Source organism: Caulobacter sp. Root1472 (assembly GCF_001426985.1).
GTDB lineage: Bacteria > Pseudomonadota > Alphaproteobacteria > Caulobacterales > Caulobacteraceae > Caulobacter > Caulobacter rhizosphaerae.
In genome coordinates, this window is record NZ_LMFX01000052.1 from 1 (window position 1) to 112,286 (window position 112,286).

The 112,286-nt window shown below is 69.3% G+C and carries 106 protein-coding genes, 2 tRNA genes and 4 pseudogenes (1 of these 112 running past the window's edge); 60 read left to right on the forward strand and 52 right to left on the reverse strand.

Annotated features, from left to right (window positions below; translation table 11 throughout):
* Nucleotides 1-155: 155 nt before the first annotated feature.
* The 3 genes from ASD47_RS28005 to ASD47_RS25250 form a co-directional block, all read right to left on the reverse strand.
* Entirely contained in the window at nt 156-284 is a 129-nt protein-coding gene (locus ASD47_RS28005) for a hypothetical protein (protein WP_255355551.1), read from the reverse strand.
* Between the two features lie 53 nt (nt 285-337).
* A complete protein-coding gene (locus ASD47_RS25245; RefSeq protein WP_056762647.1) occupies nt 338-580 on the reverse strand; it encodes a hypothetical protein in 243 nt (80 codons plus the stop codon).
* Nucleotides 581-1,174: 594 nt separating this feature from the next.
* Nucleotides 1,175-2,674, reverse strand: a complete 1,500-nt coding sequence (locus tag ASD47_RS25250) for a bifunctional aminoglycoside phosphotransferase/ATP-binding protein (protein ID WP_056762930.1) — start codon at nt 2,672-2,674, stop codon at nt 1,175-1,177.
* Nucleotides 2,675-2,815: 141 nt separating this feature from the next.
* On the opposite strand from ASD47_RS25250, the gene ASD47_RS25255 reads away from it, so the two are divergent.
* Nucleotides 2,816-3,433 (forward strand): TetR/AcrR family transcriptional regulator, encoded by a 618-nt coding sequence (locus tag ASD47_RS25255; protein WP_056762649.1) that lies wholly within the window; start codon nt 2,816-2,818, stop codon nt 3,431-3,433.
* Here the strand turns inward: ASD47_RS25255 and pdxH are convergent.
* Nucleotides 3,430-4,095 (reverse strand): pyridoxamine 5'-phosphate oxidase, encoded by a 666-nt coding sequence (gene pdxH / locus ASD47_RS25260; protein WP_056762933.1) that lies wholly within the window; start codon nt 4,093-4,095, stop codon nt 3,430-3,432. The two genes, ASD47_RS25255 and pdxH, sit on opposite strands and share 4 nt — an antisense overlap.
* Before the next feature lie 91 nt (nt 4,096-4,186).
* Between pdxH and ASD47_RS25265 the strand changes: the two genes are divergently transcribed.
* The 5 genes from ASD47_RS25265 to ASD47_RS25285 all read left to right on the forward strand — a co-directional run bounded on the left by ASD47_RS25265 (nt 4,187) and on the right by ASD47_RS25285 (nt 6,790).
* Nucleotides 4,187-4,528 (forward strand): hypothetical protein, encoded by a 342-nt coding sequence (locus ASD47_RS25265; RefSeq protein ID WP_056762653.1) that lies wholly within the window; start codon nt 4,187-4,189, stop codon nt 4,526-4,528.
* A gap of 40 nt (nt 4,529-4,568) precedes the next feature.
* Entirely contained in the window at nt 4,569-5,270 is a 702-nt protein-coding gene (locus tag ASD47_RS25270; protein ID WP_056762654.1) for a DnaJ domain-containing protein, read from the forward strand.
* Nucleotides 5,271-5,341: 71 nt separating this feature from the next.
* On the forward strand, nt 5,342-5,818 hold the full coding sequence (locus ASD47_RS25275; RefSeq protein ID WP_056762655.1) for an ester cyclase: 477 nt from the start codon (nt 5,342-5,344) through the stop codon (nt 5,816-5,818).
* A 109-nt stretch (nt 5,819-5,927) separates the two neighbouring features.
* Nucleotides 5,928-6,344: an organic hydroperoxide resistance protein gene (locus ASD47_RS25280; protein WP_056762656.1), complete on the forward strand. Its 417-nt coding sequence runs from the start codon at nt 5,928-5,930 to the stop codon at nt 6,342-6,344.
* On the forward strand, nt 6,341-6,790 hold the full coding sequence (locus tag ASD47_RS25285; RefSeq protein ID WP_056762657.1) for a MarR family winged helix-turn-helix transcriptional regulator: 450 nt from the start codon (nt 6,341-6,343) through the stop codon (nt 6,788-6,790). The genes ASD47_RS25280 and ASD47_RS25285 overlap by 4 nt, the downstream gene beginning before the upstream one ends.
* A gap of 160 nt (nt 6,791-6,950) precedes the next feature.
* On the opposite strand, the gene ASD47_RS26950 is transcribed toward ASD47_RS25285, so the two are convergent.
* The 3 genes from ASD47_RS26950 to ASD47_RS25295 all read right to left on the reverse strand — a co-directional run bounded on the left by ASD47_RS26950 (nt 6,951) and on the right by ASD47_RS25295 (nt 11,747).
* Nucleotides 6,951-7,109, reverse strand: coding sequence for a hypothetical protein (locus tag ASD47_RS26950; protein WP_156402434.1), 159 nt, complete (start codon nt 7,107-7,109; stop codon nt 6,951-6,953).
* Between the two features lie 176 nt (nt 7,110-7,285).
* Nucleotides 7,286-9,226: a sialate O-acetylesterase gene (locus ASD47_RS25290; protein WP_056762658.1), complete on the reverse strand. Its 1,941-nt coding sequence runs from the start codon at nt 9,224-9,226 to the stop codon at nt 7,286-7,288.
* 55 nt (nt 9,227-9,281) lie between these two features.
* Nucleotides 9,282-11,747 (reverse strand): glycoside hydrolase family 3 protein, encoded by a 2,466-nt coding sequence (locus ASD47_RS25295; protein WP_162251715.1) that lies wholly within the window; start codon nt 11,745-11,747, stop codon nt 9,282-9,284.
* Nucleotides 11,748-12,016: 269 nt separating this feature from the next.
* Between ASD47_RS25295 and ASD47_RS25300 the strand changes: the two genes are divergently transcribed.
* The 3 genes from ASD47_RS25300 (at nt 12,017) to ASD47_RS25310 (ending at nt 18,105) form a co-directional block, all read left to right on the forward strand.
* Entirely contained in the window at nt 12,017-14,224 is a 2,208-nt protein-coding gene (locus ASD47_RS25300) for a sialidase family protein (RefSeq protein WP_056762660.1), read from the forward strand.
* Between the two features lie 9 nt (nt 14,225-14,233).
* The gene (locus ASD47_RS25305) at nt 14,234-15,859 is read left to right on the forward strand and encodes an alpha-L-fucosidase (protein WP_056762662.1); all 1,626 of its coding nucleotides are present in this window, start codon (nt 14,234-14,236) and stop codon (nt 15,857-15,859) included.
* 191 nt (nt 15,860-16,050) lie between these two features.
* Complete coding sequence (locus tag ASD47_RS25310; protein WP_235526220.1) at nt 16,051-18,105, forward strand: family 43 glycosylhydrolase; 2,055 nt, start codon at nt 16,051-16,053, stop codon at nt 18,103-18,105.
* 9 nt (nt 18,106-18,114) lie between these two features.
* Here the strand turns inward: ASD47_RS25310 and hutC are convergent, their stop codons facing one another.
* Both hutC and ASD47_RS25320 read right to left on the reverse strand, forming a co-directional pair.
* The gene (gene hutC, locus ASD47_RS25315) at nt 18,115-18,831 is read right to left on the reverse strand and encodes a histidine utilization repressor (protein WP_056762666.1); all 717 of its coding nucleotides are present in this window, start codon (nt 18,829-18,831) and stop codon (nt 18,115-18,117) included.
* Nucleotides 18,828-20,315: a formimidoylglutamate deiminase gene (locus ASD47_RS25320; RefSeq protein ID WP_082564809.1), complete on the reverse strand. Its 1,488-nt coding sequence runs from the start codon at nt 20,313-20,315 to the stop codon at nt 18,828-18,830. Before ASD47_RS25320 ends, hutC begins: the two co-directional genes overlap by 4 nt.
* A gap of 86 nt (nt 20,316-20,401) precedes the next feature.
* Here ASD47_RS25320 and hutI point away from each other — a divergent pair, with 86 nt between their 5' ends.
* Together hutI and hutH are read left to right on the forward strand one after the other, a co-directional pair.
* The gene (hutI, locus tag ASD47_RS25325; protein ID WP_056762668.1) at nt 20,402-21,628 is read left to right on the forward strand and encodes an imidazolonepropionase; all 1,227 of its coding nucleotides are present in this window, start codon (nt 20,402-20,404) and stop codon (nt 21,626-21,628) included.
* Complete coding sequence (gene hutH, locus ASD47_RS25330; RefSeq protein ID WP_056762670.1) at nt 21,625-23,160, forward strand: histidine ammonia-lyase; 1,536 nt, start codon at nt 21,625-21,627, stop codon at nt 23,158-23,160. The genes hutI and hutH overlap by 4 nt, the downstream gene beginning before the upstream one ends.
* A gap of 5 nt (nt 23,161-23,165) precedes the next feature.
* Here the strand turns inward: hutH and ASD47_RS26955 are convergent.
* Nucleotides 23,166-23,261, reverse strand: a pseudogene (locus tag ASD47_RS26955) (hypothetical protein); the annotation flags it as partial.
* A gap of 41 nt (nt 23,262-23,302) precedes the next feature.
* Between ASD47_RS26955 and hutG the strand changes: the two are divergent.
* From hutG to ASD47_RS25350, 4 genes are all read left to right on the forward strand, one after another.
* Entirely contained in the window at nt 23,303-24,124 is an 822-nt protein-coding gene (gene hutG / locus ASD47_RS25335; RefSeq protein ID WP_056762674.1) for an N-formylglutamate deformylase, read from the forward strand.
* A gap of 115 nt (nt 24,125-24,239) precedes the next feature.
* Nucleotides 24,240-25,904, forward strand: a complete 1,665-nt coding sequence (gene hutU, locus ASD47_RS25340; RefSeq protein ID WP_056762676.1) for a urocanate hydratase — start codon at nt 24,240-24,242, stop codon at nt 25,902-25,904.
* A gap of 37 nt (nt 25,905-25,941) precedes the next feature.
* A complete protein-coding gene (locus tag ASD47_RS25345) occupies nt 25,942-26,451 on the forward strand; it encodes a HutD family protein (protein WP_235526221.1) in 510 nt (169 codons plus the stop codon).
* Nucleotides 26,452-26,600: 149 nt separating this feature from the next.
* Complete coding sequence (locus ASD47_RS25350; protein WP_056762678.1) at nt 26,601-27,281, forward strand: M23 family metallopeptidase; 681 nt, start codon at nt 26,601-26,603, stop codon at nt 27,279-27,281.
* Here the strand turns inward: ASD47_RS25350 and ASD47_RS25355 are convergent.
* From ASD47_RS25355 to ASD47_RS25385, 7 genes and pseudogenes are all read right to left on the reverse strand, one after another.
* The gene (locus tag ASD47_RS25355) at nt 27,278-27,529 is read right to left on the reverse strand and encodes a YlcI/YnfO family protein (RefSeq protein ID WP_056762680.1); all 252 of its coding nucleotides are present in this window, start codon (nt 27,527-27,529) and stop codon (nt 27,278-27,280) included. The two genes, ASD47_RS25350 and ASD47_RS25355, sit on opposite strands and share 4 nt — an antisense overlap.
* The gene (locus tag ASD47_RS25360) at nt 27,526-27,948 is read right to left on the reverse strand and encodes a putative toxin-antitoxin system toxin component, PIN family (RefSeq protein WP_056762682.1); all 423 of its coding nucleotides are present in this window, start codon (nt 27,946-27,948) and stop codon (nt 27,526-27,528) included. The genes ASD47_RS25355 and ASD47_RS25360 overlap by 4 nt, the downstream gene beginning before the upstream one ends.
* Nucleotides 27,949-28,044: 96 nt before the next feature.
* Nucleotides 28,045-31,063: pseudogene (locus ASD47_RS25365) on the reverse strand (TIM-barrel domain-containing protein).
* Nucleotides 30,964-32,553 carry a DUF5597 domain-containing protein gene (locus tag ASD47_RS25370; RefSeq protein WP_056762689.1) on the reverse strand — a complete coding sequence of 530 codons (1,590 nt, stop codon included), beginning with the start codon at nt 32,551-32,553 and terminating at the stop codon, nt 30,964-30,966. Before ASD47_RS25370 ends, ASD47_RS25365 begins: the two are co-directional and overlap by 100 nt.
* 179 nt (nt 32,554-32,732) lie before the next feature.
* A complete protein-coding gene (locus tag ASD47_RS25375; protein WP_056762691.1) occupies nt 32,733-34,268 on the reverse strand; it encodes a tryptophan halogenase family protein in 1,536 nt (511 codons plus the stop codon).
* 17 nt (nt 34,269-34,285) lie between these two features.
* The gene (locus ASD47_RS25380; protein ID WP_082564810.1) at nt 34,286-35,803 is read right to left on the reverse strand and encodes a tryptophan halogenase family protein; all 1,518 of its coding nucleotides are present in this window, start codon (nt 35,801-35,803) and stop codon (nt 34,286-34,288) included.
* A 128-nt stretch (nt 35,804-35,931) separates the two neighbouring features.
* On the reverse strand, nt 35,932-38,901 hold the full coding sequence (locus ASD47_RS25385) for a TonB-dependent receptor (protein ID WP_082564811.1): 2,970 nt from the start codon (nt 38,899-38,901) through the stop codon (nt 35,932-35,934).
* A gap of 332 nt (nt 38,902-39,233) precedes the next feature.
* Here ASD47_RS25385 and ASD47_RS25390 point away from each other — a divergent pair, with 332 nt between their 5' ends.
* The 13 genes and pseudogenes from ASD47_RS25390 (at nt 39,234) to ASD47_RS25445 (ending at nt 53,600) form a co-directional block, all read left to right on the forward strand.
* Complete coding sequence (locus ASD47_RS25390) at nt 39,234-40,970, forward strand: IlvD/Edd family dehydratase (protein ID WP_056762692.1); 1,737 nt, start codon at nt 39,234-39,236, stop codon at nt 40,968-40,970.
* Nucleotides 40,971-40,979: 9 nt separating this feature from the next.
* The gene (locus tag ASD47_RS25395) at nt 40,980-41,912 is read left to right on the forward strand and encodes a 2-dehydro-3-deoxygalactonokinase (RefSeq protein WP_056762947.1); all 933 of its coding nucleotides are present in this window, start codon (nt 40,980-40,982) and stop codon (nt 41,910-41,912) included.
* On the forward strand, nt 41,905-42,534 hold the full coding sequence (locus tag ASD47_RS25400; RefSeq protein WP_056762693.1) for a 2-dehydro-3-deoxy-6-phosphogalactonate aldolase: 630 nt from the start codon (nt 41,905-41,907) through the stop codon (nt 42,532-42,534). The genes ASD47_RS25395 and ASD47_RS25400 overlap by 8 nt, the downstream gene beginning before the upstream one ends.
* 48 nt (nt 42,535-42,582) lie before the next feature.
* Entirely contained in the window at nt 42,583-44,148 is a 1,566-nt protein-coding gene (locus ASD47_RS25405) for a sodium/sugar symporter (RefSeq protein WP_056762694.1), read from the forward strand.
* A 183-nt stretch (nt 44,149-44,331) separates the two neighbouring features.
* Entirely contained in the window at nt 44,332-45,060 is a 729-nt protein-coding gene (locus ASD47_RS25410; protein ID WP_056762950.1) for a FadR/GntR family transcriptional regulator, read from the forward strand.
* Nucleotides 45,061-45,161: 101 nt separating this feature from the next.
* Nucleotides 45,162-46,175: a glycoside hydrolase family 5 protein gene (locus ASD47_RS25415; RefSeq protein WP_082564812.1), complete on the forward strand. Its 1,014-nt coding sequence runs from the start codon at nt 45,162-45,164 to the stop codon at nt 46,173-46,175.
* A gap of 136 nt (nt 46,176-46,311) precedes the next feature.
* Nucleotides 46,312-47,328 carry an L-glyceraldehyde 3-phosphate reductase gene (gene mgrA / locus ASD47_RS25420; RefSeq protein ID WP_056762956.1) on the forward strand — a complete coding sequence of 339 codons (1,017 nt, stop codon included), beginning with the start codon at nt 46,312-46,314 and terminating at the stop codon, nt 47,326-47,328.
* A gap of 83 nt (nt 47,329-47,411) precedes the next feature.
* Nucleotides 47,412-47,570: pseudogene (locus ASD47_RS27870) on the forward strand (helix-turn-helix transcriptional regulator); the annotation flags it as partial.
* A gap of 193 nt (nt 47,571-47,763) precedes the next feature.
* Nucleotides 47,764-48,105 (forward strand): hypothetical protein, encoded by a 342-nt coding sequence (locus ASD47_RS27875; protein WP_056762695.1) that lies wholly within the window; start codon nt 47,764-47,766, stop codon nt 48,103-48,105.
* A gap of 178 nt (nt 48,106-48,283) precedes the next feature.
* A complete protein-coding gene (locus ASD47_RS25430; RefSeq protein WP_156402436.1) occupies nt 48,284-48,640 on the forward strand; it encodes a hypothetical protein in 357 nt (118 codons plus the stop codon).
* A gap of 147 nt (nt 48,641-48,787) precedes the next feature.
* Complete coding sequence (locus ASD47_RS25435; protein ID WP_056762697.1) at nt 48,788-49,225, forward strand: hypothetical protein; 438 nt, start codon at nt 48,788-48,790, stop codon at nt 49,223-49,225.
* Between the two features lie 88 nt (nt 49,226-49,313).
* Nucleotides 49,314-50,462: an efflux RND transporter periplasmic adaptor subunit gene (locus ASD47_RS25440; RefSeq protein WP_235526223.1), complete on the forward strand. Its 1,149-nt coding sequence runs from the start codon at nt 49,314-49,316 to the stop codon at nt 50,460-50,462.
* A 9-nt stretch (nt 50,463-50,471) separates the two neighbouring features.
* Entirely contained in the window at nt 50,472-53,600 is a 3,129-nt protein-coding gene (locus tag ASD47_RS25445; protein ID WP_056762698.1) for an efflux RND transporter permease subunit, read from the forward strand.
* Nucleotides 53,601-53,661: 61 nt separating this feature from the next.
* Here ASD47_RS25445 and ASD47_RS25450 read toward each other — a convergent pair whose 3' ends face one another.
* Entirely contained in the window at nt 53,662-53,952 is a 291-nt protein-coding gene (locus ASD47_RS25450; protein ID WP_156402437.1) for a hypothetical protein, read from the reverse strand.
* Nucleotides 53,953-54,179: 227 nt separating this feature from the next.
* Here ASD47_RS25450 and ASD47_RS25455 point away from each other — a divergent pair, with 227 nt between their 5' ends.
* Nucleotides 54,180-55,289: a YeiH family protein gene (locus tag ASD47_RS25455; protein ID WP_082564814.1), complete on the forward strand. Its 1,110-nt coding sequence runs from the start codon at nt 54,180-54,182 to the stop codon at nt 55,287-55,289.
* Here ASD47_RS25455 and ASD47_RS25460 read toward each other — a convergent pair.
* On the reverse strand, nt 55,282-55,962 hold the full coding sequence (locus ASD47_RS25460) for an arylesterase (RefSeq protein WP_056762702.1): 681 nt from the start codon (nt 55,960-55,962) through the stop codon (nt 55,282-55,284). The genes ASD47_RS25455 and ASD47_RS25460 overlap by 8 nt on opposite strands.
* A 164-nt stretch (nt 55,963-56,126) precedes the next feature.
* Here ASD47_RS25460 and ASD47_RS25465 point away from each other — a divergent pair, with 164 nt between their 5' ends.
* Together ASD47_RS25465 and ASD47_RS25470 are read left to right on the forward strand one after the other, a co-directional pair.
* A complete protein-coding gene (locus ASD47_RS25465) occupies nt 56,127-56,837 on the forward strand; it encodes an ABC transporter ATP-binding protein (protein WP_056762704.1) in 711 nt (236 codons plus the stop codon).
* Nucleotides 56,837-59,365, forward strand: a complete 2,529-nt coding sequence (locus tag ASD47_RS25470) for an ABC transporter permease (protein WP_056762706.1) — start codon at nt 56,837-56,839, stop codon at nt 59,363-59,365. The genes ASD47_RS25465 and ASD47_RS25470 overlap by 1 nt, the downstream gene beginning before the upstream one ends.
* Here the strand turns inward: ASD47_RS25470 and ASD47_RS25475 are convergent.
* On the reverse strand, nt 59,259-60,410 hold the full coding sequence (locus tag ASD47_RS25475) for a D-alanyl-D-alanine carboxypeptidase family protein (RefSeq protein ID WP_056762966.1): 1,152 nt from the start codon (nt 60,408-60,410) through the stop codon (nt 59,259-59,261). The genes ASD47_RS25470 and ASD47_RS25475 overlap by 107 nt on opposite strands.
* A gap of 94 nt (nt 60,411-60,504) precedes the next feature.
* Here ASD47_RS25475 and ASD47_RS25480 point away from each other — a divergent pair, with 94 nt between their 5' ends.
* Nucleotides 60,505-61,599, forward strand: coding sequence for a L,D-transpeptidase (locus tag ASD47_RS25480; RefSeq protein WP_056762708.1), 1,095 nt, complete (start codon nt 60,505-60,507; stop codon nt 61,597-61,599).
* An 86-nt stretch (nt 61,600-61,685) separates the two neighbouring features.
* Here the strand turns inward: ASD47_RS25480 and ASD47_RS25485 are convergent, their stop codons facing one another.
* From ASD47_RS25485 to didA, 4 genes are all read right to left on the reverse strand, one after another.
* Nucleotides 61,686-63,683, reverse strand: coding sequence for a TonB-dependent receptor (locus tag ASD47_RS25485; RefSeq protein ID WP_056762710.1), 1,998 nt, complete (start codon nt 63,681-63,683; stop codon nt 61,686-61,688).
* A gap of 242 nt (nt 63,684-63,925) precedes the next feature.
* Complete coding sequence (locus ASD47_RS25490) at nt 63,926-64,831, reverse strand: hypothetical protein (protein WP_156402438.1); 906 nt, start codon at nt 64,829-64,831, stop codon at nt 63,926-63,928.
* Nucleotides 64,832-64,922: 91 nt separating this feature from the next.
* On the reverse strand, nt 64,923-65,936 hold the full coding sequence (gene dgcA, locus ASD47_RS25495) for an N-acetyl-D-Glu racemase DgcA (protein ID WP_056762713.1): 1,014 nt from the start codon (nt 65,934-65,936) through the stop codon (nt 64,923-64,925).
* A gap of 38 nt (nt 65,937-65,974) precedes the next feature.
* Nucleotides 65,975-66,184 carry a DNA damage-induced SOS-independent cell division inhibitor A gene (didA, locus tag ASD47_RS25500; RefSeq protein ID WP_056762715.1) on the reverse strand — a complete coding sequence of 70 codons (210 nt, stop codon included), beginning with the start codon at nt 66,182-66,184 and terminating at the stop codon, nt 65,975-65,977.
* 126 nt (nt 66,185-66,310) lie between these two features.
* Between didA and ASD47_RS25505 the strand changes: the two genes are divergently transcribed.
* Nucleotides 66,311-66,622 carry a polyhydroxyalkanoic acid system family protein gene (locus ASD47_RS25505; protein WP_056762717.1) on the forward strand — a complete coding sequence of 104 codons (312 nt, stop codon included), beginning with the start codon at nt 66,311-66,313 and terminating at the stop codon, nt 66,620-66,622.
* A 42-nt stretch (nt 66,623-66,664) separates the two neighbouring features.
* On the opposite strand, the gene ASD47_RS25510 is transcribed toward ASD47_RS25505, so the two are convergent.
* Nucleotides 66,665-67,150: a low affinity iron permease family protein gene (locus tag ASD47_RS25510; RefSeq protein WP_056762730.1), complete on the reverse strand. Its 486-nt coding sequence runs from the start codon at nt 67,148-67,150 to the stop codon at nt 66,665-66,667.
* Between the two features lie 105 nt (nt 67,151-67,255).
* Here ASD47_RS25510 and ASD47_RS25515 point away from each other — a divergent pair, with 105 nt between their 5' ends.
* The 9 genes from ASD47_RS25515 to ASD47_RS25555 all read left to right on the forward strand — a co-directional run bounded on the left by ASD47_RS25515 (nt 67,256) and on the right by ASD47_RS25555 (nt 76,495).
* Nucleotides 67,256-68,518, forward strand: a complete 1,263-nt coding sequence (locus ASD47_RS25515) for a sodium:proton antiporter (RefSeq protein WP_056762741.1) — start codon at nt 67,256-67,258, stop codon at nt 68,516-68,518.
* A gap of 109 nt (nt 68,519-68,627) precedes the next feature.
* Nucleotides 68,628-70,688, forward strand: a complete 2,061-nt coding sequence (locus ASD47_RS25520) for an ATP-binding protein (protein WP_056762743.1) — start codon at nt 68,628-68,630, stop codon at nt 70,686-70,688.
* Between the two features lie 197 nt (nt 70,689-70,885).
* Nucleotides 70,886-71,872: an ABC transporter substrate-binding protein gene (locus ASD47_RS25525; RefSeq protein WP_056762744.1), complete on the forward strand. Its 987-nt coding sequence runs from the start codon at nt 70,886-70,888 to the stop codon at nt 71,870-71,872.
* A gap of 7 nt (nt 71,873-71,879) precedes the next feature.
* Nucleotides 71,880-72,119, forward strand: coding sequence for a hypothetical protein (locus ASD47_RS25530; protein ID WP_056762745.1), 240 nt, complete (start codon nt 71,880-71,882; stop codon nt 72,117-72,119).
* Nucleotides 72,107-72,856, forward strand: a complete 750-nt coding sequence (locus tag ASD47_RS25535; RefSeq protein ID WP_056762746.1) for an ABC transporter ATP-binding protein — start codon at nt 72,107-72,109, stop codon at nt 72,854-72,856. The genes ASD47_RS25530 and ASD47_RS25535 overlap by 13 nt, the downstream gene beginning before the upstream one ends.
* A 109-nt stretch (nt 72,857-72,965) precedes the next feature.
* Nucleotides 72,966-73,721: an ABC transporter permease gene (locus ASD47_RS25540; RefSeq protein ID WP_056762747.1), complete on the forward strand. Its 756-nt coding sequence runs from the start codon at nt 72,966-72,968 to the stop codon at nt 73,719-73,721.
* A 131-nt stretch (nt 73,722-73,852) separates the two neighbouring features.
* Entirely contained in the window at nt 73,853-74,749 is an 897-nt protein-coding gene (locus ASD47_RS25545) for a hypothetical protein (RefSeq protein WP_056762969.1), read from the forward strand.
* Nucleotides 74,746-75,837: a DUF2336 domain-containing protein gene (locus tag ASD47_RS25550; RefSeq protein WP_056762749.1), complete on the forward strand. Its 1,092-nt coding sequence runs from the start codon at nt 74,746-74,748 to the stop codon at nt 75,835-75,837. Before ASD47_RS25545 ends, ASD47_RS25550 begins: the two co-directional genes overlap by 4 nt.
* 73 nt (nt 75,838-75,910) lie before the next feature.
* The gene (locus tag ASD47_RS25555; RefSeq protein WP_156402439.1) at nt 75,911-76,495 is read left to right on the forward strand and encodes a hypothetical protein; all 585 of its coding nucleotides are present in this window, start codon (nt 75,911-75,913) and stop codon (nt 76,493-76,495) included.
* 60 nt (nt 76,496-76,555) lie between these two features.
* Here the strand turns inward: ASD47_RS25555 and ASD47_RS25560 are convergent, their stop codons facing one another.
* The 4 genes from ASD47_RS25560 to ASD47_RS25575 all read right to left on the reverse strand — a co-directional run bounded on the left by ASD47_RS25560 (nt 76,556) and on the right by ASD47_RS25575 (nt 79,714).
* On the reverse strand, nt 76,556-76,999 hold the full coding sequence (locus ASD47_RS25560) for a hypothetical protein (protein WP_056762751.1): 444 nt from the start codon (nt 76,997-76,999) through the stop codon (nt 76,556-76,558).
* 167 nt (nt 77,000-77,166) lie between these two features.
* A complete protein-coding gene (locus ASD47_RS25565; RefSeq protein ID WP_056762753.1) occupies nt 77,167-77,469 on the reverse strand; it encodes a hypothetical protein in 303 nt (100 codons plus the stop codon).
* A 61-nt stretch (nt 77,470-77,530) separates the two neighbouring features.
* Complete coding sequence (locus ASD47_RS25570) at nt 77,531-78,907, reverse strand: hypothetical protein (RefSeq protein ID WP_056762756.1); 1,377 nt, start codon at nt 78,905-78,907, stop codon at nt 77,531-77,533.
* A gap of 357 nt (nt 78,908-79,264) precedes the next feature.
* Nucleotides 79,265-79,714 (reverse strand): DUF2214 family protein, encoded by a 450-nt coding sequence (locus ASD47_RS25575; RefSeq protein WP_056762972.1) that lies wholly within the window; start codon nt 79,712-79,714, stop codon nt 79,265-79,267.
* 122 nt (nt 79,715-79,836) lie between these two features.
* Here ASD47_RS25575 and ASD47_RS25580 point away from each other — a divergent pair, with 122 nt between their 5' ends.
* The gene (locus ASD47_RS25580; protein WP_056762759.1) at nt 79,837-80,307 is read left to right on the forward strand and encodes a hypothetical protein; all 471 of its coding nucleotides are present in this window, start codon (nt 79,837-79,839) and stop codon (nt 80,305-80,307) included.
* Between the two features lie 7 nt (nt 80,308-80,314).
* Here ASD47_RS25580 and ASD47_RS25585 read toward each other — a convergent pair whose 3' ends face one another.
* The 6 genes from ASD47_RS25585 to ASD47_RS25610 form a co-directional block, all read right to left on the reverse strand.
* Nucleotides 80,315-80,533 carry a DUF6289 family protein gene (locus ASD47_RS25585; RefSeq protein ID WP_156402440.1) on the reverse strand — a complete coding sequence of 73 codons (219 nt, stop codon included), beginning with the start codon at nt 80,531-80,533 and terminating at the stop codon, nt 80,315-80,317.
* Nucleotides 80,534-80,635: 102 nt separating this feature from the next.
* On the reverse strand, nt 80,636-81,016 hold the full coding sequence (locus tag ASD47_RS25590) for a methylglyoxal synthase (RefSeq protein WP_156402441.1): 381 nt from the start codon (nt 81,014-81,016) through the stop codon (nt 80,636-80,638).
* A gap of 88 nt (nt 81,017-81,104) precedes the next feature.
* Nucleotides 81,105-81,677 (reverse strand): hypothetical protein, encoded by a 573-nt coding sequence (locus ASD47_RS25595; RefSeq protein ID WP_056762765.1) that lies wholly within the window; start codon nt 81,675-81,677, stop codon nt 81,105-81,107.
* Nucleotides 81,674-82,741: a hypothetical protein gene (locus tag ASD47_RS25600; protein WP_056762768.1), complete on the reverse strand. Its 1,068-nt coding sequence runs from the start codon at nt 82,739-82,741 to the stop codon at nt 81,674-81,676. The genes ASD47_RS25595 and ASD47_RS25600 overlap by 4 nt, the downstream gene beginning before the upstream one ends.
* Before the next feature lie 198 nt (nt 82,742-82,939).
* Nucleotides 82,940-84,541 carry a peptide chain release factor 3 gene (locus tag ASD47_RS25605; RefSeq protein ID WP_056762771.1) on the reverse strand — a complete coding sequence of 534 codons (1,602 nt, stop codon included), beginning with the start codon at nt 84,539-84,541 and terminating at the stop codon, nt 82,940-82,942.
* Between the two features lie 9 nt (nt 84,542-84,550).
* A complete protein-coding gene (locus ASD47_RS25610) occupies nt 84,551-86,113 on the reverse strand; it encodes a hypothetical protein (protein WP_156402442.1) in 1,563 nt (520 codons plus the stop codon).
* Nucleotides 86,114-86,715: 602 nt separating this feature from the next.
* Between ASD47_RS25610 and ASD47_RS27185 the strand changes: the two genes are divergently transcribed.
* Nucleotides 86,716-86,862, forward strand: coding sequence for a hypothetical protein (locus ASD47_RS27185; protein ID WP_164468879.1), 147 nt, complete (start codon nt 86,716-86,718; stop codon nt 86,860-86,862).
* Between the two features lie 61 nt (nt 86,863-86,923).
* Here ASD47_RS27185 and ASD47_RS25615 read toward each other — a convergent pair whose 3' ends face one another.
* A complete protein-coding gene (locus ASD47_RS25615) occupies nt 86,924-87,304 on the reverse strand; it encodes a hypothetical protein (protein ID WP_056762778.1) in 381 nt (126 codons plus the stop codon).
* Between the two features lie 215 nt (nt 87,305-87,519).
* On the opposite strand from ASD47_RS25615, the gene ASD47_RS25620 reads away from it, so the two are divergent.
* Nucleotides 87,520-88,260 (forward strand): 2OG-Fe dioxygenase family protein, encoded by a 741-nt coding sequence (locus ASD47_RS25620; RefSeq protein ID WP_369800358.1) that lies wholly within the window; start codon nt 87,520-87,522, stop codon nt 88,258-88,260.
* A 117-nt stretch (nt 88,261-88,377) separates the two neighbouring features.
* Here the strand turns inward: ASD47_RS25620 and ASD47_RS25625 are convergent, their stop codons facing one another.
* Nucleotides 88,378-88,719 carry a DUF1491 family protein gene (locus ASD47_RS25625; RefSeq protein ID WP_056762782.1) on the reverse strand — a complete coding sequence of 114 codons (342 nt, stop codon included), beginning with the start codon at nt 88,717-88,719 and terminating at the stop codon, nt 88,378-88,380.
* Between the two features lie 207 nt (nt 88,720-88,926).
* On the opposite strand from ASD47_RS25625, the gene ASD47_RS25630 reads away from it, so the two are divergent.
* A complete protein-coding gene (locus tag ASD47_RS25630; RefSeq protein ID WP_056762783.1) occupies nt 88,927-89,763 on the forward strand; it encodes a hypothetical protein in 837 nt (278 codons plus the stop codon).
* 25 nt (nt 89,764-89,788) lie between these two features.
* On the opposite strand, the gene ASD47_RS25635 is transcribed toward ASD47_RS25630, so the two are convergent.
* Entirely contained in the window at nt 89,789-91,546 is a 1,758-nt protein-coding gene (locus tag ASD47_RS25635; RefSeq protein ID WP_056762784.1) for a sensor histidine kinase KdpD, read from the reverse strand.
* Nucleotides 91,547-91,734: 188 nt separating this feature from the next.
* Here ASD47_RS25635 and ASD47_RS25640 point away from each other — a divergent pair, with 188 nt between their 5' ends.
* Nucleotides 91,735-92,598, forward strand: a complete 864-nt coding sequence (locus ASD47_RS25640) for a sensor histidine kinase KdpD (RefSeq protein WP_056762785.1) — start codon at nt 91,735-91,737, stop codon at nt 92,596-92,598.
* 41 nt (nt 92,599-92,639) lie between these two features.
* Nucleotides 92,640-93,065, forward strand: coding sequence for a SufE family protein (locus tag ASD47_RS25645; protein WP_056762795.1), 426 nt, complete (start codon nt 92,640-92,642; stop codon nt 93,063-93,065).
* 37 nt (nt 93,066-93,102) lie between these two features.
* On the opposite strand, the gene ASD47_RS25650 is transcribed toward ASD47_RS25645, so the two are convergent.
* On the reverse strand, nt 93,103-93,477 hold the full coding sequence (locus ASD47_RS25650; protein ID WP_162251713.1) for a TonB family protein: 375 nt from the start codon (nt 93,475-93,477) through the stop codon (nt 93,103-93,105).
* 80 nt (nt 93,478-93,557) lie between these two features.
* Entirely contained in the window at nt 93,558-93,719 is a 162-nt protein-coding gene (locus ASD47_RS27190) for a hypothetical protein (protein WP_018061533.1), read from the reverse strand.
* Nucleotides 93,720-93,810: 91 nt separating this feature from the next.
* Between ASD47_RS27190 and ASD47_RS25655 the strand changes: the two genes are divergently transcribed.
* The 5 genes from ASD47_RS25655 (at nt 93,811) to ASD47_RS25675 (ending at nt 96,935) form a co-directional block, all read left to right on the forward strand.
* On the forward strand, nt 93,811-94,749 hold the full coding sequence (locus tag ASD47_RS25655; RefSeq protein WP_056762801.1) for a rhodanese-related sulfurtransferase: 939 nt from the start codon (nt 93,811-93,813) through the stop codon (nt 94,747-94,749).
* 49 nt (nt 94,750-94,798) lie between these two features.
* The gene (locus ASD47_RS25660; protein WP_056762981.1) at nt 94,799-95,089 is read left to right on the forward strand and encodes a helix-turn-helix transcriptional regulator; all 291 of its coding nucleotides are present in this window, start codon (nt 94,799-94,801) and stop codon (nt 95,087-95,089) included.
* 98 nt (nt 95,090-95,187) lie between these two features.
* A complete protein-coding gene (locus tag ASD47_RS25665; RefSeq protein ID WP_056762802.1) occupies nt 95,188-95,937 on the forward strand; it encodes a glucose 1-dehydrogenase in 750 nt (249 codons plus the stop codon).
* Nucleotides 95,938-96,045: 108 nt separating this feature from the next.
* Nucleotides 96,046-96,372: a hypothetical protein gene (locus ASD47_RS25670; protein WP_056762804.1), complete on the forward strand. Its 327-nt coding sequence runs from the start codon at nt 96,046-96,048 to the stop codon at nt 96,370-96,372.
* A gap of 110 nt (nt 96,373-96,482) precedes the next feature.
* On the forward strand, nt 96,483-96,935 hold the full coding sequence (locus ASD47_RS25675; protein WP_056762806.1) for a PA2169 family four-helix-bundle protein: 453 nt from the start codon (nt 96,483-96,485) through the stop codon (nt 96,933-96,935).
* A 156-nt stretch (nt 96,936-97,091) separates the two neighbouring features.
* Here ASD47_RS25675 and ASD47_RS25680 read toward each other — a convergent pair whose 3' ends face one another.
* The 4 genes from ASD47_RS25680 to ASD47_RS25695 form a co-directional block, all read right to left on the reverse strand.
* On the reverse strand, nt 97,092-97,802 hold the full coding sequence (locus ASD47_RS25680) for a DUF6456 domain-containing protein (protein WP_056762808.1): 711 nt from the start codon (nt 97,800-97,802) through the stop codon (nt 97,092-97,094).
* Entirely contained in the window at nt 97,799-98,197 is a 399-nt protein-coding gene (locus ASD47_RS25685) for a helix-turn-helix domain-containing protein (protein WP_056762810.1), read from the reverse strand. The genes ASD47_RS25680 and ASD47_RS25685 overlap by 4 nt, the downstream gene beginning before the upstream one ends.
* Nucleotides 98,198-98,339: 142 nt before the next feature.
* Entirely contained in the window at nt 98,340-99,269 is a 930-nt protein-coding gene (locus ASD47_RS25690; RefSeq protein WP_056762811.1) for a sugar kinase, read from the reverse strand.
* Between the two features lie 87 nt (nt 99,270-99,356).
* Nucleotides 99,357-99,776 carry a 4-oxalocrotonate tautomerase family protein gene (locus tag ASD47_RS25695; RefSeq protein WP_056762814.1) on the reverse strand — a complete coding sequence of 140 codons (420 nt, stop codon included), beginning with the start codon at nt 99,774-99,776 and terminating at the stop codon, nt 99,357-99,359.
* A gap of 99 nt (nt 99,777-99,875) precedes the next feature.
* Between ASD47_RS25695 and ASD47_RS25700 the strand changes: the two genes are divergently transcribed.
* Nucleotides 99,876-100,712: a LysR family transcriptional regulator gene (locus tag ASD47_RS25700; RefSeq protein WP_162251714.1), complete on the forward strand. Its 837-nt coding sequence runs from the start codon at nt 99,876-99,878 to the stop codon at nt 100,710-100,712.
* A gap of 6 nt (nt 100,713-100,718) precedes the next feature.
* Here the strand turns inward: ASD47_RS25700 and ASD47_RS25705 are convergent, their stop codons facing one another.
* The 4 genes from ASD47_RS25705 to ASD47_RS25720 all read right to left on the reverse strand — a co-directional run bounded on the left by ASD47_RS25705 (nt 100,719) and on the right by ASD47_RS25720 (nt 103,520).
* Nucleotides 100,719-102,491, reverse strand: coding sequence for a DUF885 family protein (locus ASD47_RS25705; protein WP_056762818.1), 1,773 nt, complete (start codon nt 102,489-102,491; stop codon nt 100,719-100,721).
* Between the two features lie 78 nt (nt 102,492-102,569).
* The gene (locus ASD47_RS25710; protein ID WP_056762821.1) at nt 102,570-103,193 is read right to left on the reverse strand and encodes a hypothetical protein; all 624 of its coding nucleotides are present in this window, start codon (nt 103,191-103,193) and stop codon (nt 102,570-102,572) included.
* A gap of 131 nt (nt 103,194-103,324) precedes the next feature.
* Nucleotides 103,325-103,399 (reverse strand) — tRNA-Gly (locus tag ASD47_RS25715).
* Between the two features lie 46 nt (nt 103,400-103,445).
* Nucleotides 103,446-103,520: transfer RNA gene (locus ASD47_RS25720), tRNA-Gly, on the reverse strand.
* A 248-nt stretch (nt 103,521-103,768) separates the two neighbouring features.
* Between ASD47_RS25720 and ASD47_RS25725 the strand changes: the two genes are divergently transcribed.
* Nucleotides 103,769-104,629: an SDR family oxidoreductase gene (locus ASD47_RS25725; RefSeq protein WP_056762824.1), complete on the forward strand. Its 861-nt coding sequence runs from the start codon at nt 103,769-103,771 to the stop codon at nt 104,627-104,629.
* On the opposite strand, the gene ASD47_RS27880 is transcribed toward ASD47_RS25725, so the two are convergent.
* From ASD47_RS27880 to ASD47_RS25735, 3 genes and pseudogenes are all read right to left on the reverse strand, one after another.
* Nucleotides 104,626-104,835, reverse strand: coding sequence for a type II toxin-antitoxin system RelE/ParE family toxin (locus tag ASD47_RS27880; protein ID WP_156402446.1), 210 nt, complete (start codon nt 104,833-104,835; stop codon nt 104,626-104,628). The genes ASD47_RS25725 and ASD47_RS27880 overlap by 4 nt on opposite strands.
* Nucleotides 104,836-104,915: 80 nt before the next feature.
* A pseudogene (locus ASD47_RS25730) lies at nt 104,916-105,182 on the reverse strand (CopG family ribbon-helix-helix protein); the annotation flags it as partial.
* A gap of 56 nt (nt 105,183-105,238) precedes the next feature.
* Nucleotides 105,239-106,111, reverse strand: coding sequence for an alpha/beta fold hydrolase (locus tag ASD47_RS25735; RefSeq protein WP_056762828.1), 873 nt, complete (start codon nt 106,109-106,111; stop codon nt 105,239-105,241).
* Between the two features lie 57 nt (nt 106,112-106,168).
* Between ASD47_RS25735 and ASD47_RS25740 the strand changes: the two genes are divergently transcribed.
* Together ASD47_RS25740 and ASD47_RS25745 are read left to right on the forward strand one after the other, a co-directional pair.
* Nucleotides 106,169-107,335: a glycosyltransferase family 4 protein gene (locus ASD47_RS25740; RefSeq protein WP_056762831.1), complete on the forward strand. Its 1,167-nt coding sequence runs from the start codon at nt 106,169-106,171 to the stop codon at nt 107,333-107,335.
* A complete protein-coding gene (locus tag ASD47_RS25745; RefSeq protein WP_056762834.1) occupies nt 107,332-108,303 on the forward strand; it encodes a glycosyltransferase family 9 protein in 972 nt (323 codons plus the stop codon). Before ASD47_RS25740 ends, ASD47_RS25745 begins: the two co-directional genes overlap by 4 nt.
* Before the next feature lie 165 nt (nt 108,304-108,468).
* Here the strand turns inward: ASD47_RS25745 and ASD47_RS25750 are convergent, their stop codons facing one another.
* Entirely contained in the window at nt 108,469-109,080 is a 612-nt protein-coding gene (locus ASD47_RS25750) for a YitT family protein (RefSeq protein WP_056762837.1), read from the reverse strand.
* A gap of 271 nt (nt 109,081-109,351) precedes the next feature.
* On the opposite strand from ASD47_RS25750, the gene infC reads away from it, so the two are divergent.
* The 3 genes from infC to ASD47_RS25765 form a co-directional block, all read left to right on the forward strand.
* A complete protein-coding gene (gene infC / locus ASD47_RS25755; RefSeq protein WP_035072784.1) occupies nt 109,352-109,873 on the forward strand; it encodes a translation initiation factor IF-3 in 522 nt (173 codons plus the stop codon).
* Nucleotides 109,874-110,064: 191 nt separating this feature from the next.
* A complete protein-coding gene (locus ASD47_RS25760) occupies nt 110,065-111,978 on the forward strand; it encodes a S9 family peptidase (protein WP_056762983.1) in 1,914 nt (637 codons plus the stop codon).
* Between the two features lie 90 nt (nt 111,979-112,068).
* A protein-coding gene (locus ASD47_RS25765) for an MFS transporter (RefSeq protein ID WP_056762843.1) crosses the window boundary here: on the forward strand, nt 112,069-112,286 show its beginning. 1,033 nt of this gene lie beyond the right edge of the window; the window shows 218 of its 1,251 coding nt (coding positions 1-218); the start codon lies at nt 112,069-112,071; its stop codon lies off the right edge, out of view.

Sequence of the window (112,286 nt, forward strand, 5' to 3'; positions counted from 1 at the left end):
CCGCTGATGAAGGCGATCCAGGCCTGACGCCGGCCTCGCGCCACGCTCATGCTCTCTCGCAGGGGCGCAGCGGTTAGAGGGTTTTTACACAGCCTCGGTCGATCCTTGCCATTAGCGCCTGCGCGGAAGGCGGACCTTGGGGCGCGCTGCCGGATCTAGGCGAGCAGAGCCACGGCGGTCGCGGCGCCGCCGATGATCAGCGCCCATGCCGAGCAGAACGCCAGCGTCGGGTGGATCTGCCACCATTGGGGGCGACGTACGCCCTTGGCCGTTTTCAACGTCATGCCTCGTCTCCGTAGTTGACCTTTAGACAACTCGGGATCGGCGGGATGGTTCGCTAGGCGGGCGAGGCCGCGCCAGGACGCACAATGGCGATGTCGATGGTGGCGACCAGGTCCTTCTGCTCGTCCAGGATCTCGACCTTCAAGATGCCGTCGCGCAGGAAGGTGTCCGGGTTGTCGCGTAACCACTCCGCGGCGATCAGGGCCGCTTCGCGTTCGGCCGCGGCCGTGTCCGAGATGTCGACGCCCTGGTTGTCGTCGTAGATCTCACCGTCCGTCAGCTTGAAGAAGTACCGCATGTCCTACCCTTCGAGCGAGTGTAGGTAGCCAAAGACCGAACGCGATAATCCGGTTCCCCGTGCGCGGGGAGTTGCGAGCTGTGCGCCCTTCAGTCGCTTGCCTCGCATGCGATGCGCGCCGAGGGTTTCGTGATGTGACGCACGGCGGAACCGAGAGGCGCTGCATCACGCGCGTCTGCTCATCACCTCCAGCTGACATATGAAAACGTCCGCTTTTCGCGCTAGCTGTCGGCGCTATCCTCGCCGTCGTTTTCAGCTTCACGGAGTACGGCGGTAAGCTCGGATAGGAGCTGATCGGGATCGACGGGCTCGCCATCCACCGTAGCGGCCACGTTTCCACTGGCGTCTATCGCAATGACCACTGGCTTGGGGTGTTCCGGCTCAGAGGGCGGCTTGCTCATCCGACGACCATACCCGCCCGTGGTCCTCGCCGCCACGGCGGTACGGAAGCCCCAAGTGGGCGTCGCCAACGTCTGACTGGCTCGAAATTCACCCTGCTCTTCACGCCAACAAGCCGACCTTCAGGATCACGGCGTCCCAAATTCGGCGCCCCCCCCCCCCGCGGAGACGCCGGCGCCGATGAAGCCGCCGCCCCTACCCCATCGTCTCCGCCAGCGCCCGCGCCTCGTCCTCGAAGGCGCTGACGGTGTCGACGCGGCGCCAGGTGATCTCGCCGGTGTCGCGGGTCAGCTGGCTTTCCAGCACGGCCACGTCGGCGTCGGAGGCGTCGTTGACGCGGGCGGCGACGCGGGCGCGCAGCACTTCGGGCGGGGCTTCCAGCCAGACGCCCTGGAACGCAACGTCGCCCTGCTTGGCCAGGGCCTCGGCGCGGGCCCGCTGCTCGGGCTTGAGGAACACCGCGTCGACCACCACCGAGCGGCCCGAGGCCAGGGTCAGGGCGGCGTCGCGGAACAGCTCGCCATAGACCCGCTCGCTCATCTCCGGCGTATAGGCCTCCTTGGGCAGGCGCTGCAGCGAGGGCACGCCGCACAGGCGCTTGCGGATCTCGTCGGTGCGCAGGACCACCGCCCCGGGGGCCGTCCCCAGGCCGGGCGCGCAAACCCGGGCGAAGGTCGACTTGCCCGAGCCCGAGAAGCCGCCGGTGGCCACCAGGCTGACCGGCCGGGGGGCCAGGTGCTCCAGCGCGGTGGCCAGGTAGGCCCGCGCCGCCTCGTCGTCATTGCTGTAGGCCCAGACGTGGGTGCGCACCGCGGCGCGGACGCTGAGCATCAGCGGCAGGGCCGCGAGGCCCGTCCACAGGCCCTCGCCGAACGTGCGGGCGGCCTCGTCCAGATAGGCGTTCAGCACCCGGCCGGCGGCGTCCCGGCGACGGCGGAAGTCCAGGTCCATCAGCAGGAAGGCCAGGTCGTACTGGATGTCGATGTCCGACAGTGAGTCGTTGAACTCGATGCAGTCGAACAGGATCGGCTTGCCCTCCTCGACCAGGATGTTGCCCAGGTGCAGGTCGCCGTGGCAGTGGCGGGCGAAGCCCTGCCCGGCCCGTTCGTTCAGCAGCGGGCCCAGGCGCTCCAGCGCCAGGTCGGTCTCGGCGATCAGCCGCTCGACGGCCTGGGCGCCGAGCCGCGGGGCCAGGCCACGCAGCAGGTTGGCGTTGGAGGCGATGGTGTAGCCCAGGGCCCCTACCCCGCCGCCTTGCGGCCGCAGCGGCGCGCCGGCGTGGAACTGGGCGATGGTGCGGCCCAGCGACTCCTCCAGTGCGTCGTCGATGGCCCAGGGCTGAACAGCCAACACGCCCTGCTCGTCGAAGCGGCGCATCTCCAACAGGTACTCGACGATCTCGCCGGGACCGTCCATCTCGACCCCGCCGACCTCGGTGCGGGTCAGGCGGCGCACGGCGCGATAGATGTCGGGCGCGGCGGCGCGGTTGAAGCTCAACTCGCGCTCCAGCGACCAGCGGCGCAGCTCCAGGGTGGAGTAATCCAGAAAGCCGAAGTTGACCGGGCGCTTCACCTTCCACGCGGCCTCGCCGACCAGGAACACGCGGGCGCAGGAGGTCTCGATCACCCGATCGGCCCGCTCGCCCATCCAGGCGGCCACTTCCTGCTCGCGAACCGTCTCCGCGTCCTTGATCACGCCCAAACCCCGTCAACGGCGCCCGATGTCCGGGCGCGGGCGTCCCCATAGCGGAAAGTTCCAGCCGCGTCGCGTGCGGCGGCTTGCTTGCTCTTTGGTTGAGCGCCTATGGTTGCTTGAACCTTGACTAGAGTCGCACCCATGCTGATCGGCGCCGTCGTCAATCGATCCGAACGCAAGAAGACCGAGATCCTGGCGGCCGCGCGCGGGGTGTTCCTTCGGGAAGGCTATGCCGCCGCCGGCATGGAGGCGGTGGCGCGGATGGCGGGGGTGTCCACCGCCACCCTCTACGCCTACTTCCCCAGCAAGGCCAAGCTGTTCGAAATCATCGTCCACGACGCCGTCCAGCACATGGCCGAGCCCGTTCGGGCCAGCGCCCGGGCGAAGGGCGACGCCCGCGTTCGCCTGACCAGCCTGGCCCTGGCCTACGCCGCCTTGATGTCGCAGCCCGCCACGCGGGCGATGTTCCGGATGATCGCCAGCGAACGCCGGCGCTTCGAGGCGTTGGCCGACCACGCTCTCCAGGGCGCACACAAGGCCTTGGGCGGCACGGCGATCGCGCTGATCGAAGACCTGGTGGCGTCCGGCGAACTGGCGACGGATCGCCCCGCCGGGGCCGCTGGCCAGCTGCTTGGCATGCTGGACCACGCCACCCTGATGCTGGGCCTGGCGGCCGGCGACGAGGTCCGGCCGGCCCGGCCGCTGCCGGATATCGCGAACGAGGCGGTCGAGACGTTCCTGGCGCGGTACGGCGTCTAGGGGAACAGCCGCTTCGTCGCCCAGCCCTCGCCGGCCCGTTCGTAGACCAGGCGCTCGTGCAGGCGGAACGGCCGGTCGCGCCAGAACTCGATGACCTGGGGAACGACGCGATAGCCCGACCAGTGAGGCGGGCGCGGCACCTTGCCGATGCCGAACTTCAGCGCCATCTCGGCCACCCGGCGCTCCAGGGCCAGGCGGTCGGGCAGCGGCCGCGACTGGTCGCTGGCCCAGGCGCCCAGCTGGCTGTGGCGGGCGCGGCTGGCGAAGTAGGCGTCGGCCTCGGCCTCGCTGACCGGCTCGACCGCGCCGCGCACCCGCACCTGGCGGCGCAAAGACTTCCAGTGGAAGAGCAGCGCGGCCTTGGGCTGGCCCGACAGCTCCACGCCCTTGGCGCTGTGGGTGTTGGTGTAGAAGACGAAGCCCCGGGCGTCGACGCTCTTGAGCAGCACCATGCGCGAGTCCGGCAGGCCGTCGGCGTCGACGGTCGACACGGCCACGGCGTTGGGATCGTTCGGCTCGCCCTTGCCGGCCTCGGCCAGCCAGTCCTCGAACAGGCGGATGGGGTCGCCCTCCGGCAGCAGCGGCGGCGGCGTGGCCTCGGTCACCTGGCGGACATAGTCGTCCTCGGACGGCGAGGCGGGGATCAGGGGCGCGTCGGTCATGGGATGGATATAGGACACAGCGGAGCGGCGGGCCACGCTTGACGCGGATGGCCGGTCGCGCGCATCTGCCGCGCGACATGAAGGACACCCCATGAAACTCGGCACGCGGGCGCGACTGACCTGGCTTCCCCTGGCGCTGTGGTGCGCGGCCGGCCTGTGGATCGGCTATGTCGAGGCGGTCAAGTGGAAGGGCGACGACGTCCAGGACTGGATCGTCCTGGCGGCCGGCGGCCTGTTCCTGTTCGCGGCCGGGGCCTGGAACCTGTGGCGGCTGCGCGCCAAGGCCGCCGAGCGGGCGCGGGTCGAGGGACCCGAGGTCGACGAGCCGGTCACCTGGCACCGCAGGAGCGGCTCGTGGGCCGTGATCGTCTTCGTGGCCGGGGTGTTCGGCGTGTTCGGCCTGGTCTGGCTGCTGAGCGGCCAGATTCGTTAACTTAACGCCCCGTTGACCAAACGGCGGCAGGGTCGGCGGCATGATCGCCGGCTCGTCTTCCGTTCTAAGCCTCCAGGCCGCCCGCGCCATCCTCGGCGTGGCGCCCGGCGCGGACGAGCGCGAGCTGCGGGCCGCCTATCGCGAGGCCGCCAAGCGCGCCCACCCCGACCGTCCCGGCGGCGACGCGGCCCTGTTCCGCGACGTGCTGGCCGCCTATCGCCTGCTGCAGGACGCCCCGGCCCGCCCGATCCACTTCCCGCCCGCGGTCGCCGAACCGGCCCGGGTCGAGCAGGCGACCTTGCAGGTCGACGCCGCCCTGGCCTTCGCCGGCGGCTGCCTGGACCTGGCGCTGGACGCCCGCAAGCTGCGCCTGACCCTGCCCGCCGGCCTGCGCGACGGCGACAAGGTGCGGGTCGAGAACGTCACCTTCCGCGTCGTGCACAAGCACGATCCCGACGCCCTGGTGCGCGGCGACGACCTGTGGCTGACCGCGCGGCTGGACGCCCGCGCCCTGGCCGAAGGCGGCCGGATCGAGGTCGCCACCGCCCTGGGCCCGCGTCTGGTGTGGATTTCGACCAAGGCCGCCGCCCGCGGCCTGGTGCGCCTGCCCGGCCAAGGCCTCCCGGCCCGCGGCCCGCACCGGGCCGGCGACCTGTTCCTGCGCCTGGAAGCCCTCGGCGACAGCGCCGAAAGCGCCGCCCGCTCGCAGCTGAAGCGCTTCGCGGCCGCCTGGGCGGCGTAGAGGCTTCCCAAGCCGGGGCCTGACGGTTCTAGTGTCTTCGACGCCGCCGAAGAGCGACGGGAGGAGCGATCATGACCCAGGACGAACTGCGCGCCCGGCGCGAGACGATCGTGCGCGAGCACATGGCCGACGAGATCGACCACGCCTGGGACAGGGTGTTGGCGACCTTCCCCCACCCCCACTACGAGATCATCGCCACCGGCGCGGTCCACGACGGCCGGCCTGAGGTCGAGCGCTATTACAGAAGCTCACGCCAGACCTTTCCCGACCAGCGCAACACCCTGCTGTCCCTGCGCCATGTCGACGACGGGATCGTGGTGGAATTCATCCTCGAGGGCACGCAGCTGGGTCCCCTCGGCCCCCTGCCCGCCACCGGCCGCCCGTTCAGTTGCCAGATGGCCGCCTTCTTCCTGTTCGAAGGCGAGACCCTGGTCTGCGAACGGATCTATTCCGACACGCTGAGCATCGTGCGGCAGTTGCTCGGCGACCTCACGACGATGGAGGCGCTGGGGGCGTTGGTCGGCGCCGCTAAGGCTCCGGCCGGGTAGCGCGGCCAGTCCGATAGATCGCGCGCGATAAAAAACTTCGCCGCGCCCCTTGTCGTTATATCGTGCACGATTAAATCGTTCACATCGAACAACGCCAAGGAGGCATCCGATGTCCACCCTCTACCAAACCCGCGCCACGGCCACCGGCGGCCGCGAAGGCAAGGCCCGCAGCGACGACGGCCTGCTGGACGTGCAGCTGGCCCTGCCCAAGGCGCTGGGCGGCAACGGCCAGGGGACCAATCCCGAGCAGCTGTTCGCGGCCGGCTACGCCGCCTGCTTCCAGAGCGCCATGGCCTTCGTGGCCCGCCAGCAGAAGATCGGCCTGACCGGCTCGATCGTGACCGGCGTCGTCGGCCTGGCCCCGCTGGAGGTCGGCTTCAAGCTGGAGGTGGCGCTGGAGGTCGAAACCCAAGGCCTGACCCAGGATGAGGCCGAAGCCCTGGTTGCGACGGCGCACAAGGTCTGTCCCTATTCCAACGCCACCCGCGGCAATGTCGATGTCGCGATCACCACAAGGGCCGCATGAGCGCCAAGACCAACAAGACGAGCGGCGAACCGGTCGAGGCCCTGCGCCTCGACCGCCAGCTGTGCTTCGCCCTCTACGGGGCCGCCAACCGGGTGACCCGGCTCTACCGGCCGATGCTGGAAGCCCTGGGCCTGACCTATCCGCAGTACCTGGCCATGCTGGTGCTGTGGGAGGCCAGCCCTCGCACCGTCGGCGCCCTGGGCGAGGCGCTGGACCTGGAGTCCAGCACCCTGACCCCGCTGCTCAAGCGCCTGGAGGCCCAGGGCCTGGTGGCGCGGACCCGCGATCCTGAGGACGAGCGCCGGGTGGTCGTCACCCTCACCGAGACTGGGGCCGCCCTGCGCGACAAGGCCAGGGCCGTGCCCGAGCAGTTGTTCTGCAAGCTGAACCTCCAGCTGGACGAGCTGGGCGACCTGCGCGAGCGGCTCAAGGCGCTGGCGGTCTAGGGTCTGGGGGCCGTTAGGCGTTCGACGCCGGGGCGCCGCCCTCGTCCTTCGACAGGCTCAGGATGAGGACTACTGGCAAGGCGGTTGAATAGAATTCCTCATCCTGAGCTTGTCGAAGGACGAGGAATTCGGCCCAAGAACCGGCAACTGTCAAAAGACCCTAATCCTCGTCCTTGGCGACGAAGCCGTAAGGCTCGGCCGGCGGCAGGCAGGTGACCAGGATCCGCGCCGTCAGGCCCGGCTCGGCGACGACCGGCGGCTGCTCGCCGAACACGGCTTCCCATAGCTTGGCCAGTTCCTGATATGCAGCGTCGGGCAATCGGCGGTCTCCTCGACGCAACACAATGCCGCCGCCCGCCAAGGGTTGCTGGTTAACGGCGCGCCCTCGCCGACCGACAAGCTCGGGATGAGGTTTTCTACACACCGTGCCTAAGGCACGGTCATCCCGAGGTTTGTCGCAGACCAAGGACCAGGGATGGCCGAGCTCGATCCGCTCTACGGCGTGATCGCCAGTTCGAACGGCGTCGCCGGCAGGCCGGTCGCGCCATAGAGGTTGAGGATCGGGCTGTCGGCCCAGGCGAAGCGGACCTTGACCGGCGCGAAACCGGCCGGGATCGCCAGCGAGACCTGGTCGCCGGCCAGGACCGCGTCGGCGAAGCGGCAGGCGCCGCCCGCGTCGCACAGCTCGAACCCGACCGGCCGGACGTCAGCCTGCACCACCGCCGGCTGGTCCAGCCGCACGACCACCGCCGCGCCGGTCCGCATGGCCGACAGCGGCGCAGGCCCTGCGGCGACCAGGGTCGTCTCGCCATAGGCCAGCTTTCGCGCCTGCAGGGCCAGGCGATGGCCGACCTGCTGCTTGTTGGCCGGATGGATGTCGTAGATGTCGCCGATGTCGACGGCCGAGGCGAGGCCGACCTTGGGATCGGCGGCGGCCACGCGGCGCTCGGCGTCGCGCACCCCGGCCCAGCCCGATTCCACCGGACGGGTCTGACGCGGCCCGAAATCGGCCAACTGCACCACAAGGAACGGCAGGTCCGGCCCGCCGAACGACTGGCGCCAGTCGCCGACCAGGGCGGCCAGCAGGCGCTGGTAGTTCTGGGGCTCGGCGACGTTGGCCTCGCCCTGATACCAGGCGAAGCCTTTCAGGCCGTACGGCGCGAGCGGCGCGATCATGCCGTTGCGCAGGGTCGACAGGCCGCTGGCCCCCACCCACGGCGGCGTCGGCGGCACGCCGCTCTGGGCGACGGTGGACGAGACCTTGTAGCGCCAGCGGGCGCCCAGGGGCGCGAACGACCCGTCGTCGAACCTCAACCCCTTCTCGGCGGCCGGGCCCCACGCCCCGCCGCCGCCGCCGGTGTCGATGGCCCGCACCGCGACCACATTGGGTCCCGCCTTCAGCACGCCCGGCGCGATCTTGTACGCCCGCGGCTTGTCCCAGCCCTGGGTCGAGCCCACCTGGCGGCCGTTGACGAACGTGATGTCCAGGTCGTCGACCGGCCCCAGGGCCAGGACAGCGCCCTGCTTGGCCTGCTTGGCGGTCAGGACGATCGTGGCCCGCAGCCAGATCGTTCCGTCGAAGCTCTCCAGCCCGGGATTGGTTTCCCAGAGCTTTTCGGCCGGCATGGTCTTCCAGTCGCGGTCGTCGAAGTCCGGCCGGCTCCAGGCCGCGGCCTGCGGCTCGGCCTTGGCGGCCCAGCGGTCGAACTGGGCGATCCAGCGGGCCATGCCGGCTTCCGGCGACTTGGCGTAATCCGCCAGGATGGCCAACCCCTCTTCATAGTCGCCCAGGGCGTGCAGGCCGTCGCGGCTGATCCAGTCCTGGATCACCGATCCGCCCCAGGTGGCGTCGATCAGGCCGACCGGAACCCCGGTGGTCTTCTTGATCTCGCGCCCCATGAAGAAGCAGGCGGCGCTGAAGTTGTTGGCCGATTCCGGCGTGGCCGGACGCCAGGCCGCCTCCCTGGGCAGGGCCGTCGTCGGCTCGGGCAGGCTGACCCGGCCGGTCTGCAGCAGGCGGATGTTCGGGTCGGCCGAATTGGCCGCCTCGGCCTCGCCGCCCAGGGACCGGCGCAGCGGGTATTCCATGTTCGACTGGCCCGAGCACAGCCAGACGTCGCCGACCAGCAGGTCCGAGATCGTCTGGCGCTCGCCGCCGGCCTGGACCGTCAGGGTCAGGGGCTCGCCCGGCTCCCGGGCCGGCAGGGTCGCGGACCAGCGCCCCTGGGCGTCGGCCGTGGCGCTGGCCTGGGCCTCGCCCAGCGTCAGCTCGACCGCCTCGCCGGCCTTGGCCGCGCCCCACACCCGGATGGGCTGGCCGCGCTGCAGGACGGCGTGGTCGGTGAACACCGGGGCCAGCAGCGGGGCGGCCGCAGCGGCCCCGGCCATGGTCGTCAGGGCGGTGGCGGCCAGCAGGCCAAGGATCTTCGAGCGCATGGATTCCAACCCTAAAGTCCGCTCATCCCGGCTTTCGCCGGGACGAACGGCGTTGTTATTGAGCCTTGGCCGGACAGACCGCGCCGGCCGGATCCGTCGTCAGCTTCACGCCCTGCAGCGAGACCACCAGCTTGCCGGCGGTCGACAGCTCGAACGGCGCGGTGACCTTGGTCACGTCGGTTCCCGCCGCCTGGAAGCACTTGAGCGACACCTTCAGGCTCTTCCACTCACCGACCGGCGAGGCTTCCAGCACCGGGGTGACGTCCAGCTTGCCCGCACCAATCGACAGGGCCACCGGCCCGGTCGGCTTAGCGTCGACGCGATAGTCGATCAGCAGATCGATGTCGGCGTTGGCCTGGAACGACAGGTCGAAGGCCTTGTCGGCCGCGAGGGCCGCGGTGGCCGCGGTGTCGCCGGAGAAGGTCAGCTGACGGCCGGCCTCCTGCACATTGCCGGCGTCCACGGGACGGATCTGCACACCCGTCGTCGGGGTCAGCCGGAACTCGAATGGGGCCGGCGTCTTGCCGCCGACGAAGTAGTTGCTGACATTGTCGGTGGCGATCGTGAAGCCCGGCTTCTCCGACAGCGTCCCGACCCGCACCTTGGCGGCGTAGGTCAGGCCGTAGCCGTAGGCGAACTGCGGATCGTAGTTCTTGTCGCCGCGGTTCAGGGTGAACTGGCCGGCGGTCTTGGGCCAGCTGAACGACAGCTTGCCGTGGAAGTCGGTGCGCGGCTTGCCCGCCTTGTCGCCGATCAGGACATCGGCGATCCCGCCGCCTTCCGAACCCGGCAGCCAGGCCGCCACGAACGCGTCCGACGCGTTGATCTCGGGATTGACCCACAGCGGACGGCCCGACAGGAACACGCCCACCACCGGCACGCCGGCGGCCTTGAGCTTCTTGAGCAACGCCAGGTCGGTCTTGTTCCCGGGCTGGTATTCCAGCGTCTTGATGTCGCCCACGCCCTCGGCGTAGGGCGTCTCGCCGAACACCACGATGGCGACGTCGGGCTTCCTGTCGAACGAACCGTCGACGCTGAGCGTCGCCGAGCCGCCCGAGGCCTCGACCGTCTCCTTCAGGCCCGAATAGATCGACTGGGCGTTCGGGAAGTCGGCCTTGGTGTTGCCGGTGCCCTGCCACGACAGGGTCCAGCCGCCGGCCTGCTGGCCGATGTCGTCGGCGCCGGAGCCGGCCACCAGGATGTTGGCCGAGGCCTTCACCGGCAGCACGCCGTTGTTCTTCAGCAGCACCAGCGACTCGCGCACGGCCTGCCGGGCGATGGCGCGGTGCTCGGCCGAGGCCATCACCGCTTCCTTGCCTTCCAGCGGACGCGCCTGCTGGAACAGGCCCAGCTTGGCCTTCACGCGAAGGATGCGGCGCACGGCGTCGTCGATGCGGGCCATCGGGATCTCGCCCGACTTCGCCTGGGCCAGGGTGTTGGCGTACAGGTCCTTCCAGCTATCGGGCGCCATGTACATGTCCAGGCCGGCATTGGCGGCCTGGGGGCAGTTCTTGGGCGTGCAGCCGGCCACCTGGCCGTGGCCGTTCCAGTCGCCGACCACGAAGCCGTCGAAGCCCATCCTGCCCTTCAGCACGTCGGTCAGCAGGCTCTTGTTGCCGTGCATCTTCTCGCCGTTCCAACTGTTGAACGACGCCATGATGGTCATGGTCCCGGCGTTGATGGCCGGCACATAGCCCTGGGCGTGCAGGCGGATCAGCTCGGCCTCCGAGACCTGGGTGTCGCCCTGGTCCTTGCCCAGGTGGGTGCCGCCGTCGCCGAGGAAGTGCTTGGCGCTGGCCGCCACGTGGCCCTGCTGGATCACGCCGCCCTGAGACACCGCGCCCTGCAGGCCCAGGATCATCTGGCCGGCATAGCCGCGAACGATCTGCGGATCTTCCGAATAGCCCTCGTAGGCCCGGCCCCAGCGGTCGTCGCGCGGCACGGTCAGGGTCGGGCCGAACGCCCAGTCGAAGCCGCTGGCGGCGGTTTCCTGGGCCGTGGCCGCGCCGATCTTGCGGATCAGCTCGGGGTCCCTGGTGGCGCCCAGCGCGCTGTTGTGCGGAAAGAGCGTGGCGCCGACGGCGTTGCCGTGGCCGTGCACCGAGTCGATGCCGAACATCAGCGGCACCTGCGTGCCGCCCTGGCGCTGGGCGGCGGCGTCGCGGAAGGCCTCGACCGACTTGACCCACGGCCCGATCGGCGAGCGGTCGGGGGCGCCCAGCGGCGGCGAGCTGCCGCCGGCCAGGATGGAGCCCAGGGGATAGGTCTTCAGGTCTTCCGGCTTGATCGAGGCGATGTCGGCCTGGATCATCTGGCCGATCTTTTCCTCGAGGGTCAGCTTGGCCAACACGGAGTCGACAAAGGCCTCGGTCTGGGGATCGACCAGACCCTGGCTCTTGGCCGCGGGCCATAGAGCCGGATGAGCGGTGCTCTGGCTCTCGGCGGCCGAGGCCGCGCCGGTCAGGAGGGTGGTCGCCAGCAGCGCTGCGCAAAAGGCCTTGGTGTTCATAACTCCCCGCATCATTATCGTTGGAACTCCGACAACGCTGTCAATTACATGTTGACGCGTTTCGGGCAATCCGGTCACTGACCGGTGGTACCGGTATCTTAAAGCTCGACGGCGATCCATACACCGTCTAATTTGTGTGACAAATAGAAACGCCCAACAGGCGATGATGGGGAGAGACGACATGGGGGGATTTACGGCGGGCTTGAGGGCCGGAAGCGCCTTGGCGCTCATCGCCGCGGACGCCTTCGCCTGACCCCCGCCCCTTGAGACGGAAGCCCCGCATGTTCTCGTTCAAACGTGGCTTCGCCTTGGCGGTCGCCGCCGGGGCGTTGGCGCTCGCCGCGCCCGCCCTTGCCGCTCCGCCGGCCGTGCAATCCTATGGCTGGAAGAGCGTCGAGGTGCTGGGCGGCGGCTTCGTCAGCGGCGTGGTCTATCACCCGACCGAGAAGGGGCTGGTCTATATCCGCACCGACATCGGCGGGGCCTATCGCCTGGACCGGGCGACCAACCGCTGGGTGGCGCTGAACGACGACCTCAAGCGCGCCGACGGCCAGCTGGCCGGCGCCCTGAGCCTGGCCGTCGATCCGCAGGATCCCAACCGGCTCTACATGGCGGCCGGCGAATACACGGGCCTGTACGCCCGTGGCGGCGCCCTGCTGCGCTCCACCGACCGCGGCGCGACCTGGGCCAAGACCGAGCTGCCGGTCAAGATCGGCGGCAACGAGGACGGCCGCAACACCGGCGAGCGGCTGATGGTCGACCCGGCCAATGGCGCGGTGCTGTTCCTGGGCGCCAAGGACGGCCTCTACCGCAGCGCCGACCATGGCGCGACGTGGGCGCGGATCGAGGCCTTTCCGAAGGTCCACGTCACCCTGGTGGCCTTCGATCCGGTGGAGAAGACCAAGGCCGGCGAGACAGCGATCGTCTATGCCGGTTTCGCCACGGCGAGGGGCGGCGGCCTGCTAGTCAGCACCGACGCCGGCGCGACCTGGGGCCTGGTCGACGGCCAGCCGAAGGGCCTGGTCCCCCATCACCTGGCGCTGGACGCCAAGGGCGTCCTGTACGTCGCCTACGGCAACGGCCTGGGCCCGAACGGCGTGACCGACGGGGCGGTCTGGACGTTCGATCCCGACAGCGGCGCCTGGACCGACGTCACGCCGGTCAGGCCGAGCGGGCCGGACGCGTTCGGCTATGGCGGCCTCAGCCTCGACCCGGCCCACCCGGGCGTGGTCGTGGTCTCCACCCTCGACCGCTGGGGCCGGGGCGACGACCTGTTCCGCAGCACGGACGGCGGCAAGACCTGGAGGGGTCTGCGCGAGAAATCCGAGCACGACACCGGCGGCGCCCCCTGGGTGCGCGGCCTGGAGGGCAAGGACGGCCGCGCCATGGGCCACTGGATCGGCGACGTCGACATCGACCCGACCAATCCCGACGAGGCGATCTATGTCACCGGCTACGGCCTGTGGCGGACCAAGAACCTGACCGAAGCCGATCGTTCGGGGCGCACCAACTGGCGGTTCGACGACGAGGGGTTGGAGGAGACGGCCGCCCTGGGACTGGTCTCACCGCCCAACGGGACCTCGGGCGGCGCCCCGCTGGTCAGCACGATCGGCGACATCGGCGGCTTCCGGCACGACGATCTCGATAGCGCTCGGGGCAGCCGTTATTTCGCCCCGCACGGCGGCACCAATCGCGGCCTGGACTACGCCGAGCTGGCGCCCGACGTTCTGGTCCGGACCAGCGACCCGACGTCCACAGGCGGCTTTCGCTCCGTCGACGGCGGCAGGACCTGGACCGCCTTCGCCAGTTCGCCGCCGCGCGGTTCCAACCTCGACACCGGCCGCATCGCCCTGTCGGCGGACGGCCAGCGCATGGTCTGGGCCCTCCGCGACGCGCCGCCCTACGTCTCCAGCGACGACGGCAAGACCTGGCGGCCGGTCCAGGGGGTGGAAAAAGGTGACCGGGCCGACTTCGCCCCCGCCTCGGACCGCGTAAACCCGGCGCGCTTCTACCTCTACGACGCCGCTCAGGGCGCGGTGCTGGCCAGCGCCGACGGCGGCGAGACCTTCAAGGTCACGGCCCGCAACCTACCGAACGGCCGGCCGCTGAAGGCCGTCCCGGGAATCGAGGGCGAGCTGTGGCTGCCCACCGCCCAGGGGCTGATGCGCTCGACCAACGGCGGCGACAGCTTCAAGGCGGTCGGCGGCGTCGACGAGGCCGGCCTGGTCGGCTTCGGCAAGGCCGCCCCCGGCCAGAGCCATCCGGCGGTGTTCGTCTGGGGCAAGGTCGGCGGCGTCGAGGGCGTGTTCCGCTCCGACGACGTCGGCAGGACCTGGATCAAGCTGCACGACGAGCGCTGGGGCTTTGCGGGGCTAAGCGCTCTGACCGGCGATCCCAACCGCTTCGGCCGCGTCTATCTTGCCGTCCACGGCCGGGGCATCCTCTATGGCGACCCGCCGACCAACGCCGCGGCGCCGGCCAAGAATTAGGGACCGTACATGAGCCTCAATCGCCGCGACCTGCTGAACCTCGGCGCGGGCCTGGCCGCCGCCTCGGCGGCGCCCGCCCTGGCCGCCCCCCGCAAGGGCGGCTTCCAGCCCAGCTGGGAATCGCTGGCCCAGGGCTACAAGGTCCCCGACTGGTTCCGTGACGCCAAGCTCGGCATCTGGTCGCACTGGGGCCCGCAGTGCGTGCCCGAATACGGCGACTGGTACGGTCGGCAGATGTATATCCAGGGCAACGGGGTCTACGAACACCACGTCAAGACCTACGGCCACCCGACGACGTTCGGCTTCATGGAGTTCATTCCGCGCTGGAAGGCCCAGAACTGGGATCCGGACGGGCTGATGAAGAAGTACCAGGCCGCCGGGGCCAAGTACTTCATGTCGATGGCCAACCACCACGACAACCTCGACATGTTCGCCAGCCGCCACCACGCCTGGAACACGCTGCGGGTGGGCCCCGGGCGCGACATCGTCGGGACCTGGGAGCAGGTCGCCCGCCGGCATGGCATGCGGTTCGGCGTCTCCAACCACTCGGCCCATGCCTGGCACTGGTGGCAGACCGCCTACGGCTACGACGCCGAGGGCCCGCTGAAGGGCCGGCGCTACGACGCCTTCCGGCTGACCAAGGCCGACGGCAAGGGCAAGTGGTGGCAGGGACTGGATCCGCAACAGCTCTATACCGGCCGCAACATGCTGATCCCCGACGGGATCGACAGCATCGCCGCCGCCAACGCCTGGCACGACAAGCACGACGGCGAGTGGCTGGAGACCCCGCCGCCGAACAATCCCGGGTTTGTTCAAAGCTGGCTGGCGCGCCAGAACGACCTGGTCGACCGCTACCGGCCCGACATGGTCTATTTCGACAACTACACCCTGCCGCTGGGCCAGGCCGGTCTGGCGGCGACGGCCCACTACTACAACCAGGCCCTGGCGGCGCGCGGCGCGACCGACGTGGTGGTCACCGGCAAGAAGCTCAGCCCCCTGCAGCGGCGCGGCATCGTCGAGGACGTCGAGCGCGGCTTCTCCGACCGCCTGCGGCCCGAGCCCTGGCAGACCGACACCTGCATCGGCAACTGGCATTACGACCGCGGCCTCTACGACCGCGATGGCTACAAGAGCGCCAGGGACGTGATCCAGCGGCTGATCGACGTGGTCAGCAAGAACGGCTGCCTGATGGTCTCCATCCCGCAGCGCGGCGACGGTACGATCGACGACAAGGAAGAAAAAGTGCTGGAGGGCATGGCCGGCTGGATCGCCGTCAACGGCCCGGCGATCTACGCCTCGCGGCCCTGGCGGATCTATGGCGAGGGCCCGACCAAGCTGGTCGAGGGCATGCAGAACGAGGGCGACGCCAAGCCGTTCGAGGCCGCCGACATCCGCTTCACCACCAAGGGCGGCGACCTGTTCGCCCTGCCCATGGCCTGGCCGACCGGCGAGCTGGTGATCCAGAGCCTGGCCGCCTCGGGCCCGACCAGCGCCGGCCAGGTGCGGCGGGTGGAGCTGCTGGGCGGCGGCGAGCTGGCGTTCAAGCGCGACGACAACGGCCTGCACGTGGCCCTGCCCGAGGCCCGGCCGGCCTTTACGCCGGTGGTCAGGATCTCGGGGCCGGGACTGGCCTAGGCGGCGCCATTCCGAAGGTTGCGGCTCAATTTTCGGACTCTTTGCGCCCAGCCCGTCCAAAACCAACGACGGCGCCCCGCAGCGACGCTAATTGTCTGACAAAAGTTCTTGTGGGCACGACCTCAGATGCGGTAGCAAGGCCAAAAAGGGGAAGCGTCATGCGGCATGGATCGAAATCGTCCGGACTTGTCGTGTCCAGTCTGGCGGCCTTAGCGGTGATCCTAGGCGCGGCGCCGGCGTCCGCGCTGTCTCCGGAGGCGAGCGCATCCAAAGGCCTGTCCACCGCGACCTGGACGCCGGACAACGGCGACGGCACCTTTACCAACCCCTTGTTCTATGATGAGTTTTCCGATCCAGACTTGATCCGCGTCGGCGACTGGTTCTACCTGACCGGCACCACCATGCACACCATGCCGGGCCTGCCGATCCTGCGTTCGAAGGACCTGGTCAACTGGGAGTTCGTCGCCTACGCCCTGGACAAGCTCGACCTCGGCCCGGCCTTCCGGCTGGAGGACGGCAAGAATATCTATGGTCAGGGTATTTGGGCGCCGTCCTTCCGCTACCATGACGGCAAGTTCTACATCTTCTCGAACGTCAACGGCCAGACGACCCAGATATTCACGGCTGCCGATCCGAAGGGGCCGTGGACGCGCACGTCGATGAAGCGCAGCTTTCACGACCTGTCCGTCCTGTTCGACGACGACGGCAAGGCCTATGTCGTCTGGGATCACCAGACGATGCACCTGGCCCAGCTGACGGACGACCTGACCGACATCGTTCCGGGCACCGAACGCGTCCTGTTCGCCAAAGACGCCGGCATGGGCGAGGGCGCGCATTTCTACAAGATCGACGGCAAGTACTACATCATCAGCGCCAACTATGCCGGCGGCTTCCGCATGCCGGCGGCGCGGGCGGACCATGTGCTGGGCCCCTACGAGGTCAATCAAGCGATCAGCCTGCACGAGGACTTCGGCATGGCGTCGAGCAAGCGCACGGGCTCGCCCAAGCCGCCGTTCACCTTCTGGGGGCCTACCCCCGTCGCCAAACATGACCTGGCGTTGCACCAGGGCGGCGTCGTCCAGACGCCCGCGGGCGAATGGTGGGGCTTTTCGATGATGGATTTCAATTCCGTCGGTCGCCTGCTGGGCCTGTCGCCCATCACCTGGAAGGACGGCTGGCCCTATTTCGGCCTGCCGGGCAACCTGACGCGCACGCCGCGGACCTGGGTCAAGCCGAAGACCGCCGCGCCGCAGCCGGTGCGCGTCCCCTTCCGGCGCAGCGATGACTTCTCGGCGCCGAAGCTCCAGCCCCTTTGGCAGTGGAACCATGTCCCGGTCGACGGCAAGTGGTCGTTGTCCGAACGGCCGGGTTTCCTGCGCCTTCACGCCCTGCCGGCGACCACCTTCTACGACGCGCGCAACACCCTGACGCAGCGGGCGATCGGGCCGATGTCGACGCCGACCGTCCTGCTCGACGCGTCGAACCTGAAGCCGGGCGACACGGCCGGCCTGGGGCTGCTCAACCTGCCCTATGCGACCCTGGGCGTCGAAAAGCGCGCCGAGGGGCTCGACGTCGTCCTCTATGACCAGCACCCCGACAAGACGGTGCGGGTGAAGATGACCGGGACGCGCGTCTGGCTTCGGGCCAACTGCGATTTCCTCACCGAACGGGCGCGCTTCAGCTACTCGTTCGACGGCGTCACCTTCACGCCGATCGGCGACGAGGTCGAACTGTTCTACCAGACCTTCACCTTCCAGGGCGTTCGGTACGGGCTGTTCAACTACAACACGACCGGCGCCGAGGGCGGCTTCGCCGATTTCGACAGCATCGACGTCCATCAGCCGCATACCCACGGCCTGATGCGGCCCATTCCCTATGGCCGATCTATCCGGCTGACCTCGTTCCACGCGACGACCGGACTTGCGGCCGGCGGTGGGGCCAGCCTGGCTTCGAGCGCCCCGACGCGGTTCGAGGTCGTCGACCGCCGGCTGGGCCGCGTCGCCCTGCGATCGGGCGGACGCTATGTCACGGTCGGCGCGGATGGCGGGGTGACGGTTGCGGCCGGCCCGTCCGGCAAGGCGCAAGACTTCCAGTGGATCGAAACGCCGACGGGCGAACTGGTGCTGATGTCCTTGGCCACCAACCGCTTCCTGCGCATCGATCCGCAGACCGGCGACATCCGGGCCGACAGCCCCGGCCCGATGCCGGACAACAGCGACGGCGCGCGCTTCATCTGGTCGGAATAGAAGGCCAGATCACCGCGCCGGACCGAACCGCGCCACCAGGTCGTAGGCCTCGCCGGGGAACAGCTGGCGCACCCAGGTGACCGGCTGGCCCGCCCGCCAGGTGCGCCGCTCGACGGCCAGCAGCGCCGCGCCCGCGTCCAAGGCCAGCAGGTCGGCCACGGCCGCATCGGCCCCGACGGCGCTGATGCGGTTCTCGGCCTCGGTCCAGGGGACGTGATGCAGCAGCCAGGCCCCCGGCGACTCCTCGGCGAAATCCAGTTCGGCCGCCTCGGGCACGGCGGCCAGGCTGATCAGGCGGTCCTCCAGGGCGAACGGCCGGTCGCCGGCGATATGCAGACCGCGCAGCGCCAGCATCTCGCCGCCGGCCGCCAGGGCGATCTCGTCGGCGTCGCCCGCCCTGGCTTTGCGGCGCCGTCGGTCCAGCAGGTCGAAGCGGTAGGCCTCGCCGCGCGCCAGGATCTGGGCCTGGATGTCGGGGATGTCGAGTACGGTGGAGTGCACGCGGGGCCGGGCCACGAACGAGCCGGCGCGACGACGGCGAACGATCAGCCCCTCGTCCGCCAGGGCCGACATCGCCTTGTTGACCGTCATCCGCGAGCAGCCGAACCGCGCCATCAGTTCGAGCTCGGATGGAACCTTGCGGCCGGGCGACCAGGCGCCCGAGCGGATCAGGTCCTCGATCTCGCCCCGTATGCGCTGGGACAGCGTCCCCTCGTTCCCGCTCAAGCCAGCACGCTCCCCAAGGCCGCCCGATAGCGGGCCAGGATGGCCTCGCGCGCGTCGTGGCGACCGCTGCTGACCACCTGGCGACCGCCGCGCCAGACGCCGTCGATCGCCCCGTGCCGTCCCGCGAACACGAGGCTGTCCAGCAAGGCGTCGCCGTCGCGGCCGATCATCGCCGGATGCACGCGGTCCAGGGTCACGAAGTCGGCCGGACGCCCGCGCCGCAAGCCGCCGACGACGCCGAGCGCCTGAGCCCCGCCGCTCACGGCCGCTTTGAACAACGCGCCGCCGGTCGAGCCGCCGGGCGCCTTGGCCAGCACGTTGCGGGCCCGCCGGGTCAGGCGCTGGCCGTATTCCAGGGTCCGCAGCTCCTCGGCCGCGTCGATCAGCACGTTGCTGTCCGAGCCGATCCCGAACGCCCCGCCGGCCGCCAGATAGTCATGGGCCGGGAAGACGCCGTCGCCGAGGTTGGCCTCGGTGATCGGGCATAGCCCGGCGACCGCGCCGCTCTTGGCCAGGCGCTCGGTCTCCATGGCGTTCAGGTGGGTGGCGTGGACCAGGCACCAACGCTTGTCGACCGGCGCGTTGTTCATCAGCCAGCGCACCGGCCGCGCGCCGGTGGCGGCCAGGCAGTCGTCGACCTCCTTCGTCTGCTCGGCGATGTGGATGTGGATCGGCCCCGCACCCGCCAGCGGAATGATCGCGGCCAGCTCCGCGCCCGTCACCGCGCGCAGGCTGTGCGGAGCGATGCCGACCACCGCGTCGGGCAGGCCGGCCACCGCCGCGCGGCTGGCCTCGATCAGTCGGCCGTAGCCGTCGACGTCGTGCACGAACCGCCGCTGGCCTTCGCCCGGCGCGACACCGCCGAAGCCGGCATGAGCGTAGAACACCGGCAGCAGGGTCAGGCCGATCCCGGTCTCGTCGGCCGCCGCCGCGATCCGCGCCGCCATCTCGGCGGGATCGCCATAGGGCGAGCCGTCCTTGTCGTGATGCAGGTAGTGAAACTCGCCAACCCGCGTCGAGCCGGTCTCCAGCATCTCCATATAGGCCAGGGCGGCGATGGCCTGGACCTCGTCGGGACCCAGGCGGTCGACGAAGCGGTACATCAGCTCGCGCCAGGTCCAGAAGCTGTCCCCAGTCGGTCCGCGTGTCTCGGTCAGGCCAGCCATGGCCCGCTGGAAAGCGTGGCTGTGCAGGTTGGGCAGGCCCGGGAGGCATGGCCCATGGGCAGTCTCGCCGGCTTGGCGGGCCACGTCGGTGTCGATGCGCGAGATCATGCCGTCGGTGATCGTGAACCGCACATCCTTGGCCCAGCCGTCGGTAAGCAAGGCCTGCTCGAACCACAGCGTCTGGGGACCGGCGGATTGCGCACGCTCGGGTTCACGCGCGGCCGCGACCTCCGCCTCCACCTCGTGCGGCGGCGTGTAGATCGGCGGGTCGGCCTCGGGCCCGGCTTCGGATTCTGGCGGAAACGCGTCGTCTGTCACTGGACAATCCTCGGATCACGCGAATATGTCTATACATATTGAAGCCGCCGGCAAGAGACCGGACCGGCGTCGGGAGATCCCAGGCCATGCGCTGCGATCGGGTGTGGAGCAAGGCCCGCCTGGCCACTTTCGCCACCGACCAGCCCGACTCAAGCGAGGGGGGCATGGGCGTGGTCGAGGACGGCGTCGTGGCGTCCCTGGACGGTCGCATCGCCTATGCCGGTCCCGCCGCCGAGGCCCCGGCCTTCGAGGCGGCCGAGACCATCGACTGCGAAGGCCGCTGGATCACGCCCGGCCTGATCGATCCCCACACCCACCTGGTGTTCGGCGGCGACCGCGCCCACGAGTTCGAGCTGCGGCTGGCCGGCGCTTCGTACGAGGAGATCGCCCGAGCCGGCGGCGGCATCGTCTCGACCATGAAGGCCACCCGCGCCGCCTCGGAAGGTCAGCTGGTCGCCAGCGCCCTGCCCCGCCTGGACGCCCTGATCGCCGAGGGCCTGACCACGATCGAGGTCAAGTCCGGCTACGGCCTGTCGCTGGACGATGAGCTCAAGAGCCTGCGGGCCGCCCGCGCCCTGGCCGACGCCCGCCCCGTGTCGGTGACCACCACCTTCCTCGGCGCCCACGCCCTGCCGCCCGAGTATGCTGACGCGCCCGACGACTATATCGACCATGTCTGCTTCCAGATGATCCCGGCCGTCGCCGCCGAGGGGCTGGCCGATGCGGTGGACGCCTTCTGCGAGGGCATCGGCTTCACGCCGGCCCAGACCCGCCGGGTGTTCGAGGCGGCGCGCGAGCATGGCCTGCCGGTCAAGCTGCACGCCGAGCAGTTGTCGAACCAGAACGGCGCGGCCCTGGCCGCCGCGTTCGGAGCGCTGTCGGCCGATCACCTGGAACATCTGGACGCGGCGGGGATCGCCGCCATGGCCGGCGCCGGCACGACGGCGGTGCTGCTGCCCGGGGCCTTCTACTTCGTCCGCGAAACCAAGCTTCCGCCGATCCAGGCCCTGCGTGACGCCGGCGTGCCACTGGCCCTGGCCACCGACTGCAACCCCGGCACCTCGCCCCTGACCAGCCTGCTGCTGACCATGAACATGGCCGCCACCCTGTTCCGGATGACCGTCGACGAATGCCTGGCCGGCGTCACGCGCGAGGCCGCGCGGGCGCTGGGCCGCCTCGACAGCGTCGGCACGCTGGAGGCAGGCAAGGCCTGCGACCTGGCCGTCTGGGACATCGAGCGTCCCGCCGAACTTGTCTACCGCATGGGCTTCAATCCGCTCCATGCGCGCGTCTGGAAGGGTGAAATCGCGTGACCGAAGTCGTTCTCAACCCCGGTGAGGTCAGCCTCGCCGACTGGAAGGCCGTCTATCGCGGCGCGCCGGCGCGTTTGCCAGGAAGCGCCGCCGCGCGGATCGCCGAGAGCGCCGCCGCCGTCGAGCGCATCCTGGCCAAGGGCGCGCCGGTCTACGGGATCAATACCGGCTTCGGGAAGCTGGCCAGCGTCCGCATCGGCGACGCCGACCTGGAGGCCCTGCAGCGCAACATCGTGCTGTCGCACGCCGCCGGCACGGGCGCGCCGTCACCGATCCCGGTGATCCGGCTGATGATGGCCCTGAAGCTGGCCAGCCTGGCCCAGGGCGCCTCGGGCGTGCGGCCGGCGACCACCGACCTGCTGGAGACCATGCTGGTCCAGGGCCTGACGCCCGTCGTACCGTGCCAGGGTTCCGTCGGCGCCTCGGGCGACCTGGCGCCGCTGGCCCACATGGCCGCGACCCTGATCGGGGTCGGCGAGATCTTCGTCGGCGACCAGCGCCTGGCCGCCGCCGAGGCGCTCGCGCAAGCCGGGCTCGAGCCCCTGACCCTGGGACCCAAGGAAGGCCTGGCCCTGCTGAACGGCACCCAGTTCTCGACCGCCAACGCCCTGGCCGCCCTGTTCGACGCCGAGCGTCTGTTCCAGTCGGCCCTGGTGACCGGGGCCCTCTCCACCGAGGCGGCCAAGGGTTCGGACACGCCGTTCGATCCGCGCATCCACACACTGCGCCGCCAGCCTGGCCAGATCGAGACCGCCGCCGCCCTGCGCGCCCTGATGGCCGGCTCGGCGATCCGCGACTCTCACCGCGAGGGCGACGCGCGCGTGCAGGACCCCTACTGCCTGCGCTGCCAGCCGCAGGTGATGGGGGCGGCCCTGGACGTGCTGCGCCAGGCGGCGGTCACCCTGTCCACCGAGGCCAACGGCGTCTCGGACAATCCGCTGATCTTCCCGGAGAGCGACGAGGCCCTGTCCGGCGGCAACTTCCACGCCGAACCCGTGGCCTTCGCCGCCGACATGATCGCCCTGGCGGTCTGCGAGATCGGCTCGATCGCCGAGCGCCGCATCGCCATGCTGGTCGACCCCGCCTGCTCAGGCCTGCCGGCCTTCCTGACGCCAAAGCCGGGCCTGAACTCCGGCTTCATGATCCCGCAGGTCACGGCCGCTGCCCTGGTCTCGGAGAACAAGCAGAAGGCCTATCCGGCCAGCGTCGACTCGATCCCGACCTCGGCCAACCAGGAGGACCACGTCTCGATGGCCGCCCACGGCGCCCGGCGGTTGTTGGCCATGGTCGAGGCGGCCGAGGCCGTGATCGGCATCGAACTGCTGGCGGCGGTGCAAGGCTGCGACTTCCACGCGCCGCTGGCCTCGAGCGCCCCGCTAGAGGCCGTGCGCGGCCTGCTGCGCGCCCAGGTGCCGCACTTGTCGGACGACCGCCACTTCCACCCGGACATGGAGGCCGCCAACGCCCTGGTGCGGTCGGGGGCGGTGATCGCCGCCGCTTCGGCCATCGTGTTGCCGGGGGTGGAGGCGTGAGCACTCAAGCGCGGTGCGTCCTTCGAGGCCCGCTGCGCGGGCGCCTCAGGATGAGGAGCTTTGACGCCACTGAATTCCTCTTCCTGAGGTGCGAGCCGCAGGCGAGCCTCGAAGGACGCAGGGCGGTTGCGGAGGCGGCGGCATGAACCAGGCCGACTGGCTCCACGTCACCCGCCGCGAGGCCCCGCTGGTCGTCAGCATCCCTCACGCCGGGACGATCATCCCGGCCGACATCGAGGCGCGGCTGGTCTCACGCTGGCTGGCGCGCAAGGACGCCGACTGGTGGCTCGAACAACTCTACGCCTTCGCCGACGGCCTGGGCGCCACGGTGGTCCGCACCGGCGTCTCGCGCACGGTGATCGACGTCAACCGCGACCCGTCAGGCGTGTCGCTGTATCCCGGCCAGGCCACCACCGGCCTGTGCCCGGTCGACACCTTCGACGGCGAACCGCTGTATCGCCCTAGCCAGGACCCGGACGCCGCCGAGATCGCCGCGCGCCGCGACAGCTTCTTCGATCCGTACCACGCCAGCCTCCAGGCCGAGCTCGACCGGCTGGTCGCGCGCCACGGCAAGGTGGTGCTCTATGACGCCCACTCGATCCGCTCGCGCGCCCCGCGCCTGTTCGACGGTGAGCTGCCGCAGTTCAACATCGGCACCAATAGCGGCGCGGCCTGCGATCCGGGCCTGACCCGCGCGGTCGAAGCCGCCTGCGACGCCACCGGCCTGTCGCGCGTCACGAATGGCCGGTTCAAGGGCGGCTGGATCACCCGTCATTACGGCCAGCCCGAGCGGGGCGTCCACGCCGTGCAGATGGAGCTGGCCTGCCACGGCTACATCGACGAGCCGGCGGAACTGACGCCGGACACCTGGCCCACGCCGTTCCAGGTCGCCCGCGCCGCGCCGCTGCGCACCGCCCTCGCCGACGTGCTGAAGGCGTGCCTGGCGTTCGCGAACAGCGCCTGACCACAACGAAACCTCGTCCTTCGACAAGCTCGGGGTGAGGTTCCGAATGATGCCTTCAATAGCCCCCATCCTGAGCGTGTCGAAGGACGGGGGCGGCCCCAACCGAGACCTCACCATGACCCGCCTCGACAACACCCGCGTCATCCGCCCCGCCACCGGGACCGAGCTCACCGCCAAATCCTGGCTGACCGAGGCGCCGCTGCGGATGCTGATGAACAACCTGCATCCCGACGTCGCCGAGCGGCCCGAGGAGCTGGTGGTCTATGGCGGCATCGGCCGCGCCGCGCGTGATTGGGAGAGCTACGACAAGATCGTCGAGACCCTGCGCCGGCTGGAGGACGACGAGACCCTGCTGGTCCAGTCGGGCAAGCCGGTGGGGGTGTTCAGGACCCATGCCGACGCGCCCCGCGTGCTGATCGCCAACTCCAACCTGGTGCCCCGCTGGGCCACCTGGGAGCACTTCAACGAACTGGATCGCAAGGGCCTGGCCATGTACGGCCAGATGACCGCCGGCTCGTGGATCTATATCGGCGCCCAGGGCATCGTTCAGGGCACCTACGAGACCTTCGTCGAGATGGGTCGCCAGCACCATGGCGGCGACCTGGCCGGCAAGTGGCTGCTGACGGCGGGCCTGGGCGGCATGGGCGGAGCCCAGCCCCTGGCGGCGGTGATGGCCGGGGCTTCATGCCTGGCCATCGAATGCCAGCCCTCGCGGATCGAGATGCGCCTGCGCACCGGCTATCTGGACAAGGCGACCGAAAGCCTCGACGAGGCCCTGGCCTGGATCGAGGAGTCCTGTCGAAACAAGACTCCGACGTCAGTGGGCCTGGTGGGCAACGCCGCCGAGCTGCTGCCCTTGATGTTCGCGCGCGGGATCCGCCCGGACCTGCTGACCGACCAGACCAGCGCCCACGACCCGATCAACGGCTACCTGCCGGCCGGCTGGACCCTGGACCAGTGGACGGCGGCCAAGGAGCGCGAGCCTTCGAGCGTCAACCGCGCCGCCCGGGCCTCGATGGCCGTGCACGTCAGGGCGATGCTCGACTTCCAGGCGGCCGGCGTGCCCACCGTCGACTACGGCAACAACATCCGCCAGATGGCTCTGGAGGAAGGCGTGACCAACGCCTTCGACTTCCCCGGCTTCGTGCCGGCCTATATCCGCCCGCTGTTCTGCCGGGGGATCGGGCCGTTCCGCTGGGCGGCGCTGTCGGGCGATCCGGAGGACATCGCCAAGACCGACGCCAAGGTCAAGGAACTGATCCCCGACAATCCGCACCTGCACCACTGGCTGGACATGGCCGCCGAGAAGATCAAGTTCCAGGGTCTTCCGGCCCGGATCTGCTGGGTCGGGCTGGGCGACCGCCACCGGCTGGGCCTGGCGTTCAACGCCATGGTCGCCAGCGGCGAGCTGAAGGCCCCGGTGGTGATCGGCCGCGACCACCTGGACTCCGGCTCGGTGGCCTCGCCCAACCGCGAGACCGAAGGGATGGTGGATGGGTCGGACGCGGTGTCGGACTGGCCGCTACTGAACGCCCTGCTCAACACCGCCTCCGGCGCCACCTGGGTGTCGCTGCACCACGGCGGCGGGGTGGGCATGGGTTTCTCGCAGCACGCCGGCATGGTCATCGTCTGCGACGGCACCGACGCCGCGGCCAGGCGGATCGCGCGGGTGCTGTGGAACGACCCGGCCAGCGGCGTCATGCGCCATGCCGACGCTGGCTACGAGATCGCCCGGGACTGCGCCCGGGAGCATGGGCTGGACCTGCCCGGAATCCTCTAGTGCGCATCCTCCGCGCCGCCGACCGGATCGCCACGCCGTGGAGGAACGGCGGCGGCGTCACCCGCGAGGTCGCCGCCTGGCCGCCGGCGCCGGCCTGAACGCCTTCGACTGGCGAGTCAGCCTGGCCGACGTTGCGGCCGACGGGCCGTTCTCAGCCTTTCCGGGCGTCGACCGGGTGTTGACGGTGATCGCGGGCGACGGCCTGGTGCTGGAGATCGACGGCCGGCCAGCGCCACTGGCGCCAGGCGCGCCCTTGGCCTTTCCAGGCGAGGCCGTTGTCGAGGCGCGCCTGACGACCGGCCCTATCCGCGACCTCAACGTCATGGTCCGCCGCGGCGTCTGGACCGCGCGGGTCGAGCCCTGGCGGGGAAATCCCGTCCCGATCGCCGACGGACCGACATTGGTCGTGCTGCTGGAGGACGTCGAAGACTTCGCCCAACTGGACGTGGTGCTTATCGACGCAGGCGAGACTGCGGCGCTTGATCTTCCCGCCCAAACCAGAGCATTGAGCGTCGCTCTGCGGGCTACGCATCCGACTACTTGCTGACAACGTTCAGTAGAGCTTCAAGCATAGCCATGGACGCGCGCGACCGCACGCCGCACTTGGCTTGCCATGTCTTCGCCTTATCTGGCGATTAACCAACCTCAACGCCTACCCCGCCAAAACGATCCCACCAACAACTTCAGGACGATTTAATGCAAGCACCGGCTGCGAAGAAGCTCGCCCCGCACAAACTCGCCCCCTGGGCGCGCGGCGCGTTGGGCCTGGCCCTGGTCTTCGCTCCGATGGTGGTGGCGGCGATGGAGAACCCGCACAAGACCGCGCGGGGACCGTCGCCCATGGTCCAGCGCCTGCTGGCCGACATGGCCGCCAAGCCGCAGAAGCCGGTTCGCAAGGAGCTGGTCTGGAGCGGGTCGGACATCGACGGCGACGGCGCGCCCGACTTCGCCAATCCGACCGGCGGCGTTCCGCGCGGCCACGACGAGTTCGGCGACGGCCAGTTCGGGGCCCGCCGCGACGGCGGCTCGCGCAGCCACGAAGGCGTCGACTACGTGGCCACGGCCGGCCAGGACGTGAAGGCCCCGATGTCCGGCTATGTGACCAAGATCGGCTACGCCTATGGCGGCGACAACAGCCTGACCTTCGTCGAGATCACCAATCCGGCGCTGGGTTACGTCGCCCGCGCCTTCTACGTGAAGCCCAGCGTCGAGGTGGGCCAGACGGTGCGCCTGGGCGAGACGATCGGCGCCGACCAGAGCCTGCAGGGCCACTATCCCGGCATCACCGACCACGTGCACCTAGAGGTGATGCAGCCCGGCGGTGAACGCGTCAACGCGGCCGAGCTGATCACGCGCAAGCTGGTGGTTCAGGCTTAAGGCAAGCGGTCGTCGTCATCCGGCTCGGCGCCGCCGGGCCGCGACATGATCTGGTCGAAGGCGGCGAAATCAGCCTTCGATCGCCGCTCGGCGAAGAAAGCCGCGGTGTTCATGACCGCCAACTTCTCCGCCACGGCCGTCGCCACGAACTGGTTGACACTCGTGCCTTCAGCCTTGGCCCGGCGTTCGACCTCGGCCCGCACCGACGTCGGAAGACGAAGGGGATAGGTGCTTTGGCGCGCCTTCATGGCGTGAGTCTCCTCAAGGCTTCGAGCGGCTTCCAGACCTCGACTCCGAACCGCTGGGGCGCGGCGCCGAAGTCTCGGACATTGAATGTGACGATGGCGTCGGCCTGACCATTGACCGCCGCCTCCAGCACGAATTCATCGGCGGGATCACGCAACTGCGGCCGCCAGAAGAAATGGCTCTCCACCGGTTCGGCCATCGCGATCACGGCGGCCAGGAAGACATCCACCTGGTCCTCCGTCAGCCCCGCGGCCCACCGATGCTCGTCGAGGCCGCAGATCGCCTCGTACTCAAGCGCCAGGGCGACATTGGCCAACAGCCGCAGTTCACCGCGACGCGCCACGCGCAACAGCGCCGCCGACGCTCCGCTCGGACTGCGCATGGCGGCGACCACGACATTGGTGTCGAGCACACATCTCACATCACAGATGATATCATACCTGTGCGCATGTGCACATGGGGGCGAAAGCCCCGGCCCTCTTGGGACCGGGGCTTCGAGACGCTTGGATCGAACGCCCTACTTCTTCCGCGTCACCACCACCGGTTGGCCGCTGTAAGCCACGGTTTCGTCCACGGCGTCGAAATCGACCGGCTTGGCGCCGGAACCGATGAAGCGGACCTTAATCGTCCGGTTCTCGACCATGCCCTTGAAGCTGCCCGAGCGCGCGCCGATCGTCAGGCGGCCGGTGGCGTTATCGAAGCTCATCGGGATCCGGCTCCAGGCGCCACGGGCGTAGCCGTTGCTGAGGCCGTCGTCCTCGTAGAGCTCGAACTTGCCGTCGGCCCCGGTGTAGACCACCACCGTCAGCGGGGCGTCGGGCTGCTCGCCGACATATTGCTGGACCACCGTGGTCGGCACGATCGAGCCGGCCTTCACAAACAGCGGCATGCGCGACAGCGGGGCGTCGGCCTTAATGGTCTGGCCACCCTTGAACGCCTTGCCGGTCTCGAAGTCGTACCAGCTGGCCCCCGCCGGCAGGTAGACCGACCGCGAGCGCGCCTTGAACTGCGTCACCGGGGCGACCAGGAACGCCTTGCCGAACAGGTACTCGTCGTTGACGGCGCGCGCGGTGGTGTCGGATGGGAAGTCCATCACCAGCCCGCGCATCATGATCCCGTCGCGCTGATAGGTGTCGGCGGCCAGGGTGTAGACATAGGGCATCAGCCGGTAGCGGAGCTCGTCGTACCAGGCCAGCGCCTTGTAGATGTCGGTGCCCTCGTCGGCGAGGTTGTAGATCTCGCGGTACGGGAACTCGCCGTGGCTGCGGAACAGCGGGCTAAAGGCGCCGAACTGGAACCAGCGCAGGTTCAGCTCCTGCCATTCGGCCCAGTGCGCCGGGTCCTTGTTGGTGTAGCGATCCTCGACCGAGAAGCCGCCGATGTCGGTGGTCCAGTTGGGAACGCCCGACATCGACAGGTTCACCCCGGCCGAGATCTGGTCCTTCAGGTCGTCCCAGCGCGCGACCACGTCGCCGCTCCACAGGGCCACGCCGTTGCGCTGGATGCCGCCGAAGCCCGAGCGCGACAGGATGAAGCTGCGCTTGTCGGGGTCCAGCGCGCGCTCGCCCTCGAACACGCCCTGGGTGTGGATCAGCGGATAGGAGTTGTAGAACTCCGCGCCCGGACCGATCGCCGTGGGCCCCATGCGCAGGGTGCGCTCCGGGATGTCGAGGTTGGAGTGCATGTCCGGCTCGTCGCTGTCCATCCACCAGGCGTCGATGCCGAAGCCTTTGAGGCTCTCCTTGACCTGGCGCCAGTAGATGTCGCGCGCCTCCTTGGCGTAGGGGTCATAGAACGAGTTCAGATAGCCCGGCCCCACCCAGTCCAGCGCGCCCTGCTCGATGTTGCGCTTGTACATGAAGCCCTTGGCGTCCAGCTCCTTGAAGTGCTCCGTCGTCGGATAGAACTTCGGCCAGATCGAGATCATGATGTGGCCGTTCATCCCGTGGATGTCGTCGACCATCTTCTTGGGGTCGGCGAAGCGGGTCTCGTCGAACTTGTGGCTGCCCCAGGCGTCGTCCTTCCAGTAGCGCCAGTCCATGACCACGTTGTCGATCGGCAGCTTGCGGTCGCGGTATTCCTTGAGCACCCCGACGATCTGGTCCTGGGTCTCGTAGCGCTGGCGGCTCTGCCAGAAGCCGTAGGCCCAGCGCGGCAGGGCCACGGCCTTGCCGGTCAGGTCGCGATAGCCGCTCACCACCTGGTCCAGGTCGCCGCCCGCCACGAAGTAGTAGTCCACCGCATGGGCGACGTCCGAGGTCATGGTCAGCGACTGCTGGTCGGCCGCCGGGATCGGGTTGTTGTGCAGCAGGCCGATATAGCCCTCGTTCGGATCCCACTCGACGCGGATCTTGTGGCGGGTCCCGGCCTTCATCGGGGCGGTGAAGTTGTGGAACCATGGGTTCCAGTTCTGCCGCCAGCGGTCGATCGTCAGCTTGCCGTCGACATAGACCTTGGCGTAGCTGGACGAGTAGAGCTTGAACTTCTGGACGCCGCTGACCGAGGGCTCGACCGAGCCTTCCCAGACCACGGTGGCGCCCTTGACCGGCTTCTTGTCGGGCCCGGTCAGTTCGGCCGGCCAGTTGGGCAGGTCTTTCAGGAAGCGGTAGTCGATGTCCTTTTCCGTCCGGGTCAGCTTCAGCGCGCCGTTGACATAGTACTTGGCCGTGAAGCCGCCGGCCTTGCCGGCTGCGTCGAAGATCTTCAGGTCGCGCGAGGCCACGTCATAGGGCGTCGGGTCGCCGAAGCGGGTGATGCCGTTGTTCTCCCATAGCAGGCCATAGTTGCGGGTCGACAGCACGAACGGCACGGCGATGTCGCGGTTGTACTGAGCCAGTTCGACGTCCTGGCCGTTGTAGTTCATCTGGCCGTTCTGGTGCTGGCCCAGGCCGTAGAAGGCCTCGTCCGTGCCCGGATTGAACTGCTGACTGACGCTGTAGAAGGTCTTGCCGTCGATGGTTTCGGTCTTGAACGGACGCCGACCGTTCTCGGCCAGGACCAGCTTGCCGGCCGCGTCGCGGAAGCTGACCTGGCCGTCGGCCAGCGAGACCTCGGCCGAGGCCTTGCCGGCCTTGACCACCACCTTGCCGCCCGCCTCCGTCACGGTGAACGCGCCGCCCGGCTTGGCCGTCACCATCAGGCTCGGCGGCGTGTCGAGGCTTTCGGTCGGCGTCGCCGTGACGTGGATGATGCGCTCGCCCATCACCTGCAGCCGCACCTTCTTGGCGGGCCCCGAGGCGGGGGTCACGACCACCCCGTCGGCGGTCTTCTCGAAGGCGCCGTCCAGCGCGAACGCGCTGGTCGAGGCCAGGAGGGTGAGCGTTAGGCCGGCGAACAGGGCCTTGGGCAGCATGCGCATCGTTCTTCCCCTAGAATCTTTGATTTTTATCGCCGCCGATCCGGGTGGATCCCGGGATCGGCGTTTGAGTGACGGACGTCAGTAGGTGGCCAGCTTGACCTTCAGCACCTGCGGCAGGGTGGTGAGGTTCAGGCCGTAGTCGCTCTGGTCGCCGTTCCACACGCGGTCGAACACCCACTGGCCGTTCTCGAAGTGACCTTCCTCGACCCGGGCCAGCATGAACCGCTCGTCCTTGGCCGAGCCGAAGGTGACGCGGGCGCGATAGCCGGTGACCAGGAACTCGTTGGCCGACAGCCGGGCGATCAGGGCGCCGCCGTCCGGGATCTCGCGGTTCGGCTGCTTCTCGGCCTTGGACATCCAGGGAGCCTCGATCGAGCCGAACTGCCATTCGCCGTACGAGACCGTGGCGGTCCAGCGGTCCCCCAGCTTCAGGGTCTCGGCCTTGCGGTCGTCGGCCTCGCCCACGCCCCAGACGTCGCTGGTGAACGACAGCCTGGCCCATTCGCGGGCCATGGGCGCCAGCAGACGATAGTGGACGCCGAAGTTCTCCAGCGTCTCGGCGTCTACCTGCTTGGCGCCGAGCGGGTAATTGGAATAGCCGGTGTAGTCGAGGCCGAACGGCGAGAAGCCGATCCCGTGGCGGCCCAGCACGTCGTAGACATAGCGGGCATAGGCCTTGTCGCTGCCGATCTCGGGCACGAACAGGGCGTTGTCGGCCCGACCGTACTGCTCCAGCGTCTTCCGGACGCTAGCGCTCTCGCGCATGTAGATGTCGGGGGCCAAGGCGTCGATCGACGGCGCGGCGGCCTTCCAGACCTCCAGCACGTTCCAGGTCGGCCCGCCTGACGAATAGGTGAACGGGTCCTGGTACTTGAAGGGGTCGCGCAGGGCGGCATTGACGTACATCGGCAGCGGCAGCTCGCGCTTGCCGGCCGCGGCGACCTCGTCAACGAACCGGCCGATCGACCAGGCGTGGAAGAACTCGTCGGCGTCCTTGCCGAACACCGCCTGCCAGGTTCCCGGCGTCTTGCCCATGGCCTTGACCAGCTGGGCGGGCACGGGGCCTTCGAACAGCTTCTGGGCGGTGGGGGAATAGTCGCGGATCGCGCTGTAGGTGCCGGTCTCGTTCTCGGGCTGGATCATGATCACCGTATGATCCGGATCGGCCGCCTTCAGGTGGCGCATCAGGGCGACGAAGGCCTTCTTGTCGGCCTCCAGCGTGGCGGGGAAGTGCGGCGAGAGCGAGTTCTTGACCTCGCCCTTGGCGTTGACAACCCGCGGGAAGCGCTTGTTGTCCAACTTGACCCACTCGGGCGCGTATTGCGGGCCGTTGTTCTTCCAGGTCCCGAACCACAGCAGCACCAGCTTCACGTCGTTGTCGCGGGCCTGCTTGAGCAGCACATCGACATAGGAAAAGTCGAACTTGCCCTCGACCGGTTCGATCTGCTCCCAGGCGACCGGGATCTCCAGGGTGTTGGCGTGCATCGCCTTCACCGCCGGCCACACCTTGGGCAACTGCGAGGGATAGTTGGCGGCGTTGTTGGCCTGGACGCCCAGCATCAGGAACGGCGCGCCGTCGACCATCAGGGCGTGGCGGCCGTCCTTCTCGACCAGCCTGGGCAGGTCGGCGGCGCCGGCGGGCGGGCCGGCCAGGACCAGGAACGCCATCGCACCGGCCGCTCCAAGCCGCAGCCGATCAAGATTCCAGATCCGTCTGGCCAAATGTCACCTCCCGCGTCGTCAGCGTTCCAGAGGTCGGGACCTCGTCGCAGACCTGTTGTTAGCGCTATCATTCGTATAAGTAGGACAATTCCCTAGCAAGGCTTTCCTGACGCCGGGAGTCATTTCTACCGTGGCGAAAGGTCCGGCGCCGCGCAATGAGCGCCGATGAAATCCCGGTGCGACGGCATGGCCTCCGCGGCCTGGCGCATCGCGATTCTCATCGCCCTGAGGTTCTTTTCCACCACGCCCGCGTCCATCAGGTCGACGAGGGGATCGTACGCCCGCGGCATCACGTTCTGGCCGATCAGCACGGCCAGCCAACTGGGCTCCTGGAACAGGTCCTGCCCCATGGACGCCAGCCGTCCGGTCTCCCGGAACAGTTCCATCTTGTGCGCCAGGCCGTCGGGGATCGGCATTTCGCGCACCTGCCGCCAGAGCGGCGAGTCGGTGCGCTCGTTGGCATGGTAGTGCAGCACCAGGAAGTCCCGGATCTTCTCGTATTCCTGGTCGGTCAGGCGGTTGTACTCGTCCAGCAGCACGGGGCTGAAGCTCCGGTCCGGGAACAGCTGGATCAGCTTGGTGATCCCCGTCTGGATCAGGTGGATGCTGGTCGATTCCAGCGGCTCCATGAACCCGCTGGCCAGGCCCAGGGCGACGCAGTTCTTGTTCCAGTACCGGCGCCGGCGCCCGGCGGTGAACCTCAGGAAGCGGGGATCGACGCAGGGCTCGCCGTCCAGCCCGCGCAGCAGGGTCGCGGCGGCCTCGTCGTCGCTGATGAACGGACTGGAATAGACATAGCCGTTGCCGACGCGGTGCTGCAGCGGGATGCGCCACTGCCAGCCGGCAGGATGGGCGGTGGCGCGGGTGAAGGGCGTCAGGTCCTCGACGCTCTCGCTCTGGACCGCCACCGCCCGGTCGCACGGCAGCCAGTTGGACCAGTCGTCATAGCCGCTCTTCAGGGCCTGTTCGATCAGCAGCCCCCGGAAGCCCGAGCAGTCGATGAACAGGTCGCCGTCCACCACCCGGCCGTCGGCCAGGGTGACCGACTGAATGAAGCCGTCGCCGCCACGCAGGGCGACGTCGACGATCTTGCCCTCCACGCGCTGGACGCCCCGCGCCTCGGCGTATCCGCGCAGGAACCTGGCGTAGAGCCCGGCGTCGAAATGGAACGCGTAGGAATAGGTCGACATGATCGACGCCGAGTTCGCCGTCGGCCGATCGAAGCGGCGCAGTCCCGCAGCCAGGGTCGGCAGCGAATAGTCGCCAAAATCGCTGGGATCGCCCAGGCTTCTCAGCTTCAGCCAGTAGTGATGAAAGGCGCTGCTGGCGAGATCGGCGCCATAGCGGCCGAACGGGTGGAGGTAGCGATGGTTCAGCCGGGTCCAGTCGACGAACTCGATGCCCAGCTTGAAGGTCGCCTGGGTGGCGCGGACGAACTCGTCCTCGTTCACCCCGAGGAACTGGTTGAACAGGATCAGGGGCGGAATGGTCGCCTCCCCTACCCCGACCGTGCCGATCTCTTCGGACTCGATCAGCTGGATCTCGACCTTGAGGGGTTGCGGCTGATGCTCGCGCAGCACGCGCGAGAGGCCCGCCGCCGCCATCCAGCCGGCCGTGCCGCCGCCCACGATGACGATCTTGCGGATGCGATTGTCGGTCACGCGGACTTGTCCTTTGCTCAGGCGGCCGGGAGCTCGGCCCGGCAGAACTTGTCGATGAAGGCTTGCTGGCCCGGCATGGCCTCGGCGGCACGCAGGATGGCAGCGCGCCGAGCGTCCAGCACCGCGCGGATCTCCTCCACGCTCATCCGGTCGACCAGCGGATCATAGCGATCCGGCACGACCTTAAGGCCGTGGAAAATCGCCAGCCAGCTGGGCGGCGCGAAGCCGTCGTCGTCATGGGTCACCAGGCGGCCCGTGCGCTGGAACACTGCGAGCCTGTGGGCCAGCTCGTCGGGGATCGCCATGGCGCGGCAATAGTCCCACAGCCCGCTGTCCGTGCGCTCGGTCAGCTTGTAGTGCAGGATGATGAAGTCGCGGACGTGCTCCATCTCCTGCTGCGACAGGCGATTGAACTCGTCGATCAGGACCGGGTCGAAGTCCTTGTTCGGGAAGAAGTCCAGGAGCCGGCCGATCGCCGTCTGGATGAGGTTGATCGAGGTCGATTCCAGGGGCTCGATGAAGCCGCTGGCCAGGCCCATGGCGACGCAGTTCCTGCTCCAGGCCTTGAGTCGGCGGCCCGGCGTGAACCGGATGGTCTGGGGCTGGCCGATCAGCGGGCCGTCGAGACTGGACAACAGGTCGGCGACCGCCTCGTCCTCGCTGACGAACTGGCTGCAGTGGACATAGCCGTTGCCGGTGCGGTGCTGCAACGGGATGCGCCAGCGCCAGCCCGCCGGGCGGGCGGTCGTGCGGGTGTAGGGCGTCAGGCCGTCGCCGCCCGAACCGCAACCCGCCGCGATCGCGCGGTCGCAGGGCAGCCAATGGGACCAGTCTTCATAGCCAGTCTCCAGCGCGCCTTCGATCAGCAGCCCGCGGAACCCCGAGCAGTCGATGAACAGGTCGCCCTCGACGCGGGCGCCGCTCTCCAGGACCACGGCCTCGATGAAGCCGTCGGTCCCGCGCAGCTGGACGTCGACGATGCGTCCCTCGATCCGCGTGACGCCTCGCTCCTGCGCGTACCCCCTCAGGTAGCGAGCGTACAGCGCGGCGTCGAACTGAAAGGCGTAGGCGTAGTCATGCATCACCGACCGCGGGTCGGGATTGGGCGGCACGAACTTGTTGCGGTAGGCCGCCTGGGTCGGCATCGACAGGTCTTCGAGCGCAAACCGCTCGCCCTGCTCCTGCAGCTTGCGCCAGTAATGGTGCGCGCCGATCGCCTCGATGTCGGCCCCGAAGTCGCCGAAGGCGTGAAAAAAGCGGTGGCCGATCGTTCCCCAGTCCTGGAACTCGATCCCGAGCTTGAAGGTGGCCTGGGTCTGGCGAACGAAGTCGACCTCGTCCAGGCCCAGCCTTTCATTGAAATGCCGGATGGGCGGGATAGTGGCCTCGCCCACGCCGACCGTGGCGATCTGATCGGACTCGATCAGCACGGTTTCGACGAAATCCTTGCCCAGCAGCTTGCTGAACGCCGCCGCCGCCATCCAGCCGGCGGTTCCGCCGCCGACGATGACGATCTTGCGAATGCGATTGTCCAAGCCACGCCCTCCCACTGCCACGCCGGACTATGCAACGCCCGGCGCCGGACGCCCAGAACGTCGAACGCCTCCCCCGCGATCTTCCCGTGACAGGAGGATCGCGAAGGAGGCGCCGGAACGTCTCAGTCCTAGAAGCTGGCGCGCAGGAGCACCGCGACGCGGCGATCGGTGTCAGTCCAGCTATAGCGCGGGGCCAGGTTCGCACCGCCCACGTCCAGATAGGTCCGGGCGTTGAGGATGTTGGTCGCCTGGATGCCGATCTTGTACTGCGGGGTGAGCGAGTAGAGGACCGACCCGTCCAGCTGACCGTAGTCTTCCGACCAGACCGGCCGCTGGATGTTGGCCGCCGAGGTGGTCAGCAGGTAACGCTCGCGCCAGTTGTAGGCCAGCCGCGCCGAGACGCCGTACTTTTCATATAGCAGCGTCACGTTGTAGCTGGTCTTGGACAGGCCCTCGAGCGGCAGGGTCTGGTCCGCGGCGCCGGCCACCTGCGCCGACTCGTTGAGGTTGACCGCGGTGTTCTTGCCACCGTTGCTGTCCACATAGGTGAAGTTGGCCTGCAGGCCCAGGCCGCTGAGCGGCCCCGGCAGGAAGTCGTAGAACTGGGTGTAGGCCAGCTCGAAGCCTTTGATCGTGCCGCTGGAGCCGTTCATGTTGCGGCTGACCAGGAACGAATAGGTCTGGCCGCCCGAGGTGTAGCTCTCGGTCGCGTTGCCCATGAAGATATAGTTCGAGATGTCCTTGTAGAACGTCGCGAACGTCAGGCTGCCCGCCGGGTTGAAGTACCACTCCAGGCTGGCGTCGAACTGGTTCGACTTGGTCGGCTTCAGCAGCGGGTTGCCGCCGCTGCCGCTCCGCGGATCGATGGCCTTCGGCGTGAAACCATCCGCTTCGAAGTTGAAGCTCAGGTTCGTGTAGGACTGCATCTGGCTGAAGGTCGGCCGGACGATCGCCTTGGCCGCGGCCAGACGGAACTGGAGGTCATCCTTCAGGAAGAACCGCAGGTTGGCGCTGGGCAGCACGTCCGTATAGCTGTTCGACGACGAACCGCCGGCGATCGAGCCGCCCTGGGTGAAGGCGTAGGCGTTGTTGAAGGCCGTGCACGAGATGGCCGGGGTCACCGCGGCGCAGGCGCCCGGGGTCCCTTGAAGAGAGGCGACCTTGATGATCTGGTCGCCGCCGTTCACTTCGGTCTTCACCACGCGGACGCCGACATTGCCGTCCATGCGGCCCAGCGGCGTTTCGTCATGGCCAAAGCGCAGCAAGGCGTAGATGGCCTTGGTCTTTTCGCCCTGACTGTTGGTGCCGCCATTGGGGTTGTCGCCGGCCGGCGAGGAATTGGCGTAGCTGGCCTCGGTCAGAGGCGCCCAGCCCCAGCCGGCGCTCTGGGTGTTCTGCAGATAGCCATAGGCGTGGGCCGCGCCATTGCTGACCAGACCTTCGGCCGGGAACCAGCCAACGCCGGGCAGCTGCACCTTGCCGCGGAAGAAGTCGTTGTAGTTGACCAGCTCGGACTGCAGCGGCAGGTTCGGGCTCTGGTGCGTGGCGTCATAGCCCGTCCCGTTCAGATAGACGGTGTTGGCGTTGTTGAGCCAGAATTGGTTGCTCAGCAGACCCCAGTTCCAGCCTGTCTGACGGGTGAGCGAGGTCTTGTCCGTGCCGCGCACGCCGAAGCGGAACGACTTCAGCCAGCTGTCGTCCTCGAAAGTATATTCGGCGTCGGCGCGCAGGGCCTTGGAGTCGGCGCTGTTGTCCTCGATGTGGTCCATCGCCGCCGCCCACCAGTAGGCGGCTTGGGTCCGCGTGGTGTCGGTGGCCTGGTTCAGCTTCAGGACAGGATCGTCGCCTGAGATGTCGAACGTCAGGCTGGACGGCACCGTCGGGTCCATCTGCGTGAACGCCGTCATGCTCAGGACCGAGGCGTGCGACTTGACGTACTGGGCGTCGGCGCTGAAGGCCCAGCGGTCGTTCGGCGTGAACTTCAGGTTGAAGCCGTAGTCTTCGGTCTTCTTGTGCTGTTCGCCGTACCGGGTGTCGGCGGTCAGGTGGAAGTTGTTGATCGTGCCGTTGGTGATCGAGCCCTGGCTGTCGTACTTGAAGCCTGGGCCCGTGGCGGCGTAACCGCCATCGGTGTCGCCCAGGGCGCGCTCGATGTCGTGCGGGTCGGCCTTGGCGGTCAGCATCTGGAAGGTGGCTTCCCACTGGTCGTTCGGACGCCATTGCAGGGCGCCGGCGAAGGCCGTGCGCTTCTGCTGCCAGTCGATCCGGCGCCAGCCGATCGAGTTGGGGATGTAAACCTTGTCGCCCACGGACTTGCCCACCGCGGCGGGATTGTCATTGGCGGTCAGCGTGCGCTCTTCAAAGCGGCCGGTCTGGATGCTGTCGGTGCGGTTGCCGATATTGCCGATGCTGCCTGACAGCAGCAGGCCGATCTCGCCGATATTGGTGCTCCAACGGTCGCTATAGAGCACGTTGCCGGACGCGAAGCCCTTGTCGCGCAGGTCGGCGTAGTTGTAGTCGGCCGAGAAGGCCAGCAGGCGCTTGTTGGAGTCGAAGGGCTTGCGGGTGCGCAGGTTGACGATGCCGCCGATGCCGCCTTCGATCAGTTCCGCCGACGGGTTCTTGTACACGTCGACGCCGGCCAGCAGGTCGGCGGACACGTCTTCGAACGAGAGGGCGCGGCCATTGTTGGCTGAGAAGATGTCGCGGCCGTTGGTTTCGCTGCGGACCCACGAGAGGCCGCGGATGAACACGCCGCCGCCTTCCGAGGCCAGGCGGGCCGGGTCGCGGTTTTCGTTGGTGCGCTGGAGCGTGACGCCCGGGATGCGCTGCAGGGCTTCGGAGACGCTGCGGTCGGGCAGAGCGCCGATGTCCTGGGCGGTGATCGAGTCGACGATCTGCTCGGAGTTGCGCTTGATTTCCTGCGCCGACTTCAGGCTGGCGCGGATGCCGGTGACCACGACCTCTTCGACCGTGTCCACGCCCTGCGCGGGAGCGGCGGCCGTCTGAGCGGCGGCGATGGCGGGCAGAGCCCCACAGATGACGAGCGCTGACGCGCCCATGAGCATGGCGTTACGACGGGTATTGCGAGACGACATTCCGGTTTCCTTCCCCCAGATGAGATCCGTCCCGACGCTCTCGAAGGCGTCGGTGACGTGCGCTGCACCAGGCAGTCACACGATCTGTTTTGGACCTTTAGTCATATAATTCAGACTGACAAGCTGAAATTGATAGCGCTATCATTTCGGCAAGCCAGGGCGACTTTTGGGCCACAGGCCTTGCAGCAAACCCGCGTACCGCTTGGAGAATCACAGCCGCAGGTCGTTCTGCGCAATGCGTCACAGCGTCCCAGGCGTTTGCGATCATCATTATAATACTATAAATGAGCGAACCAATTTCGAGCGGCTCGGCCGCGGCGTTAGGGCGGGTCATGAGTCAGGGAAACGGGGGCGGCCGATTCCGTAGCGGCCACAGCTATGGAAAGCTGGATCGCGACGGGTTCATCCATCGCAGCTGGATGAAGAGCCAGGGCCTGCCGGACGATGTGTTCGACGGCCGGCCGGTGATCGGCATCTGCAACACCTGGTCGGAGATCACCCCTTGCAACGCCGGCCTGCGCGACCTGGCCGAACACGTGAAGCGCGGCGTGTGGGAAGCGGGCGGCCTGCCGCTGGAATTCCCCGCGATGTCGCTGGGCGAGACCCAGATGCGGCCAACGGCGATGCTGTTCCGCAACCTGCTGGCCATGGACGTCGAGGAGTCGATTCGCGGCAATCCGATCGACGGCGTCGTGCTGCTGGGCGGCTGCGACAAGACCACGCCGGGCCAGATGATGGGCGCGGCCAGCGTCGACCTGCCCACCATCGTCGTCTCGACAGGCCCGATGCTGAACGGCAAGTTCCGCGGCAAGGACATCGGTTCGGGCACCGACGTGTGGAAGTTCTCCGAGGCCGTGCGGGCCGGCGAGATGACCCTGCCGGAGTTCATGTCGGCCGAGAGCGGCATGAGCCGCTCGCCCGGCACCTGCATGACCATGGGCACCGCCTCGACCATGGCGGCCATCGTCGAAGCCATGGGCATGTGCCTGCCCTACAACGCTTCCATTCCCGCCGTGGACGCCCGGCGGGCGGCCATGGCCCACCACACCGGCCGCACCATCGTGCGCATGGTGCATGACGGCCTGACCATGTCGCAGGTGGCCACCCGCGCCGCCTTCGAGAACGCCCTGCGCGTGCATGCCGCCATCGGCGGCTCGACCAACGCCGTGGTCCACCTGCTGGCCCTGGCCGGCCGGCTGGGCGTCGAGCTGAGCCTCGAGGACTTCGACAACCTGTCGCGCGACGTGCCGCTGCTGGTCGACCTGCAGCCGTCGGGCCGCTTCCTGATGGAAGACCTGCACTACGCCGGCGGCCTGCCGGCGGTGATGAAGCAGATGGCCCCGTTCCTGAATCCCGAGGCCCTTACCGTCTCGGGCGTGCGGATCGGCGAGCAGTACGAGAAGGCCGAGGTGTTCAACGCCGAGGTCATCCGCAGCATCGAGGCGCCGGTGAAGCCCGACAGCGGCATCTGGGTGCTGCGCGGCAACCTGGCCCCCGGCGGCGCGGTGATGAAGCCCAGCGCCGCCAGCCCCGAGCTGTGCAGCCACAGGGGCAAGGCCGTGGTCTTCGAGACCATCGAGGACTTCCGCGCCCGCATCGACGATCCGACGCTGGACGTCGACGCCAGCTCGATCCTGGTGCTCAAGGGCTGCGGCCCCAAGGGCTATCCGGGCATGCCGGAAGTGGGCAACATGCCCCTGCCGACCAAGCTGCTGGAGAAGGGCGTCAAGGACATGGTCCGCATCAGCGACGCGCGGATGAGCGGCACCGCGTTCGGCACGGTGATCCTGCACGTCTCGCCGGAATCCGACGCCGGCGGCCCGCTGGCCGTGGTGCGCAATGGCGACGAGATCGCATTGGACGGCCCCTCCCGGTCGCTGAACCTGCTGATTTCCGACGAGGAGTTGGCCAGCCGTCTGGCCGTCTGGCGCGCCAATCCGCCGGCGCCCAAGGCGACCCGGGGCTACGCCAAGCTCTACATCGACCACGTGCTGGGCGCCGACAAGGGCGCGGACCTGGACTTCCTGGTCGGCGCCAGCGGCTCGGTCGTCACCCGCGAGTCGCACTAGATGAACCCCATGGACAGTTCGATCACGATCTTCGGCGACTGGGGCACCTCGCGCCTGCGGCTCTATCTGCGCCAGGGCAAGAGCGTGCTGGACCGCCGCGACGGGCCGGGCATCGGCGCGCTCAAGGCCTCGCCGCGCGAGACCTTCCTGGAGCTGGTCGGCGACTGGCGCGAGGCCAAGCCTTCGATGGCCCTGCTGTGCGGCATGGTCGGCTCGCGCAACGGCTGGCAGGAAGCGGCCTACGCCCCCTGCCCCGCCAACGCCGCCGACATCCGCCAGCGGCTGCTGCATATCGACGCCGACGGCCTGTCGGTCGCCATCGTGCCGGGCCTGTCGTGCCGCAACGCCCTGGGCGGGCCGGACGTGATGCGCGGCGAGGAGACCCAGATCCTGGGCGCCCTGGCCTTGAACCCGGACCTGGCCAAGGGCCGCCATCTGCTGGCCCTGCCCGGCACCCACACCAAGTGGGTCGTGGTCGAGGACGGCGCGATCACCAGCTTCCTGACCGCCCCGGTCGGCGAGCTCTACGCCCTGCTGCGCGAGCACTCGATCCTCGCCAAGGCCGCCCCCGGAGACGGCCCCGAATCGCCGGAAGGGTTCGCCCGCGGCGTCGCCCGGATCATCGAACAGGGCCCCGCGCGCCTGGCGCACCTGATCTTCGAGACCCGCAGCCGGCAACTTCTGGACAACCTGCCCAAGGACGAAGCCATGGGCTTCCTGTCGGGCTTGCTGATCGGAAGCGACGTCGCGGCCACCGCCAGCTGGTTCGGCGACCTGGGCCAGGTATCGCTGATCGGAGCCCCGGCCCTCGGCGCTCTCTACGCCCAGGCCATCGCCGCCCATGGCGGTTCCTGCGTAGCCGTCGACGGCGATTCCGCCGTCCTGGCCGGTCTTTCAACCTTGTCGCCAGCCCAGAACAGTGGAGTTCACGTCCTTGCCTAACACCACCCCCAAGGCGACTCCGCCGATCGTCGCGATCCTGCGCGGCGTCAAGCACGACGAAATCCTCGACATCGCCGCGGCCCTGGTCGAGGCCGGGATCGAGGCCATCGAAGTGCCGCTGAACTCGCCCGACCCACTGGTGACCATAGGCAAGCTGTGCGCCGCGTTCGGTGACCAGGTGCTCTGCGGCGCGGGGACGGTCCTGTCGCCGGAAGCGGTCGACCAGGTGGCGGGCGTCGGCGGCAAGCTGATCGTCACCCCCAACACCGACGCCGCGGTCATCTCGCACGCCGTGGGCCTGGGCCTGACCGTCATGCCCGGCTTCGCCACGCCCAGCGAGGCCTTCGTCGCCGTCAAGGCTGGGGCCCGCGCGCTGAAGCTCTATCCGGCCGGCACCTACGGCTTCGGTCACATCAAGGCGGTGCGCGACGTGCTGCCCAAGGACATCGCGGTCTACGCCGTCGGCGGAGTCGGCGCGGCCAATCTGAAGCCGTGGATCGAGGCCGGCGTGGCCGGCATCGGCGTCGGCGGCGAACTCTATCGCCCGGGCTACACGGCCGAGGAGGTTGGCCAGCGGGCCAGGACCCTGGTCGCGGCCTGGGCGGAACAGACCGCGCGGTAACGGACGCGCAGCAACGATAAAGAAGCCGGCCCTAAAGGGGGGACCCCAGTGAGAACCATCGATTTCGTCATCCTGGCGATCTACGCCATCGCCATCTTCGGCCTGGCCCAGTGGGTCAGCCGCGACAAGGGCGGCCACCAGAAGGACTCCACCGACTACTTCCTGGCCGGCAAGGCCCTGCCCTGGTGGGCGATCGGCGCCTCGCTGATCGCCGCCAACATCTCGGCCGAGCAGATCATCGGCATGAGCGGCTCGGGCTACGCCCTGGGCCTGGCGATCGCCTCCTACGAATGGATGGCCGCCCTGACCCTGCTGATCGTCGGCAAGTTCTTCCTGCCGATCTTCCTGAAGAACAACATCAGCACCATGCCGCAGTTCCTGGAACAGCGGTACGGACCCAGCGTCCGCAACGTGATGGCCGTGTTCTGGCTGGTGCTCTACGTCTTCGTGAACCTGACCTCGATCCTGTGGCTGGGCTCGATCGCCATCCACACCGTGGCGGGCATCGACCAGATGCAGGCCCTGGTGATCATCGGCGTGTTCGCCCTGGCCTACCAGCTGTGGGGCGGGCTGAAGGCCGTGGCCCTGACCGACATCGTCCAGGTGGCCCTTCTGATCACGGGCGGCCTGATCATCGTCTTCCTGTCGCTGACCAAGATCGGCCACGGCGACCTGCTGGCCGGCTTCAACCACCTGACCACCCAGTTCCCCGACAAGTTCGACATGATCCTCAGCAAGGACAACCCGCACTACAAGGACCTGCCGGGCCTCTCGGTGCTGTTCGGCGGCCTGTGGGTGATGAACGTCTCGTACTGGGGCTTCAACCAGTACATCATCCAGCGCGCCCTGGGCGCCAAGGACATCGCCGAGGCCCAGAAAGGCATCGCCCTGGCCGCCTATCTGAAGCTGCTGATGCCGGTGATCGTGGTGCTGCCGGGCATCGCCGCCCTGGTGCTGGCGCCGGGCCTGGCCAAGCCCGACCAGGCCTATCCCGAGATGATGAAGCTGCTGCCGCCCGGCGTGCTGGGCGTCGTGTTCTCGGCCCTGGTCGCCGCGATCGTCGCGTCGCTGGCCGCCAAGATCAACTCGATCGCCACCATCTTCACCCTGGACGTCTACGCCAAGGTCAGGACCGGCTCCAGCGAGCGCCACCTGGTCACCGTGGGCCGGATCACCGCCGTCGTCGCGGTGATCGTCGGCATCGTCATGGCCAAGCCGCTGCTGGGCAAGGCCGAGCAGGCTTTCCAGTTCATCCAGGACTTCACCGGCTTCTTCACCCCCGGCATCGTGGTGATCTTCATGCTGGGCCTGTTCTGGAAGCGCGCCACCACCGCCTCGGCCCTGGTGGCCGCGATCGGCGGCGCGGCCCTGTCGGGCGCCTTCTTCGTGGCCGACAAGGCGGGCGTTTTCGTGATCCCGTTCATGAACCGCGTGGGCCTGGTCTTCCTGCTGACCCTGGCCGCGGCGATCATCGTCTCGCTGGTCGCGCCCCAGAAGAAGGAGGTCAATGTCGTGTCGCTGGAAGGCGTCAGCTACAAGACCACCACCGGCTTCAACATCGCGGGCCTGGGCGTGATCGTCATCCTGATCGTCCTCTACGCTCTTTGGTGGTGAGGATTTCGGCGGTGTTTCGGCTGAAGGCCGCCCAGACCTGAGCCCGAAGGCCTCGCCACGGTTGTCGTGGCGGGGCTTTCATCTTTGACATGATTGTTCCGGGCGTGGACGAAGCACGCTACACAAGGTCAGACCTATTCCGACGACCGGTTCGAGAAGCGTTTTGGGGGCGATAACTTGGTGATCCGTACGCAGCCAGGCCTCAGTCTGACCTATGGACTCGTCGAGTCCCTGGGACAGGCCATCGTCACGGGCGAATACGCCCAGGTCGGTTTCCCTACCGAGGGCGAGTTGTCAAAGCAGTTCGGCGCCAGCCGGACCGTCACGCGCGAAGCGGTCAAGATGCTGACCGCCAAGGGCCTGCTCAGCGCCCGCCCCCGCCACGGCACGGTGGTCGAGCCGGAGAACGAGTGGAACCTGCTGGATCCTGACGTCCTGCGCTGGATGCTGGAGCGCAAGTTCTCCCTGCGCCTGCTGGCCGAGTTCACCGAGATGCGCCTGGGCATCGAGCCCGCCGCCGCGGGCCTCGCCGCTCGCAACGCCGACGAGGCGGGGCTGAACGGCATCCGCAAGGCGCTGGATCGCATGAAGACCGCGGCCGAGGGCGAGGACGACCCGCTGACGGCCGACATCGCCTTCCACGTGGCGATCCTCAACGCCACCAAGAACCCGTTCTATCGCGACCTGCACGAGCTGGTGAACACCGCCCTGCGGATCTCGATCCGCTTCACCAACCGCATCAAGGGCCGCACCGCCTCGATCCCGTCGCACGAGGACGTGGCCAGCGCCATCTTCGCCCGCGACGCCGAGGCGGCGCAGAAGGCCATGCAGGTGATCCTGGTCGACGTCCTGGACCTGATCCGCGCCGCCTCGCCCGAGACCGAGTCGGAAGCCGCTCGCCGCGACGCCTGATCGGCCCGCCCCGCTGGATCGGTCTTGCGCACGCGCGACTTCAGGCTAAGACTGACAACGTTGTCAGACCACAGCCCGCAGAGGCTGCTCGAGGAAACGCCATGGTCAAAACCCTCCAGGCCCTGATCCGTCCCCTGGCCGCCCTGGGCCTAGCCTCAGCCTTGATCGCCTTGCCCGCCGCGGCGCGCGAGATCTCCCCGCTGGACCAGGTCAGGACCATGACCCGAGGGGTCAATGTCCTGGGCTACGATCCGCTGTGGAAGGATCCGGCCAAGGGCCGCTTCCAGATGCGGCATTTCAAGACGATCAAGGATGGCGGCTTCAATACGGTGCGGCTGAACCTGCACGCCTTTGAGCACATGGACGCCGACAACCGGCTGGACCCCGCCTGGCTGAAGACCCTGGACCAAGTGGTCGACGCCGCCCTGGCCCAGAAGCTGACGGTCATTCTCGACGAGCACGACTTCAATGTCTGCGGCGAGGATCCTGCGGTCTGCAAACCCAAGCTGGTCGCCTTCTGGAAGCAGATCGGCGAACACTACAGGGACGCGCCGGACCAAGTGGTGTTCGAACTGCTGAACGAGCCCTGCAAGGGCCTCACCGACGAGGTGTGGAACGCCTGGATCGCCGAGCTCCTGCCAATCGTGCGGGCGACCAATCCCACGCGCAATGTCGTGGTCGGCCCCGCCTTCTGGAACAATATCAGCCACCTCGACCAGTTGAAGCTGCCGGAAGGCGATCGCCACCTGATCGCCACCGTCCACTACTACCTGCCCATGGAGTTCACCCATCAGGGCGCCTCGTGGAATCCGGCCACGCCCAAGACCGGCGTGACCTGGGGCACGGACGCCGAGCGCCAGCGGATGAAGGCCGACTTCGACGGCGTCCAGGCCTGGGCCAAGGCCCATGGCCGGCCCATGCTGCTGGGCGAGTTCGGCGCCTACGACAAAGGCGACATGGCCTCGCGCGCCGCCTACACCGCCGCCGCCGCCCGCGAGGCCGAGGCCCGCGGCTGGGCCTGGGCCTATTGGCAGTTCGACAGCGACTTCATCGCCTACGACATCGGCAAGGACGCCTGGGTCGAGCCGATCCGCAAGGCGCTGGTTCCGCGATAGAGCGTAACGACCGACGAACAGAAGAGTGGGATGACAAGCTTGGTTTTCCAAGCCATGCGTCCAGTCCGCGCCCCCTCCACACAGGAACCTTCCCGTGCAGAAGCCCTACGTCGCCGCCCCGACCCGCTATGACGCCATGCCCTATCGCCGCACCGGCCGCAGCGGGCTGGACTTGCCGGCGATCTCGCTGGGCCTGTGGCAGAACTTCGGGGGCGCCGACGTGTTCGAAACGGGTCGCGCCATCCTGCGCCGCGCGTTCGACCTGGGCGTCACCCATTTCGACCTGGCCAACAATTACGGCCCGCCCTACGGCTCGGCCGAGGAGAACTTCGGCAAGGTCATGGCCAGCGACTTCGCCGCCCATCGTGACGAGCTGGTGATCTCCACCAAGGCCGGCTGGGACATGTGGCCAGGTCCGTACGGCGGGATCGGCGGCTCGCGCAAGTACCTGATCGCCAGCTGCGACCAGAGCCTCAAGCGCATGGGGCTGGACTATGTCGACATCTTCTACTCGCACCGGGTGGACCCGACGACGCCGCTGGAGGAGACCATGGGGGCCCTGGCCCACCTGCACCGTCAGGGCAAGGCGCTGTACGTGGGCATATCCTCCTATTCGCCGGAACTGACCCGCCAGGCCGTCGCGATCCTGAAGTCGGAAGGCGTGCCGCTGCTGATCCACCAGCCGTCCTATTCGATGCTGAACCGCTGGATCGAGGACGAACTGCTGGACGCCCTGGAGGACCTGGGCGTGGGCTGCATCGCCTTCTCGCCCCTGGCCCAAGGGATGCTGACCAACAAGTACCTGGGCGGCGTGCCCCAGGACTCCCGCGCGGCCCGCGAGGGCTCGCTGGGCGGCCACCTGCTCAGCGCCGACAACCTGGCCCGCATCCAGGCGCTGAACCAGATCGCCCAGGCGCGCGGCCAGAGCCTGGCCCAGATGGCCCTGGCCTGGGTGCTGCGCGACCCCCGCGTCACCTCGGCCCTGATCGGCGCGCGCACCGTGGCCCAGCTGGAAGACTCCCTGGCCGCGCTGAACACCCTGGGCTTCACGCCCGAGGAACTGGGCCAGATCGACCGCCACGCCATCGAGGGCGCGATCGACCTGTGGAAGGTCTCGTCCAGCCTGGCCGTTTCGGACCTGCCCAAAGGCTGACTGCATCTTGCAGTGGAGCGCCGTCGGAATACAATTGCCTCATGACCGTGGGGGCCGATGGCTTGGACCAGACAGTGAGCGGCATGGACCGGCTGACCGAGCGCGAGCGCGCCTGCCTGAGTCTCGTGGACGAGCATCTCAGCTCCAAGGAAATCGCCCGCCGCCTCGGCCTCTCCAAGCACACCGTCGACTGGCACCTGGACAAGGCGCGGCGTCGTCTGGGGGCCGCCGACCGTTACGAGGCCGCCCGCCTGATCTCCCGCCGCGGCCTGACGGCTCCGTCTTGGTCCTGCCCCTCGCCCCCTCCGATCGCGTCGGGGTCCGACGCGGCGGGGCTAGCCTCCGTCCCTTCCTCCGGGTCTCCTGACCTCGTCGAGGTTTCGCGCTCCTCCGGCCGTCGGGCCGAAGGTCGCGACATCGAGGAAGGAACAGCACGTGCCGCCACTCACGGACTCCCAGAAAGATGCGATCAACCAGGCGATCGGCCTCCGCCGCGACGCCCTGAACTTTCACAAGGCCTGGCCGACCCTGAACTCGCAGGACGACCTGGCGCCGCCCTTCACCTGGACGGAACTGGAACGTCAGCTCGCCAGTCTGGCGGCGACCGCCCAGAACGCCCTGATGGCGTCGGACCTGGTCAGCGCGACGCGCAAGCAGGCCAGTTTCAAGCCGCCGGAAATGGTGCTGCGCGAGATCCTTTGCGTGGCGGGAGCCCTGATGGACGAGAGCTTCCTGCCTTCCGGCCGATCGGACCTTGGGGAGGCCCCAATGACCTGACGCTCGGCCAACGGCTGGCCTTCATCGCCGCCCTGATGCTCGCGACCGCTTTCGCGTTCGGCTCCCTGCTCGCCGGCCTGCACGCTCTCCAGGGGCTGTTCTAGGTCGTCGCGTCCCGAACGCTCTCCAAACTTCACCCCGGATGACGCGCCGTGTTCGCGGCGCGAGGAGAATCGTCATGCTCAAGGAACGTCGCGAGGCCGCCGAGGCCGTCGCCGAGGCCCTGTTCGCCGCCGAGAAGGCCATCGATGCGGCCATCGCCAGCACCGCCGCCCTGACGACCCTGATGCCGACTTCGCGCGAGGCCGCCAATCTCTCGGTGATGGTCGGCCAGGAGGCCCTGATCAGCGCCATCGAGACGATGCGCGCCCTGGGCGTGGCCCGGCAGAACATCCTCGAAACCCACGTGGGCCTCAGCAAGGCCCAGCACGACATCGGCCTCTCGGCTGTTTCCTTCGGCGGCGGCGGCAAGAAGCCCCCCGCCTTCCTGGTCGGCAGCCTTCGGGCCGTGCCGACGACGCGCGAAGTCGCCTGACCCCTCCCCGCTCAGGCCTCGCGCCGCGGGCCCGGTCATTCACCCCCACACATGATCGGACCCGCACCTTCAAGGATCGGCTTCCGCCGCGGATCGGACTATCCTTCGGCCTCGACTCGCCGCCGGCCCCGCCCCGGAACTCCGCCGATGTACGTCCAGACTCCCGACCAGCTGTTCAGCCTCGCCCTGCTGCTGGCCTGTTGCGGCTTGACCGTCTGGCGCGGGCGCTGGGTCGAGCGGGCCGCGGCCGCGGCGATGGCCGTGGCGTGGTTCGCCAGTCCTCTTGTGCAGGTCGATCAACAGGCCCTCGGCGTCCAGACCGGCGTGCTGGTCGTCGACATCCTCCTGCTGGCGGTCCTGCTCTACCTGGCCCTGACCACGGACCGCTGGTGGACCATGGCGGCGACGGCGTTCCAGGGCGTCGCCGCCCTTATCCACCTGGCCGCCGCCATCGACCGCGAGATCTTTCCCCGCGCCTACTATGTAGCCGGCAGCCTGATCAGCGATCTGGTGATGGGCGCGCTCCTGGTCGGGGCCTGGAACGCCGGGAGACGCCCGAAATCGGAGCCGAGCGAGTTCGCCTGACGCCGTTTGCTCTCCTTACGATCATTTAATCCGGTGAACGGCGTTTCTCGGTTAGAAGGCGGTGGCTGTTCAAATCATCGGAGCTGAGGTGGTCGTGCATCAACGGATCTATAGGCGCGACCTGCGTTCGACGGCGTTGCCGCTGGTGCTCTGCATCGGCGCCCTGGGGCTGTCGGGGTGCGACCATGGCGACAAGGCCAAGGCCAAGACGCCCAAGCCCTCCCTGACCGCCAGCCAGACCGTCAGCGTCGCCGCCGTGACCATCCAGTCGCTGCCGCGAATCATCAACGCCTCGGGCACCGTCACGCCCTGGGAAGAGGTGCCGGTCGGGGCGGAGACCGGCGGCCTGACCGCCGTGGCGGTCAACGCCGACGAGGGCCAAGTCGTGCGCCAGGGCCAGATCCTGGTCGCTCTGAACGACACCATGCTGCGCGCCCAGCTGCACCAGCAGGAAGCCGCCGTGGCCAGCGCCAAGGCCACCCTGGCCGAGGCCCAGGCCGCCCTGGGCCGCTCGCGCGAACTGCAGGCCAAGGGCTACCTGTCCCAGGCCTCGCTCGACACCGCGCTCGCCCGCCAGCAGACCGCCGCCGCCCAGCTGGCCTCCGCCGACGCTTCTCGGAACGAAACGATCGCCCGCCTGGGCCAGGCCGCCATCCGCGCGCCGGTCTCGGGCCTGATCAGCCGCCGCAGCGTCACCAAGGGCCAGATCGTCACCGCCGGTACCGAGCTGTTCCGCATCGTTCGCGACGGCCGCCTGGAGCTGGACGCCGAGATTCCCGAAGCCGACCTGCTGTCCGTCAAGGCCGGCATGCCGGCCACCGTCACCTCCGACCAGGTCGGCCAGACGGCGGGCACGGTCCGCATCGTCACCTCCGAGGTCAACGCCCAGACCCGGGTCGGCCTGGCCCGCATTAGCCTGGCGCCCGGCGGCGGCTTCCGCTCAGGCATGTTCGCCCGCGCCCAGATCGCGGCCGGCAATCGCCCGGCCCCGACCATCCCGACCGCCGCCATCCTCTATCGCCAGAACCAGCCGGGGGTGTTCGTGGTCGACGCCAGCAACCACGCCCGCTTCCGCCGCATCGACATCCTGGCGCGCAACACCGACCAAACCTCCGCCGAGGGCCTGAACGCCGGCGAGCGCGTGGTGGTCGACGGGGCGGGCTTCCTGGGCGACAACGACGCGGTGCGCATCGCCGCGGCCACGGCGGGCTCGTCCACCGTCGCCGCCAAGCGCTAGGGGATCGCGATGGACAATCCGAGCCCCAACGCCAACAACATCTCGCGCTGGGCGATCAAGAACCCGATCCCCGTCCTGCTGCTGTTCGTGCTGCTGACCATCGCCGGGATCTCCGGCTTCGGCAGCATGCGGATCAACGACAATCCGGACGTCGACCTGCCGCTGGTGGTCGTCAACGCCTCGCGCCCCGGCGCCGCGCCGACCGAGCTGGAGACCCAGGTCACGCGCCTGATCGAGGACTCGATCGCCGGCCTGGGCCAGGTGCGTCACATCAGCTCCACCGTCGGCGACGGCTTTTCGTCGACCTTCATCGAGTTCGAGCTGGGCGTCGACCACGAGCGGGTCACCAACGACGTCCGCAACGCCATGTCCAACCTGCAGAGCTCGCTGCCGCAGGACATGCAGATCCCCAACGTCACGCGCATCGACATCTCGGGCAATCCGCTGATCACCTACGTGGTCCAGGCCCCGACCCTGACGCCTGAGCAACGCAGCTGGTTCGTCGACCACGATGTCAGCCGCGCCTTGCTGGCCATCAAGGGCATCGGCGAGGTCAACCGCCAGGGCGGCGTCACCCGCGAGATCCAGGTGGCGCTGGATCCCGACCGCCTGGCCGCGCGCGGCGTGACGGCGGCCGAGGTCAGCCAGGCTCTGCAATCGGCCAACGCCGACCTGCCGGGCGGCCGCGTGACCGTCTCCGGCTCGGAGCGGGCCATCCGCACCCTGGGCGCGGCCAACACGGTCGACCAGCTGCGCGAGACCCGCGTCCAGCTCAACAACGGCGAGACCGTGCGCCTGGGCGACCTGGGCGAGGTCACCGACCACTGGGCCGAACCGCGCAACCAGGCGCGCTTCAACAACCAGGAAGTGGTCACCTTCAACATGGTCCGCTCGCGCGGCGCCTCCGAGGTCAAGGTCGCCGAGAAGGTCCGCAAGGAGGTGGAGAAGCTCGACAAGGCCCACCCCGAGCTGAAGATCGTCGAGCTGACCTCGAACGTGAAATATATCGAGGAGAGCTACTACGCCTCGCTGGAGGCCTTGGGCCTGGGCGCCCTGCTGGCGGTGCTGGTGGTGCTGCTGTTCCTGCGCGACTGGCGCGCCACCTTCCTGGCGGCCGTGGCCATCCCGCTGTCGCTGTTCCCGACCTTCGCGGTCATGGCGCCGCTGGGTCAGTCGCTGAACGGCGTCACCCTGCTGGCCCTGTCGCTGACCGTCGGGATCCTGGTGGACGACGCCATCGTCGAGATCGAGAACATCGTCCGCCACATGCGCGGGGGCAAGTCGCCCTATCACGCGGCTATGGAGGCGGCCGACGAGATCGGCCTGGCCGTCGTGGCCACCACCTTCACCATCGTGGCGGTGTTCGCCCCCGTCGGCTTCATGCCCGGGATCATCGGCCAGTTCTTCAAGGCCTTCGCCCTGGCGGCCTGCGTCTCGGTGCTGTTCTCGCTGGTGGTCGCCCGCATGCTGACGCCGCTGATGGGCGCCTACATGCTTAAGGCGCATCACAAGCCCGACAAGGACCCGGCGTGGATGGGTCCTTATCTGAAGAGCCTGGACTGGGCGCTGTCGCACAAGATCATCGTGGCCCTGCTGGCCATTCCGATGCTGATCGGCACCGTCTTCCTGGCCACGCGCCTGCCGTTCGAGTTCCAGCCGGCGGCCGACCGCGGCCGTGCGCCATTCAGCGTCGAGCTGCCCCCCGGCGCCACGCTGAACGAGACCGACGCCATCGCCCAACGCATGACCCGCGCCCTGCTGGCCCGTCCCGAAGTCACCGGAGTCTACGCCTCGGTCGGCAATGACGGGGTCAACAAGGCCGAGCTGACCGCCGACCTCACGCCCAAGGGCGAGCGGATGAGCCAGCGTGACTTCAGCCGCCTGATGGTCGACCAGTTCAAGGCGATCCCCGGCGCGCGGATCGGCGCCGGCAGCAACAACGGCGGCGGCCCCAGCGACGGCTCCAGCTACACCCTGCGGCTGGTCGGCGACAACGGCCCGCAGCTGGAAGCCGCCGCCCGCGCCGTCGAGTCCCAGATGCGCACCGTTCCCGGCCTGGCCAACGTGGTCAACACGGCGGCGATCGCCCGTCCGGAGATCATCGTCTCGCCCAAGCCCGACCAGGCCGCGCGGGCCGGGGTCTCGGCCGGGGCGATCTCCCAGGCCGTGCGGGTGGCCACGATCGGCGACATCGACCAGTCCCTGCCCAAGTATAATCTGGGCGACCGCCAGGTGCCGATCCGACTGCGCCTGACCGACGACGCCCGCGAGAACATGTCGGTGCTGGAGACCCTCAAGGTTCCGTCCAGCCACGGCGGTTCGGTGCCGCTGAACGCGGTGGCGGACGTGCGCTATGGCGCCGGTCCGTCGCAGATCTCGCGCCAGGACCGCTCGCGGGTGGCCGAGATCACCGCCGAGCTCGACGGCATCGTGGTCGGCGAGGCCAGCAAGCGGGTCCACGCCCTGGTCTCGGTCAAGAACCTGCCGCAGGGCGTCAAGGAAGTGGCGGCGGGCGACGCCGAGTTCATCCAGGAGATGGTCACCGGCTTCGTCGCCGCCCTCGTGACCGGCATCCTCCTGATGTACGTCGTCCTGGTGCTGCTGTTCCGCAGCTTCGCCCACCCGGTGACCATCATGGCCGCCCTGCCCCTGGCGATCGGCGGCGCGTTCGGCCTGCTGGTGCTGGTCAAGAGCAGCTTCTCGATGTCGACCCTGATCGGCATCCTGATGCTGCTGGGCATCGCGGCCAAGAACTCGATCCTGCTGGTCGAATACGCGATCATGGCCATGAAGGGCGGCATGACCCGCCGCGAGGCCCTGCTCGACGCCGCCCACAAGCGGGCCCGGCCGATCATCATGACCACCGTCGCCATGGCGGCGGGCATGATGCCGGTGGCCTTGGGCTTCGGCGCCGACACCGAGTTCCGCGCCCCGATGGCCATCGCGGTCATCGGCGGCCTGATCACCTCGACCTTCCTGTCGCTGCTCTACATCCCGGTGGTGTTCGTGTTCATGGACAAGCTCAAGAACTGGTCCAGCAAGATTGTCGACCGGATGTTCAAGCACCAGCACGCGGCGCCCAGCCACGCGGCCCACCAGCCCGAGCCCATCGTCAGCGGCGGCGGGCGCGAGCTCTAGCATCGCCGCCTCTCCGTCGTCCCGGGCCCGCAAGCCGGGGACGACGGAGAAGACGCCGATCTCAAAGGCGCGAGACTATGCCCTGGATGGTCATCGCCCGGGCGGCGTTGTCCTCGCCCAGGCGGCGGGCGAGATCGCGGACGCCGGCGGGATAGGCCTCGCCGCCGTTGGCGATCTCGTCGGCGATCCGCTGGGTCTCGAGCATGCTGGCCCGCAAGGCGTCGATATGGGCTGAGGCCAGGCGCTTGGCCTCGGCCTGAAGGTGCTGGATCCGCTCGCTCAGGCCGGCGGTCGACTCCACCGCCACCTTCGCCCGCTGACCGGCCGTAACCACGCGAAGAGATGCCGACATAACCATCATTCCGTTCCACGCCGCGGATCTTGCGGCCACGGTCACCTTTTGCGGGGCGGCGGCTGAACGCGTTGTGAGGCTTTCGTTAGCCGCCGTTCAGAAACCAGCCCGAGCCCTGTCCTGCGGTGCAGGCGTAGGCGTCCGGCGCCGATTTTCCTTGTCGGCTTCCCTCGCATCGGGTCTCGATCGCCGGTGACCGGCGCGACTCGCCGGTTCAGGGCCCGACGATGAACTCCGACCTCGACACCGACACCGCCGCCGCGCGGGCGCTCTTCCAGTCGCTGGAGGGCATGGAGGGGCTGTCGCGACCGGAGCCGGCCGCCGCCGCCAAGGGCGCGACCCGCCTCCCGGGTCAATCGGCGCTGATCAAGCTCTATCCCGGCGTGCTGGTGGCGGTGACCATCGCCCTGGCCTCGCAGTGGCTGGCCCAGCACTACGGCGCGCCGGTGATGCTGTTCGCCCTGCTGTTCGGCATGACCTTCCACTTCCTTCACCAGGAAGGCCGCTGCATCCCCGGCATCGAGTTCTCGTCCAAGGCCGTGTTGCGCTTCGGCGTCGCTCTGCTGGGCGCGCGGATCACCGCCAGCCAGATCCTGGGCCTGGGCCTGACGCCGATCGTCACAGTCATCGTCGGCATCGGCTCGACCATCGGCCTGGGCGCGTTCCTGGCCAGGCGGATGGGCCTGAGGTCCAGCTTCGGCGTGCTGTCGGGCGGGGCGGTCGGCATCTGCGGCGCCTCGGCGGCCCTGGCCATCGCCTCGGTCCTGCCGCGCGGCAAGGACGCCGAGCGCGACACGATCCTGGCCGTCGTCACGGTCACGGCGCTGTCGACCATCGCCATGATCACCTATCCGCTGCTGACCGCGGCCCTGCATCTGGACCACACCCGGGCGGGGATCTTCCTGGGCGGCACCATCCACGACGTCGCCCAAGTGGTCGGGGCCGGCTACATGATCTCGCCCCACACCGGCGACGTGGCCACCTATGTGAAGCTGCTGCGGGTGACCATGCTGCTGCCGGTGGTCTTCACCATCGCCTTCGTCGTCGCCCGCATGGGACCAGGCGCGGCCGGGGGCGCCAAGGCGACCGTGCCGCTGTTCCTGGTCGGCTTTGCCGCCCTGGTCATCGTCAACAGCCTTGGCTGGCTGGCCAAGCCGGTCACCGACGCCGCCAACGAGATCTCCCGCTGGTGCCTGGTCACGGCCATTGCTGGCCTGGGCATGAAGACCTCGTTCAAGGACCTGATGACCGCCGGCTGGCGGCCCGTGGCGCTGATGGTCTTCGAGACCGTGTGGATCGCCGGCGTGGTGCTGGTGGCCGTCGAGTTCTTCACCTAGCCGCCGTCTGGGTGGGGATCGTCTTCAGCGCCTGGGCCACCAACGGCGCCAGCTTGCCGCCGATGATCCGCGCGCCGGCCGCATTGGGATGGATGCCGTCGCCCTGCATCAGCTGCCGCGACCCGCCGACGCCGGCCAGGATGTTGGCGTAGAGCGGGACCGAGAACTCCCGCGCCAGGGCCGGGTAGAGGGCGTTGAACTCGCGGGCGTAGGCCGCGCCGATCAGCGGCGGCGCGCCGACCCCGACCAGGACGATCCCGATCCGCCGTTGGCGCAGACTCTGCAGGATGCCCCTCAGGTTGGCCTTGGTGACGCGGGGCTCGATCCCCTGCAGCAGGTCGTTGCCGCCCAGCGCCACGACGCACAGGGCGGTGTCCGGCGCGACGCTGAAATTGACCCGCGCCAGGCCGCCGCCGCTGGTGTCGCCCGACACCCCCGCGGCCCGCACGGTGGCCAGGACGCCCATGCGGGTCAGGGCCGCCTGCAGCTGGGCGGGCATGGCGTCCCTGGCCGGCAGGCCCAGGCCGGCGGTGATCGAGTCGCCCAGCACCGTGATCACCGGAGGCCGGGGGGACGGCGTGAGCTGGGTCCGAGGCGCCGCCGCGGCCTGGGTGGCCAGCAACAGTCCGGCGAGAAAGGCGCGGCGGTCCGGAAAGCGTGCGGTAGGGCTCATGGTCTGTCCATCGGCGCGATCTGGAAGCGAGCCCGCGCGCGCAAGCCCCGCCGCCTTGCTGCACAAGGACTCCTGGACAATTGGATCGTCACCGCATTCAGGCTCATGGCTTCCTATGTAGGTTGGGTTCCGTCCAGACAATGACCAGGAAATCAGGAAGTTTCATGGCTGCAGGCTCCACGTCCGTCCTGGCTCTCGATGCCGTGACCCTCACCCTGCCCTCGGCGGCGGGGCCCGTGAACATCCTGCGCGGCGTCGACCTGGCCGTGGGCCCGGGCGAACGGCTGGCGGTGATCGGTCCGTCGGGCTCGGGAAAGTCGTCGCTGATCGCCGTCGGGGCCGGGCTGGAGCAGCCGACGTCAGGGGCGGTGCGCCTGTTCGGCCAGGACCTGGCCAGGCTCGACGAGGACGGCCGGGCTCGCCTGCGCCGAGGCCGCGCCGCCCTGGTCTTCCAGGCCTTCCATCTGCTGCCCAACATGACCGCCGAGGAGAACGTCGCCACGCCGCTGGAGATCGCCGGCGCCAGGGACGCCTTGGCCACGGCCCGCCAGTGGCTCGGCCGGGTGGGCCTGTCGGGCCGGCTGACCCATTATCCACACCAGCTGTCGGGCGGCGAGCAGCAGCGCGTGGCCCTGGCCCGCGCCCTGGCCGCCCGCCCCGCCCTGCTGTTCGCCGACGAGCCGACTGGCAATCTCGACGCCAAGACCGCCACCACCGTCGCCGACCTGATGTTCGCCCTGATCGCCGAGGTCGGCGCCGCCCTGGTCATGGTCACCCACGACCCGGTCCTGGCCGCGCGCGCCGACCGCATCGTGCGAATGGCCGACGGCCAGATCGACACAAGAAAGATCGATACGGGAAAGATCCTCGCCTGATGGCCGCCCTGTCGTTTCGCCTGGCCGCCCGCGAGCTGCGCTCCGGGGTGCGGGGCTTCCGCATCTTTCTGGCGTGCCTGGCCCTGGGCGTGGCCGCCATCGCCGCCGCCGGCTCGACCGCCGAGGCCTTCCGCCACGGCCTGGCCAGCCAGGCCCGCGAGATCCTGGGCGGCGACCTCTATGCCTCCGTCGAGAACCGAGACTTCACCTCCGCCGAGCGCGCCGCCTTCGATCGGCTGGGAACCACAACCTACACCGCCGCCGCCCGCGCCATGGCGGAGGCCCCCAGCGGCGACCGGCGCCTGGTCAGCCTGCGCGGCGTCGACGGACGCTTTCCCCTGGCCGGAACGGTGAAGGTGGACGGCGCGCCCGACCTGAAGACCGCCCTGGCCGACCGTGACGGCGTCTCCGGCGCGGCCGTCGAGCCGGCCCTGCTGGACCGCCTGCACCTGAAGCTGGGCGACCGCTTCACGGTCGGGCCGATAACACTGCGGGCCAGCGCCGTGCTGGTCAGCGAACCCGACGGCCTTTCCCGGGGCTTCGCCCTTGGACCGCGCGTACTTGTACGCCGCGAGGTGCTGGAGCGCTCGGGGCTGCTGGCGCCCGGCGGCCTGTCCGGTCGCGCGGTTCGTGTCGCCCTGCCGGCCGGCCAGGACCCGCGCGCCGTTGGCAAGGCGGTCCAGGCCCGGTTTCCCCATGCGGGCTTCGAGGTTCGCGACCGCCTGGACGCCGCACCCGGCGCGCGCCGCCTGATCGATCAGCTGGAATACTTCCTCGGCTTCATCGGCCTGGCCTCGCTGGTGGCCGGCGGCCTGGGCGTGGCCGGCGCGGTCAGCGCCTATCTGGCCACCCGCGAGCCATCGATCGCCGTGCTCAAGGCGCTGGGCGCCGACGGCGCGCTGATCCGCAACCTCTACCTGATCCAGATCGGGCTGCTGGCCGCCCTGGGCGTGGCCATTGGCCTGGCGATCGGCGCCGTCGCGCCACTGGTCCTGGGACAGCTGGCTGGCTCGTCCCTGCCGATCCCGGCCCTGTTCGCCGTCTATCCCCTGCCCCTGGCCAAGGCCGGGCTGTTCGGCCTGTTGGCGGCCGCGGCCTTCTCGCTGGTCCCGCTGGCGAGGGCGCGCCGCACGCCGCCGTCGGCCCTGTTTCGCCGCAGCCTGGGCGGCCGCCTTCCGCTGAGCCTGGAAACCCTGGGCGCGGTGCTGGCCGGCGCGGGCCTGGCCGCCCTGGCCGTGGCCACCGCCCCGACACCGATCGCCGCGGCGATCATGATCGCCGGGGTCGCCGTCTCGTTCGCGGTCCTCTGGGCCCTGGGACGCGCCGCCGCCTGGGGCGCGGGCAAGATGAGACGCCTGGTCAGCGGTCCCGCGAAGCTCGGCCTGGCCAACCTGGCCGGACCGCGCTCGGCCGCCCGCACCGCCAGCCCGGCCATCGGCCTGGGCGTGGCCCTGCTGGCCTGCGTGGTGCTGATCCAGTCGGCTCTACTGACCCAGATCACCACCACCGCCCCGCGCACCGCCCCGGCCATGGTGTTCACCGAGATCCCCGGCGGCCAGGCCGCCGCGTTCGACGCCGAGGTCGCCCAGGTCATGCCGCTGACCCCGGAGACCTATCTCCGCCTGCCCTTCGTCACTGGCCGGATCAGCGGCCTGAAAGGCCGGCCGGTCGACAAGGACAGGATCAAGCCGGGCCAGCGCTGGGCTTTCGACAACGACATCGGCATGACCCTGCTGAGCGGCGCGCCGCCAAGCAACCAAGATGGGGACGGCGAGACCACCGCCGGCCGGTGGTGGAGGCCCGACTACGCCGGCCCGCCGCTGCTGGCCCTGAACGCCGAGCTAGCCGAGGGCGCGGGGCTGAAGGTTGGCGACAGCGTCACCCTGACCATCCTGGGCCGCGACATCGAGGCCCGCGTCGCGGTGCTGCGCAGGATCGAGTTCGGCGGTTTCGGCCCCAACTTCAACGTCGTGCTGAACGCCAGGGCCCTGGAGGGGGCGGACCTGCGCAACGTCGCCATCGCCCGGCTGGGCAAGCCTCAGGAAGCCGCCCTGACCCGCCGGCTCGGCGACAGCTTTCCGGGGGTCAACGTCATCAGCGTCCGCGAGCAGCTGGACGCCGCCGCCGCCCTGTTCGACCGCCTGGCCCTGGCCGTGCGGGGCGCGGCGGCAGTGGCGGGCCTGGCCGGCCTGCTGGTGCTGGCCGGGGCCATCGCCGCCGGGGCGCGGGCCCGGGCGCGCGAGGCCGCGACCCTCAAGGTGCTGGGCGCCACGCGCGGCCAGATCCTGGCCGCCTACGCGATCGAGTACGGCGCGGTCGGGCTGATCGCCGGGGCGGCGGGCGTGGCCCTGGGCTTCGCCGCCGCCTGGCCGGTGGTGGTCAAGGTGTTCGAGGCCCGCTGGAGCGTCGACTGGGGCGGGGTCATGATCCTGCTGGTCGGCGCGGCGGGGCTTTCGACGGCGGGGGGCCTTTTGGCGGCGGCCTTGGCGCTGGCGCAGCGGCCGGCGCCGGTGCTGCGGGCGGAGTGAGCAGCGGGTCGCCGGGACGGCCGGAGCCGGCCAGCGGCAGGCTGGCGATCGGCACGCCCGGCAGCATCGGCTCGCCCGTCCACTCCCAATGCCAGGGCTCGAACACGTAGTTGACGAAGCCGAACCGCCCCGCGTTGGCCACTAGCCAGCGATAGAGGTCCGACCGGGTCATCGCCAACCGGTTGGGATCGGCGCTGGAGTCCGGTCCGAACCCCGGCGCGGCGGCGATGAACAGGTCCATGGCCAGGCCGGTGCGGTGGGCCGAGCAGATGGTCCGCGACACGCCCTGGCAGTTGTTGTCGCGGGCGCAGCGGGCGGCGTCGGCGGCCGGGTCGCGGAAGCCGGAGAACAGGGTCAGAGCGCGCGGGTCGCGCACCACCCCGGCCGCCTTTGCCTCGGCGACCATCCGGCGATAGGCGTCCAGGGCGCCGGGCCGCAGCTGGATGGCCTTGCCGCCGTAGCTCTCCTCGGGCTTGGCGGTGGACAGCAGGGCGACCGACGGCGCGCCGGGGCAGATCCCCTCGCCGTTGACCTTCACGAACGGCCGCGCCCGATGCCAGCGCACGAGCATGACCTTGAAGGTCTCCGGGTCGAAGGTCCCGGTCGCCTTCAGGCCATGACCGCCTTGCCATCGCGCCAGGGCGGCGGCGAAGCGCGGCGTGCCCGGGGCGCAGGCGGTCTGGACCTCGTGGGCGACGCGGGGGGCGTAGATCTCCCACCCGGTCTCGGCCCGCCCGAACGGCGTCCAGGTCAGGGTGGTCAGCGAGGCGGCGTTGACCGGCGCGGCGCTGGCCGAGGCGCCGCCGGCGTTGCAGTCCTCGGGCGAACCGCCGGGCGCCGCTCGGAGGGTTGGGCTGGCCGGCGGATCGTTCGACGGCAGATAGGTCGGGGGCGCGTACTGGGCCGGTTCGCGCGGCGCCGAGGCCGAGGGCGGCGGCAAGGCCGGCGCGGGGCGCTTGCCTGGCCACATCACCCACGCGACGAACGCGGCGACCAGCACGGCCAGCCCGCCCAGAACCCAGATCAGCCGACGCAGGATCTTCAAACAGGGCTCCTTGGCCGCGGGAGGCCGGTTGTGGAACTTCGCCATGGCTCAAGGCTTGAGAGGGGCAAGGCGTTCCCGCCCCGGAGTCGTTTGCATGCCCTTGCCCCTGCGTCCTGTCGTTTTGCTGCTCGGCTGCCTGGCGGCCACCGCCGCCTGTTCCGATCCCGCCCCGAAGCCGGACAAGCCGGCCGTGTCGAAGCCCGCCGCCCCGCCCGCCAAGCCCCAGACGCCGGTGGTGGCGGCGCCGGCCGTCGCCCCCGCCGCGCCCTCGCCGCTGGCCCAGGCCGTGAACGCCGCCGCCTTCGATCCGGCCGCCACGACGCCGGAGGCCAAGCAGGCCTATCTGACTCGCGCCCAGGTGCTGCTGGACCGCGCCCATTTCTCGCCCGGGGTGATCGACGGCCGGGAAGGTTCGAACCTGTCCCTGGCGATCAGCGCCTTCCAGGAAGCCCGCCGGCTGACCGTCGACGGCAAGCTGAGCCCCGCCGTCTGGGACGCCCTGGTCGCCGACGGCGGCCCGGCCCTGACCGACTACGTGATCACGCCGGAAGACGTCGCCGGGCCCTTCACGCCCGACATCCCCAAGGACGACTACGAGGCGATGGCCAAGCTGCCGGCCCTCGGCTACGGCTCGCCGCTGGAGGCCCTGGCCGAGAAGTTCCACATGGACGAGCCGCTGCTGCAGGCGCTCAACCCCGGCGTCGATTTCTCCCGAGCCGGGACCACGATCATCGTCGCCGCCCTGGGGCCCGACGGCCTGGACGGCAGGGTCACCCGGATCGAGATCGACAACGCCAAGGGCGTGCTCAAGGCCTATGCCGACGGCGACAAGCTGCTGGCGGTCTATCCGGCCACGGTCGGCAGCACCGAGCGCCCCGCCCCGGTCGGCGAGTGGGCGGTCAACACAGTGGCCCCGCGTCCGACCTACACCTACGATCCCTCGCGCCTGACGTTCGGCAAGCCGAAGGCCAAGCTGACCATCAAGGCCGGGCCGAACAATCCGGTGGGCTCCACCTGGATCGACCTGACCAAGGACACCTACGGCATCCACGGCACGCCCGACCCCAAGCTGGTCAACAAACGCGCCTCGCACGGCTGCGTGCGGCTGACCAACTGGGACGCGGCCGAGCTGGGCGCGGCGGTTCAGAAGGGGGCCAAGGTGGTGTTCGAGGGCAAGCCGGTGCGGTGATCGGGACACGCCCTCGCGGCGTGTCCCCCACTTGCGGGCGCGTCGCTCGACGCTGGGGACACGCCGCGAGGGCATGTCCCCGGTCCCTACAGCGCCACCCTCAGTCCCACCCGCACCACCCTCGGGGCCGCATACCCCGCTACGCCGTCCGCCGTCCGCGAGGTCTGGATATTGGCGTCCAGCAGGTTGTCGCCGACCAGGTACAGCGTCACCAGGGGCTTCACGCGCCAGTCCAGCCGGGCGTCCAGCCGCCAGGCCGGATCGAGCACGCGGCTGTTCAAGTCGTCCTCGAACCGCTTGCCTTCCCAGGTCAGGTCCGTGGTCAGGGCCAGGGTTTCGGTCAGCTCGGCCGACAGGCCCGCCGTGGCGCTCCAGATCGGGGCCTGGGCTGGGCGCTTGCCGGTCAGCTGCGGAGCCGTCGAACCGCCGTCCAACCGGGCGTCGGTGACCGCCAGGGCCGAGCTCAGGGTCACGGCGCCGACCGTGCGCTCGGCGCGGCCTTCCAGCCCGACCGCGTCGATCGTCCCCGCGTTCTGGCGCTGGCGCAGCACGCCGCCGGCCGGGATGAAGCCGCCGATCGGGAAGGTTCCCGGCCCCGCGCCCAGGGTGACGTTGACGATCGGGTCGTCGATCCGGTTCCAGAACGCCGTGGCCTCGACCAGCCCCTTGTCGCTCTTGTGCGAGACGCCGGCCTCCATCCCCTGCAGTCGCTCGGGCTTCAGCCCCGCATTGGCCTCGGTGACGTCGTTGCCCACCCGGAACGGGCGATAGAGCTCGTTGAGGCTGGCGGGCCGGAAGCCGGTATAGCCGGCCAGACGGGCCGTCGTTCCGCCGCCCAGGTCGCGGGTCACGCCCAGCCGGCCGCTGACCACCTCGCCGTCGCGATCGGCCGGATGCTGGTCCAGCAGCACCGCCCCGGTCAGGGCGCTACGCTCGATCCGGAAGCCGTCGGTGGTCGCCCAGTGGTCGAGCCGCAGGCCGCCGGCCACCAGCCAAGGGCCTGCCGTCCACGATCCATCGGCATAGGCCCCGGCCACCGCGGTTTTGCCGCCGGCCACGCGGTTGCGGGTGTAGGTCCCGCCCAAATAGCTGTAGCGCTCGCGCTCCTCGCCGTCGTTCAGGCGCGCGTCGGCGCCCAGCTCCCACTCCAGCCCGCCGGCCTTGCGGCGCAGGGCCCCGTTGAGGCCCCAGCCGGTAGCCGGGGTCTTGTCCTGGCTGTTGGTCGGCGTGGTGGCCGAGCGACCGGCGGCAACGGCGACCGAGCTGTTGAACAGGTCGCTGGTCCGCCGCCAGGCCTGCAGCTTCCAGCCCAGGGCCGCGCCGCGCGGGGCCTTGACCAGGGTGGCGCTGAACACGTTGCCCGAGGCGTTGGCGCGGGCTCCGGCCAGCCCCGCCCCGCGATCCTCCTCGAAGAACCCGCCGCGCAGCGACAGCAGGCCCAGGGCCGTGGCCATGTCGACGCGGCCGGAGATGCTCTTGGCCTCCAGGTCGGTCCGGGTGTCGGCCGCGCCTCGGGCGTCGCCCCGCACCGGCACGTAGCCGTCGGACTTGTCGTAGAAGGCCGCGCCGGTGAATTCGAACCGCCCGAAGGTCGAGGTGGCCGCGGCGGAGGCGCGCTCGGAGCCCAGCTCGCCGACCGAGACGTCGGCGGCGACGCCGGCGTCCCGCTCCTTGAGTCCGATGACGCCGGTCAGGGCGCCGGCTCCGTAGGGGCCCGCCCCTGCCCCGCGCACGACGTCGATCCCGGTCAGGGATTCCGGGGCCAACTGCGACCAGATCACCCAGCCGCCAAACGGATCGTTCAGCGGCACCCCGTCTAGGGTCACCAGGGTCCGCCCCGCGCCGGACGGCGCGATGGCCCGTAGGCTGATCCCCTGGGTGGTGGGATTGGCCGACAGGCTGGAGGTGCGGCGAAACAGCGACACGCCCGGCGTCTGGCCTATCGCCTCGTCCACCCGCTGGCTTTTCGCCAGGTCGCCCTCGCCCAGATGGACGACGGAAAACGCCGCCTCGGCCGCGGCAGGCGGCAGGCGCGCGGCGGTGACGATCACCTGCTCGACGGGAGGCGGCGTGTCGAAGGGCATGAGGAGTCTCGTTCAGGGAGCGCGGGCCACCGACCTAAACCGCTTCGCGCGGCGGAAGAACCGCGTCCGGCGCCGCGCTTCTCCTTTCGTACGCTCGACCGCCCAAAACGTTCAATCTGGCCCATGCCGCGCGGCGCCTGGCGAGACTTAACGCTGGCCCTGGAGCCCGCTCGCCACGCCCGCCAGGCGGTCGTCCCCGAAGGCGCGAGGCCTTCTCCCCACCGGGAAGACTGTCCGAGAGTCTAGCAGCTTCCCGGATTGTCCCGCTTCAGCACGCAGATCATCTTGTTCCCGCGCGGCGCGCCGTAGACGGCGACCAGGCGGCTCTCGAAATAGGCCCACTTGGCCCGGGTGTCCTGGGCGGCGACGTCCATGGCCCGGTTATAGGCCGGCAAGCCGCGCGCGGTGCCGGTGGTGTCCTTGTTGAGCACCGCGTGCCTGATCCGCCCACTGCAGTACAGCGACTCCGGGAAGCCGTCGTAGCAGCCGCTGATCAGGCCCGCCGGAAACGCGCCGCCAGCCGGCGACAGCCATGGCGCGGGCGCGGCGTGGTTCAGGCCCTGGGGATCGGCGATCGAGGGCGCGGCGCGCGGCGTGTCGATCCAGTTGCTGTGCGAGTAGAAATCCTGGGCGGCGTGGAACGCCATGCCCATGTCCTCGAACACGTTGCACTTGGCCCGGCCCTTGACGCCGTTGAACGTGCAGCCGCCGAAGATGCTGGTGCTGCCCAGCTGCAGGTTCGGCTTCACCAGGCCGGCCGCGTCGCTCACCGCTGCATTGATGTTGTTGTAGATGTAGGTGCGGCACGAGGTCAGGATATTCTGGGCGGTGGCGGCGCTCTGGGGATAGGCGCCCGGCGTGAAGAAGTCGCCGCCGTCGCAGTGGGCGGGCTTGCTGCTCATCAGGCCGCGCGTCGGGTTGTCGGGCGCGCCGACCGCGCCCCAGGTGCCGTTCTTGCCGGCCAGCTGATCCAGCGAGTCCGATCCGAAGCCGAACGTGGCCAGGCCGCTGCGCGTGATGCGCTCATGCTCGGCGTTCTGGCCCAGGCTGCGGATGGTGCCAAAGGCCTGGGCCTTGGGGGTGAGAGCCTGCGGCGTGAGCAGGATCGAGGCGGCGACGGCCGCCAAAGCCATGGAACGCTTACGCATGACGATACCTCCCTGATTATTCAATCAAAGGTTACATCCATGCGCGCGAAAGTACAGCTCAGATCCTGCCGTCGCGCGCCGTCCTGTGCGCTCAGAGCCACAGGCCGGTCGCTGTCATTCCGTCACCCCAGAACCCCTCGGCGGGCCGCGTCATCCGCCCGTCCGCCACCCGGCAGCCGCCGGGATGGTCCTGCGCCAGCCACCAGGGTCCGTCCAGGTCGGCGAAGGCGCAGGAGCCCGCCAGATGCAGGGCGGGCGCGATGGCCAGGGACGAGGCCACCATGCAGCCGACCATCAGGACGAAGCCGTGGTTGCGCGCTTCCTCCAGCATCAGCAGGGCCTCGGACAGTCCGCCGGCCTTGTCGAGCTTGAGGTTCACGGCGCGATAGCGGCCCTCGAGCGCCGCCAGATCCTCGGCCACATGCACCGACTCGTCGGCGCAGATCGGGTAAGGCGGATCGTAGCCCTCCAGCGCCTGATCCTCGCCGGCCGGCAAGGGCTGCTCGACCAGGGCGATGTTGAGGTCCGACAGCACGGGCTTGAGACCGTCGAGCGTCGCGAAGTCCCAGCCCTCGTTGGGATCGACGATCAGCCGGGCGTCCGGCGCGGCCCGGGCCACGGCCAGCAGCCGGGCGGCGGGATCGTCGGCCGACAGCTTGACCTTGATCAGCGGGGCGGAAGCCACGGCCCGGGCGGCCGCGGCCATGGCTTCGGGGCCGTCCAGGCTGACCGTCACGGCGGTGACCAAGCTGTCGGGAACGCGCAAGGCGGTCAGGGCCTCAACGCTCAACCCCTCCCGCTTGGCCCGCAGGTCCCAGAGGGCGCAGTCCAGGGCGTTGCGCGCCGCGCCGGCCGTCAGCAGGGCCAAGGCCTCGTGCGGCCCCGCGCCCTCGCGCAAGGCCTGGGCGGCGGGCTGGAGCTGGGCGACCACGCTGTCGACCGTCTCGCCGTAGCGGGCGTAGGGCACGCTCTCGCCGCGGCCGACCAGCTCGCCCTCGACGATCTCGACCACCACGACCTCGGCGGCGGTCTTGACCCCGCGCGAGATGCGGAACGGGGCCTTCAGGCGGTGGCTGACATGGGCGATGGAGACGGTGCGCTGCATGCCCCCTGCCATCCCACCGATCGCCCGGCTTGGCTAGTCTAGCGGCGACGGCGGATCGGCGAGTCGGCGCGGCGTTCGCGGAACACCTGCATCGCCAGACCCGGCCGCACCACGAACAGGGCGGCCCAGACCAGCAGCACGCCGGCGTAGTTCAGCGCCCCGAGCACGCCGCCGGGCCGGCCGGGGCGCGTGAAGCGGAGCGAGCGGGGTTGGGGCTGGAACAGGCTGGGCATGGCGATGTCGGTCATGGCGTCCTCCGTGGATGCGCCGACCTTCGCCGGTCGATACGTCAGATCCGGACGTAGAGACGGACGCTGCTCGGCCCCATATGTCCCTCGCGGGCGTTAGGCCCATGGACAAGGAGCGCCACGCGCATGAGCAAGCCGGTGACCATCACCATTCCCCACCAGCTGGGGGCGGCCGAGGCGCGCCGCCGCATCGAGGAAGGGTTCGGCCAGTTGCTCAGCCAGACGGGCGGCATGGTCAAGGATGTCCAGAAGGCCTGGGCCGGCGACGCCCTGACCTTCTCGGCCCAGGCCATGGGCCAGCCGATCTCCGGCGTGCTGACCGTGTTCGACCAGTCGGTGCGGATGGACATCGTCCTGCCCGGCCTGCTGGGCATGATCGCCGGCAAGATCACCGGTCAGGTCAAGAAGCAGGGCCAATTGCTGCTGGAGAAGAAGTAGGCGACCCGGCGCCCGCCCGGCGAACGCCGGGATGGGCGAAGATCAGGACGTCTTCACCCGGCGCGCCGGGGCGTTCTTGGCGGCCGGGCGCTTGGCCGGGGCGCGTTTGGCCTTGGGCGCCGCCTTGGCGTTCTTGCGGGACTCGCGAACGGCCGACACCTTTTCCAGCCGATCCTGGGCGACCTTGGCGTGCTCGACGCAGCGAGCGTGCATGGCCGCCAGTTCCTTTTCGGTCAGCTTCTCGATGCCCATGAAGTCGTTCTCGGCCTCGGAGGTCAGGATCAGCTCGTCCAGCTTGGTCTGAACGGCCGCGCCGTCGCGGTTCTGGGTGTTCTGGATCAGGAACACCATCAGGAAGGTGATGATCGTGGTGCCGGTGTTGATCACCAGCTGCCAGGTTTCCGAGAACTTGAAGATCGGCCCGCTGGCGGCCCAGACGACGACCAGCAGCACGCAAACCAGGAAGGCCGGCGGGCTGCCGGTGATGCGCGCCGTGGCGTTGGCGAATTTGGCGAACAGTTTGTCCATGCGCTCCAGCTCCTGTGCACGATCGCCTGGCTCGTAACGCCCAACGGCGCCGCTGGGTTCGGTCCTCCAATGGCTCCGGTCGGTCGACCCGCGCGTTAGGGACCCATGTTCGATCCATACCTGCTGTTCCTGCTGGGCCTGGGCGTCGTCGTGTTGCTGATCGCCTGGCTGCCCATGGCGCTCAGCCGCCTGCCGCTTTCCGTGGCCATCCTGTGCGTGCTGATCGGGGTGGTGGTGTTCCACGGCGGCGTCCTGCCGTTCCGCTCCGATCCCCTGCGCTTCTCGACCCTGACCGAGCGGCTGACCGAGATCGTGGTGATCGTCTCGCTGATGGGCGCGGGGCTGAAGATCGACCGACGGATCGGCTGGCGGCGCTGGGAATCGTCCTGGCGGCTGATCGCGGTCACCATGCCGCTCAGCATCCTGGCGGTGACGCTGATGGGCGTGCACGGCCTGGGCCTGCCGCTGGCCGCGGCCCTGCTGTTGGGCGGCGCGCTGGCGCCCACCGACCCGGTGCTGGCCTCGGACGTCCAGGTCGGACCGCCCCGCTCGGGCGAGGACGGCGAGGCCCGGTTCGCCCTGACCTCCGAGGCCGGCCTCAACGACGGCTTCGCCTTTCCGTTCGTGCACCTGGCGGTCGGATTGGGCCTGGCGGGCAGTGTGGTCAGCGCCCCGCTGCTGACCCACTGGCTGGCGGTCGACGTGCTGTGGCGCGTGGCGGCCGGCGCAGGCGTGGGCTGGGCGGTGGGCCGGGCTCTGGGCTGGGCGACGTTCAAGGCCCCGCACGCCCGGATCTCGGGCACCGGCGACGGGCTGGTGGCCCTGGGCGCCACCCTGGTGGCCTACGGCGTGGCCGAGGCCGCGCACGGCTACGGCTTCCTGGCCGTGTTCATCGCCGCCCTGGCCCTGCGGGAGACCGAGCGCGACCACGCATTCCACGAGGCCATGCACGATTTCGCCGAGCAGGTGGAGCGCCTGCTGATGATGCTGGTGCTGGTCCTGCTGGGCGGGGCGGTGGCGGGCGGCCTGCTGGACTCCCTGACCTGGAAGGAAGTGGCGTTCGGCCTGGCCCTGGTCTTCGTCGTCCGCCCCCTCGCCGGCTGGATCGGTCTGACCGGCGCCCCGCATTCGAAGCGGGAACGCGCGGTCGTGGCGTTCTTCGGCATCCGGGGGCTGGGATCGTTCTACTACCTGGCCTATGGCCTCAACCACGGCGACTTCCATCGGTGGGACCGGCTATGGGCGATCACCGGCTTCGTGGTGCTCTGCTCGATCCTGGTCCACGGCGTAACCGCCACGCCGCTGATGACGCGGATCGACGCCTGGCGGCGCCGGGAAATCCTGCACGAGGACGAAACGCAACCATGACGCGATTGCGCTGCATCCCAGGATGCGGCAAAGCGTCACAGCGCCGCCTATCGGAGAACCGTAGCGGCTCGGTTCGCGTATTTGTCCCGACCGGGGAACGGGAACACCCATGCAGGCTAACGTCGCCCATCAGGAACAGCGGCGGCAGGATCGGATCCTGCTCGTCCTGGCCGTGGCGTTGCTGGCCAGCCAGGCCTTCAGCGACTTCCTGACCCGCAACGCGCTCGGCATCGCCACCCTGTGGCCGACCAACGCCCTGCTGGCGGGCGGCCTGCTGGTGCTGAATCCCCGTCGCCGGGTCGTTCTGATCGTCATCGCGGCGGTCAGCCATCTGGCCATCGACCTGATGGTCGGCGACAGCCTGGGGCACGCCATCCTCTACACCTTGGTCGACGTCGGCGAGGCCCTGCTGGTCTGGTGGGTGGTCAGGCGCTTTTTCGGTCCGCCGCGCGTGCGGACCATGCGGCAGCTGGCCTTGCTGACCACCCTGACCGCGCCCGTCATACTGGCCATGGCCACGCTGGCCGCGACCGTGCTGGCCCTGACCTATGGCCTGCCCTTCGTGACGGTGCTGACCGACTGGTTCGTGTGCGGCGTGCTGGGCATGGCCATCGTGCTGCCCGCCGTGCTGGTGCTGCTGGACAGCGAGCATCGCCGCGCGTTCCACCGCCCGCTGCTGGAGCAACTGGGCCTGGCCCTGCTGGCGGCCGCCCTGTCGGCGCTGGTGTTCCACCGCAAGGGGCTGCCCGTGCCATTCATGCTATTCCCGGTCGCCCTGCTGACCGCTTTCCGCCTGGGTCCGCGCGGGGCGGCCCAGACGTCGCTGATCGTCGCCTGCGTGGCCATTCCGCTGACCGTTCACGGCCTGTGGAACTCGCAGATCCAGACCGACTGGTCGCAGGCCCACCAGAACCGGCTGGTCCAGGTGTTCGTCGGCGTGCTGTTCGTCACCAGCCTGGCCGCGGGCCTGGCCCTGGCTCAGCAGGAACGCCTGCGCCGTCTGCTGATGCGGCGCGAACAGCTGACCCGCGCCGCCCGAGCCCGGGCCCTGGCCGCCAACGAGGCCAAGACCGAGTTCCTGGCCACCATGAGCCACGAGATCCGCACGCCGCTGAACAGCATGCTGGGCTTCTCGCAGCTGCTGGTCGAACGCCGCGACCTGGCGCCCGACGTCCGCCGGCAACTGACCCTGATCGACAGCGCCGGCACGGCCCTGCTGACCGTCGTCAACGACATCCTCGACTTCTCGCGGGTCGAGGCCGGTCAGGTCGAACTGCTGTTCCAGCCGACCTCGGCGGCGGCGGTGCTGCACGACGCGGTCGGGATCATCCGGCCCGAGGCCGAGAACAAGGGGCTGGCGCTCGAGGTCGACGTCGTCGATCCGGTTGGCGGCCTGCACGACCTGGACGGCCTGCGCCTGCGCCAGGTGCTGCTGAACCTGCTCAACAACGCGGTGAAGTTCACCGAGGCGGGACGGATCCGGGCCTGCCTGACCATCGAGCCCGGCGAGCTCGAGGACCGGCTGAAGTTCGAAATCGTCGACACCGGTGTCGGCATCGCCGTCGAGCGGCAGGGCCGGCTGTTCCAGCGCTTCAGCCAGGTCGACAGCTCGGCCAGCCGTCCCTACGGCGGCGCGGGCCTGGGCCTGGCGATCAGCAAGGCGCTGGTCGAGTTGATGGGCGGCAAGATCGGCTTCGACAGCGCCCCGGGCCATGGCTCGGCCTTCTGGCTGGAACTGCAGGCGCCGCAGGTCGAGCCCTATGACGTCGGCGAACCGCAGCCGGTCGCCGCCCCTGGCGCGGCCCGCATCCTGCTGGTCGACGACCATCCGATGAACCGCGAGATCGGCGCGGCCCTGCTGAGCCTGGTCGGCTGCCAGGTCGAGACCGCCGACAACGGCGAGCAGGCGGTGGCCAAGGCGGCGCGCGGCGGCTTCGATATCATCCTGATGGACATCCACATGCCGCAGATGGACGGCCTGGCCGCCACCCGCGCCATCCGCGCCCTCGACGGCGAGGCGGGCGAGGTGCCGATCATCGCCATGAGCGCCGACGCCCTGCCGCAGCAGGTCGAGCGCTGTTACGCCGCCGGCATGGTCGACCACGTGGCCAAGCCGGTGCAGCGCGAGGTGCTGTACGCCAAGGTCAGCCGCTGGCTGGCGCGGCGGTAGGACCTTCCCGCGGCGAACACTTGCTCCCTACGGACCGCTTTGCGGTCGTCTTCCCCCAGAGGGGGAAGAGCGCTCCGCCCAACGCTCCACCTCCTATGAGGGCGTGGGGGCAAGTGGGTGAGCCTCCTATCTCATACCGGGCTTCCCACGCCCCGCCTGCCCCACTAACCTCCGCCCCGCAATTCGGGGAGACGACGATGAAGATCCTGCGCCTGGCAACGTTGGCTTTCTGCGCCGTCCTGGCCGCTTGCTCGCCGGCCAAGAAGGAGGTCGTCGAGGCGCCCGGCCACACCGCCCTGAAACTGGCCACCGACTGGAAGGGCGAGGCCGAGCTGGGGGGCTACTACCAGGCGCTGGCGACCGGCGAGTACAGCAAGCGCGGCCTGGACGTGACCCTGATCCAGGGCGGCCCGGGCGTGAACGTGCCCCAGCTTCTGGCCACCGGCGCGGTCGACGTCGGCGTCGGCTCCAACAGCTTCATCGTGCTGAACCTGGCCAAGGAGAAGGTGCCGGTCAAAGCCGTCGCCGCCTTCATGGACAAGGACCCCCAGGTGCTGATCGCCCACGACGGCCAGGGGATCAATTCCATCGCCGACATGAAGGGCCACCCGATCCTGCTGTCGGACGCCTCGATCACCGCCTTCTGGGTTTGGCTGAAGGCCAAGCACGGCTTCACCGACGACCAGGTGCGCAAGTACAACTATTCGGCCGCGCCGTTCCTGGCCGACAACTCGGTGGTCCAGCAGGGCTACGTCACCTCCGAACCCTACCTGATCGAGAAGGAGGGCAAGGTCACGCCCAAGGTCTTCCTGCTGGCCGACGACGGCTATCCGGCCTACGCCTCGTTCGCCCTGGTTCCCGACGCCCTGATCACCAAGAACCCAGCCGCGGTGAACGCTTTCGTCGAGGCCACGGCCGCTGGCTGGACCAGCTACCTCTACGGCGATCCCAAGCCGGGCGACGCCCTTATCCTCAAGGACAATCCGGAAATGACCCAGGATGTCCTGGACCAGGCCCGCGAGAAGATGCGCGCCTACGGCATCGTGCCCCGCCAGGGCGTGGGCAGGATGGACGACGCCCGCTGGGCCGAGTTCTTCAAGGTGGCCTCCGAGCAGGGCGTCTATCCCAAGGACATGGACTACAAGTCGGCCTACACGCTGAAATTCCTGCCCAAAGTCCAGTAGCCGGCGCATGGAGAAGCACCCCGCCCGCCCCGAACCGACCTGGTGGTTCCTGGCCGCCGCGATTCTGCTCTGCGGACTGTTGATGGCCTCCCTCCAGACGGGGAAGGTCGCCTTTCCGTTTTTCGGGACGATCAAGCGTGCCCGGCATCCCGTGTCGTTCTGGACGATCTGCGCCGCCCAGCTGGTGCTCGCCCTGTCCGCCTTAGGGGTGCATGCCGCCCAATTCCCCACCCTATGCCTGGGTTGATCGCCAGCCTTTCCGCCGTCGAGGTCGACTACGCCCGCGGGCGCGTCCTGGGACCGGTCGATCTCGCCCTCGCGCCCGGCGAGATCGTCGCCCTGGTCGGGCCCTCCGGTTGCGGCAAGTCCACGGCCCTGCGGCTGCTGGCGGGGCTGGAGGCGCCGACCCGCGGGATGGTGACCCGCGCCGCCGGCAAGGGCGAGACCTCGGTGGTGTTCCAGGCCCCGACCCTGGCCCCCTGGATGAGCGCGGCGGCCAATGTCGCCCTGCCGCTGGAACTGGCAGGAACGCCCAGGACCGAAGGGCGCGACCGAGCGATCGAGGCCCTGGCCAAGGTTGGCCTCAAGGGGGTGGAGAACGCCCGGCCCGCCCAGCTGTCCGGCGGCATGGCCATGCGTGCGTCCCTGGCCCGCGCCCTGGTCACCCGCCCGCGCCTGCTGCTGCTGGACGAGCCGTTCGCGGCCTTGGACGAGATCACCCGTCGCGCCCTGGCCGACGACGTCCTGGCCCTGGCGGCCGAGCTGGCCCCCGCAGTGGTCTTCGTCACCCACAATGTCGAGGAGGCCGTCTACATGGCCCGCCGCGTGGTGGTGATGAGCGCGAGCCCGGGCCGCATCGTCGGGGAGGTGGCGGTCGAGGGGCCGGTGGTCCGGCCGCCAGGCTTCCGCACCACGGCCGCGTTCCGCGAGACGGCGGAGCAGGTGTCGCGACTGCTGGCGGGGAACTTGGGAGCCATCGCGTGAGCCCCCTCAGCCGCTTCGCGACAGCTCCCCCAGAGGGGGAGCATCTAGGCGCCGCTAGATCCTCCCCCTCTGGGGGAGGTGGCCCAAAGGGCCGGAGGGGGTTCGCCGCATGAAGATCCTCGCCCCCCTGACCCTGATCGTCCTGCTGCTGGCCGTCTGGGAAGCCGCCTGTCGAGTCCTGGCGATCCCTGTCTATCTGCTGCCCGCGCCCTCGGCGATCGGCGCGGCGCTGGCCGAGGGCTGGCCGCTGCTGCTGGCCAGCGCCTGGACCACCCTGTCGACCGCCCTGGTCGGCCTGGCCCTGGCCAGCGTCCTGGCGTGCGGCCTGGCCCTGGCGGTCAGTCTGAATCCGACCGTCGAGGAGGCCGTGCGCCCCGTCGCCGTGACCCTGCAGGTCACGCCGCTGGTGGCCATCGGGCCGCTGATGACCATCTGGGCCGGGATCGAGCATCCGCAGCGCGCCGTCGTCGCCCTGGCGGCGGTGGCGGCCTTCTTCCCGATCTTCTCCGGCGCCCTGACCGGCCTCAAGGCGGTCGATCCGGACCTGGCCCGGCTGTTCGACCTCTATGGCGCCCGCCGGACCCAGCGTCTGTGGCGGCTGCGGCTGCCCTCGGCCCTGCCCGCCCTGCTGGAGGGCCACAAGGTGGCGGCCGGCCTGGCCGTGGTCGGGGCCGTGGTCGCCGAATTCGTGGCCGGATCGGGCGGGAACCAGGGCCTGGCCTGGCGGATCCTCGAGGCGTCGAACCGCTTGCAGACCGCGCGAGTGTTCGCCGCCCTGGCGGTCCTGGCCCTCCTTGGCGTGGCTCTGCACGGGCTGCTCAGCCTGGCCGAGCGCCGCCTGCTGACATGGTGGCGCGGTCGCTGAGACTTTGAAACCCAGAGTCGAAAAGACGACGCAAAGCCCACAAACTTGCGGCGTGGTCAGGCCGCGTTAGGTCAAGATTAAGTCCCGATCCCTATTAATTGCTCCGATCCTGCGACCTGTCGGACCGGTTCATGCGCCTCGCCCTGCTCCTGCCCGTGCTGTTCTGCCTCGCCGCTCCGGCCCATGCCGAGGGCGCGCGCGAGAGCCGCTACGGTCCGACGACGCCTCGTCAGGCTTCGGTCGCCGCGCCCGCGCGTTACGACGGTCCGATGCTCAGCTGGGCCAACAAGCGCGAGGCTTCGAGCGACCCGGTCGCCGCCGCGCCGCCCGCGCCGAGCCCAGCCCAACCCGCCCCGCTGGCCGCTTGGGCGGGCTACAGCGCACGACCCGAGCCGGCCGCCTACACGCCGTCTACGACGCCCGCCCCCGCGCCCCCCGCCTTTGCGCCGCCTGTTGCGTCACGCCCCAGGGCGCTGCCGACCAGCCTCTACGCCGCGCCCCGTCCATCGCCCGTCGCAACGCCCGTGCAGGCTCCTCCCGCGCCGCTTCGCGACCGGGCCGGCTATGACGGACATCCCGCACCCGCCGCCGCCGCGCAACCCGCCCCGCCCCGCCCGGCGCCGATCGCCGCCACGCCGGGTCCGGCCAAGGACTGGTCCGGCTATCGCAGCGTTCGCATGACGACCGCCGCCTCAGCGCCTGCCGCCACGCCAGTGTCGGCTCCAGCGCCGGTTCCTGCCCTCCCGCCGCCGGCGCCCCGCCAGCTCGCCGCCGCCAACACGGGTGTGATCGGGGCCCGCTTCTATTCCGTGGCCCGCGAGTCCGGCCTGACCCCCGACCCGATCCCGCCCGCCGGGCCCGACCACCAGGTGCTGATCACCACCGAAGCCGCCTCCGCGCCAGCCGAGGACGCCACGCCGGCGCACGGCTCGGCCGACTGGCTGGCGGCCGGAGCGCGTGGCGACAACGATGGTGACGGCGACGACAGCGCCGCCCGCCGCGCCAAGACCCGGAACCAAGGCCTTTGATCCAGTCGCGCCTCCACGATCTCATCGCCCTGGCCGATGAGCCGTCCAGCTCGCGTCGCCGCGAACTGCTGCGCGGCGTCACCGATCTGTTCTTCACCGCCGAGGGCCACGGCGACGTGGAGATGGGCCTGTTCGACGACGTGCTGGGCCAATTGGCCGGCGAGATGGAAGAGGCGGTGCGGATCGAGCTGGCCGAACGGCTGGGTACGAGCGCCGCCCCGCCGCCGACCCTGACCCGCGCCCTGGCCAGCGACAGCATCGCCGTCGCCCGTCCGATCCTGCAGGGTGCGCCGCAACTCAGCGAGGCCGACCTGCTGCACCTGGCCCGCACCCAGGGCCAGGACCACCTGCGGGCCATCTCGCAGCGTTCCGTCGTGCCCAGCCAGGTGTCCGACGCCATCGTCGAGCGCGGCGACGACACCACCCTGGGCGTGCTGCTGCGCAACGAGGGCGCGGTGCTGTCACGCCAGGCCCACGAGGCGGCGGTCGACCGCGCAGCCGCCAATCCCGAGCTGCACGAGGCGGTGATCGATCGTCAGGCCCTGCCGATGGACCTGCTCAACGAGATGTACTTCGTGGCCGAGGCGCGGTTGCGCGACCGGATCATGGAGCGAAACGCCAACGTCGATCCGGCCATCCTGGAAGCCGCCCTCAAGGCTGGCCGCAACCGCGTCGCGGCCAGCGACGGCGCCCTGCCGGCCGACTACGACGCGGCGGTCAAGGAGATCACGGCCCTGAAGGCCCGCGGCGCCGTCACGCCCCAGGCGCTGGTCGCCATGCTGCGCGCCAACCGCACCACCATCTTCCTCGTCGCCTTGGCCGAACTGGCCGATGTCGACTTTCATACGGCCCGCAAGATCATCGAGCGCCGTGAGCTGGACGCCCTGTCGGTGGTCTGCAAGGCGGCGGACTTCGACCGGGCCCTGTTCCTGACCTTCGCTCTGCTGATCCTGGACCCGGGCGACAACGCCATGGGCAAGGCCAAGGCCTATGGCGAGCTCTACGCCGCCCTGCCTCGCGACGCGGCCCTGCGCACCATCCGCTTCTGGCGCATGCGCCGCACGACGGGCGACGTCGCGGCGGCCTAGGCTCGGCGCGGAACTGGCGTCACTCCACGCCGTTCCCTCATGTCGAGAGGCCTTCCGTCTCCGGAGCGCCCTAGTGAAATTGCCCAAGAACAAGACCGTCCTGATCGCCAGCGTCGCCGCGGCGGCGGTCATGACGACGGCCGCCGCGGTGATGGCGGTCTGGCCCGCCCTGATCCGACCCGACCCGCCGGCGGAAGCGGCCGGGGACGGGGGCCTGCGCATCCGCGTGGTCGCGCCGCCCAAGGCGGCCGTCCCCCACGCCGGTCCGCTGGACGTCGGCCTGTCCGAAGCCGCCCAGGCCACCGCGAAAGGCCGCGAGGCCCTTTTCGCCGCGACATCGCCTCCTCCGGCGTCGCCTTTGCCACCGGCCCGGAACACGCGGGTGGAAGATGACGGCCTTGCGGCCCCCGAGCCGGCCGACGACCGGTGGGAGCGCGAGCGAACCGGAAACGGCTTCGAGCTTGCCCGCCGACTGCGGGAAGAGGAACGGGCGGCCAGCCGCGAACACGCGCGCCGCGAGGCTTGGGAAGAGACCGAACGCGACCGCCGCTGGGACGAGGAGCGCGAGCGGGATCGCGCCGACGCCCAGCGTCGTGACGACGAGTATGATCCCCCACCCTTCCCCGACGACGACCGTCCGCCGCCCGAACCCCAGTGAGGCGGAGCGTCGGGACGAGCGAATCGAGAAAGCGGTGATGCAAGGCCCGGGGGCCGCGCCCTAGCCGCGCCGCCGATGCATCAAGGTCAGCAGCCAACCGACGCCGAGTCCGCCTACGACGGTCAGCGGCAGGGTCAGCGGGTCAGGCGTGGGCGCGTGCAGCCACAGGTCCCTGCCGGCCACAAGGCCCCAGACGAGCAGACCCCAGATCGCGCCGTACACCGCCCACGGATACTGGTCCATCCAGCCCCGCAGGCCGGTCCGGGGTTCAGGCTCGCGCGCCGGCTCGACCGGACCGCCGCAGGCGCGGCACGTCCAGCCGCCCCACGGCCCGAGCGGCGCGGTGTCCGCCTCGACGGGCGCCTCGCAGGCCCTGCAGCGCGGCGGTTCGGCGCGGCGACGGACCGCCGACGGCAGGCCGCGTAGCCCCATGATTACGATGAAAAGATAGAGGACGAGATAGAGCGCCTGGGAGACGTCCACGTCCTTGAAACTGTCGCCCATGTCGCCCCCGAAACGCTACGCCGCCAAGCTAGAGCATCGCGCGGAAAAGTGGACGCCGGTTTTCCGCAAAAAAGCGATGCGAAGACAGAAGCCTGGAGCAAGCCGCGCGAGTCCCATATCGCGCGGCTTTGCTCCAGGGCGTGTCGCGCCTCGGGTCGAGCGGCCGATCAGCGAATGCGGATGCGCACCGGGACGTCGATGAACGAGCCGGCCCGGCTCTTGCCGTCAGGGCCCATCAGCTCGACCTGGAATTGCGAGGCCATGGTCAGGGCCGCCTTGCCGACGCCCATCTCCGCCGGGAATTCGCTCTGCACCGAACAGGCGGTCAAGCCGCCATCGCGCTTGACCATGCAGCTGAGCAGCGCCTCAGCGATCTGCGGCTGGACGTCCTTGACCTGGGTGACAACGGGCTGGGCCACGGGCGTCGGAACGATCGAGACAGCGGCGGCGGCGAGCAACGAAGCGATCACTGGGTCTTCCCTACTGGTTCTTGGTTTCGGCCCGTTCGGGACCGTCCGGTTTCATTCTGGGTCAGGCGGCGTGCGCCTGCTTGACCCGCTGCAACCCCTGGGCCGCCAGGTCGGTCAGAGACCGCAGGCCCAGCTCGGCGAAGATGTCGAAGGCGCTGGCCAGGGCCGTTGCGGCCCGGTCCAGGCGGCCGTCGTCGCGGCCGGTGATCTCGACCCGCGCCTCGTAGAGCCGGGCCAGGTTCATCTGGGTCACCGCCCAGGCGGCCGGATCGCGAGATCCCGGGGTCGCGGCCAGCTCGGCCTTGAAGGCCATCTCGGCGGCGTCCAGTACGGCCAGGTCGGCGGTCAGCTCGGCGCAACGGGCCAGGCTGAGAGCCCGGTTGTTGGCGACCACGGCGCGCAGAGCCAGGGCCGGCTGGGTCTTGAGGATGTGCGAGGCGCGGTCGTAGCAGGTGACCGCCCGCTCGAAGCAGCGCTCCGACGTCGTGGCCTCGCCCATGGCCTGCAGGCCGGCGCCCAGGGCGGCCTGGGCCCGAGCCCAGTCCATCGGGCTGTGGTCGGCGGTGACCGGTTCCAGCGCCTGGGCCAGGGCCTCGACCCCGTCGGCGATGAAGTTGATCTCGCCGTCCAGTTCGCCCAGCTGGACCAGGGCGGTCCCGCGCAGGGACTCCAGCCGCGACCAGGCCAAAGGTTCGAAATCGGGGTCCAGGCCGGACTCGGCCTCCTTGGCCTCGGCCAGGGCCACTTCCGTCAGCGCGCGGTCCTTCAGGCGGGCGGCGCAGGCCAGCAGCAGCTCGACGCGGGCGGCGCGCTGGTCGGCCAGCAACAGGCGCGAGGCCCCGCCCTTGACCCGGCGCGCGGCCGACAGCCCCCGCAGCGGCGCCTCGAACGCCTCGGCGGCGGCGAGGGCGCGATCCAGGTCGTTCTCACCCAGCGCCACGCGACCTTGCAGACCGGCCAGCAGGGCCTCGACCATGGCGCAGCGGTGGCCAGGCGCGGTCTTGGCCAGGGTCAGGGTGGCGCCGGCGGCGGCGTGCAAGCCCTCGTCGCCGAACAGGTCGGCGCCCAGCACGGCCAGGGTCGCCTGCTCGCAGCGGGCCGCGGCCAGGCTTTCCAGCTTGTGTTCGGCTTCGAAGACCTTGGCGGCGGCCTCGGCCTGGGCCGCGCCCTTGCGCAAGGCGGCGGCGTCGCCCGAGCGGCGGGCCAACTCGCGCCAGACGACGGCGGCTTCCAGCAGCCGGTGCCCTCGGTCCTTGGCCCCGATCCGGCCGGCGGCGACGTCGGCGGACCGGGCCTCGTTGACCAGCAGGCGCAGGTCCAGAAGCTCCAGCAGCGAGGTGTCGCCGCCGGTCAACCCGTCGCGATGCGCCGCGGCTCGCGCGGGGGCGGCGGCGTCGACTCCGAAGAGTCTCTTCAGGTCACGACCGAAATCGAACATCGCTGCGTCCTCCGGGAACGTCCCAGGCCGGGACGTCCGGCGCAGGTTCAACGCACGACTAGCAAAGCCGGAGCCAACACGTTTAACAAGCTGTTAACGAAGCCTAAGGTGGCGTTAACCATAAATATTTGCGTCGCGTTTACACTTCGTTCCGCAATAGCGCCCAAACCCCTGTCTTGCGCCGGATTGGCACGCTTCTTGCTTAATAGATCCTTACTGGACCATGCGCACCGACATCGATGTTAGAACATTGTTCACCGAAATGAAAATGACGTTAACCATAGATTTTAAGATCGGGTTTACCTTCTGTTCTGGCGGCGCTTTCCAGCCCACGCCCGATAGCCGGCTCGCGAGGCGTTAGAGGCCGTAGCCGCGCGCCATGGCGGCGGCGAAGATCGGGATCAGGGCGAAGACCGCCAGCTCCAGCCCCATCAGCCGGCGAATCCTCGCCACCTCGTCGGTGGACGGCGCAAAGGCCAGATCGGCCTTGGCCTGCTTGCGCCATTTGAAGAACGCGAGGGTCGGCCAGGCGGAGAGCACGCCCACCATGGCGAAGGCGGCGATCTTGGCCCAGAACACCGGGTTCTCCAGATAGAAGGCCGAGCCCTTGGCGCCGAAGAAGACCCGGCCGGCGCCGACCACCAGGATCAGGGTCGCCGTCGCGCCATAGCCTGCGTCGATCACGGCCAGGGTCTTCAGGCTCGGGCCGCCGACACCGGGCCGGACCAGGACCAGTTCGGCGGCCAGCAGGCCGGCCATCGACAGGATCAGCAAGTGGTGCAGGACGGCGAGGACGAGATCCAGCATGGCGCGCTCCGACTCGGCGACAGAAGGGAGTTCGGCGCCAAGCATGCCTCGCCAAACGCCGTTCGTCACGACGGCCGCCCTCCCCTCTGGCCAGCTTTCAGCCCCGTCTTTAAACAGGGGTCATGACCGCCTCTGTCGACCTCTGGACCGCCTCGCTCTGCAAACCCGATCCCGGCTACGGCGGCTGGGCCCATGTGCGTCGCAACGCCGACGGGACGCTGGCCGGCGCGGCCGGGGGCGAGCGGCGGGTCAGCGGAGCCAGGATGGTGCTGACCGGCGTGATCGAGGCGCTGACCGCCCTGGCCGACCTGCCAGTCGACACGGCCGTGACCCTGCACTTCGCCGATCCGGCCCTGGCCGCCGAACTGGTCGCCAGCGACGGCGCCTACGCCACCACCGAGCCCGAGGCTTGGGCCGCGGCCCGCCAGCTTCTGGCCGCGCGGCCGGTGCTGACCCTGTCGCCCCTGGCGGACATGACGCCGGCCACGGGATTCCTGAAGGCTTGGGCGGACTTTGGTCTCGACACCGCCAAGACACGGGGCACATTCAAGGCGGCGATCCCACGACCCAACCTGCTCAAGTTCCCGGGCTAGGGGCGCTCTAGGGACAGGCCGTGGTTTCGCGGATCACGTAGGGCGTGCGCACGCCCCACTGGGATCCATTGCCGTCGCAGTCGCGATAGACCTCGCCGACCAGCTGATTGTAGTCTGGACCGGAATAGTATTGCGCCTGAACGGCGAAGACGCGCCGCGCCGAGGCCGGCTCGGCCCAGGCGAATAGCGAGGCGGTCACCAGCGCCCCGGCGAGCAGCTTGGTCATCAAGGTCTTCATAAACAGTCCTCCGCGAACCGCTCACGCTACACACCCATAGATTGTTCGCAATCTGCAAAACATCCTCTGCGGCTCACATCGCCGTGAAGCTCACCGTCCCGCCACGATCAGATCCGCTGTCGCCACGTTGCAGGCGAACGGGATGTCGGCCAGCGTCGCCATGCGGATCAGCGCCTTGACGTCGACGTCGTGCGGCTGGGGCGACAGCGGGTCGACGAAGAACACCAGCATGTCCAGCAGCCCCTCGGCCAGCAACGCGCCCAGCTGCTGGTCGCCGCCTAGTGGGCCGCTCTTCAGGCGGGTGAGGTCCAGGTCCGGCAGGGCCTGCAGGATCCGTCCACCGGTGGTGCCCGTGGCGTACAGCCTGTGCCGCGACAGGAACGCCTGGTGCGCCACCGACCAGTCGACGAGGGCGGCCTTCTTGTCGTCGTGGGCGACCAGGCCGATGGCGAGCAAGGCGGCGGCGGGCATGGGGATTCTCCAGGGTCCAGCCCTCTCCTAGCCCGTCCCCGCGAATCTGGAAAAGCCGAACCTTGAGAGATGCGGCGGACGCCGGTCGTCAGGCGAACCGGATCTTGGCCGGCGCCGCGAACTCCGGGGTCTCCTTCTCGACCAGCACCTGGTCGTGCAGCGACAGCTTGGCGTTGGCCGAGAACACCCCGGCCGTGGCGCAGACCACCTTGCCGCCGCGCACCTCCAGCCGCACGCCCTTGACCTTCAGGGCCAGCTCGATCTCGAAGTCCAGGTCGGCCACCTTGACCGCGCCGTAGCGCAACTCGATCCGCGGCTTGTGGGTGGAGGCGATCTCATGGTCGTCGAGATCCTGGAAGAAGGCGTCCTCGGGATGACCCCTGGACTCCTCGACGCACTTCTTGAACCGCTCAAGCTTCATCCAGCCGTCAAACAGCACGCGCTCCACCGACAGATCCAGCAGCTTGCCGACCTCGTCCCGGCAGCCGCTCTCGACGTCGTTCCAGCAGGCGCTGGGGAACTTCTGGGCGGCGTTCGTGATCGCCTGGGTCAGGGGCGGCGCGTTCTTGCAGGCGTCCAGCGGATCGCCGCCGTCCTCGGCGAACAGCGCCCGCCAAGTCGTGGCGCCCGAAGCCGGCGCGTGCGGGGCCGCGTTGGTCATGGCGCGGTCTCCAGCGTGGGATAGTCCAGCCTTACCTCGCCCGCGTCTCTGGCGAACGCGAACCGCAGCGACACGGCCATGCCGGCGCGGGGCGAGCCGTCCGGCTTGAGGACCACGACGCCGGGGTCGGGGACTAGGGCGATTTCCGGCGCGCACGGCGCGGCCGCGACGGGCGACGATGTCGGTCGCGCGCGGCCCAGCCAGCGGGCGAGGCCGAACCCGCCGCCCGCCGCCACGGCCAGGGCGACCAGCCACAGCCAGATCGGCGCCGTCGGGGCCTTGGCCGGAAGCGGCGCCTGCGGCGGCGTCGGAGGTGGCGCGGTCACCGCCGGCGGCGTCGGCGCGGCGGGCGGCTCGGCGATCACGACGGGCGGAGGCGGGGGCTCGACGACGGGGGCGGGCGCCACCGGCTCCGGTTGGACCGTCCGCGGCGTGAGGGTCGGCGGCGTCTGGACCGGCGGCTTCGGTCGAACCAGGGGCGGCCGCGCGGGCTGGGGCTCGCCAGACGAAGGCTCGACAGGCGAGGGTTCGACGCGCGAGGGTTCGATGGCGGGCGGCGTCTGCAGGGCCAGCGGTGGCTGGCCGCGCAGTCCGGCCTGGCGCCAGCCGTCGGCCGTGCAGCGCCGCCAGCGCTCGGGCGTGGCGGCATAGGCCGCGCAGGCCGCCTGGATGTCGGGGATCACCGCCAGGGGGTCGGCCGGCGGCCTGGGCGTGGCGGGAGGCGTTCTGGGGCGGCTGCGCCAGGCGTCGATCAGCCTCTCCACCTGGGGCGTGATATCGACCGGTTCACGGGACGACGATAGGGTCGAGTCGCCGGGCGTCGAAGCGGCCCCCGGGACCGTCGTGGACGGGGCCGCGTCCGGGAACAATCGGCGGCAATAGGCCGTCGGATCGGCCCGGCGTACATAGGACCGCAGGCATTCGGCATAGGTCTTAGGCGCGGTCGGGGCGGCGGTGGACGCCGCGTAGGGAGCGGTCGGGACGGCCGTCGTTGTCACCGGGCGAGCGGCTTGCTGGAACGCGGCGGCGGGCGTCGCGCTCGACAGCAGCACCGCCACGACCAAGCCGCGCGTCCAACGCCCCGCACGGCGACCAGCCCAGCCGCCGCCCCTGCCCAGATCCCGTGCCACTCGGACGACCTTTCAATCGCGAGGAAGCTCTCAGGGCAAGGGTCCGCCCAGGCGGGTGCGCGGTCAAGTAGAATGAGTCAATATCAACAACCTGAGCGTATAAGCTCGACCATACAGCGCGGCCGTCCGGACCTAACCCCGTTCCTTCGTCCGCTCGAACCGCACTTTCGGATAGCGCTCGGCGACGTAACCGATTTCCCACGAAGACTTGCCCAGGAACACCGGCTGTTCGTCGATGTCGTGGGCCATGGCCGAGCGGTGCTTGTTGGTGAAGTCCTCGACGTCGGCGCGCTCACCGTTGACCCAGCGGGCCTCGGCGTAGGGCGCGGCCTCGAAGATGCAGTCCAGGGCGTATTCGTTGGCCAGGCGGTCGGCCATGACCTCGAACTGCAGCTGGCCCACGGCTCCGACGATGAAGTCCGAGCTGCCGATCATCGGACGGAACAGCTGGGTCACGCCCTCCTCGGCCAGGCCCTCCAGCGCCTTCTTCAGGTGCTTGGCCTTCAGCGGATCCTTGACCCGCACGCGGCGCAGGATTTCCGGGGCGAAGTTGGGCAGGCCGGCGAAGCGCAGCGTCCCGGTCTCCGACAGGCTGTCGCCCACCCGCAGCACGCCGTGGTTGGGGATGCCGATCACGTCGCCGGCGAAGGCGTCCTCGGCCAGTTCGCGGTCGCTGGCGAAGAACATGATCGGCGCGTTGACGCTCATGGCCTTGCCGGTGTTCTGGGCCTTCAGCTTCATGCCGCGCGTGAAGCGGCCGCTGGTCAGGCGCAGGAAGGCGATCCGGTCGCGGTGGTTGGGGTCCATGTTGGCCTGGACCTTGAACACGAAGCCCGAGACCTCGCCGTCGCCGGGGGCGACATGGGTGTCGACGCCGGCCTTGCTGACCTTGGCCGGATGCGGCGGCGGAGCATAGCTGCCGATGCCGGCCAGCAGCTCGTTGACGCCGAAGTGACGCAGGGCCGAGCCGAAGAACACCGGCGTCATGTGGCCTTCCAGGAACGACTGGACGTCGAACGGCTTGGCGGCCTCGGACACCAGCATGGCGCCCTCCTCCACCTCGGCCAGTTCCTCGGGGTCGAGGTACTGCACCACCGCGTTCGACTTCAGGGCCACCGGGTCGGGATGGCCCTCCTCGTCCGTCGAGCTCTTCTTGGCGTAGGGGATGAACTTCTGGCCGCGCAGGTCCAGCATGCCCTTGAACCGCCCGCCCGAGCCGGCCGGCCAGTACAGCGGGGCCGGATCCAGGGCCAGCTTGGACGACACCTCGTCCAGCAGCTCGAACGGGTCCTGGGCCTCGCGATCCATCTTGTTGATGAAGGTGATGATCGGGATGTCGCGCAGGCGGCAGACCTCGAACAGCTTCAGGGTCTGAGGCTCGATGCCCTTGGCGGCGTCCAGCACCATGATCGCCGCGTCGGCGGCCGTCAGGGTGCGATAGGTGTCTTCCGAGAAGTCCTCGTGGCCCGGGGTGTCCAGCAGGTTGAACATCAGGCCGTCGTGGTCGAAGGTCATGACGCTGGCCGACACCGAGATGCCGCGCTCGCGCTCGATCTTCATCCAGTCGGACTGGGTGCGACGGGCCTGGCCGCGGGCCCGCACGGCGCCGGCCGCGCGGATCGCCCCGCCGGCCAGCAGCAGGTTCTCGGTCAGGGTGGTCTTGCCGGCGTCGGGGTGGCTGATGATGGCGAAGGTGCGCCGACGGGCAGCCTCGAGGGCGAGGGAAGTGCTCATCCCCGGGGGTTAGCTCCCCGAAGCCGCCTTGTCACCCTTTGCCGACGCCTTGTCGGCGGACTTCGGCCCGTCGGACGCCTTGTCGCCGGTCTTGGCGTCGATGCTCTTGAGCATGGCCTGGGCCGCCTCCACCTCGCCGCCGCCGTGCGGATTGCTGGCCAGTGGCGTCAGCATGGCGCTGGCCGTGTCGATGTCCTTGACCTGGATCAGGGCCCTGGCCGCGTCCAAGCGCAGGTGACCGACCTGAGGCGCCAGAACCACCGCCCGGACGCGGATGTCGGCCATGGCTTCGGTCATCGGCTCCAGGCTGCGGGCTTCGGCATAGCCGTGCAGGGTCTCTGGATTGTCCGGATCAACCTTGAAGGCCCGGGCGAACAGCTTTCCGGCCTGGGCGAAGGCGGCGGCGCGCTGGGCCGGATCGTCCGGGGCCGCGGCCAGGCGGCTTTCGCCCAGGGCCACCAGCGCGTCCTTGTCCTTGGGGTCGGCGGCCAGCAGATCATCGAGGATCGCCTCGCCCGCCTTGCGGTCGCCGAACGCCGTCTCGGCCTTGGCCAGGACCAGCTGGCTGAAACGATCCTTCGGCCGCTTGGCGGCGGCGGCGCGAATTTCGGCCAGGGTTTCGGCTTGGTCCTCCTTGGGCACGCCCAACTTCAGCCGCTGGCCCTCCAGGATCAGGTCGTCGGCGCTCGGCGGCAGGTGGGTCACCGTCATCGCCGGATCCAGCGCGCCCGTCCGCGGCAAGGCCCCGGCCGGGATCGGCCGGTTCATATAGGTCTGCAGCTTGCGGCGCAGGCCCTCCGGATCATCGCCATAGATCGCCTTCCAGGCCTTCACCGGGTCATCGCCGCTGCGCACGGAATTCAGATAGGGCCCCAGCAGCTTGTGCCGCGCCGGGTCCGACAGGATGTAGTGGGTCAGCAGCCAGGCCTGGGCGTAGTAGGCGTAGACCTCCCGCTCCTTGAGGGCGCCCGGACGCTTGCCCAGCACGTCTTCCATCGGGATCCAGCCGCCTGGCTGGGTCAGGCTGTAGGCCCGGCCGCGGTTCACGCCGCCCACCACCATCCGGGTCTTGGCCAGGTCGGCGGTCATGTAATATTCGGCGTAGCCCTCGACCAGCCAGGCCGGATAGGCGCTGGGATAGTACTGCAGCATGAAGTGGTGCACGTATTCGTGCAGCACCGTGTCGTCGCCCTTGTTCTCGTCGAACTCGCCGGTCCCGTCGCGGATCGCCACCACGAACACCTCGGGCACGGACGACAGATAGACCCCGGCCATGCCCTCCTTGGCCTTGGGGATCACGCGCCTCAGTTGCCGGAGGTCCGAGACCAGATAGACCGGCAGCTTGCGCGGAGTGACCTCGTCCTTGGGCCGGCCGTGCAGGCGGCGCAGCAGGGAGTCGAAGTCCTCCAGCATGGTGGCGTATTCGCGCACCGACTTCTCGCTGCGGCCATAGACCACGAAGTGGTCGCTCTCGGCCCGCAGCCATTCGGCCCTGGCTGGCGATCCGGCCGCCAGCAGGGCGACCGCCGTCAGCGCCGGCAAAATCCCACGCCGTCCTGTAGTGCCTCGCATGCCCACGCCGCTCCCCTCAACGTTGCGTTGAAGCTAAGCGGGGACACCCCCGCGGCGCAAGGCGTGACTTGGCGCTGATCGCGGCAGGGTGGCCGCCAGCCTGTCCATGATCTCGTCGGAGTCGAGGCTGTTCAACATATCGCGGTGACGATATCGAGAGGCGCCGTGGCTTCGAAAGCCGCGCGATCGATCCGGCGGCGCCTGTGACGAACGGGGCCCCAATCTCGTCAGTCGCGGGCGCGGCGACAGGGGCCGGGGTGGTCTCGTCACGGGTCCAGCGATGTTCGCCTCGGCGGCGATGGCCAGGCCGAGGATCGCGGACGGCGCGAAATTCATCAGTTTCTTCAAACGCCTGCCCTGTTCATGATCTGCGGACGGGTAGGCTGATGCGTTGTCGCTTGGACGGCGACGAGGCGTCGGTTCCGTGACGTCATGGATGGCGTCGTTCTTTGGAGCCGGACGGGAAAATCGAGCCTCGCAACCATACCGGTACATCGAAACGCGCGACGTTATGACCCTGGTCAGAATAGGGTTTTGGAGTCATGCTTTCCTCTGAACGGACCATTCCCCGTCAGAGGGAGGGCCGCGAAGAGGAAACGAAAATGGCTATGGTCCACGAGCCGCGTCACAAGCGCGGCGCCTGCACCCCCCAAGGAAACGCCCTCTGCCTCGGCGTCGCGTTCGCCGGGCTGGTGATCGTGGCGATGATCCTGACCTGGCTGTTCAGCCTGATCGGCCTGTTCCTCTAGCCGAACTCCGGGCCGAGCCCGAACCGTCAAGGAAGGCTGCGACGCGCGAGCCGAACGGCGGTCAGGCCGCCAGGCGCCGCCAGACTTGGCGATCGGCCTCGACATTGCTCAGGACGCCGGCCTTCTGGCGCTCGAACAGCGATCCCATGATCTCCAGGCTCAGTTGGGCGTAGCGCACCTGCACCTGGTCGACCAGGCAGCCGCGCGACGGCGCGATGAACAGGGCCGCGTTGACGTCCGGCGCCTTGGCGATGATCAGGGCGGCCAGGCGCTGGGCCTTCTCCAGGTCCTTGTGATGCAGCAGCGGCTCGGCGGCGTAGAGCTCCTGGCCCAGCTTGCCGACATAGCTCAGCGACACCTTGGCGAAACGTTCGCGGGTGAGCGGCGGGGCCAGTTCGGCCGCGTCGAGGCTGAGAATGACGTCGTTGAGCAGGAAGAGCATCGGAACCTTGCTGAGGCCTGGCGGCGGCTGCGGGGAATCGGACGGCTGGGGAAGTCGTTGCGTCACCCTGCCGCATCGAGCTTTCGCTCCGGTTTAGGAGCAGGGTTAACGGGGCGGGAAATGGGATTCCGGGTTAAATGTCGGGACACGGAACAAGGCTTGGCGCGAGGGCTCCGGCGCCCCATCTGAAGACCTCGTCCTGCTGGAGGCCACGCTTGATTCCCCGCAACGCCGTCTCGCCGGACAGCCTGGCGCGCGAGATCGCCGCCGCCCTGGACGAAACGGGCTTTCGCCGGCTCGCCCCGGCCGAAACCGACACCCTGCTCGGCCCCGAGGCCGTAGACGGCTGGCAGACCTTCGCCGACAGCTGGAACGACCTGGGCCTGGACCGCTTCATGGCCGACGGCGGCCGTTATCGCCGTCGGCGCTTCGCGGCCTTTTCGGCCTCGCCCGCCGGAGTGGTCCGCAAGCCGCACCAGCCGCACTACCAGAGCCGGGACTACAACGGCCTGAACGGCGGGGTGCAACGCTGGTTCGAGCCCGTGCTCGACACGGTGGCCGAGCATGCCGTGACGCAAGAGCTGCTTCGCGTCGGCCTGGCCCTGTTCCATCCCCTGACCGCCGATCCGCCCCGGGCCTGGCACGTGGAACTGCACCAGTTCCGCATCGAGGCCGGCGACGGCGAGGCGGGCCTGCCCACGCCCGAGGGCGCGCACCGTGACGGGGTCGACTGGGTGGTCGTCATGCTGGTCGACCGCCAGAACGTGGCCAGCGGAGTCACCGACATCTTCGCCAACGACGGCGTCCGGCTGGGAGCCTTCACGCTGGAGCAGCCTCGCGACACGGTCGTCCTGGACGACCACCGTGTGATGCATGGGGTGACCGCGATCCATCCGCTGCAGCCGGGCGCCCCCGCTTTGCGCGACGTGCTGGTGGCGACGTTCCGGCGCGAGTGAGCGCGGTGCGTCCTTCGAGGCTCGCCTGCGGCTCGCACCTTAGGATGAGGACCTCATTGCACTGCATTCCTCATCCTGAGGCGCCCGCGCAGCGGGCCTCGAAGGACGCATCGCCCCTCAGCCCTTCGGATCCCCTTCGACCGGCTCGGTCAGGAAATGCCGCCCTTCCCGGTCCTCGATCTCGACCACCCAGATGTCCGGGTCGATCCGCGCGGCGCGTTCGGCGTAGGCGTCCAGGTCGGGCTCGAAATCCGAGCGGACCGGTTGCATCCAGAAGCGCTCGCCGTCGCCCCGGGTGGCCTCGCTGTAGAGCCTGGCGGTGTTGGCGCGGCGGTCGACGGCCTTGACCAGCACCGCTCCCGCCCGTGGGTCGCCCTTGCGGGCCACCATGGCGAAGGCCCCGCCCAGCTCGGCGCGGCGGATCAGCGCGCCGACCCAGATATCCGTCGAAAGAAGCATCGCTAACCGAACCGCAACCTCGGCGCCCTAAGGCTGCCTGCTGAAACCGCTCTCGCAGAATACGAGATCATGACGTCAAGAAAGACCCCCAAGCGCGCCAGCGCGCGCTCGGATTCTTACTGTAGAGCCTTTTTGCCCCCTTCGAACGTCGTTCGAAGGAGAAAGGCTCTATGGGTTCTGACGGCGCGGTGGCTAGGGGCTTTTGTCATGACCGCCGGCTTCGGCGCGTCGACCGTATCCCATGCCGCCACCGCCGCCGACCAGCTCTACGAACGCACGCTGATGATCTCGGCCGACGCGCGCTGCCGGCTGTTCAAGCCCGCCGTGGGCTCGGCCCTGGACGCCGCCCGCGCCCAGGCGCGCGGCGCGACCCTGCGCTCGGGCGCCAGCGAGGTCCAGGTCCAGGCTGTGGAGCAGCGGGCCCGGGCCAAGGCCAGCGCGGCGACGTGCGGCTCCAAGGACCTGCAGACCGCCGCCGGCCGCGTGCGCCAGGCCTTCGACGGCTATTCGACCCTGCAGCGGATGAACTATCCGGGCGACCGGGCCGGCTGGCAGGCCGACCGCTCGGTCTCGGCCACCATCCCGGTCTGGCGGCTGTCGCAGCCGGCGGGGTTCGGGCGCGACCGCTTGGTGTTCGGCCTGTCGGGACGGTCCAACGACCTGCTGGCGGTGGCGACCTTCGCCGACGACGCCCAGCCCTACGCCGCGCGCCTGGTCGTGCGCGACACCCTGCGCACCCAAGGCCCATACCTGAACGGCCGAAACGCCAAGGGTCTGGCCGCCAACGCCGCGCCGCGCAACGCCAGCCGGGTGTTCGCCGCCGAAACCCGCGACATGGCGCCCGTCACCCTGCTGCCGACCGGCGCCAAGACGGGCCTGTCCTTCCGCTTCCCCCGCGAGGCCGCCGACGCCATGGGCCGCCTGGACCCGCGCGAGGCGGCGACCATCGAGTTCGTGTTCACCAGCCGCAACGGCGTGGACGTGGTGCGGCGAGCCTATGTGGAGGTCGGCGACTTCGCGGCGGGGCGGGCGTTCCTGCGGTAGCTTACCCCACAGGGAGAGGATCTTGTCACCGCGGCGGCGCGAACTTGACGACGTTGGGGCCCAGCTCCGGCTCTTCGGGCGGCTCGGGCGCAGGCTCCAGCAGCGGCGGCTCCATCGCCGGGCGCGGCGGCGTCAGCAGCACCGGCATGCGCACCGAGACGCTGGTCCCCGCGCCCAGGCGGCTTTCGATGTTCATCTCGCCGCCGTGCAGCCGGGCGAAAGCGCGGACCAGCGACAGGCCCAGGCCCGTGCCCTTGGCCCGCTGGTCGACGCCGCCGGCCTGCTCGTAGGGGCGACCCAGGCGTTCCAGGTCCTCGGGAGAAATGCCGACGCCGGTGTCGGTGACCACCAGCTCCAGCTGGCCGTCCCGGCCATCGGCCGTCACCGTCACCTGGCCGCCGCGCGGCGTGAACTTCAGGGCGTTGGACAGCAGGTTCAGCACGATCTGCTTCAGCGCCCGGCGGTCGGCGTCGACCTCCAGCTCGTCCGGCGGCAGGACGCCGCGCAGCTGCACGCCGGCCGCGTCGGCCTGGACGCGCAGCAGGCGCATGGCCGCCGTCACCGCCTCGCGGGCGTCGAACTCACCGCGCTGCAGCTCGAAGCGCTCGGCCTCGATCTTGGACATGTCCAGCACGTCGTTGATCAGGTCCAGCAGGTGGCCGCCCGACTCGTGGATGAGTTCGGCGTACTCGCCGTAGCGGTCTGTCAGCGGGCCGAACATCCGGGCGCGCATGATGTCGGAGAAACCCATGATGGCGTTCAGCGGCGTGCGCAGCTCGTGGCTCATATTGGCCAGGAAGCGAGCGCGGCCGGCGGCCAGCCCCTCGGCCTCGGCCCGGGCCTGGCGCAGGGCGGTCTCGCGGGCCTTGTCCAGCGTGGCGTCGCGCATCACGCCCACCAGCAGGTCGGGCGAGACCTGGCGCAGGTCCAGGCGGACGGTGCGGGTCGGGTCCAGCAGCGGGGCGAAGGCGATGCTGGCCTCGCCGGCGTCCAGGGCCGTCGCCAGGGCGGCGCTGAGCTTCTGGCGGTCGCCGGCCATGGCGGCGCAGGCCAGGTCCTCGCCCGCCAGGTTGGCGGTCGCCACGCCGCGTGGCGCGGCCCCGCGCACCGTCCTGACCCGACCGTCGCTGGCCACGACCAGCAGCAGTTGCGGCGCGCCGTCGACCAGGGTCTGCAGGATGTTCAGCTCACCGGCCTGGCGGTTGCCCTGCTCGCCGGCCCGTCGGTGGGTGAGGATCAGGCCCGAGGCCAGGCCCACCCCCACGGTCGCCACCGACAGGAAGCCCAGGACGAAGGCCAGCGGCCCGGTCGGCGCGGCCGGGGCCAGGCCGGACAGCTGGGTCAGGGCCGCTACGGCGCCGCCGATCAACGCCAGGCTGGCGCCCTCGGCCAGGCGCCGCGGAGAGGACAGGATGGAGGCCGCCGCGACGGGGGCCAGGATCCAGGCGCTCATTGCGCCCGAGACGCCGCCGGTCACCACCGCCGCGCCCGCGCCGCAGGTGGCCCACAGGACCAGGATCAAGGATTGCAGGCGCTCGTCGCGTCGCTCGCCCACCGCCAGGCCGGCCAGGGCCGGGAGCGCGCCGGCCGCCAGGGCCAGCCAGACCGGCAGGCCGACGACGCCGGGCGTGAAGGCCGCCGCCCCGGTCGCGAAGATCACAGTCGTCAGCCAACCCAGCCGCCACAGATGAGCCGCGCCGAAGCCGCCCGTCGAGGAGGTCCCCGAGAGCTGGGCCTGAGCCGGCCTGGAGCCGGTCTGGAGCGAGGCGCCGTCGTTGGCCAAGGCCGCGAGAATCCCTTCCGGTGAGTCTTCGTCGTCGAAGCTTAACGCCGGGAGCCCTCTCTCCCAAGGCCGCACAATCGGCGGGCGATCGTTAACGCTGGCGCTTCTTGTGGACGGAAACGGATTCGTAAGCGCCTTGGTTCATCCTGGCGCATCGAAGTAACGGACAGAAGGTCCGGGAGTCCCTGATGTCGCCACCGGCGATCACCGATGCATCGGGCCATGCCGAGACGCCGCGCGAAAACGCCGGCGCCGACAACGGCCTGATGTCGCAGACCACCGCCTTCCGGCGGGCGGCCGCCCGCGCCCGCCGCAAGCAGGCGCTGGACGACCAGAAGCGCTCGTTCCTGCGCATGGTCAGCCACGAGCTGCGTACGCCCCTGAACGCGGTGATCGGCTTTTCCGAGATCCTGTCCTGCGAGCTGTACGGCCCCCTGGGCGCGCCGCAGTACAAGGAATACGCCAGCCTGGTGCACGAAAGCGGCCTAAAGCTGTTGCGCCTGGTCAACCAGATCGTCGAGATCGCCCGGCTGGAAGGCCATGTCACCGACCTGGACCTGGGCGAGGAGAACCTGGACGACGCGGTCGAGGACGTGATCCTGCAGCTGCGCGCCGAGGCCACCGCCCGCGGGGTCAGCATCGTCGCCCCCGAGGCCGGGACCCTGCCCAGCCTGCGGGCCGACGGCCGAGGCCTGCGCACCATCCTGACCAACCTGCTGCAGAACGCCCTCACCCACTCGCCGCAGGGCGGGCTGGTGGTGGTCGAGGCCCGGCAGGTGGGCGGCGGCCAGGTCGAGATCGAGATCCGCGACCATGGCGAGGGCGCCGACCCGGCCGACCTGCCTCGCCTGATCCGCCCGTTCGAACAAGGCGGCGCCACCCTGACCCGGGCGTCCGAGGGCGCGGGCCTGGGCCTGCCGATCGTCGACCTGCTGGCCCGGGCGATGGACGGCAGCCTGCGGCTGAGGTCCACGTTGGGCCACGGCTTCACCGCCATCGTCACCCTTCCCGACGCCGCGGCGCGTCCCTCCACGGCGCGCGCCCGGTTCTAAGGGACTTTCCCTTTTCGCCCGGGCGCACTAAGTCCCGCGCCATGCAACGCCCCATCGACGCCGCCCTCGACGAACTGGCCGACGAGTTCGAACTGCTCGGCGACTGGGAAGAGCGCTATCGCTACGTGATCGAGTTGGGCAAGGACCTGGCCCCGCTGACCCAGGCCGAGCATTCCGACGCCAACAAGGTGCGCGGCTGCGCCAGCCAGGTCTGGCTCGTGACCGAGCCGCAAGAGGACGGCACGATCACGTTCCGGGGCGACAGCGACGCCCACATCGTCAGCGGGCTCATCGCCATCCTGCTACGGCTCTATTCGGGACGCCCGGCCAAGGACATCGTCGATTTCGACGCGGCGGCCGCGATGGCGCGGCTGGGCCTGTCGGAGGCGCTGTCGTCGCAGCGCTCGAATGGGCTGAAGGCGATGGTGGCGCGCATCCAGCGGGACGCCGCGGCGCTGGCGGGGTAAGGCTGCGTCGGCTGCCCCCCAAGACAAGCCCCAAGCGCTAGCTGCGCGGGACAGCGAACCCCACGGGGATGATCCTGCGCATCCGGCCTTTGCGCTTGTCCTTCTCGCTCGGCGGAGCCAATTCCATGAACTTGGTGAGCCGAATCGCCGCCTCGCCGAACCCGTATTCCGCCGGGCTCTCGGAAAGCACTTTACAGTCCTCCAGCTTGCCTTCGGGGCCGATACGGCAATCCACGACCGCTTGCCCGCCCACTTCCATCCGCTGAGCGCGATCGGGATAGTACCGGGAAGCCATGTCCCCCGAGGGCCGGGCTCGCCATTCGGACGGCTTCACCGCACGTGCTGTCTCCGCCGCGTTGCAGGCGCCCGAGATAGCCGCGATCGCCAGCCCCAACAAAATACAGGATTTCATGTTCGCCCCCATAGCAACGCTTGCGACGGAAGCGGGCTAGACGCCACCCGGCCGCCACGCAAGCTCCATCTGTGGCAGGCTCAGAAGAAACCCGCCCGCGTGCCGATGAACCAGATGGCGATAACGATCAGCACCAGCTGCAACAGCCAGTTGACCGGCGACGGAATGGGGCTGCGCTGGACCGCGTAGAGCGCCAGTCCAAGCAGCACGAGGGCGACGACGATGACGATCAGGATGCTCATGCCGGTGTAACCGCCGGCCGGGGCGATAGTTCCAGCGCCGCTTGAGAAGCCCGTCTTGAGGATTTGGTGTCCAGCGCCTATCAGCCCTGTCATGAGCTTCCGCGTCGCCGCCCTTTATCGGTTCACGACCTTCGCCGACCCGCTGACTCTCATGCGGCCGCTGTCGAAGCTGTGCTGCGGCCTGGGCGTCAAGGGCACGCTGCTGCTGGCCCGCGAGGGGATCAACGGCACAATCGCCGGGAGGCCCGAGGCGATCGACCAGGTGCTGGACCACATCCGGACCTTGCCAGGCTGCGAGACGCTGGAGCTGAAGTTCGCCGACGCCGAAGCCATGCCGTTCCACCGCATGAAGGTGCGGATCAAGCGCGAGATCGTCACCCTGGGCGCCGGCGACCTGGATCCGGCCAACAACGCCGGGACCTATGTCGAGCCCGCCGACTGGAACGCCCTGATCGCCCGCGACGACGTGGTGGTGATCGACACCCGCAACGCCTACGAGGCGGCGATCGGCACGTTCGCAGGCGCCATCGATCCCCAGACGGCCAGCTTCAGCGCGTTTCCGGCCTGGTTCCGGTCCTTCCGCCAGACCTGGGACCCCGCCTCCCCGCCGCCCAAGGTGGCGATGTTCTGCACCGGCGGCATCCGCTGCGAGAAGTCCACGGCCTTCCTGAAGAGCGAAGGCGTGGAAGAGGTCTTCCACCTGAAGGGCGGGATTCTGAACTATCTGGAGACCACGCCGGCCGAACAGAGCCTGTGGCGTGGTGAATGCTTCGTGTTCGACGAGCGGGTGGCGGTGGGCCATGGCCTAGCGCCCGGAACCCACGCCCTGTGCCGGGGCTGCCGCATGCCGGTTAGTCCAGAGGACCGCGCGTCCCCGCACTATGTCGAGGGCGTCTCCTGTCCCGCCTGCTTCGAGGCCCGCGACGACGAGGCCAAGGCCCGCTACGCCGAGCGGCAGAAGCAGGCGAGCCGGGCCCGGGAACTGGGCATCGCCCATGTGGGGGCGGTGATGCCGCCGCGCGAACCTTAGCGTCCGCCACGGCGTTGCGCCCGAGCCGGGCCGCCGTCATATGTCGGATATGACCGAACCGGCCGTCATCCTGTCCGAACAGCAGACCGCCCTGATCGCCAAGGCGCTGGCCGAGCCGCGCCGGCTGCAGATCCTCAAGGAAATCGGGGCCAGCAGCGACCCCACGCCCTGCGGCGGCCTGGTCCAGGCCCAGCAGGTCAGCGCCGCAACCCTGTCCCACCACATCAAGGAGCTCGAAGTCTCGGGCCTGGTGCGCATCTGCCGGTCGGGCAAGTTCGCCTTTCTGGTGCTCCAGCGCGACGTCCTGAACGCCTATCTGGCCCAGCTGGCCGAAATCTGAAGCCGTCATCGCTTTTTCATCAGGCTCCGCGCCTTGAATCGTTTCGATGATCATCTAACTATCGAAGTGTCGCCACGAGGCGGCATGGAGAGAATTCGATGAGCAAGCTTTCAGGCAAGACCGCCGTGGTGACCGGCGCATCCAAGGGCATCGGCGCCGGCGTCGCCAAGGCGCTGGCCGCCGAAGGCGCGGCCGTGGTCGTCAACTACGCCACCAGCCGCGAGGGCGCCGACAAGGTGGTGGCCGAGATCGTCGCCGCCGGCGGCAAGGCCGTGGCGGTGCAGGGGGACGTGTCCAAGGGGGCCGACGTGACCCGGCTGTTCGCCGAGGCCAAGGCCGCGTTCGGGGCGGTAGACGTGCTGGTCAACAACGCCGGCGTCTATCGTTTCGCCCCGCTGGACGAGGTGACCGAGGACGAGTTCCGCCGCCAGTTCGACACCAACGTGCTGGGCCTGCTGCTGGCCAGCCAGGAGGCGGCCCGTCAGTTCGGCCCGCTGGGTGGCAGCATCATCAACATCAGCTCGAACGCCGTGGAGCTGAACCTGCCCACGGCCTCGGTCTACACCGCCACCAAGGCGTCGGTGAACGCCATCACGCGGATCCTGGCCAAGGAGCTGGGCCCGCGCAACATCCGGGTCAACGCCATCAGCCCCGGCGGCACCGAGACCGAAGGCGTGCACGACGCCGGCATCATCGGCACCGACTTCGAAAAGCACCTGGTCTCCCAGACGCCGCTGGGCCGCCTGGGCCAGCCGACCGACATCGCTCCGGTGGCGACCTTCCTGGCCTCGGCCGACGCCGGCTGGGTGACCGGCGAGGTGATCGTCGTCTCCGGCGGCCTGCGCTAGCGACCGACGCCGCCCTCGTCGCCGGGATCGCCCCGGCGGCGAGGGCCGTGCGGGATCAACCCCGCCGGCCCCGCGTTATCGAAGCTTCCACTTTCCAAGGAGCTTCCCATGGCCGCCTACGACGCCTCCTACGGCACGCCCGCCCAAGCGCGGCAGGGTCTGCTGTCCACGCTCTCCGACAAGGTCTCGGGCCTGTTCCAGAAGACGCCCGCCGACCCCTATGCGGTCTCGCCGCCGGCCGACTACGCGCTGAGACCCGACGCCCAGGGCAAGATCACCCTGGCGGGCCGCAAGGTCCCGGTCGCCCTGGCCGTGCTCGGGGCCGGCGCGGTGGCCGTGCTGCTGCTCAACCGCCGCACGCGCGGTCCGGCCATCGCCGCGGCCACCACCGCCTGGAGCTTCCTGGGCAGCAAGCTGCCGGTCCGTCCGCACTGAAAGCTCCGCTGAAGCCCCGCATCGAACCTTTCGCGGCCGGCCCGCGTTAGGCCGGTCCCCCCTCCACGGCCGACCGGCGCCAGGCCGGTCCTCTTTCACGGAGAGCCTTCATGCCCCACACCAACGAAGACCACATCAAGCTCGTCAACAGCTTGGTCGAGACCACCATCGACAGCGCCGACGGCTATGCGGAAGCCGCCAAGGACGCCGACGGCGTCCGCTTCAAGACCCTGTTCCAGCAACGGGCCCAGGAACGCCGCTCGGTGGCCTCGGAGCTGCAGGACGAGGTCCGCCGGCTGGGCGGCGAGGCCAAGGACGACGGCACCATCCTGGCCGCCGCCCACCGCGCCTTCGTCAATCTCAAGGACAGCCTGACCAAGGGCGACGAGGCCGTGGTCAACGAGGTCGAGTCCGGCGAGGACTATATCAAGGCTAAGTTCGAAAAGGCCCTCCAGGACAGCGACGTCCAGCCCCAGACCCGCGCGGCGATCGAAAAGGCCTGGACCTCGGTCAAGTCCGGCCACGACCAGATGCGCGACATCAAGCACATGCTGAAGCACTAGGTCTTAGTCGGAGCATTTCAATTTCTGGCTCTTCCCCCCCCTTCATGGGGAGGGGGGACCAGCGAAGCTGGTGGGTGGGGTCTGCCGAGTCACCAAGCCCCACCCGACCTCCTTCGGAGGCCACCCTCCCCATGAAGGGGAGGGAAAGGCGTCTGTTCAAACCATCCGGTAGTGCATCGCCAGCCGCTGCAGCGCCAGCTTCAGCACCGTCTTGCCCGCCCGCCTGGGCAGCTTCAGTTCGCGTTCGGCGACCTGCAGGGCCGTTTCCGCTAGGCACACCCGCTCCAGCATCTCCCGCAGGCCGGGGCCGACCGCCGCCAGGGCCGCGGCGATCCGGTCCTTGGCCGCCCTGGCCCGGAGCGCCGGTTCCGGCCCCTGGCCGCTACCGCTTCCGCGCGGCTGGGCGTCCCAGTTCATGGTCAGGTGGCCGACCGTGCCGGCCTTCTGGAAATCCTCGCGCAACCGCTCGCCGGCGCAGATCTCCACCGGCTCCAGCCCGCCGCGCCGAGCCAGCCAGGCCAGGGGCGACTCGCCGAGATTGGCCTTGAGCACCACGTGCTCGCTGCTGCCCTCGATCACCACGCGCTCGCCCTCGATCACCCCCGGACGTCCCGGCGGCGGGCTCGGCGGGGCCAGCGGCTTGACCAGCCGCCAGCCGCCTTCCCGGCGCGGAGCCAGGGCGCCGTCGCGGGCCAGCACGCGGAAGGCGGCCTCGTCCACGGTCAGCATGGCCGCGCGGCGTGGTCCGAACCGGACCACATAGCCCAGACCCTTGACCTCGATCAGCGCCCCTGGCCGCCGCAGCAGCCGCTCGGCGCGGGCGGCCAGGCGCTCGGCCTCCAGCGCCCGCTCGAACGCGGCGCTCATCGTCCCAAGCCTTGTTCGATACCGATCTGGGTCAGTTCGGGGATGGTGTCGGGCGCCTGTTTCACGCAGGCCTCCAGCACGCTCATCCGGGCGTCGAAGTCGGCGTTCTCGCGCATGTCCTCGATGCGCGTACAGGCGTAGCCGCAGGTGCTGCGGTCGCGGTTGAAGGCGAAGGCCACCCGGATCAGCGGCCAGTTGAAATTGACATGCGCCAGATAGATGGCGATCTGCCGGGCTCGCGCCGCCGCCTTGCTGGTGCGCTTGGCCGAGGCGATGTCGGACGGCGAAACCCCGGTGGCCAGGGCCACGGCGTGGGTGATGAACGCGGCCGTCAACCGGTCGCGGCGCGGGTCGGGCGAGATCGCCCACAGATCCTCGAGAGCTTGAGCCAGCATCGGCTTCCCCCTGCGAAACGGCGTCCCCGTGACGCCCTTCGACCCTGAGTCTAGGTCGATATTCCGGCAGTGAGGATAACTTTCCTATTACGCGCGTCTAGTAGGAATATAAACCTTTGATTGCGTTGAGGCCGACCGCTCTCTATCCCCGCGACCAAACGGGCATAGAGGGCGGCGGGATGATCGCGCCCTTGCAGGCGACCACCGCCGCGGCGAGGTCGTGGCCCCGCGAAACGGCGGTCTCGACGGGCAGGCCGGCCAGGCGCGAGGACAGGTAGGCGGCGTTGAAGCTGTCGCCCGCGCCGGTGGTGTCCAGAGCCTTGACCCTGACCGGTGCGGGCGTGGCGATCCGCCCTTCGGGGGTATGGACATTGACCGCATGGCTCTCGTCCCGCGCCACCACCTCGGCCCCAAACCCGGTTCCTGGAGCGGCCCATTCGACGGCCAGGTCCTCGGCCTCGCGACCGTACAGCGGGCGGCTGTCCTCGCTGCTCAGCAACACGTAGCGGCACGCGGGCACGACGCCGTCCAGGGCTTCCCGCGCCGCCTCGGGACTGGCCCACAGGGCCGGGCGATAATTGAAGTCCAGGGCCAAGGCCACGCCCAGGGAATGGACATAGGCGAGGATGTCCTTCAGCCGCGCCCGGCCGATGTCGCCGATCACCGCCAGGGTGACGCCCGACAGATAGACCAGGTCGCTGGCCTTGGCGGCGGCGATCAACTGGTCGGCGGTGTGCTGCGAGAACAGGTCGCGGATCGGCGCCCGCTCGCGCCAGTAGTGGAATTTCCGCTCGCCGCTGTCGTCCAGCACGATGGCGTAGAGGCCCGGCAGGCGGTTCTCGGCCTCGCGCACCAGGCGGGTGTCCAGCCCCTCACGGCGCATGGCGGCCAGGGCGCCGTCGCTGAACGGGTCGCCCTTGCCCAGGGCCGTGCAGTAGGCGACCGCGTCGCCCAGCCGCGCCATGTAGACGGCAGTGTTGAAGGTGTCGCCGGCAAACCCCATCCGGTGCAGCCCCTCGCCCTCCGGCGACAGCTCGACCATGCATTCGCCCAGGACGGTGATGCGCGCCATGTGGTAGGGTCCCCTTGTTTAGCGGGGTGATAGGGGGTTTTGACGGCGGGTTCCAGGCGCGGTGCTTTCGCCCGAAGCCCGGAACGCCTATCGTCCCGCCGCGCCCGCCAGCACCTTTTCGACATAGCGACGCTCCTGCGTCACGCCGCCGAAGCCGTAACTGTCGGCGAAGACCTCTTCCACATAGCCGTAGCTCTCCGGGTGCAGATCGCCCAACAGGTCGCCCATCGCCTCGAACAGGGCGGAGAGGAACTGCGCCTTCTCGTCCTTCGTGTTCGTGCCGTCCACGACCTTCACCGATAGCCAGTAGCTCGCCTTGTCCTGATCCAGCAGCGAACGGCCGGCCACGAACCAGACGGCGGGGTTCACCCGCTCGACGATCACGGCCGTGACCTCGGCGGGCTTGCGCAGGATGCGACTGACGAGGTCGACGACCCGGTGGGCCACCTTTTGCTCCAGATCGGACATGTCGCGGGTCGGGGCGATGTGAACGGTGATGATCGGCATTCGAGCCTCCTGATGGGCTGGGGTGGACCAAATATGAGGGACGCCATACATTCCACAACGACATTTAAATTGTCGCAATGATTACGAATTGGAATGCCGATGCGAGATCTGGATCTCACTCAGATTCGAGCCTTCGTGGCCGCCGTGGACTTCAGGAGCTTCACCGCTGCGGGCGAGGCCCTCGGGGCCACACAATCAGCGATCAGCGTCCGCATCGATAAGCTTGAACGCGCGCTCGGTGCCCGGCTGCTGTCCCGGACGCCGCGCAATCTAGGCCTGACCGCGGCGGGACAAGCGTTCCTGGGGCGCGCGCGCGAGATTCTTCGCCTCAACGACCTGACGCTGGATGAGATGAACACGGGGGGTGCGGCGCCGATGGCGCGCCTGCGCCTAGCGGTCAGCGATCACGCCGCCGGAGGTCGGCTGGCCGAGATCGTCAAGGCGCTGCAGGCTCGCCAGCGGCTCGTCGAGGTCGAGGTCGTCACGGGATTGTCGGCCGAGATGCGCGCGGTGTTCGACGGCGGCAAGGCCGATGCGGCGATCGTTAGGCAAGACGCCAGTCGACGTGAGGGCGCGCTGCTCCTGCGTCAGCCACTGGTCTGGGCGGGCGCGACCTCGGGCGCAAATCTCGCCGGCGGCGTGGATCTCGTGGCTCTGCGAGGCCCATGCGGGGTCAAGGCGGCGATGACCAAGGCGCTTGACCAGGCTGGGATCTCCTGGCGCTTCAGCTTTCAGGGCGGCTCTGTGCTGAGTTTGCAGGCGGCCGTGCGCGAGGGCCTGGGCGTCAGCGCCTTCGGCCCTGAAACCCTCCCGCCGGGCCTTCAGAGGCGGCAAGGCGAGCTTCCTCCCCTGCCGGCGGGGAACATCGTATTGTACTCGCATGCTTCCGCGCCGGTGCGCGACCTGATCGCCCAAGCCTTCAGGACCGGCTTGTAGCCCCTCCTACCCCTTCCGCCGCTCGGCGATCCAAGCGTCGATCTTCGCCTCCAGCACCGCCAGCGGCAACGAGCCGTTCAGCAGCACCGCGTCGTGGAAGGCGCGCTCGTCGAAGCGGTCGCCCAACGCCGCCTCGGCCCGGTGGCGCAGCTCCAGGATCTTCAACTCGCCCACCTTGTAGGCCAGGGCCTGGCCGGGCCAGGAGACGTAGCGGGCCACCTCGACGTCGATATTGGTCGGCGACAGGGCGGTGTTGTCGAGGAAGCAGGCCTTGGCCTGGTCGATCGTCCAGTGCTTGGCGTGGATCCCGGTGTCGGCCACCAGCCGGCAGGCGCGCCACATCTCGTAGGACAGCCGGCCGAACAGCTCATAGGGGTCGCGATAGAGCCCCATTTCCTCGCCCAGCCATTCGGAATAGAGGCCCCACCCTTCGCCATAGGCGTTGAAATAGATGGTCTTGCGGAAGTCCGGAACGCCGGTCTGTTCCTGAGCTAGCGAGGTCTGGATGTGGTGGCCCGGCGCGCCCTCGTGCAGCACCAGGGCGGGCAGTTCGTAGAGCGGCCGCTGGTCCAGGGCCGAGGTGTTGATCATCAGGCCGCCGGCCCGACCGGTCTTGGGATCGCCGCCGAAATAGCGGCCGGTGGTGTAGCCCTGCTCGATGCTGGCCGGCACGGGCCGCACGCCGTAGGTCAGGCGCGGCAGGGTCCCGAAGTGGGAGGGCAACTGGTCGTCGGCCCGTTTGGCGATCTCGCTGGCCTTTTCCAGCAGTTGCTGGCGGCTGGTGGCGTAGAAGCGCGGATCCTTGCGCAGATAGGCGATGAAGGCCGGCAGGTCGCCCTGGAAGCCGGCCTGCTTCATCACGACCTCCATCCGCGCCCGGATGCGCGCCACCTCCGACTGGCCCAGGGCGTGGACCTGGTCGGCGGTCAGGGTCGTGGTCGTGTGGCGGCGCACCAGGAAGGCGTAGTAGCGCTGGCCCTCGGGCAGGTCCGACGCCGCCAGGCTCCGGGCGGCGTGGGGAACGTATTCGGTCTCCATGAAGGTCACGAAGCCGGCGCGGGCCGGGGCGACCTTGTCGGTCACCATCCGGGTTCCCTCGGCCAGCAGGGCGGCCCTGCGCTCGGCGGGAAGGCTGGCCGGCAGGTTGCGCAGCGGGACCAGGAGCGGATCATCCGCCAGGGGCGTGGCGGCCGTGCGCCGGGCCCGATCCAGCACGGCCTGGGCGGTGGGGACAGCCTGGACGAAGCCGGTCGCCACCCCGCGCCGGGCGTTGGCGATGTTGGCGGCGTACCAATCGGGCGTCTGGGCCAGCAGGGCGATCCATTGCCGGGCCTCGGCCTCGGACTTCAGCCGCATGCCGTTGGCGCGGTACAGCAGGATGACGTCGAAGCCGCCGTCGGTGCTGAACGGCATCCGGGCCTCGTCGAATGACAGGCCTTCCAGCCGCTCGTCCAGGCTCCATTTCAGGATGGCGTGGGTCAGCCGCTGGTTCGCCGTCAGGGCGGACAGGTCGACGCCGTTCAGGGACTGGCGGGCCGAGGCCAGCAGAGCCTTGCGGTCGGCGTCGGCCTTGGGCCCGACCGGCGGGAACCTGAAGCGCGAAGCGTCGTCAGCCCCGCCCTCGCCGTCATCCTCGCCCGCGCCGGACGCCTCGTAGGCCTTGACCGCCTGGGCCAGGCGCTCGGACGCGCTCGCGGCGTCGGCCTTGGGCGTCGCGGCCACGGCGGCGCCGTTCAGGGCCAGGGCGACGGCGAGGCCCAGAAGGACGCGCTTGGACATCGGAAACTCCGCAGGTTCACCGCGAAGGTTAGATCAGGAATCGCCGCCGGCTAGAAGGCTGAGCGGAAGAGGCCGCCGCTAGAACGGCGTGCGGCACTTCTGCTTGGCGTGCACGCCCCGCAGGAAGCCGCGCCGCGCCAGGCCGGCGTCGACGGCGGCGTTCATGCGGCGATCGGCCGGGGCCGCGCCGGTCAGTTCTCGCACGATGCTGCGGAACGGGATGATGGTGTTGATCACCGTCTTGCCGCCGGCCTCGGCCAGCTTGCCGGCGCGATTCTCCTTCAGCTCATTGCCGACCACATAGTCGGGGCCCAGCACCTCGTTGAGGTTCGTGACCTCGGCGGCCAGCTGCTTGCAGGTCTTCAGGCCCTTGAGGCTGTAGGGATCTTCCTGCGCCGTGATCAGGATCGGCGGGATCTGGCGCTTCATGACGCCGACGTCGCGCGCCGGCTGGGTGCCGATCTCGACGGATTTCTTGCGCGCCTGGGTCCAGCCGGACTCCTCGCCCTCCGGCTTGTCCGCATCCTTCTTGTCGGGTTTGTCAGGCGCCGGCTCGGACGCCGGCGCCGAGGTCGCGGGCTTCTTGATCGGATAGTCGGGCTTGGCGTGCGTCTGGGCCTGGGCGGAGCCGGCCAAGGCCAGCACCGCCACGATCGTCACCAGACGGCCCGCGCGCAAGCGTCGAAGAACGTATTCAGTCATGGTCCAGCACCCCAGCCCGTCACCCGCTCAGCAGGTGATCACCGATCAGCAACGGCGGCCCGCGCAACGGGTTCCATAGGCCTATCAGGCCTCGGCCGGATGCGTCACGCTTCAAATTCTGGAAGGGAAATTGGAGCGGGCGAAGAGATTCGAACTCTCGACCCCAACCTTGGCAAGGTTGTGCTCTACCACTGAGCTACGCCCGCATCCGGGATATTTCGGGTCTCGTTCCATCGCCGGAGAACCGGAAAATGGAGCGGGCGAAGAGATTCGAACTCTCGACCCCAACCTTGGCAAGGTTGTGCTCTACCACTGAGCTACGCCCGCATCGGCGAGGGCTGAAACAGCGCCCCGCGACGAGGAGGCGGCTTATGGCAGAGCGCCTTGCGGTTGGCAAGCGGTCTGACGCGGGTTCGAGCGCGTCATTGTGGACAACACGCGGGACCGGCGGTCCTCGGCCGGGGACAGGCCCATGGGCCTGTCCCCAATCGCGTACACGGGAGGAGGATCTTCTTCTTGCGCGAACGCTCGTTTTGTCCGCTCAATCGCCCCTTCGTTTCGGGGATTTGAGCGTCTTGCGTCTGTTCGTGTTCGGATTGGGCTATGTCGGCCAGGCCTTCGCCGAGGCGCTGATGGCCAGGGGCTGGAGCGTTGCGGCGACGGCGCGCGACGCCGAGCGCGCCGCGGAACTGCGCGCCCTGGGGATCGAGCCGGTCGACGGCGACGACCGGACCGCCATGACCGCGGCTTTAACCGGCGTCAACGCCGTGCTCGTCACCGCCCCGCCGACCGCCGACGGCTGCCCCGGCTTGGAGGCGACGATCCCCGCCTTGGCGGCGGCGGAGGCCTTTCCCGATTGGATCGGCTACCTGTCGACCACCGGCGTCTATGGCGACTTCGAGGGCCGCTGGGTGTTCGAGAGCTCGCCCCTGAAGGCCCAGTCGGTCGAGGGCGCCCGCCGCGTCGGCGCCGAGCGCGACTGGCGCCAGGTGGGCCGCGGCATGGGGCTGACGGTGACCACCTTCCGCCTGCCCGGCATCTACGGTCCCGGCCGCAGCGCCCTGGACCGCCTGCGGGTCGGCGAGGGCCGCCGCATCGTCAAGCCGGGCCAGGTGTTCAGCCGCATCCACCTTGAGGACATCGTCTCGGGTCTGCTGGCCTCGCTGGACAAGCCCCGGGCCGGCGGCGTCTACAACCTGGTCGATGACGAACCCGCCCCGCCCCAGGACGTGATGGAGCACGCCGCCAGCCTGCTGGGCGTTCCCGTGCCGCCCGACCTGCCGTTCAACGAACTGGGCCTTTCGCCCGCCACCCGGCGCTTCTACGCCGAGAACAAGCGCGTCTCGAACGCCCTGGCCAAGGCCGAGCTGGACTGGCGGCCGAAGTATCCGACGTATCGGGAGGGCTTGGCGGCGATTTTGGCGGCGGGCCATTAGAGGCTATCCGGCCAGCGGCGAGAGCCATGGAAGACCCTGAGAACCTCGATCTCCTCGCCACGGACCTTGTACGCGACGATGAAGGGGCCTCCAGGAACAACGAGTTCGCGCGCGCCACCGCGGCGCCCCGGCCGACCAATGTTGGGAAAGTCGCTAAGTCGCCCGACAACCGTGACGATCCGCTGGATCTGACCCGCCGCTGCAATGGGCGATCTTGGGCGCTCTACGCCCGAGCGGAGGCAAGATCGCGCTTAGCCGGCTCGGTCCAGACGACGCGCATGCGTCGGTCGCGCGTGGGCATAGGCCGTTCGTTCGGCGTATCCCAAGAAGCGACCCATTCAACGATTTCGTCGTGTTCGAAGACCCGGCCTTCCTCGGCCGCCCGCAAGCCTTCGTCGATCGCGGCGTCCTGCCAATCGCGCACTTCGAGGAAATCGCGCACGGCTTGCTCGACGAGCGCCGTCTTGGGCTGGTCCATGACTTCCGCGACCTCGGACAGTCGCCGATCAAGATCGCTGTCGAGCTCAATGCGAAGAGGAGCGGATTTCGCCATCGGCCTTCTCGAACAAATCGTGAACACACCATACGACTGACGCCGCAAAAGGCCAGCTATTCCTCGTCCGGCCCCATGTCGGCCGCCGCCCACGCGGTCGCGGGCGCCTGGCCCGCCGCGCGGGCCCGGGCGGCCCGAGCCAACCGGCGGGCCACCGGATCGTCTTCGACGGGCTCTGCCAGCCCCCGCGCCTCGGCCACCGCCGCGATCAGCCGTTCCAGGTCCTGCGGCCGGGACAGCCGGTGGTCGCCGTCCTTGACCAGTGTGAAGACCACATCGTCGGCGTTCAGGGCGTTGGCCAGCTCCAGGGCGTGAGTCCAGGGCACGTCGGGATCGGCGCCGCCCTGCAGCACCCGCACCGGAACCTCGATTGGCACGGGCCCTGGCAGGATCGACCAGCGCGCCCCATCCTCCAGCAACGCGCGCGTGATCGGATAGCCGCCGTCGTCGTACTCGGACGGCCGGACCCAGCGGCCGTCGCGGGCGATCGCCGCCTTCGCCTCTTCCGACAGTTCCGGCGCCATCAGCTTCTCGGTGAAGTCCGGCGCGGGGGCGACCAGCACCAGGGCTTTGACCCGGTCGGGCCGGGCGATGGCCGCCAGGCAGGCCAGCCAGCCGCCCATCGACGAGCCCACCAGCACCAGTGGTCCCTCGGTCAGCGCGTCGATCACCGCCAGGGCGTCCTCGCGCCAGCGGGTGATCGTGCCGTCCTCGAAGGCGCCGTCCGACTCGCCGTGGCCGAAATAGTCGAAGCGGATATAGCCGCCGCCGGTCGCCCGCGCCTGGTCGGCCAGAACCTGGGCCTTGGTCCCGGTCATGTCGGAGTGGAACCCGCCCAGCCACACGACCGTGGGTTGGGATCCATGGACGACGCGGTACGCCAACCGCAGATTGTCGTTGCGAACGAGGTGCTGAAGGGAATCGGTCATGGCGCGGCCTTGTTCATTTCGGTAACTACGACCCCTCAAACCTCGTTAGGGCAACGCGTGTCCATCCTCCCCGACGATTTCACGCTTTTGCAGGTGACCCCGGAACTGGAAACCGGCGGCGCCGAGCAGACGACCATCGACGTGGCCCACGGCGTGATCGCCCAGGGCGGCAAGGCCCTGGTCGCCACCAAGGGCGGCCGCATGGCCGCGCGGCTGGAGGCCGACGGCGGCCGCCTGGCCCAGATGCCGGCCCAGTCGAAGAACCCGCTGATCATGCTGGGCAACGCCGCGCGGATGATCGACCTGATCCGGCGCGAAAAGGTGAGCCTGGTCCACGCCCGTTCGCGCGCCCCGGCCTTCAGCGCCCTGTGGGCCGCCCACGCCACCAAGGTGCCGTTCGTGGCCACCTATCACGGCGTCTACAACGCCAGATCCAACCTCAAGCGCTGGTACAACGCGGTGATGACCAAGGGCGACCTGGTGATCGCCAATTCGGAATATACCCGCGCCCATGTGATCGCCGAGCATGGCGTTCCCGCCGACCGGGTGGTGGCCATCCCGCGCGGCGTCGACCTGACCCGCTTCGAGCCCGGCCTGGTCTCGGCCGAGCGGGTCAAGGCGCTGCGCGACGCCTGGGGCGTCCAGGCCGAGGACCGACGGCTGAAGGTGCTGCTGGCCGGCCGCCTGACCCGGTGGAAGGGCCAGGCCCTGGTCATCGAGGCCATGGCGCGGCTGAAGGCGATCTCCGACACCCGCATCCTGCTGCTGCTGGTCGGCGACGACCAGGGCCGCAAGGCCTATCGCGCGGAGCTGGAGCACATGATCGCCCAGGCCGGGCTGCAGGACAGCGTCAGGCTGGTCGGCCACTGCGACGACATGCCGGCCGCCTATCTGGTGGCGGACCTGGCCATCGCCCCTTCGCTGGAGCCGGAAGCTTTTGGTCGCACCGCGGTCGAGCCGCAAGTGATGGGCAAGCCGGTGATGGCCGCCGACCACGGGGCGGCGCGCGAGACCGTGGTCAACGGCGAGACCGGCTGGCTGGTCAAGCCCGGCGACCCCGAGGCCTGGGCCGAAGCCCTGTCCAATGCCTGCGAGTCGGGGGCGGCCCGGCGCCAGGTCATGGGCATGGCGGCGCGCTCGCGGGCCCGGAAACTCTATTCGGTTGACGCGATGGTCGAAGCAACGCTCAAGGTCTACGCACGGGTTCTGGAGACGAAGCGTTGAGCAAGGAAATCAAGAAGGTCCTGGTGATCAAACTGGGCGCCCTCGGCGATTTCGTTCTGGCCCTGGCGGCGATGAAGAAGATCCGCGAAGCCCATCCGCGCGCCAAGATCACCCTGCTGACCACCCCGCCCTTCGAAGCCCTGGCCAAGCTGTCCCCCTACTTCAACAGCGTCGAGACGGACGGTCGGCCCAGCGACTTCGGCGAACTGACCGCCATGCTGAGCCGGCTGCGCCAGGCTCGCTACGACCGCGTCTACGACCTGCAGACCAACAGCCGCACCAACTGGTACTTCCAGGCCCTGCGACCGTTCCCGCCGCAATGGTCGGGCATCGCGGCCGGCTGCGCCCTGCCCCAGCGCGGCAAGGCCCGCTATCACATGCACACGCTGGAACGGCAGGCCGACCAGCTGAAGCAGGCTGGCATCTGGCCCGACGCCCCCACCGCGCCGGGCGCCGCCCCCGCCCCGGACCTGTCCTGGATCCTGCGCCGCACAAAGGAGGCGCGGCCGGTGGCTAGCGCCGCCGCCCCGCGTCCTTATGTGCTGCTGGTGCCCGGCGGCTCGGCCCACCGGCCCGAGAAGCGCTGGCCGACCGAAAGCTACGCCCAGCTCGCCGCCCTGCTGAAGGCGCGCGGCCTGGACATCGTGATCATCGGCGGCCCGCAGGAAAGCGCCATGGCCCGGCAGATCCAGAAGACGGTGGGCCAGGCCCGCGACCTGACCGGCCGCACCGACTTCGCCCAGCTGGCCGTACTGGGCGCCAAGGCGGTCCTGGCCGTCGGCAACGACACCGGCCCGACCCACCTGCTGGCGGCGGCCGGCGCCCCGACCATCGCCCTGTTCTCCGACGCCTCGGACCCTGAGCTGTGCGGCCCCCGCGGCCACGTGACGGTGATCCGCTCGCCCGACCTTAAGGCCTTGCCGGTCAGCACCGTGGCCAGCGCGGCGATCGCGCTGCTGCCGCGCTGAGCCCAATATCCTGAATGACCCCCCCTCCCCGTCATGGGAGGGTGTCGGCGAAGCCGACGGGTGGGGCGCCGCAGGCGCGGTGCAGGGCCTCATTGCGGCGGCTCCCCCCACCCGACCCGCTACGCGGGCCACCCTCCCCGCAAGGGGGAGGGAAAGACAAAAACTTCAATACCCCTCGTACCGTCCCGGCTTGTGGTTGGCGATGATCACCGCGCTGAGCGCCACGGCCGAGAGGATCGACAGCAGCAGCTTGTCCCAGCTGATCACGGCGAAGGCCGCGGCCACGATCAGGCAGTCGGACGCCATCTGCACCTTGCCTGCGCTGATCCCGCGCTTTTCGTAGAGCCACAGGGCCAGCACCCCGATCCCGCCGACGCTGGACTTGTGCCGCGCCAGGGCCAGGATGCCCATGCCCAGGATCGTGCCGCCGAAGATCGCGGCGAAGACCGGATCGACCGTGGTGATCTTCAGCCAGGCCGGCATGCCCAGGGCCAGGCCGGCGAGCAGCAGGTTGGTGATCAGGGTCTTGCCGGTGAACATCCAGCCCAGGGTGCGCTGGGCCAGCACGTAGAACGGGATGTTCAGCAGGAAAAACAGCACCCCGACCGGCCAGTGGGTCAGATAGGAGAGGATCAGGGCCACGCCCGCCATCCCGCCCGTGGTCAGGCCGGCCGCCTTCAGCAGGGTCAGGCCCACGGCGATGAAGCTGGAGCCGATCAGCAGGGCGTGGACGTCCTCGATCGGGGTGTGGCGGGCGGTGGCGGGCGGCGTGTTCATGGACGGGCGGAAAGGATCGCGACTGGAGGGAAGGTCGTCCCGACCTCGACGTTTCGCCCCCTTGGCCCCTTCTTGACGCGTCCGCCCCTTAAAAGGCGGGCCTTGGACGCGCATGCGCCTTGATAGCGCGGGAGTCCTTCGTCATATATCACTTGCGAACGCGGCGTCCCCTGGACTCCGCGCGAACTCATTCAACGATACGCTTCCGGATCATCAGGTCCGGCGGCAAAAAGCCCTAAAACAACACCGGAGCCGCCCTATTCGCCGTCCTATGCAAACGCCGCCCGTCAAGGATGGTCCGCGTATCAACGAAGACATTCGGGTCCCCCGCGTCCTGCTGATCGACCAGAACGGCGAGAAGCAAGGCGAGATGCCGATTTCCGCCGCCCTGGAAGCGGCCGAGGAAGCCGGCCTGGACCTGGTCGAGATCGTGCCGAACGCGAACCCTCCAGTCTGCAAGATCCTGGACTACGGCAAGTTCAAGTTCCAGGAGCAGAAGAAGAAGAACGAGGCTCGCAAGCGGCAGAAGATCGTCGAGCTCAAGGAAATCAAGCTGCGCCCCAACATCGACATTCACGACTACGACGTGAAGGCCAAGTCGATGCACCGGTTCTTCGAGGAAGGCGACAAGGTCAAGGTGACCCTGCGTTTCCGGGGCCGGGAAATGGCGCACCCCGAACTGGGTATGAAGCTCCTGCTCAAGGTCAAGGCCGACTTCGAAGAAGTGGCCAAGGTCGAGTACGAGCCGCGCATGGAAGGCCGCCAGATGATCATGATCCTGGCCCCGCGCTAAGGAATCGGCGCTTTCCGCCAAGTTCTGCAGAACGCCCCGGCCGCAAGGTCGGGGCGTTTTTCTTGGCCCCTCGCGCAACCAGACGACGCAAACAAGCTCGACAGTAGGGCGAGCTTTGCTAATTTAAGCGGAGTTTGGGGGATCTACGCGTGTCGAAGAATGGGTTGGCCGCCGCAACGGCCGGTTTCGTCATGGCCGCGGCCGTCTGCGCCGTCGCCGCATCGGCCGAGGTCACGCCGCTCTCGGTCTATGGCGGTCTGCCCAATGTCGAGCAGGTCGAGATTTCGCCGGACGGGACGAAGCTGGCCATCTCCCTCACCGACGGCGAGAAGCGGATGATGGTCATCCGCGAGGCGGCGGAAGGCGGCAAGGCGCTGGCCGCCTTGAACTTCGGCGACAAGAAGCTGCGCGCTCTGCAATGGGCGGGACCCGAGCACGTGCTCGTCACCACTTCGATGGCGGCCGAGGTGTTTGGTCTGGCCGGGCCGAAGCGCGAATATCTGATGGGGTTCGACTACAATCTGGTCACCCACAAGCAAACCGCGCTGATGGCCAACCAGGAAAACGCGATGAACGTGATCCTTGAGACGCCGGATGTCCGGTTTATCGACGGCGCGCCCTACGCCTTTGTCGAGGGCGTGCATTTCAATGACAATCGCGGCTGGAACACGCTCTACAAGGTCAACCTGAAGACCGGCGTCACCCGGATGCTGGACAGCGGCGGGAGCGATGACACCGACGACTGGCTGGTTTCTCCCGAGGGACAGCCGCTGGCCCAATCGCTCTACGACCAGAAGCAGGGCGCCTGGAGCCTCAGGATCAAGACCGCCAAGGGCTGGATCACGGCGGAGAAGACCATCTCCAAGATGGGCTCCCGCGGGCTCAGCGGCATCGGCCGCGACGGCAAGACCGTGCTGGTCTGGATGAACGACGGCGAAGACACCGACAAGACCGTGCTGCACGAATACGCCCTGGATGGCAGCCACGCCGTCGTGCCCGACAGCGACACCTACGACAGCCTGATCCACGCGCCGGACGGCTCCCGCCTGGTGGGCGGTTTCAGCCTGGTGGGGGACGAGCGCCACTACACCTTCTTCGACGCCAAGGCCCAGGCCAGTTGGAACGCCGTGGTCAAGGCCTTCCTCGGGGATCAAGTTTCCCTGGTCTCGTGGTCCGACGATCGGCGCAAGGTGGTGGTCCAGGTCGATTCCCCGACCATGGGCCCCGCCTACGCCTTGGTTGACCTCAACGCCAAGAGCGCCCGCTTCCTGGCCGAAGTCTACAAGGACCTGACGCCCGAGGGCGTGTCGGAGGTCAAGCCGATCAAGTACAAGGCCGCCGACGGCCTGGAGATCACCGGCTACCTGACCTTGCCGCGCGGCAAGGCGGCCAAGAACCTGCCCCTGGTGGTGCTGCCGCACGGCGGTCCGGAGGGCCGCGACACCCTGGGCTTCGACTGGTGGAGCCAGGCCTTGGCCTCGCGCGGCTATGCGGTGCTGCAACCCAATTTCCGAGGCTCGGAAGGCTTTGGCTGGAAGTTCGTCCAGGCCGGCTTCGGCCAATGGGGCAAGGCCATGCAGACCGATCTGTCGGACGGTGTTCGCATTCTGGCCAAGCAGGGGACGATCGATCCCAAGCGCGTCTGTATCGTCGGCGCCAGCTACGGCGGCTACGCCGCCCTGGCGGGCGCGACAATGGACCCCGGCGTCTATCGCTGCGCCGCCTCGGTCGCCGGCCCCGCCGACCTGAAGCGGATGCTGGTCGACAGCAACAGCCGCTTTGAATCCAGCAACAATTCCACCTTGCGCTACTGGCTGCGGTTCATGGGGGCCGACGGCCTCAAGGACCCCGACCTGGCCGCGATTTCGCCGGCCAAGATGGCCGACAAGGTCGAGATCCCCCTGCTGCTGATCCACGGCAAGGACGATACGGTCGTGCCCTATGTCCAGAGCACGATCATGGCCAGCGCCATGAAGAAGGCCGGCAAGCCGGTGGAACTGGTCACTCTGGCCGGGGAGGATCACTGGCTGTCGCGCGGCGCCACCCGCCTGCAGATGCTGACCTCGGTGGTCGACTTCCTGGAGAAGAACAACCCGCCGAACTGACGGACCATCCGACGCGACTGAACGACCGCTATCTGAAATCTCCGATAGCGGTCGCCACGGCGGGCGATGAGGCGTAAACCGCGCCGCCTGATGAACACGCCGACCGCCTCGCCCGCCCCCGCCGCCGCGAAGACGCCGGACGCCAGTCCTCGCGCGCTCTATGTCCTGCTGCTGGTGGTGTTCATCAATCTGGTGGGCTTCGGCCTGGTCATCCCGCTGCTGCCCTTCTACGCCAAGTCGCTGAACGCCAGCGCCTGGCAGGTGACGGCGATGTTCTCGGCCTATTCGCTGGGGCAGTTCATCGCCGA

Bases quoted from the DNA above. Each gene is read 5' to 3' on its own strand.
- ASD47_RS28005 (WP_255355551.1), bottom strand. From the start codon at position 284: ATGACGTTGAAAACGGCCAAGGGCGTACGTCGCCCCCAATGGTGGCAG.
- ASD47_RS25245 (WP_056762647.1), bottom strand. From the start codon at position 580: ATGCGGTACTTCTTCAAGCTGACGGACGGTGAGATCTACGACGACAAC.
- ASD47_RS25255 (WP_056762649.1), top strand. From the start codon at position 2,816: ATGCTGATCGGCGCCGTCGTCAATCGATCCGAACGCAAGAAGACCGAG.
- pdxH (WP_056762933.1), bottom strand. From the start codon at position 4,095: ATGACCGACGCGCCCCTGATCCCCGCCTCGCCGTCCGAGGACGACTAT.
- ASD47_RS25265 (WP_056762653.1), top strand. From the start codon at position 4,187: ATGAAACTCGGCACGCGGGCGCGACTGACCTGGCTTCCCCTGGCGCTG.
- ASD47_RS25270 (WP_056762654.1), top strand. From the start codon at position 4,569: ATGATCGCCGGCTCGTCTTCCGTTCTAAGCCTCCAGGCCGCCCGCGCC.
- ASD47_RS25275 (WP_056762655.1), top strand. From the start codon at position 5,342: ATGACCCAGGACGAACTGCGCGCCCGGCGCGAGACGATCGTGCGCGAG.
- ASD47_RS25280 (WP_056762656.1), top strand. From the start codon at position 5,928: ATGTCCACCCTCTACCAAACCCGCGCCACGGCCACCGGCGGCCGCGAA.
- ASD47_RS25285 (WP_056762657.1), top strand. From the start codon at position 6,341: ATGAGCGCCAAGACCAACAAGACGAGCGGCGAACCGGTCGAGGCCCTG.
- ASD47_RS25290 (WP_056762658.1), bottom strand. From the start codon at position 9,226: ATGCGCTCGAAGATCCTTGGCCTGCTGGCCGCCACCGCCCTGACGACC.
- ASD47_RS25295 (WP_162251715.1), bottom strand. From the start codon at position 11,747: ATGCGGGGAGTTATGAACACCAAGGCCTTTTGCGCAGCGCTGCTGGCG.
- ASD47_RS25300 (WP_056762660.1), top strand. From the start codon at position 12,017: ATGTTCTCGTTCAAACGTGGCTTCGCCTTGGCGGTCGCCGCCGGGGCG.
- ASD47_RS25305 (WP_056762662.1), top strand. From the start codon at position 14,234: ATGAGCCTCAATCGCCGCGACCTGCTGAACCTCGGCGCGGGCCTGGCC.
- hutI (WP_056762668.1), top strand. From the start codon at position 20,402: ATGCGCTGCGATCGGGTGTGGAGCAAGGCCCGCCTGGCCACTTTCGCC.
- hutG (WP_056762674.1), top strand. From the start codon at position 23,303: ATGAACCAGGCCGACTGGCTCCACGTCACCCGCCGCGAGGCCCCGCTG.
- hutU (WP_056762676.1), top strand. From the start codon at position 24,240: ATGACCCGCCTCGACAACACCCGCGTCATCCGCCCCGCCACCGGGACC.
- ASD47_RS25350 (WP_056762678.1), top strand. From the start codon at position 26,601: ATGCAAGCACCGGCTGCGAAGAAGCTCGCCCCGCACAAACTCGCCCCC.
- ASD47_RS25355 (WP_056762680.1), bottom strand. From the start codon at position 27,529: ATGAAGGCGCGCCAAAGCACCTATCCCCTTCGTCTTCCGACGTCGGTG.
- ASD47_RS25370 (WP_056762689.1), bottom strand. From the start codon at position 32,553: ATGGCGTTCCTGGTCCTGGCCGGCCCGCCCGCCGGCGCCGCCGACCTG.
- ASD47_RS25385 (WP_082564811.1), bottom strand. From the start codon at position 38,901: ATGTCGTCTCGCAATACCCGTCGTAACGCCATGCTCATGGGCGCGTCA.
- ASD47_RS25390 (WP_056762692.1), top strand. From the start codon at position 39,234: ATGAGTCAGGGAAACGGGGGCGGCCGATTCCGTAGCGGCCACAGCTAT.
- ASD47_RS25395 (WP_056762947.1), top strand. From the start codon at position 40,980: ATGGACAGTTCGATCACGATCTTCGGCGACTGGGGCACCTCGCGCCTG.
- ASD47_RS25415 (WP_082564812.1), top strand. From the start codon at position 45,162: ATGGTCAAAACCCTCCAGGCCCTGATCCGTCCCCTGGCCGCCCTGGGC.
- mgrA (WP_056762956.1), top strand. From the start codon at position 46,312: ATGCCCTATCGCCGCACCGGCCGCAGCGGGCTGGACTTGCCGGCGATC.
- ASD47_RS25430 (WP_156402436.1), top strand. From the start codon at position 48,284: ATGCTCAAGGAACGTCGCGAGGCCGCCGAGGCCGTCGCCGAGGCCCTG.
- ASD47_RS25435 (WP_056762697.1), top strand. From the start codon at position 48,788: ATGTACGTCCAGACTCCCGACCAGCTGTTCAGCCTCGCCCTGCTGCTG.
- ASD47_RS25445 (WP_056762698.1), top strand. From the start codon at position 50,472: ATGGACAATCCGAGCCCCAACGCCAACAACATCTCGCGCTGGGCGATC.
- ASD47_RS25450 (WP_156402437.1), bottom strand. From the start codon at position 53,952: ATGTCGGCATCTCTTCGCGTGGTTACGGCCGGTCAGCGGGCGAAGGTG.
- ASD47_RS25455 (WP_082564814.1), top strand. From the start codon at position 54,180: ATGAACTCCGACCTCGACACCGACACCGCCGCCGCGCGGGCGCTCTTC.
- ASD47_RS25460 (WP_056762702.1), bottom strand. From the start codon at position 55,962: ATGAGCCCTACCGCACGCTTTCCGGACCGCCGCGCCTTTCTCGCCGGA.
- ASD47_RS25465 (WP_056762704.1), top strand. From the start codon at position 56,127: ATGGCTGCAGGCTCCACGTCCGTCCTGGCTCTCGATGCCGTGACCCTC.
- ASD47_RS25470 (WP_056762706.1), top strand. From the start codon at position 56,837: ATGGCCGCCCTGTCGTTTCGCCTGGCCGCCCGCGAGCTGCGCTCCGGG.
- ASD47_RS25480 (WP_056762708.1), top strand. From the start codon at position 60,505: ATGCCCTTGCCCCTGCGTCCTGTCGTTTTGCTGCTCGGCTGCCTGGCG.
- ASD47_RS25485 (WP_056762710.1), bottom strand. From the start codon at position 63,683: ATGCCCTTCGACACGCCGCCTCCCGTCGAGCAGGTGATCGTCACCGCC.
- ASD47_RS25490 (WP_156402438.1), bottom strand. From the start codon at position 64,831: ATGCGTAAGCGTTCCATGGCTTTGGCGGCCGTCGCCGCCTCGATCCTG.
- dgcA (WP_056762713.1), bottom strand. From the start codon at position 65,936: ATGCAGCGCACCGTCTCCATCGCCCATGTCAGCCACCGCCTGAAGGCC.
- didA (WP_056762715.1), bottom strand. From the start codon at position 66,184: ATGACCGACATCGCCATGCCCAGCCTGTTCCAGCCCCAACCCCGCTCG.
- ASD47_RS25505 (WP_056762717.1), top strand. From the start codon at position 66,311: ATGAGCAAGCCGGTGACCATCACCATTCCCCACCAGCTGGGGGCGGCC.
- ASD47_RS25510 (WP_056762730.1), bottom strand. From the start codon at position 67,150: ATGGACAAACTGTTCGCCAAATTCGCCAACGCCACGGCGCGCATCACC.
- ASD47_RS25515 (WP_056762741.1), top strand. From the start codon at position 67,256: ATGTTCGATCCATACCTGCTGTTCCTGCTGGGCCTGGGCGTCGTCGTG.
- ASD47_RS25520 (WP_056762743.1), top strand. From the start codon at position 68,628: ATGCAGGCTAACGTCGCCCATCAGGAACAGCGGCGGCAGGATCGGATC.
- ASD47_RS25525 (WP_056762744.1), top strand. From the start codon at position 70,886: ATGAAGATCCTGCGCCTGGCAACGTTGGCTTTCTGCGCCGTCCTGGCC.
- ASD47_RS25530 (WP_056762745.1), top strand. From the start codon at position 71,880: ATGGAGAAGCACCCCGCCCGCCCCGAACCGACCTGGTGGTTCCTGGCC.
- ASD47_RS25535 (WP_056762746.1), top strand. From the start codon at position 72,107: ATGCCTGGGTTGATCGCCAGCCTTTCCGCCGTCGAGGTCGACTACGCC.
- ASD47_RS25540 (WP_056762747.1), top strand. From the start codon at position 72,966: ATGAAGATCCTCGCCCCCCTGACCCTGATCGTCCTGCTGCTGGCCGTC.
- ASD47_RS25545 (WP_056762969.1), top strand. From the start codon at position 73,853: ATGCGCCTCGCCCTGCTCCTGCCCGTGCTGTTCTGCCTCGCCGCTCCG.
- ASD47_RS25560 (WP_056762751.1), bottom strand. From the start codon at position 76,999: ATGGGCGACAGTTTCAAGGACGTGGACGTCTCCCAGGCGCTCTATCTC.
- ASD47_RS25570 (WP_056762756.1), bottom strand. From the start codon at position 78,907: ATGTTCGATTTCGGTCGTGACCTGAAGAGACTCTTCGGAGTCGACGCC.
- ASD47_RS25575 (WP_056762972.1), bottom strand. From the start codon at position 79,714: ATGCTGGATCTCGTCCTCGCCGTCCTGCACCACTTGCTGATCCTGTCG.
- ASD47_RS25580 (WP_056762759.1), top strand. From the start codon at position 79,837: ATGACCGCCTCTGTCGACCTCTGGACCGCCTCGCTCTGCAAACCCGAT.
- ASD47_RS25585 (WP_156402440.1), bottom strand. From the start codon at position 80,533: ATGACCAAGCTGCTCGCCGGGGCGCTGGTGACCGCCTCGCTATTCGCC.
- ASD47_RS25590 (WP_156402441.1), bottom strand. From the start codon at position 81,016: ATGCCCGCCGCCGCCTTGCTCGCCATCGGCCTGGTCGCCCACGACGAC.
- ASD47_RS25595 (WP_056762765.1), bottom strand. From the start codon at position 81,677: ATGACCAACGCGGCCCCGCACGCGCCGGCTTCGGGCGCCACGACTTGG.
- ASD47_RS25605 (WP_056762771.1), bottom strand. From the start codon at position 84,541: ATGAGCACTTCCCTCGCCCTCGAGGCTGCCCGTCGGCGCACCTTCGCC.
- ASD47_RS25610 (WP_156402442.1), bottom strand. From the start codon at position 86,113: ATGCGAGGCACTACAGGACGGCGTGGGATTTTGCCGGCGCTGACGGCG.
- ASD47_RS27185 (WP_164468879.1), top strand. From the start codon at position 86,716: ATGGCTATGGTCCACGAGCCGCGTCACAAGCGCGGCGCCTGCACCCCC.
- ASD47_RS25615 (WP_056762778.1), bottom strand. From the start codon at position 87,304: ATGCTCTTCCTGCTCAACGACGTCATTCTCAGCCTCGACGCGGCCGAA.
- ASD47_RS25625 (WP_056762782.1), bottom strand. From the start codon at position 88,719: ATGCTTCTTTCGACGGATATCTGGGTCGGCGCGCTGATCCGCCGCGCC.
- ASD47_RS25630 (WP_056762783.1), top strand. From the start codon at position 88,927: ATGACCGCCGGCTTCGGCGCGTCGACCGTATCCCATGCCGCCACCGCC.
- ASD47_RS25640 (WP_056762785.1), top strand. From the start codon at position 91,735: ATGTCGCCACCGGCGATCACCGATGCATCGGGCCATGCCGAGACGCCG.
- ASD47_RS25645 (WP_056762795.1), top strand. From the start codon at position 92,640: ATGCAACGCCCCATCGACGCCGCCCTCGACGAACTGGCCGACGAGTTC.
- ASD47_RS25650 (WP_162251713.1), bottom strand. From the start codon at position 93,477: ATGAAATCCTGTATTTTGTTGGGGCTGGCGATCGCGGCTATCTCGGGC.
- ASD47_RS27190 (WP_018061533.1), bottom strand. From the start codon at position 93,719: ATGAGCATCCTGATCGTCATCGTCGTCGCCCTCGTGCTGCTTGGACTG.
- ASD47_RS25655 (WP_056762801.1), top strand. From the start codon at position 93,811: ATGAGCTTCCGCGTCGCCGCCCTTTATCGGTTCACGACCTTCGCCGAC.
- ASD47_RS25660 (WP_056762981.1), top strand. From the start codon at position 94,799: ATGACCGAACCGGCCGTCATCCTGTCCGAACAGCAGACCGCCCTGATC.
- ASD47_RS25665 (WP_056762802.1), top strand. From the start codon at position 95,188: ATGAGCAAGCTTTCAGGCAAGACCGCCGTGGTGACCGGCGCATCCAAG.
- ASD47_RS25670 (WP_056762804.1), top strand. From the start codon at position 96,046: ATGGCCGCCTACGACGCCTCCTACGGCACGCCCGCCCAAGCGCGGCAG.
- ASD47_RS25675 (WP_056762806.1), top strand. From the start codon at position 96,483: ATGCCCCACACCAACGAAGACCACATCAAGCTCGTCAACAGCTTGGTC.
- ASD47_RS25680 (WP_056762808.1), bottom strand. From the start codon at position 97,802: ATGAGCGCCGCGTTCGAGCGGGCGCTGGAGGCCGAGCGCCTGGCCGCC.
- ASD47_RS25685 (WP_056762810.1), bottom strand. From the start codon at position 98,197: ATGCTGGCTCAAGCTCTCGAGGATCTGTGGGCGATCTCGCCCGACCCG.
- ASD47_RS25690 (WP_056762811.1), bottom strand. From the start codon at position 99,269: ATGGCGCGCATCACCGTCCTGGGCGAATGCATGGTCGAGCTGTCGCCG.
- ASD47_RS25695 (WP_056762814.1), bottom strand. From the start codon at position 99,776: ATGCCGATCATCACCGTTCACATCGCCCCGACCCGCGACATGTCCGAT.
- ASD47_RS25700 (WP_162251714.1), top strand. From the start codon at position 99,876: ATGCGAGATCTGGATCTCACTCAGATTCGAGCCTTCGTGGCCGCCGTG.
- ASD47_RS25705 (WP_056762818.1), bottom strand. From the start codon at position 102,491: ATGTCCAAGCGCGTCCTTCTGGGCCTCGCCGTCGCCCTGGCCCTGAAC.
- ASD47_RS25710 (WP_056762821.1), bottom strand. From the start codon at position 103,193: ATGACTGAATACGTTCTTCGACGCTTGCGCGCGGGCCGTCTGGTGACG.
- ASD47_RS25735 (WP_056762828.1), bottom strand. From the start codon at position 106,111: ATGACCGATTCCCTTCAGCACCTCGTTCGCAACGACAATCTGCGGTTG.
- ASD47_RS25750 (WP_056762837.1), bottom strand. From the start codon at position 109,080: ATGAACACGCCGCCCGCCACCGCCCGCCACACCCCGATCGAGGACGTC.
- infC (WP_035072784.1), top strand. From the start codon at position 109,352: ATGCAAACGCCGCCCGTCAAGGATGGTCCGCGTATCAACGAAGACATT.
- ASD47_RS25760 (WP_056762983.1), top strand. From the start codon at position 110,065: ATGGCCGCGGCCGTCTGCGCCGTCGCCGCATCGGCCGAGGTCACGCCG.